Annotated in this window: 72 protein-coding genes, 1 tRNA gene and 2 riboswitches; of the genes, 29 read left to right on the forward strand and 44 right to left on the reverse strand. The window is 72.8% G+C overall.

Features of this window, described 5'->3' with window-relative positions; genetic code table 11:
* Positions 1-167 precede the first annotated feature (167 nt).
* Positions 168-872, reverse strand: a complete 705-nt coding sequence (locus ACWGKI_RS06315; protein ID WP_452185577.1) for a tyrosine-type recombinase/integrase — start codon at positions 870-872, stop codon at positions 168-170.
* Positions 873-947: 75 nt separating this feature from the next.
* Between ACWGKI_RS06315 and ACWGKI_RS06320 the strand changes: the two genes are divergently transcribed.
* Positions 948-1,628, forward strand: a complete 681-nt coding sequence (locus ACWGKI_RS06320) for an IMPACT family protein (protein ID WP_452185579.1) — start codon at positions 948-950, stop codon at positions 1,626-1,628.
* 65 nt (positions 1,629-1,693) lie between these two features.
* On the opposite strand, the gene ACWGKI_RS06325 is transcribed toward ACWGKI_RS06320, so the two are convergent.
* The 3 genes from ACWGKI_RS06325 to ACWGKI_RS06335 all read right to left on the reverse strand — a co-directional run bounded on the left by ACWGKI_RS06325 (position 1,694) and on the right by ACWGKI_RS06335 (position 4,867).
* Entirely contained in the window at positions 1,694-3,109 is a 1,416-nt protein-coding gene (locus ACWGKI_RS06325) for a UTP--glucose-1-phosphate uridylyltransferase (RefSeq protein WP_452185581.1), read from the reverse strand.
* Between the two features lie 49 nt (positions 3,110-3,158).
* Positions 3,159-3,779: an L-threonylcarbamoyladenylate synthase gene (locus tag ACWGKI_RS06330; protein WP_380242676.1), complete on the reverse strand. Its 621-nt coding sequence runs from the start codon at positions 3,777-3,779 to the stop codon at positions 3,159-3,161.
* Positions 3,780-3,844: 65 nt separating this feature from the next.
* Positions 3,845-4,867: a threonine ammonia-lyase gene (locus ACWGKI_RS06335; RefSeq protein WP_452185584.1), complete on the reverse strand. Its 1,023-nt coding sequence runs from the start codon at positions 4,865-4,867 to the stop codon at positions 3,845-3,847.
* Between the two features lie 94 nt (positions 4,868-4,961).
* On the opposite strand from ACWGKI_RS06335, the gene ACWGKI_RS06340 reads away from it, so the two are divergent.
* Together ACWGKI_RS06340 and ACWGKI_RS06345 are read left to right on the forward strand one after the other, a co-directional pair.
* Entirely contained in the window at positions 4,962-5,921 is a 960-nt protein-coding gene (locus ACWGKI_RS06340) for a LysR family transcriptional regulator (protein WP_452185586.1), read from the forward strand.
* Between the two features lie 66 nt (positions 5,922-5,987).
* On the forward strand, positions 5,988-7,460 hold the full coding sequence (locus tag ACWGKI_RS06345) for a lipase maturation factor family protein (protein ID WP_452185691.1): 1,473 nt from the start codon (positions 5,988-5,990) through the stop codon (positions 7,458-7,460).
* Positions 7,461-7,486: 26 nt separating this feature from the next.
* Here the strand turns inward: ACWGKI_RS06345 and ACWGKI_RS06350 are convergent, their stop codons facing one another.
* From ACWGKI_RS06350 to ACWGKI_RS06360, 3 genes are all read right to left on the reverse strand, one after another.
* On the reverse strand, positions 7,487-9,307 hold the full coding sequence (locus ACWGKI_RS06350; RefSeq protein WP_452185693.1) for an ABC transporter ATP-binding protein: 1,821 nt from the start codon (positions 9,305-9,307) through the stop codon (positions 7,487-7,489).
* 65 nt (positions 9,308-9,372) lie between these two features.
* Entirely contained in the window at positions 9,373-11,412 is a 2,040-nt protein-coding gene (locus ACWGKI_RS06355; protein WP_452185588.1) for an ABC transporter ATP-binding protein, read from the reverse strand.
* A 53-nt stretch (positions 11,413-11,465) separates the two neighbouring features.
* Entirely contained in the window at positions 11,466-13,163 is a 1,698-nt protein-coding gene (locus ACWGKI_RS06360; RefSeq protein ID WP_452185590.1) for a bifunctional hydroxymethylpyrimidine kinase/phosphomethylpyrimidine kinase, read from the reverse strand.
* Positions 13,154-13,270, reverse strand: a riboswitch (TPP riboswitch). It overlaps the preceding gene by 10 nt.
* Before the next feature lie 78 nt (positions 13,271-13,348).
* On the opposite strand from ACWGKI_RS06360, the gene ACWGKI_RS06365 reads away from it, so the two are divergent.
* The 5 genes from ACWGKI_RS06365 (at position 13,349) to ACWGKI_RS06385 (ending at position 17,363) form a co-directional block, all read left to right on the forward strand.
* Positions 13,349-13,984, forward strand: coding sequence for a hypothetical protein (locus ACWGKI_RS06365; RefSeq protein WP_452185592.1), 636 nt, complete (start codon positions 13,349-13,351; stop codon positions 13,982-13,984).
* 77 nt (positions 13,985-14,061) lie between these two features.
* Positions 14,062-14,811, forward strand: coding sequence for a YcnI family copper-binding membrane protein (locus ACWGKI_RS06370; protein WP_452185594.1), 750 nt, complete (start codon positions 14,062-14,064; stop codon positions 14,809-14,811).
* The gene (locus ACWGKI_RS06375; RefSeq protein WP_452185596.1) at positions 14,808-15,455 is read left to right on the forward strand and encodes a copper resistance CopC family protein; all 648 of its coding nucleotides are present in this window, start codon (positions 14,808-14,810) and stop codon (positions 15,453-15,455) included. Before ACWGKI_RS06370 ends, ACWGKI_RS06375 begins: the two co-directional genes overlap by 4 nt.
* Positions 15,456-15,570: 115 nt before the next feature.
* On the forward strand, positions 15,571-17,016 hold the full coding sequence (locus ACWGKI_RS06380; RefSeq protein ID WP_452185598.1) for a hypothetical protein: 1,446 nt from the start codon (positions 15,571-15,573) through the stop codon (positions 17,014-17,016).
* Between the two features lie 68 nt (positions 17,017-17,084).
* Positions 17,085-17,363, forward strand: coding sequence for an acylphosphatase (locus ACWGKI_RS06385; RefSeq protein ID WP_380242696.1), 279 nt, complete (start codon positions 17,085-17,087; stop codon positions 17,361-17,363).
* Here ACWGKI_RS06385 and ACWGKI_RS06390 read toward each other — a convergent pair.
* A complete protein-coding gene (locus tag ACWGKI_RS06390) occupies positions 17,353-18,033 on the reverse strand; it encodes a class I SAM-dependent methyltransferase (RefSeq protein ID WP_452185601.1) in 681 nt (226 codons plus the stop codon). The two genes, ACWGKI_RS06385 and ACWGKI_RS06390, sit on opposite strands and share 11 nt — an antisense overlap.
* 110 nt (positions 18,034-18,143) lie before the next feature.
* Here ACWGKI_RS06390 and ACWGKI_RS06395 point away from each other — a divergent pair, with 110 nt between their 5' ends.
* A complete protein-coding gene (locus ACWGKI_RS06395) occupies positions 18,144-18,884 on the forward strand; it encodes a class E sortase (protein WP_452185603.1) in 741 nt (246 codons plus the stop codon).
* A 13-nt stretch (positions 18,885-18,897) separates the two neighbouring features.
* Positions 18,898-19,059 (forward strand): hypothetical protein, encoded by a 162-nt coding sequence (locus tag ACWGKI_RS06400; protein ID WP_380242702.1) that lies wholly within the window; start codon positions 18,898-18,900, stop codon positions 19,057-19,059.
* 26 nt (positions 19,060-19,085) lie between these two features.
* On the opposite strand, the gene ACWGKI_RS06405 is transcribed toward ACWGKI_RS06400, so the two are convergent.
* Complete coding sequence (locus ACWGKI_RS06405) at positions 19,086-20,078, reverse strand: LacI family DNA-binding transcriptional regulator (protein WP_452185605.1); 993 nt, start codon at positions 20,076-20,078, stop codon at positions 19,086-19,088.
* Between the two features lie 26 nt (positions 20,079-20,104).
* On the opposite strand from ACWGKI_RS06405, the gene ACWGKI_RS06410 reads away from it, so the two are divergent.
* The gene (locus ACWGKI_RS06410) at positions 20,105-20,980 is read left to right on the forward strand and encodes an LLM class F420-dependent oxidoreductase (protein ID WP_452185607.1); all 876 of its coding nucleotides are present in this window, start codon (positions 20,105-20,107) and stop codon (positions 20,978-20,980) included.
* A 17-nt stretch (positions 20,981-20,997) separates the two neighbouring features.
* On the opposite strand, the gene ACWGKI_RS06415 is transcribed toward ACWGKI_RS06410, so the two are convergent.
* Positions 20,998-22,800 (reverse strand): ABC transporter ATP-binding protein, encoded by a 1,803-nt coding sequence (locus ACWGKI_RS06415; RefSeq protein WP_452185609.1) that lies wholly within the window; start codon positions 22,798-22,800, stop codon positions 20,998-21,000.
* Positions 22,801-22,952: 152 nt separating this feature from the next.
* On the opposite strand from ACWGKI_RS06415, the gene ACWGKI_RS06420 reads away from it, so the two are divergent.
* Positions 22,953-23,390, forward strand: coding sequence for a hypothetical protein (locus ACWGKI_RS06420; RefSeq protein ID WP_452185611.1), 438 nt, complete (start codon positions 22,953-22,955; stop codon positions 23,388-23,390).
* 54 nt (positions 23,391-23,444) lie between these two features.
* Here ACWGKI_RS06420 and ACWGKI_RS06425 read toward each other — a convergent pair whose 3' ends face one another.
* A complete protein-coding gene (locus tag ACWGKI_RS06425) occupies positions 23,445-24,635 on the reverse strand; it encodes an RNA polymerase sigma factor (protein WP_452185613.1) in 1,191 nt (396 codons plus the stop codon).
* Positions 24,632-25,045 (reverse strand): YciI family protein, encoded by a 414-nt coding sequence (locus ACWGKI_RS06430; RefSeq protein WP_380242715.1) that lies wholly within the window; start codon positions 25,043-25,045, stop codon positions 24,632-24,634. The genes ACWGKI_RS06425 and ACWGKI_RS06430 overlap by 4 nt, the downstream gene beginning before the upstream one ends.
* A 136-nt stretch (positions 25,046-25,181) precedes the next feature.
* Here ACWGKI_RS06430 and ACWGKI_RS06435 point away from each other — a divergent pair, with 136 nt between their 5' ends.
* On the forward strand, positions 25,182-26,345 hold the full coding sequence (locus tag ACWGKI_RS06435; protein WP_452185615.1) for an epoxide hydrolase family protein: 1,164 nt from the start codon (positions 25,182-25,184) through the stop codon (positions 26,343-26,345).
* Positions 26,346-26,372: 27 nt separating this feature from the next.
* Here ACWGKI_RS06435 and ACWGKI_RS06440 read toward each other — a convergent pair whose 3' ends face one another.
* The 4 genes from ACWGKI_RS06440 to ACWGKI_RS06455 all read right to left on the reverse strand — a co-directional run bounded on the left by ACWGKI_RS06440 (position 26,373) and on the right by ACWGKI_RS06455 (position 30,256).
* The gene (locus ACWGKI_RS06440) at positions 26,373-26,555 is read right to left on the reverse strand and encodes a hypothetical protein (RefSeq protein ID WP_380242720.1); all 183 of its coding nucleotides are present in this window, start codon (positions 26,553-26,555) and stop codon (positions 26,373-26,375) included.
* Between the two features lie 108 nt (positions 26,556-26,663).
* Positions 26,664-26,936 (reverse strand): metal-sensitive transcriptional regulator, encoded by a 273-nt coding sequence (locus ACWGKI_RS06445; RefSeq protein ID WP_380242722.1) that lies wholly within the window; start codon positions 26,934-26,936, stop codon positions 26,664-26,666.
* Positions 26,937-26,966: 30 nt separating this feature from the next.
* Positions 26,967-28,703, reverse strand: coding sequence for an FAD-dependent oxidoreductase (locus ACWGKI_RS06450; protein ID WP_452185618.1), 1,737 nt, complete (start codon positions 28,701-28,703; stop codon positions 26,967-26,969).
* 77 nt (positions 28,704-28,780) lie between these two features.
* Complete coding sequence (locus ACWGKI_RS06455) at positions 28,781-30,256, reverse strand: MFS transporter (RefSeq protein ID WP_452185620.1); 1,476 nt, start codon at positions 30,254-30,256, stop codon at positions 28,781-28,783.
* Positions 30,257-30,350: 94 nt separating this feature from the next.
* Between ACWGKI_RS06455 and ACWGKI_RS06460 the strand changes: the two genes are divergently transcribed.
* Entirely contained in the window at positions 30,351-31,076 is a 726-nt protein-coding gene (locus ACWGKI_RS06460; RefSeq protein ID WP_452185622.1) for a TetR/AcrR family transcriptional regulator, read from the forward strand.
* A 46-nt stretch (positions 31,077-31,122) separates the two neighbouring features.
* On the opposite strand, the gene ACWGKI_RS06465 is transcribed toward ACWGKI_RS06460, so the two are convergent.
* On the reverse strand, positions 31,123-32,220 hold the full coding sequence (locus ACWGKI_RS06465) for a Gfo/Idh/MocA family protein (protein ID WP_452185624.1): 1,098 nt from the start codon (positions 32,218-32,220) through the stop codon (positions 31,123-31,125).
* The gene (locus ACWGKI_RS06470) at positions 32,217-33,017 is read right to left on the reverse strand and encodes a sugar phosphate isomerase/epimerase family protein (protein WP_380245505.1); all 801 of its coding nucleotides are present in this window, start codon (positions 33,015-33,017) and stop codon (positions 32,217-32,219) included. Before ACWGKI_RS06470 ends, ACWGKI_RS06465 begins: the two co-directional genes overlap by 4 nt.
* 246 nt (positions 33,018-33,263) lie before the next feature.
* Between ACWGKI_RS06470 and ACWGKI_RS06475 the strand changes: the two genes are divergently transcribed.
* Both ACWGKI_RS06475 and ACWGKI_RS06480 read left to right on the forward strand, forming a co-directional pair.
* Positions 33,264-34,286: a glycoside hydrolase family 43 protein gene (locus ACWGKI_RS06475; protein ID WP_452185626.1), complete on the forward strand. Its 1,023-nt coding sequence runs from the start codon at positions 33,264-33,266 to the stop codon at positions 34,284-34,286.
* A gap of 92 nt (positions 34,287-34,378) precedes the next feature.
* Positions 34,379-35,020 (forward strand): dihydrofolate reductase family protein, encoded by a 642-nt coding sequence (locus ACWGKI_RS06480; protein ID WP_452185628.1) that lies wholly within the window; start codon positions 34,379-34,381, stop codon positions 35,018-35,020.
* Between the two features lie 58 nt (positions 35,021-35,078).
* On the opposite strand, the gene ACWGKI_RS06485 is transcribed toward ACWGKI_RS06480, so the two are convergent.
* Entirely contained in the window at positions 35,079-35,564 is a 486-nt protein-coding gene (locus ACWGKI_RS06485; RefSeq protein WP_452185630.1) for a hypothetical protein, read from the reverse strand.
* A gap of 151 nt (positions 35,565-35,715) precedes the next feature.
* The gene (locus tag ACWGKI_RS06490) at positions 35,716-36,597 is read right to left on the reverse strand and encodes a manganese catalase family protein (protein WP_452185631.1); all 882 of its coding nucleotides are present in this window, start codon (positions 36,595-36,597) and stop codon (positions 35,716-35,718) included.
* A gap of 169 nt (positions 36,598-36,766) precedes the next feature.
* Between ACWGKI_RS06490 and ACWGKI_RS06495 the strand changes: the two genes are divergently transcribed.
* The 4 genes from ACWGKI_RS06495 to ACWGKI_RS06510 all read left to right on the forward strand — a co-directional run bounded on the left by ACWGKI_RS06495 (position 36,767) and on the right by ACWGKI_RS06510 (position 40,748).
* Positions 36,767-37,507 carry a YqjF family protein gene (locus ACWGKI_RS06495; protein WP_452185634.1) on the forward strand — a complete coding sequence of 247 codons (741 nt, stop codon included), beginning with the start codon at positions 36,767-36,769 and terminating at the stop codon, positions 37,505-37,507.
* A gap of 108 nt (positions 37,508-37,615) precedes the next feature.
* Positions 37,616-38,251 carry a hypothetical protein gene (locus tag ACWGKI_RS06500; protein ID WP_452185636.1) on the forward strand — a complete coding sequence of 212 codons (636 nt, stop codon included), beginning with the start codon at positions 37,616-37,618 and terminating at the stop codon, positions 38,249-38,251.
* Positions 38,252-38,329: 78 nt separating this feature from the next.
* On the forward strand, positions 38,330-39,775 hold the full coding sequence (locus tag ACWGKI_RS06505) for a DNA polymerase IV (RefSeq protein ID WP_452185638.1): 1,446 nt from the start codon (positions 38,330-38,332) through the stop codon (positions 39,773-39,775).
* Between the two features lie 415 nt (positions 39,776-40,190).
* Entirely contained in the window at positions 40,191-40,748 is a 558-nt protein-coding gene (locus ACWGKI_RS06510) for a hypothetical protein (RefSeq protein ID WP_452185640.1), read from the forward strand.
* 816 nt (positions 40,749-41,564) lie between these two features.
* Here ACWGKI_RS06510 and ACWGKI_RS06515 read toward each other — a convergent pair.
* The 4 genes from ACWGKI_RS06515 to ACWGKI_RS06530 form a co-directional block, all read right to left on the reverse strand.
* A complete protein-coding gene (locus tag ACWGKI_RS06515) occupies positions 41,565-42,746 on the reverse strand; it encodes a hypothetical protein (RefSeq protein WP_452185641.1) in 1,182 nt (393 codons plus the stop codon).
* A 173-nt stretch (positions 42,747-42,919) separates the two neighbouring features.
* Entirely contained in the window at positions 42,920-43,408 is a 489-nt protein-coding gene (locus ACWGKI_RS06520) for a hypothetical protein (protein WP_452185643.1), read from the reverse strand.
* A 35-nt stretch (positions 43,409-43,443) separates the two neighbouring features.
* Positions 43,444-49,674 (reverse strand): RHS repeat-associated core domain-containing protein, encoded by a 6,231-nt coding sequence (locus ACWGKI_RS06525; RefSeq protein ID WP_452185645.1) that lies wholly within the window; start codon positions 49,672-49,674, stop codon positions 43,444-43,446.
* A 113-nt stretch (positions 49,675-49,787) separates the two neighbouring features.
* The gene (locus ACWGKI_RS06530) at positions 49,788-52,688 is read right to left on the reverse strand and encodes a LamG-like jellyroll fold domain-containing protein (protein WP_452185647.1); all 2,901 of its coding nucleotides are present in this window, start codon (positions 52,686-52,688) and stop codon (positions 49,788-49,790) included.
* A 357-nt stretch (positions 52,689-53,045) separates the two neighbouring features.
* Between ACWGKI_RS06530 and ACWGKI_RS06535 the strand changes: the two genes are divergently transcribed.
* From ACWGKI_RS06535 to ACWGKI_RS06545, 3 genes are all read left to right on the forward strand, one after another.
* Positions 53,046-54,158, forward strand: coding sequence for a hypothetical protein (locus ACWGKI_RS06535; RefSeq protein ID WP_452185649.1), 1,113 nt, complete (start codon positions 53,046-53,048; stop codon positions 54,156-54,158).
* A gap of 298 nt (positions 54,159-54,456) precedes the next feature.
* Positions 54,457-55,005: a hypothetical protein gene (locus ACWGKI_RS06540; RefSeq protein ID WP_452185651.1), complete on the forward strand. Its 549-nt coding sequence runs from the start codon at positions 54,457-54,459 to the stop codon at positions 55,003-55,005.
* Positions 55,006-55,470: 465 nt separating this feature from the next.
* On the forward strand, positions 55,471-55,857 hold the full coding sequence (locus ACWGKI_RS06545; protein ID WP_452185653.1) for a tyrosine-type recombinase/integrase: 387 nt from the start codon (positions 55,471-55,473) through the stop codon (positions 55,855-55,857).
* Between the two features lie 101 nt (positions 55,858-55,958).
* Here the strand turns inward: ACWGKI_RS06545 and ACWGKI_RS06550 are convergent.
* From ACWGKI_RS06550 to ACWGKI_RS06595, 10 genes are all read right to left on the reverse strand, one after another.
* Positions 55,959-56,035, reverse strand: a tRNA-Pro gene (locus ACWGKI_RS06550).
* 52 nt (positions 56,036-56,087) lie between these two features.
* Positions 56,088-56,615: a 6,7-dimethyl-8-ribityllumazine synthase gene (gene ribH / locus ACWGKI_RS06555; protein WP_452185655.1), complete on the reverse strand. Its 528-nt coding sequence runs from the start codon at positions 56,613-56,615 to the stop codon at positions 56,088-56,090.
* The gene (locus ACWGKI_RS06560) at positions 56,612-57,928 is read right to left on the reverse strand and encodes a bifunctional 3,4-dihydroxy-2-butanone-4-phosphate synthase/GTP cyclohydrolase II (RefSeq protein ID WP_452185657.1); all 1,317 of its coding nucleotides are present in this window, start codon (positions 57,926-57,928) and stop codon (positions 56,612-56,614) included. Before ACWGKI_RS06560 ends, ribH begins: the two co-directional genes overlap by 4 nt.
* The gene (locus ACWGKI_RS06565) at positions 57,925-58,554 is read right to left on the reverse strand and encodes a riboflavin synthase (protein ID WP_452185659.1); all 630 of its coding nucleotides are present in this window, start codon (positions 58,552-58,554) and stop codon (positions 57,925-57,927) included. The genes ACWGKI_RS06560 and ACWGKI_RS06565 overlap by 4 nt, the downstream gene beginning before the upstream one ends.
* A 3-nt stretch (positions 58,555-58,557) precedes the next feature.
* Positions 58,558-59,676, reverse strand: coding sequence for a bifunctional diaminohydroxyphosphoribosylaminopyrimidine deaminase/5-amino-6-(5-phosphoribosylamino)uracil reductase RibD (gene ribD, locus ACWGKI_RS06570; protein ID WP_452185661.1), 1,119 nt, complete (start codon positions 59,674-59,676; stop codon positions 58,558-58,560).
* A 142-nt stretch (positions 59,677-59,818) separates the two neighbouring features.
* Positions 59,819-59,948: riboswitch (FMN riboswitch) on the reverse strand.
* A gap of 86 nt (positions 59,949-60,034) precedes the next feature.
* Positions 60,035-61,078, reverse strand: a complete 1,044-nt coding sequence (locus ACWGKI_RS06575; protein WP_452185663.1) for a hypothetical protein — start codon at positions 61,076-61,078, stop codon at positions 60,035-60,037.
* A gap of 29 nt (positions 61,079-61,107) precedes the next feature.
* Positions 61,108-62,682: a ribosome biogenesis GTPase Der gene (gene der / locus ACWGKI_RS06580; protein WP_452185665.1), complete on the reverse strand. Its 1,575-nt coding sequence runs from the start codon at positions 62,680-62,682 to the stop codon at positions 61,108-61,110.
* 92 nt (positions 62,683-62,774) lie between these two features.
* Positions 62,775-63,479, reverse strand: coding sequence for a (d)CMP kinase (gene cmk, locus ACWGKI_RS06585; protein ID WP_452185667.1), 705 nt, complete (start codon positions 63,477-63,479; stop codon positions 62,775-62,777).
* A 62-nt stretch (positions 63,480-63,541) separates the two neighbouring features.
* Positions 63,542-64,411, reverse strand: a complete 870-nt coding sequence (locus ACWGKI_RS06590) for a pseudouridine synthase (protein WP_380243618.1) — start codon at positions 64,409-64,411, stop codon at positions 63,542-63,544.
* Between the two features lie 48 nt (positions 64,412-64,459).
* On the reverse strand, positions 64,460-65,086 hold the full coding sequence (locus tag ACWGKI_RS06595; RefSeq protein ID WP_452185669.1) for a TetR/AcrR family transcriptional regulator: 627 nt from the start codon (positions 65,084-65,086) through the stop codon (positions 64,460-64,462).
* A 137-nt stretch (positions 65,087-65,223) separates the two neighbouring features.
* Here ACWGKI_RS06595 and ACWGKI_RS06600 point away from each other — a divergent pair, with 137 nt between their 5' ends.
* Positions 65,224-65,646, forward strand: a complete 423-nt coding sequence (locus ACWGKI_RS06600; protein ID WP_452185671.1) for an organic hydroperoxide resistance protein — start codon at positions 65,224-65,226, stop codon at positions 65,644-65,646.
* A gap of 10 nt (positions 65,647-65,656) precedes the next feature.
* Here ACWGKI_RS06600 and scpB read toward each other — a convergent pair whose 3' ends face one another.
* The 5 genes from scpB to ACWGKI_RS06625 all read right to left on the reverse strand — a co-directional run bounded on the left by scpB (position 65,657) and on the right by ACWGKI_RS06625 (position 70,569).
* Positions 65,657-66,403: an SMC-Scp complex subunit ScpB gene (scpB, locus tag ACWGKI_RS06605; protein ID WP_452185673.1), complete on the reverse strand. Its 747-nt coding sequence runs from the start codon at positions 66,401-66,403 to the stop codon at positions 65,657-65,659.
* Positions 66,400-67,371: a segregation and condensation protein A gene (locus ACWGKI_RS06610; protein WP_452185675.1), complete on the reverse strand. Its 972-nt coding sequence runs from the start codon at positions 67,369-67,371 to the stop codon at positions 66,400-66,402. The genes scpB and ACWGKI_RS06610 overlap by 4 nt, the downstream gene beginning before the upstream one ends.
* Positions 67,355-68,170 carry a ParA family protein gene (locus ACWGKI_RS06615; protein WP_452185695.1) on the reverse strand — a complete coding sequence of 272 codons (816 nt, stop codon included), beginning with the start codon at positions 68,168-68,170 and terminating at the stop codon, positions 67,355-67,357. Before ACWGKI_RS06615 ends, ACWGKI_RS06610 begins: the two co-directional genes overlap by 17 nt.
* 295 nt (positions 68,171-68,465) lie before the next feature.
* Positions 68,466-69,452 (reverse strand): site-specific tyrosine recombinase XerD, encoded by a 987-nt coding sequence (xerD, locus tag ACWGKI_RS06620; RefSeq protein WP_452185677.1) that lies wholly within the window; start codon positions 69,450-69,452, stop codon positions 68,466-68,468.
* A gap of 58 nt (positions 69,453-69,510) precedes the next feature.
* Positions 69,511-70,569 carry a heme o synthase gene (locus tag ACWGKI_RS06625; protein ID WP_452185679.1) on the reverse strand — a complete coding sequence of 353 codons (1,059 nt, stop codon included), beginning with the start codon at positions 70,567-70,569 and terminating at the stop codon, positions 69,511-69,513.
* Between the two features lie 414 nt (positions 70,570-70,983).
* Between ACWGKI_RS06625 and tkt the strand changes: the two genes are divergently transcribed.
* The 5 genes from tkt to pgl all read left to right on the forward strand — a co-directional run bounded on the left by tkt (position 70,984) and on the right by pgl (position 77,779).
* Positions 70,984-73,119, forward strand: a complete 2,136-nt coding sequence (tkt, locus tag ACWGKI_RS06630; protein WP_452185681.1) for a transketolase — start codon at positions 70,984-70,986, stop codon at positions 73,117-73,119.
* Between the two features lie 98 nt (positions 73,120-73,217).
* Positions 73,218-74,336 (forward strand): transaldolase, encoded by a 1,119-nt coding sequence (tal, locus tag ACWGKI_RS06635; protein ID WP_452185683.1) that lies wholly within the window; start codon positions 73,218-73,220, stop codon positions 74,334-74,336.
* A 77-nt stretch (positions 74,337-74,413) separates the two neighbouring features.
* Positions 74,414-75,955 carry a glucose-6-phosphate dehydrogenase gene (zwf, locus tag ACWGKI_RS06640; RefSeq protein ID WP_380245557.1) on the forward strand — a complete coding sequence of 514 codons (1,542 nt, stop codon included), beginning with the start codon at positions 74,414-74,416 and terminating at the stop codon, positions 75,953-75,955.
* Positions 75,956-76,028: 73 nt separating this feature from the next.
* The gene (gene opcA / locus ACWGKI_RS06645; RefSeq protein WP_380245558.1) at positions 76,029-76,979 is read left to right on the forward strand and encodes a glucose-6-phosphate dehydrogenase assembly protein OpcA; all 951 of its coding nucleotides are present in this window, start codon (positions 76,029-76,031) and stop codon (positions 76,977-76,979) included.
* Entirely contained in the window at positions 76,976-77,779 is an 804-nt protein-coding gene (pgl, locus tag ACWGKI_RS06650; RefSeq protein ID WP_452185685.1) for a 6-phosphogluconolactonase, read from the forward strand. Before opcA ends, pgl begins: the two co-directional genes overlap by 4 nt.
* 76 nt (positions 77,780-77,855) lie before the next feature.
* On the opposite strand, the gene ACWGKI_RS06655 is transcribed toward pgl, so the two are convergent.
* From ACWGKI_RS06655 to ACWGKI_RS06675, 5 genes are all read right to left on the reverse strand, one after another.
* A complete protein-coding gene (locus ACWGKI_RS06655) occupies positions 77,856-78,752 on the reverse strand; it encodes a phenylalanine 4-monooxygenase (RefSeq protein WP_452185687.1) in 897 nt (298 codons plus the stop codon).
* Positions 78,753-78,839: 87 nt separating this feature from the next.
* Complete coding sequence (locus ACWGKI_RS06660; RefSeq protein WP_380245483.1) at positions 78,840-79,205, reverse strand: RNA polymerase-binding protein RbpA; 366 nt, start codon at positions 79,203-79,205, stop codon at positions 78,840-78,842.
* A gap of 134 nt (positions 79,206-79,339) precedes the next feature.
* Complete coding sequence (gene secG / locus ACWGKI_RS06665; RefSeq protein WP_452185689.1) at positions 79,340-79,582, reverse strand: preprotein translocase subunit SecG; 243 nt, start codon at positions 79,580-79,582, stop codon at positions 79,340-79,342.
* Positions 79,583-79,765: 183 nt separating this feature from the next.
* Positions 79,766-80,533: a triose-phosphate isomerase gene (gene tpiA / locus ACWGKI_RS06670; protein WP_452185697.1), complete on the reverse strand. Its 768-nt coding sequence runs from the start codon at positions 80,531-80,533 to the stop codon at positions 79,766-79,768.
* A 64-nt stretch (positions 80,534-80,597) separates the two neighbouring features.
* The gene (locus ACWGKI_RS06675; RefSeq protein WP_380245485.1) at positions 80,598-81,797 is read right to left on the reverse strand and encodes a phosphoglycerate kinase; all 1,200 of its coding nucleotides are present in this window, start codon (positions 81,795-81,797) and stop codon (positions 80,598-80,600) included.
* Positions 81,798-81,990: the final 193 nt, after the last annotated feature.

An 81,990-nucleotide genomic window follows, 5' to 3' on the forward strand; every position in this document is an offset into this window, starting at 1 on the left:
GTGCCGCGGGTGACGACCCGCGGCACCCCTCCGACGTGCTGGGCCCCGTGTCCGCGTCGACCGACCGACGTCGGCGAGGACACCGACCGGCGGGGCCGCCCGGTCTTCCCTGCTCGGGTCTGTTCCGGTGCAGCGCAGCACCTTGGTCTGTCAGGACGCTTGGCACACTATTTTTCAGAAGCTTCGGGAGCAGGCATCTCTCGGCCGAGGTCGGGCACCCCCGCGTCCACCCAGGCGCGGCGCACCTGCTCGAAGCGTGTCGGCAGCGGGGCCCGCACCGCCCCGTACCGGGCGTTGGTCCGATGCACGAAGCGTCGCCACGACAGCACCAGCCCCTGCCGGGTGATGGGCAGCCCGCTGGCGACCGTCGTGCCGTGGTCGTGCGTGTGGTGCACGGTCAGCAGCAGGGCCCGCGGGACAGAGCCCTCCAGCTCGGCCGCGAGCTCCGTGCGGACCACCATCCAGTGGCGCAGCACGAGCACCACCTCGGGCGGCAGGCGATGCTCGCGGACCGTGCGGTGCTTGCCGTGCCGCAGCACCACCCTCCCCTCCCCCGGCTCCCGCCCACCCCCGACCCGCCCCCGGCGGCTGGCCGCCGCAGCGTCGGGGCCGAGGTCGAGGTCTTCCGCCCGCACGCGCAGCAGGTCGCCGTACCTGGCGCCCGTCGCGCGCGTGAGGCCGGCGATCACGGCCAGGCGCACCACCTCGGGCTTGCCCCCTGGCCGCAGCGCCTCCACCGACAGCTCCCGCCACACCCACTCCGCCTCCTCCAGCGAGACGGTCGGCCGCGGGTAGCGCGCGACGGGCGACCCGTCCGCAGGTTCGGCAGGCGGGTCGGGGAAGCCGGCGGACGTCTCAGGGTGCTGCGTCATGGGTCGATCCTGGCGCTTGGCACACTTTTTATGGGGAGGTCGTCGGCGTGTCGCCCGACGCCGTAGCCTCGAGCGGTGAGCAGCCGCGACAGCCCCGCCCCCGCGCCGCTCCCCGGGACCCTCGCCGCGGCAGTCGACCACGAGCTGGTGGTGAAGAAGTCCCGCTTCCTCGCGCACGTGGCGCCCGTGGTGTCGGTCGAGGAGGCGGACGCCGTCGTCGCCCGGCTCCGCAAGGAGCTCTGGGACGCACGGCACCACTGCGTCGCCCTCGTCGTCGGCACGCACGCCGACCAACAGCGCTCCTCCGACGACGGCGAGCCCTCCGGCACCGCCGGGGTGCCGATGCTCGAGGTGCTGCGCCGACGGCACGTGACCGACGTCGTGGCCGTCGTGACGCGCTACTTCGGCGGCGTCCTGCTGGGCGCAGGCGGCCTGGTGCGGGCCTACTCCGGCGCGGTCGCCGAGGCGCTCGACCTCGCGGCGGCCGGAGGGCTGCTCCGTCGCCGGGAGGTGCGCACCGAGGTGACCGTGGACGTCCCCCACGCCGACGCCGGCCGGGTGGACCACCTGCTGCGCGACTGGGCCGCCACGCACGACGCGGTGCTCGAGCAGCCGACGTACGCCGCCGTCGCCCGGCTCGCCCTGCTGGTGCCCCCCGCAGCGCTCCCCCGGCTCCGCGACGACCTCGCCGCGGCGTCCGCCGGAGCCCTCGTCCCCGAGCCGGGCGCCGACCGCGTCGTCGACCTCCCCGCCTGACGCTGTGGGTACGAAAACGGCGACAATTCTGAGCTGGATTCACGCCATTTTCGTACCCACAACGCTCAGGGGGTGACGCCCTCGGCGGTGACGGTGGCGCCGTCGGGCACGGCGGCGCGTCGGCCCTCGTCGGGCAGCGCGGCGTCCCCCTCCGCACGCACCCCGGCACCGAACGTCCAGTCCCCGTCGACCGTGAGCGACGTCGCGGCACGCAGCGACGGCGCCCCCGCCGCGAAGCGCTCGTCGAAGCGCGAGATCGTCTTGTAGGTCTTCGACAGCGTCACCAGCGGCACGTCGACCTGGGCGACCAGCCGGTAGTCGTCCGTCACCTCGTACACGTCCGAGCGCATGAGCAGCAGGTCGCTCGTCGTCTTCACGGGCAGGAAGCGCTCGCGCCCCACCTCGATCGCCGTGGCCCCCTCGAACACGGCCACGGCCGCACCCATCGCCGACTCGATCTGCACGACGGCGGGCGAGGACGCGTCCGTCGGGTCCACGGTCTTCTCGTTGCGGATCAGGGGCAGCTCCAGCACGCCACCGGTGCGCTCGAGCTCCGCGGCCAGCGCCTCGAGGTCGAACCACAGGTTGTTCGTGTGGAAGTACGGGTGCACCGACGGGTCCAGCGACACCTCGACGTCGTCGGGGTGGGTCTGCGCCGTCTCCCGCTGCACGATGCGCCCGTCGCTCTTGCGCACCACGAGCTGCCCGCCCTTGACGTCCGCCGGGGACTTGAGGCACATCTCCGCCGCGTAGGGCGCGCCCGAGGCGGCGAACCAGGCAGCGATCACGCCGTCGGGCGCGGCGCCCAGGTTGTCCGAGTTGGAGACGCTCGCGTACCGGAAGCCGGCGTCCAGGAGGGCGCGCACGACGCCCGAGGCGTGGAGCGCCGGGTACAGGTCCCCGTGACCGGGCGGGCACCACTCGAGCGTCGGGTCCGCGGGCCACTCGACCGGTTCGAGGTCGTCCGCGCGCAGCTTGGGCTCGCGGTTCTGCAGGAAGTCCAGGGGGAGGTCGTCGGTGGCGAGGTCGGTGTACGGCGCGAGCGCGGCGAGCGTGTCGTCGCGGGTGCGGAAGGAGTTCATGAGCACCAGCGGCAGCCGGGCGCCCGTGGCCTCTCGCGCGGCCCGCACCTGGCGGACGATGACGTCGAGGAAGCTCAGCCCGTCCTCGCCGCCGCCCGGCGCGTCGTCCCGCACCGTCAGCAGCGACTTCGCCCGGTCCATGCCCATCGACGTGCCGAGCCCGCCGTTGAGCTTGATGATCGCGGTCCGGGCCAGCGCGTCCCGTGCCTCGGCGTCCGAGACGTCGAGGTCGGCGTGCCGCGGCAGGTCGACCAGGGGGTCGACGTCGGCCTCGCGCACCAGGCCCGTCTCGCCGGACTCGAGGAGGTGGTAGAAGCGGGTGAAGGTCTCGATCGCGGCGGGGGCGACGCCCTCCGCCGTCATCTTCTCTCGGGCCAGGGCCAGTCCGCGGTCGCTCATGAGCAGCACCCTAGCCGGGGCCGCGCGCCGCCGAGCGGCCGTCCGCGCCCTACTCGAAGCGGGACGGGTCGCCCGCGCCCACGCGCACGACCTCGGGGTATCCCTCCGACCAGTCGACGACGGTGGTGGGCTCGGCCACCACCTCGCCGCCGTCGACGACGGCGTCGACCACGTGGTCGAGCTCCTCCTTGACCTGCCACCCGTCGGTCAGCGGCTGCTCCTGGTCGGGCAGAATCAGCGTGGACGACAGCAGCGGCTCGCCCAGCTCGCGCAGCAGCGCCTGCACGATCGGCGAGGACGGGATACGCACACCGATCGTCCGCTTCTTGGGGTGCGCGAGCCGCCGCGGGACCTCGGCCGTGGCCGGCAGGATGAACGTGAAGGGGCCGGGGGTGGCGGACTTGATGGCGCGGAACGCCGTGTTGTCGAGCCGCACGAGCTGTCCGAGCTGCGCGAAGTCGGCGCACACGAGCGTGAAGTGGTGGCCCGCGTCGAGATGGCGGATCTGGCGGATCCGCTCGGTGCCGTCGTGCTGACCGACCCGGCAGCCCAGGGCGTAGCCGGAGTCGGTCGGATAGGCGATGAGCGCACCGTCGTTCAGCATCGCGACGACCTGCCCGACCGCCCGGGGCTGAGGGTCGACCGGGTGGACGTCGAAGTAGCGGGCCATGCCCGGAAGCGTATCCCCGGGCCGCGCTCCCCCACCCGGCGAACGCGACGCGCCCGCGGGGCCCGTCAGTCCGCCAGGGCGCGGCGCAGCTCGGTCTCGCTCGCGTTGCCGCCCGAGCAGACGACGCCCACCCGCCGGCCGGCGAACTGCCCCGGGTGGCTGAGGACGGCGGCCAGGGCCGCGGCGCCCGCACCCTCGGCGACGGTGCGCGCACCCGTGAGGTAGGCACGCTGGGCGGCGGCGATCGCGTCGTCGTCCACGAGCAGGAAGTCGGCGAGCCGGTCGCGCAGCACGGCCTGGGTGAGCGCGAAGCCGCACCCGACGGCAAGCCCCTCGGCGCGCGTGGAGTTGGGGGCGGTGCGCAGCTCGCCGGCGCGCCAGGAGTCGTGGGCGGCCGGGGAGGCGGCGGCCTGCACGGCGACCACCCGGAGCCCGGGCTCCAGCGCGGCGGCGACGAGACACGCGGCCGCGGCACCGGAGCCGCCGCCGACCGGGACGACGAGGACGTCGAGGTCGGGGGCCTGCTCGAGGAGCTCGAGGGTGGCCGTCGCGACGCCGGCGACGAGGACGGGCTCGTTGGCGGCACCCACGAGCCGCGCGCCGCTGGTGGCGGCGACCCGACCGGCCTGCTCGCGGGCGTCGTCGAAGGTCTCGCCGTACAACAGGACCTCGGCACCGAGCTCGCGCACCGCGCGCTCCTTGAGCGGGTTCGGGTGGTGGGGCATCACGATCGTGCAGGGGGTGCCGGTGTGCCGGGCGGCGTACGCGAGGGCCTGCGCGTGGTTGCCGGTCGAGTACGCGACGATGCCGCGGCGACGTTCGTGGTCCTCGAAGCCCAGGAGGAGGTTGAGCGCGCCGCGCACCTTGAACGCGCCGGTGTGCTGGAGGTTCTCGTGCTTGACGACGAGGTCGACGCCGGCCGCGCCCGCGGCGGCGGCCGCGCGGTCGAGCTCCGGGTGGCGCAGCGCCGGCGTGCGGACCACGAGCCCGTCGATCCGCCGCGCGGCGGCCAGCACGTCCCGCATCGTCGGGGGCGCCGGCACGTCGCCGGAGGGCGGGGGTCCGGGCACGGAGGTCGAGGTCGTCATCATGGCAGCATCGCGCGCGGACGACTGATAGGTCCAATGCCTGTTCTGACTACCCGTCATAGGCACTGTCGATGTGTCGTCGTAGGCTGGCTCCGTGTCCGTCGAACCCGCTCCCCCGCCACACCTCGATCTCACCCGGCTGCGCGTGCTCGCCGCCGTGGCGCGCACCGGCTCGGTGACCGCCGCCGCCCGCGAGCTCCACTACGCGCAGCCGTCCGTGAGCCACCACCTCGCGCGGCTCGAGGCGGAGGCAGGTCTCCCCCTGCTCCAGCGCGCGGGCCGCGGCGTGCGCCTCACCGAGGCCGGCCGGCTGCTCGCGGCGCGGTCCGAGGAGATCCTGGGCCGGGTCGAGGGCGCGCGCCGCGAGCTCGACGCGCTCGCCGGGCTGCGCGCGGGGCGGGCCCGGCTGGCCGCGTTCCCGTCGGCGCTGGCGACGCTCGTGCCCGCCGCGGTCGCCGGGCTGCGTGCCGCGCACCCCGGTCTCGGCGTCGGGCTGGTCGAGGCCGAGCCGCCCGAGGCGGTGGCCGCGCTCCAGGCCGGTGACGTCGACGTCGCCCTCGTCTTCCAGCACACCGACTCCCGGCACGCGCGCCCCGCGATGGACCTCTCACGGTTCGAGGTCACCGTCGTCCACACGGAACCGATCGCCCTGGTCCGGCGGGCCGCCGACGGGCCTGCCGACGGGCCTGCCGACGGACCTGGGGCCGACGCCGACCCGCCACCGTTGACGGACCTGCGGGACGCCGCGTGGATCGCCGGCTGCGAGCGCTGCCGTGCCGACCTGGTGGCTCGGTGCGCGACGGCGGGCTTCTCGCCTCGCATCGCGTTCGAGACCGACGACTACGTGGCCGTCCAGGCGCTCGTCGCCTCCGGCGTGGGGGTGAGCCTGCTGCCGTCGCTGGCCCTGCGCGCGCACCGCAACCCCGACGTCGTCGCGCAGCACCTGCCGGGTGCGACGCGGCAGGTGCTCGCGCTCACCGTGGGGGCGCCTACGCCGGCGGCGCACGCCCTGGTCCAGCGGCTGGTCGAGGCGGGCGGCGCCGGCCGCGACTAGCGTGGGGTGGTGCCTGCGCAGCTCCTGGCCGCGCCGCCCGCCGAGCCGTCCCCCGGGCTCCCCTCCGTGCTTCCGCCGGGGCTCGCGACCTGGTTCGAGGGGTGGTGGGCCACCACGGACTACGACGTCGCGCGCGAGGTGCTGCAGCGCGGCGTCGCGGTCCTGCTGTGCCTGGCGTTCGTGCAGGCCCTCGCGCAGTTCCGCCCTCTGCTCGGGGAGCGTGGGCTGCTGCCCGTGCCGGCGTTCACGGCACGGGTCCGGTTCCGCCAGGCTCCCTCGCTGTTCCACGCGCACTACTCGGACCGCTTTCTCGTGGTGGTCGCGGGCCTCGGTACGGCGGGCGCCGCGGCTGTCGTCGTCGGGCTGCCGCAGGCGGGTCCCTGGTGGGTCACGACGCTGGTGCTGCTGGGGCTGTGGGCGGCGTACCTCTCGGTCGTCTCCGTGGGGCAGCGCTTCTACGGCTTCGGCTGGGAGACCCTGCTGTGCGAGCTGGCGTTCCTCGCGGCATGGTTCGGGTCGCCGGCGGTGCCCGTGCCGTTCCTGCTGGTCCTGGCGGCGCGGTGGTTGCTGTTCCGGGTGGAGCTGGGCGCCGGCCTGATCAAGTGGCGCGGCGATCCGGCGTGGCGCGACCTCACCGCCCTCGACTACCACCACGAGACGCAGCCCATGCCCGGGCCGTTCAGCTGGCACGCCCATCACCTGCCGCGCTGGTGGCATCGCACGGAAGTGGTGGGCAACCACGTGACGCAGCTGCTCGTCCCGTGGCTGCTGTGGCTGCCGCAGCCCCTGCCGAGCGTCGCGGGCGGCGTCGTCGTGCTGACGCAGGGGTGGCTCGTCCTCACCGGCAACTTCGCGTGGCTGAACTGGGCCACGATCGTCCTGGGTGCGGCCGCGGTGTCCGACGGCGTGTGGGACGCCCTGCTCGGCGGGCTCGGCGCGGCGGCTCCCGTGCCGGTGCCGGGCACGCCGGCCGGGTACCTGGTCGTCGTGGCGGTGGTCGCCCTGCTGCTGGCCGCCCTGTCCGTGCGGCCCGCGCTCAACCTCGCGTCCCGGCACCAGAAGATGAACGCGAGCTTCGAGCCTCTGCGCCTCGTCAACGCGTACGGGGCGTTCGGCAGCGTCACCCGCCGCCGGGACGAGGTGGTGGTCGAGGGCACCCTGGCGGACCACCCCGGACCCGACGACTGGCGCGAGTACGGGTTCCGCGGCAAGCCCGGCGCGGTCGACCGTCGCCCGCCGCAGGTGGCGCCGTACCACCTGCGGCTCGACTGGGTCCTGTGGTTCGTGCCGCTGGGCGCCTCCGGCCCGTGGATCGCGCGCCTGTGCCTGCGGCTCCTGGAGGCCGACCCGGCCACCCTGCGCCTGCTGCGGCGCGACCCGTTCGACGGGGCCGCACCCCGCTGGGTGCGCATGCGGCTGTACCGCTACCGCTTCACGACGCGCGACGAGCGCCGCCGCTCGGGCGCCTGGTGGGTGCGCCACGAGCTGGCGACGCTCGTCGACCCGGTGGACCTGACGGCCCTGTCGCGGCTGCGGTGACGGGACGGTGACCGCGACGGTGGCCGTCAGACCAGCGAGTCCTGCCAGGCGGCGTTGAGGGCGGCGTAGTGCCCGTCCCCCGCGGCCAGGTCGGCGGGCGTCCCGTCCTCGATCACGCGGCCGTGCTCCATCACGAGCACGCGGTCGGCGATCGCCACCGTCGACAGGCGGTGCGCGATGATGATCGCGGTCCGGTCGGCCAGCAACGTCTGCAGGCCGTGCTGCACCAGCCGCTCGCCGGGGATGTCGAGCGACGAGGTCGCCTCGTCGAGGACCAGCACCGCGGGGTCGGCGAGGAACGCGCGCGCGAAGGAGAGCAGCTGCCGCTGCCCGGCGGACACGCGCCCGCCGCGCTTGTTCACGTCGGTGTCGTACCCCTCGGGCATGTCCATGATGAACTCGTGCGCCCCGACGGCCCGGGCCGCCGCCTCGATGTCGGCCTGCGGGGCGCCCGGCCGGCCGAGCGCGATGTTCTCCCGCACGGACCCGCTGAAGAGGTACGCCTCCTGCGTCACCATGACCACGGCGCGCCGCAGGTCCGGGGTCGACAGGTCGCGCACGTCCACGCCGTCGAGCAGCACCCGGCCCTCGCTCGCGTCGTAGAACCGGGTGACGAGCTTCGCGAGGGTGGACTTGCCGGCGCCCGTGGTCCCCACCAGCGCGACGGTCTGCCCCGCCGGGATGGCGAGGTCGAGGTCGGGCAGCACCACCGGGCCGTCGCCGTAGCGGAACGTGACGTCCTGCAGGTGCAGGGCGCCTCGCGCGTGCGGCAGCGACACCGGACGGCGGGGCTCGACCACCGTCGGCTCCTCGGCCAGCAGCCCGGACACCTTCTCCAGCGCGGCCGTGGCGGACTGGAACGAGTTGTAGAACATGCCGAGCTGCTGGATGGGCTGGAAGAACCGCTTCACGTACAGCAGGGCGGCGACGAGCACGCCGACGTCGAGAGCGCCGGAGAACACGCGCCACCCGCCCACGGCGAGGGCCAGGGCGACCGCCACGTTGCCGATGAGCACCAGGCCCGGCTGGTAGCGGCCGTTGACGCTGAAGATCCGCAGGTTGGCGTCGCGGTACTCCTCGCCGAGCTTGTCGTACTCGGCCTCGGTGGTCGACTCCCGGCGGAACGCCTGGACGGCCCGCATGCCCGTCATCGTCTCGACGAACTTCACGATGAGCCGGGCGGACGTCGTGCGCTGCTCGCGGTAGAAGACCTGGGAGTGCTTCTGGAACCAGCGGGTCAGGAGCCAGGCCGGGACGAGGGCGACGGCCAGCACGAGGCCCGAGCGCCAGTCGAGCAGGAACAGGCTCAGGCCCGTGAAGACCATGAGCATCAGCGAGGACACGACGCCCGTGAGACCGCCGTCGAGCAGCTCGCGCAGCGCCTCGAGGTCGGACGTCTGGCGACTGATGATGCGGCCCGACGTGTACGACTCGTGGAACTCCAGGCTGAGCAGCTGCGTGTGCCGGAACACCCGCCGGCGCAGGTCCAGGAGCACCCCCTGGGCGATGCGCGCCGCCTGCCGCACGTACGCGCCGGCGCACAGGCCGCCCACGACGGCCGCGACGAGGTAGGCGGAGCCGACCAGCACCAGGGTGCCGACGTCGCCGTCCATCAGGTCGGGCACGGCCTCGTCGATCGCGAGGGACACGAGCCACGGACCGGCCACCTGGCCGAGCGTGGAGGCGACGACCAGGACGCCGGCGACGCCGAGGGCGCCGCGTCGGGGCCGCAGCATCTCGCCGAGCAGACGCATCGAGCGGGACCGGACGGCGCGCGAGGTCTCCTTGTCGAGCCGGGTGGCGTCGTCCGAGGTCGCGTCGGTGGGACGACGGCGCGCGTCGGTCACGTCGGCGGCGTCGGCGGGCTGGGCGGGATCGGCGGGACCAGCGGGACCGGGCGTGGTGGGGCGGCTCACCGGTTGACCTCCTCGGTCTGGGTCTGCTCGGTCTGGGTCTGCTCGGACGGCTCCCGGTCGGCGTGCTCGGCGCACTCCTCCCAGTCCTGCTCGAGGCTGGAGATGACGTGCCGGTAGTGGGCGTCCGTCGCGAGCAGGTCGCTGTGGGTGCCCACGGCCGTGATCCGCCCGTCCTGGAGCACCGCGACGCGGTCCGCGAGCGCCACGGTGGAGGGGCGGTGGGCGATGACGAGGCTCGTGGTGCGGTCGAGCACGGCCCGCAGCCGGGTGGTGACGGCTTCCTCGGTCGCGACGTCGAGCGCGGACAGCGGGTCGTCGAGCACGAGCACGGCGGGTCGGGCGGCGATGGCGCGGGCGAGGGCGAGGCGCTGGCGCTGCCCGCCGGACAGGGACAGCCCTTCCTCCCCGATCCGCGTCTCGACCCCCTGCGGCAGGTCGGCGACGAAGCCGGCCTGGGCCACCTCGAGGGCCTCGTGCAGGCGACGCTCCCGTTCGGTCTCGGGCACGGCCTCCGGTCCTTCCTCGGGGACGCCGAGCAGCACGTTGTCCCGCACGGACGCGGAGAACAGCGTCGGGTCCTCGAAGGCGACCGCCACGGCGCGTCGCACGTCGTGGCGACGCATGCGCCGGACGTCCACGCCGTCGAGCAGGACCTCGCCGCCGGTGACGTCGAAGATGCGCGGCACCATCATCGCGAGGGTGGACTTGCCGGAGCCGGTGAGCCCCACGAGGGCGGTGGTCGTGCCGACGGCCAGGTCGAGGTCGACGTGCTCGAGCACGGGGTGGGCGGAGTCCTCGTACCGGAACGACACGTCGCGCAGCTCCAGCCGGCCGTGGGACTCGCCGACGTCGACGGGGTCGGTGGGGTCGGCGAGCGGGTTCGGGGTCTCCATGACCTCGAAGAAGCGGTCGACCGCGGTCCGGGCGTTCAGCGTCATCGAGAGCGTCATGCCGAGGTCGATCACCGGGCCGTTGATCACGGCGGCGGTGAGGAAGAACGCGACGAGGCTGCCGACCGTGATCTGGCCCTGCGCGGCCAGGACCGTGCCGAGCACGAGGCACACCGCGAGGGTGATCTCGGGGATGAGCTGCAGCGCGGTGGTGACGGTGGCCTGGTTGCCCGCCTTGCGGATCTCGGTCTGCCGCAGCTCCTCGGCCTGGTCGGTGAACGACTCGAGGGCGTCGCGGCCGCGGCCGAAGGCCTTGAGGACGCGGATGCCGTGCACCGACTCCTCGACGGTGGTGGCGAGGTCGCCCGACTGGTCCTGCGACAGCCGCGCGATGACGCGGTAGCGGCGCGAGAAGCGGAACGCGATGACCGTGACGGGGATCGCGCCCGCGAGGTACACGAGGCCGAGCCAGCCGGCGGTGGCCAAGAGGATCCCGACGCCGACGACGATCGTCACGGCGCTGACCACGAGCTGCAGGAGGCCGAAGATCAGCCAGCGGCGCAGCAGGCCGAGGTCGCCCATGATGCGGCTGAGCAGCTGGCCGCCCGGCCACCGGTCGTGGAAGGCGACCGGCAGGTCCTGCAGGTGGCGGAAGAGCGACATGCGCATCTCCGCCTCGATCCGCGTGCCGGGGTACATCACGAGGTTGCGGCGCAGCAGGACGAAGCCGGCCTCGGCGACGCCGAGCACGAGGACGAGGACGACGGGGACCACGAGGGCGCCGAGGTCGTGCGCCGCGGCGCCCTCGGCGAGCGGGCCCTCGACGAGCTCCTGGAGCACGCGCGGGATCGCGAGCGCCGCGAGGCTGGCGCCCAGCGCGGAGAACAGGCCGCCGACGAGGCGGGGCACGGCCGGCCGGACGTACGGGTAGAGCCGCCGGACGGACGCGATCGTCGAGAGCTCGGAGCCCGCGGGTGCGGCGGGGGCGGCTGCGCCGGGCGGGCCGGCGGACCCGCCCGGCGGGGTGCCGGGCGCAGCGGGTCGACGGGATGCGGAGGAGGCGGAGCTCCTCCGGGGACTGTCGGAGGGATCGGCGCTGCTGGCGCCTCGGCTGCTGCTGCGCGGTGCGCGCGTGGTGTCGGGCATCACAGTCATTCTCTCACCGGCCGCCGACACCCTTGCCCCGGTCACCCGGCATGTCACCCGATCGGGACACCGCTTACCGTCGTCCGGCGTGCCGGGAGCGCCGCGTCCTGCCCCGGAACGTCGCCCTGCTCGCGCTGCCCGGTCTGGTCGAAGAACGCCAGCTCGTGCCTGCACGACCCGTGGAAGGCTGCGGCCATCCGCTCCTGGACGACCGGGCCGGCAGCGCCGGCGACACGGCGGAGGATCGCGACGGCCTGCCGGGTCGCGGCGGCGAACGCCTCGTCGGCGTACGTGCCCAGCCAGGCCGAGTACGGATGGCCCGGGCGGTCCAGGGCCGCCAGCCGCTCGCCGACGTCCTGGTAGATCCAGTAGCAGGGCAGGACGGCCGCCACGAGGGCCGCGTAGTCGTCGCCGGCGGCACGCAGGTGCTCCAGGTAGGCGGCCGTGGTGGCGCTGGCCGGGACGTCCCGGGGCTCGCCCCCCAGCCAGCGCGTGTGCAGGTCGAGCTCGGTGACGAGCGCACCGTGGGCCCCGCCCGCCCAGAAGGCCTGCTCGGCGCGGGTGGGTGCGAGCTGGCTGGCGCGGGCGAGGCAGCGCGCGTACTCGCGCAGGTAGATCGCGTCCTGCTCCAGGTAGGTGCGGAAGTGCCCGGGGGCGAGCGACCCGTCACCGAGAGCACGCACGAAGGGCAGGTCGTCGACGGCCGCACGCACGGGTGCCGCGTGGTCCCACCAGCGCGCGACGACGTCCCGCCCCGCCGGGCCACCGTCTGGTTCTGGAGCCGGTGCTGGAGCCGGCTCGGGAGCCACGGCGCCGGACGACGTGCTGCCCGCCAGGTGGTCGACCGGACCGTGCCCGGCGCCGACCCGCAGCGCCTCCCCCGCACGGATCGCCGCGGTGAGCCACGCCTTCGTGCCACGCAGGGCCTCGGCCCAGTCGCCGGTGCGGACGTACCGGACGGCCAGGCCGCTGGACAGCGAGCAGCCCGTCCCGTGCGTGGCCGTGGTGCGGACGCGCTCGCCCGGGACCTCGACCAGCACGCCGTCCGGGCCCACGAGCGCGTCCGGCGCGCCGGCGTCGGCACCGGCACGCGCGCGGGACCCGTCGAGGTGCCCGCCCTTGGCGAGGACGAGCACGTCGTACCGGGCGGCGAGACGCCGCGCCTGCCGGAGCGCCGCGGCCCAGTCGGCGGCGGGCGGTTCCTCGGCGAGCACGGCGAGCTCCGGCAGGTTCGGGGTGACGACGTCGACCCGGGGCAGCAGGTCCCGCACCGCACGCTCGGCCGCCGCGTCGAGCAGACGGTCGCCGCTGGTGGCCACCATCACCGGGTCCAGCACCACCGGGGGGCGCGACGACGTGGCGCCGCGCGGCAGCCCGTCCAGCCAGGCCCCCACGGCGCGCGCGACGGGCGCGGACGCGAGCATGCCGATCTTCACGGCGTCGATCGCCACGTCGTCGGCCACCGCCTCGAGCTGCGCGGTGAGGAACTCCGCCGGCGGGACGTGCACGCCGCGCACGCCCCGGGTGTTCTGCGCCGTCAGCGCGGTGAGCGCCGCCATCCCGTACCCCCCGGCCGCTGCGACGGCCTTGAGGTCCGCCTGGATCCCGGCTCCCCCCGACGGGTCGGAGCCGGCGACCGCGAGCACGCGGGGCCGGCGAGGGGCGGCTGTGGTGGCGGCGAGCGGGCCGCAGCCCACGCCGGTGGAGACCTCGGTGGAGTCGGAGCTGTCGTGACGCGCGCGCACGCTCATGTCGACATCCCTTCGCTAGTACGAGCTAGATCAGGTTCGACGGGTGTGATCTCAGCGTCTCGTCGCCGGCCGGGGCCGACGGGCGAGAGGCACCCCGTGTCGTTCGGCGTCACGGTAGCCCACCGCCCGCGGGGACCGCTCGCCCGTCCGCCAGGGAGCTCCCCCGCCCGGGATAGGGTGCGGGGGTGTCCGTGGTCGTCCGTCGTGTGCGCGAGCTTCTCGTCACCGGCACGACGCTCAGCATCGCGGCCGCCGCGCACCTCGTGGCCGGTGGCACGCTGCCCGGCACCCCCCTGGCCTGGCTGGTCGTCCTGGCGCTGTCCGCGCCGCTGGCCGTGTGGACCGCGCGCCGTCGCCTGACGCTGCGCCGCCTGCTGCCCGCCATGGTCGCGCTACAGCTCGTGCAGCACACCGCGCTGTCGGTCCTCGGCGCGGGCGGCGGCGGGACCGGCTCGGCCACCGCCCTGACGGGGCACGCCGCCCACGACCTCGGCCCTGGCTCCCTGCCGCCGGCGACCGCCGCGATGCTCCATCACCACGCCGCCGTGGGCGGGACGGCCTCCTGGATGCTCGCCGCGCACGCCGCCGCCGTCGTGCTCACGGCCCTGCTGCTCGCGGCCGGTGACCGGGCCGCCGCCAACGTCGTCGCCCACCTGCGGCACGTCGCCGTCCTGGTGCAGAGCGCGCCGGCGCTGCCCGTGGCACGCCGGCGGACGGTCGTCAGCGCCGCAACCTGGAGCCCGCGACCCGGGAACGCCCGCCGCCGCCCCGCGCCTCGCGGGCCCCCGCGGCTGTCCGGCGCCCTCCTGCGCGCCGCCTGAGCCTGCCCTGGTCCGAGGTCGGACGAGGGCAGGTCCCTCGTCGTCCCACGACTCTCGACACTCTGGAGCAGACAGCCATGTCCACGACCACCCCTGCCCGGCGCACGCGCCGCCTCGCCGGCACCGCCGCCCTCGCCCTCCCCGCGCTCGTGCTGGCGGCCGGCGCCGCGTCGGCGCACGTGACGGTGACGCCCGACTCGGCCGAGGCCGGCGCGTACGCCACCTTGACCTTCAAGGTCCCCAACGAGTCCGCCGACGCCTCGACCACCCGGGTGAAGGTCACCCTGCCGTCCGACACCCCGTTCACCAGCGTGTCGGTCGAGCCGGTGCCGGGCTGGACCGCGAAGGTCACGCAGGCTCCCCTGCCCGAGCCCGTCGAGGTGCACGGCACCGAGGTCACCGAGGCGCCCGCGGCCGTGGTGTGGACCGCCGACGACGCCGACGCCGCCATCGCGCCGGGCGAGTTCCTCCGCTTCACCGTGTCGGCGGGAGCCGTCCCCGAGGGGGTCGACGCCCTCACGCTGCCGGCCACGCAGACGTACTCCGACGGGGAGGTCGTCCAGTGGGACCAGGAGGCGACCGGCGACACCGAGCCCGAGCACCCCGCTCCGGTGCTGCACGTCGAGCCTGCGACCACCGAGGGCGGGCACGGGGACGCCGCGTCGGCGGGCACGGGGGGCACGGCGGCCACGGCCGACGCCGGTGACGGGTCGGACGACACGCTGCCCCTCGCGCTGGGCGCCGCCGGGCTCGGCCTCGGGCTCGTGGGCGCCGTGACGGGTGTCGTCGCACTGGCCCGCACGCGGACCCGGACGGCGCAGCGGTGACGCCGCGCGGACGGGACGCGCGCCGCGGCGGAGCCCGGCGCACGCTGCTCGCGGGCATCGGTGCGCTCGGGCTCGCCCTGGCCGGCGCGGTCGGCGCGGCCGCGCCCGCGAGCGCCCACAACGTCGTGGTCGGCTCGACCCCCGAGGCGGGCTCCACGGTCACCCAAGTGCCTGACACCGTCGACATCACGTTCGACGACGTCGTGCTGAACCTGTCCGCGGACGGGTCCAGCACCGTGGTCTCGGTGACGGATCCCGCCGGAGCCGAGCGCGCCACCGGGTGCCCCACCACCCAGGACCGGACGGTGTCGGTGCCGGTGTCGCTCGGTCCGGCGGGCACGTACACCGTCGACTGGCGCATCGTGTCGGCCGACGGTCACCCGACCAGCGGGAAGTTCTCGTTCACGTACGACCCGCCGGCCGGGTCGTCCCCGGCCGACCCGACGTCACCGGCGTCCCCGGCAGCGGGGTCGGAGGCCTGCGGCGCGTCGGCGGCGCAGCCCGACGGCCAGGACGCCGGGGCCGGCGCGGACGAGGGCGGGGCGTCGGACCTGGTCGTGGTGCTCGGCATCGCGGGCGGGGTGGTGGTCCTCGCGGGCGCTGCCGTCCTCGTGGCGCTGCGCGTGGCGCGCCGGCGCGGCTGACGCGACCCGCCCGGACCTGTGCGAAGGACGACCGGGGGCGACGTGGTCGGGCAGACGCCCGGTCGCGTCGCCCCCGGCTCTCCACGCCGGGCGGACGCCGCCTACGATGCCGACCATGGATGCGGGGCAGATCGTCGGGATCGCGACGGGCGTCGTCGTGGTGGTGGTGCTGGTGACGGCGGTGGCCGTGTGGGCGGCGCGCCGCCGGAGCGCCGCACGCCAGCGGGTGTCGGCGCGGGAGGCGGAGCTGGGTCGGCTCGGCGCGGAGGCCGGTTCGGCGCTGGTGCGCACCGACGAGCGGGCCCGCCTCGCGGAGGACGAGCTCGCGTTCGCGGTGGCCGAGCTCGGTGAGCGCGAGACCCGCGACCTCGCCCCGTCCCTGCGGCGGGCGCGGGAGCGTCTCGGCGAGGCGTTCCACCTCAACCAGCTGCTGCACGACGAGATGCCGGACACCGACGAGCAGCGGCAGGAGTGGTCGGCGCGGGTCGTCGACCTGTGCCGCTCGGCCGGCGGCTCCCTGGACGAGCTCGACCGCGGCCTGGCCGGGCTGCGGCAGACCGTGCGGGCGACGCCGGACGTCGTCGCCCGCGTGGACGGCGAGCTGGCGCGGGTGCGCGAGGCCATCCCCGCCGCGCGCGCGGACCTCGAGCGGCTGCGGGGCCAGTACGCCGAGCGGGCGCTCCTGCCCGTCGCGGACAACCCGGACCAGGCGGAGCGGCTCCTCGAGTTCGCGGGCCGCAGCGCGGCCGCGGCGCGCAAGCGGCTGACGACCCAGCAGGTGGCCGAGGCCGGCGCCGCAGCGCGGGCGGCCGAGGAGGCCGTGCGCCGCGCGGAGGGCCTGCTGCGCGCCGTCGACGACTACGAGGCCGAGGCGCTGCGCGCCGAGGCGGCCCTGGGGGCGATCGTCGCCGAGTCGCGGACTGAGCTCGCCCAGGCGCGCGCCCTGCCGGCCGCGGAGCGGGCGGGCCGGATCGACGGGGCGGTCGACGCGCTGGAGAGCGCCCTCGCGGCGCTGCCCGCCCCCGGCGAGCCGGGCGACCCGGTCGACGCGCTGACCCGCGTGCGCGAGGCCAACACCGCGCTCGACGACGCGGTGGCCGAGCGGGCAGAGCGTGACGAGCGCGTCCGGCGGGCCGTCGCCCGCCTCGGTCCCGCGCTCGACGACGCGGAGCGGCAGCTCGTGGCCGCGCGGTCCGTCGTCGACGACTACCGCGCACCCGTGGGGCCGGACGCGCGCACGCGCCTCGCGGAGGCCGAGCGCGAGGTGGCGCAGGCGCGCACCGCCGACGACCCCGAGCGCGCGTTCTCGGCGGCGCGGCGGGGTGCCGCCCTGGCCGCGGAGGCCGCGACGCTGGCTCACCGCGACATCGCACGCGCCGGCCAGGGGCAGCGGTGGGACGGGGGCTACAACGGCGGGTACGGCGGGTACGACGGCGGCTGGCAGGGTGACCGCCGTCGCGGGGGCCGGAGCGGCTCGGACGTCTTCGGCGCCGTGCTGGGCGGGATGGTGCTCGGCGGGATCCTCGACGACGTCGGGGACCTCGGGGACATGTTCGACTGACCGGTCCGGCGGGTTGGCGCGACGGACGGTGCGTGCCACCGACGCCGTGCGGTGCGAAGGAGGACGGGATGACCACCACGGTGCGACGCCGCGTGCGGGTGCACGGCCGCGTGCAGGGCGTCGGGTTCCGCTGGGCCGCCCGCCAGGCTGCGCTCCGGGCGGGCGTCGCAGGACTGGTCCGCAACCTCCCGGACGGCACCGTCGAGGCCGAGGTCGAGGGCACGGAGGAGGCCGTCGCCGCCATGCTCGAGTTCCTGCGTGCGGGCCCGACCGCGGCCGTCGTCACCGGCATCGACGTCGAGGACCTGCCGACGCGCGGCGAGACGGCGTTCGAGGTCAGCGGCTGACGCCTGGCGACGCGGTCGGCACGCGTGCCACGACGACCTCGATGACCCCGGCGCGAGACCGCTCGTGCGCCTCGACCTGCAGCCCGCGGTCCTCCACCCACCGCGCGGGACGACGGCCGAAGTGCTCCCCCGCGAGCGGGACGCTCACCACGTCGGCCACCACCTGCAGCGCCCGCACCGGCCAGACGGTCGACGCGACGTGGTCGGCCAGCAGGAGCCGGCCCCCCGGACGCAGCACCCGCGTCATCTCGGCCAGCGCGGCGCGGTCGTCGCCGATCGCGCACAGCGAGAACGTGCAGACCACGGTGTCGAAGGAGCCGGTCGGCAGGTCGAGGTCCTGCGCGTCGCCGAGGCGCAGGTCGAGGTCGTCCAGGCCCAGCTCCGCGGCGCGGCGGCGCGCGACGTCCAGCATCCCCGGGCTCCACTCGACGCCGGTGTACGCGCCGTCCCCCGCGACGACCGCGCGGGGATAGTGCGGCAGGTTGAGCCCGGTGCCCACCGCCACCTCGAGCGTGCGTCCCTCGGCGCGGCCGCACAGCGCCCGGCGCACGTCGGGGAACATCCGCCGCTCGACCGCGGCGAACGCGCGGTCGTAGCCGTTCGCCTCGCGGTCCCACCGTCGGCGCAGGCGCGCCGCGCGCGGGGTCGTGGCTCCGTCGTCGCTGGTCACCGGTCCACCCTGGCACGCGCGGACGTCGCACGACATCCCTCGGGGCACGGGGTGCCCACCGGACCGCCCGCGGGCCGCGACCGGCCGCACGACCACGTACCATCGCGCACGTGACGAGTCCCACCCACGCCCGACCCCCCCGCCGCCGAGGCGTCGGCAGCGCCGTGGTGGGCGGCGTCGGCGAGCTGCTCATCACCCTGGGCGTGGTGCTCGGGCTCTTCGTGGTCTGGCAGCTGTGGTGGACCTCGGTGGAGGCGAACGCCCAGGCGCAGGAAGCCGTGCAGGAGTTCCGCGCCACGCTGCCACCGGCCAACCCCACGAAGGCGGAGCTGCGCACGGACGACCCGCCCGTCCCCGACAAGGCCGGCTACGGCGAGACGATCGGCACCCTCATCGTGCCCCGCTGGTACGGGCTGACGAACAACGCCATGCCGATCGCCGAGGGCACCGGCATGGACGTGCTCGACCAGGCCAAGGCGGGCCACTACGAGTCGTCGCAGCAGGTGGGCGACATCGGCAACTTCGCGCTCGCCGGCCACCGGCGCACCCACGGCAACTCGTTCCGGCACGTCGACGAGCTGCGGGAGGGCGACCAGGTCATCGTCGAGACGGCGAAGACGTGGTACGTCTACGAGGTCACCAGCCACGAGATCGTCACCCCCGACCAGGTCGACGTCGTGGCACCGGTCCCCCACCATCCCGACCAGAAGCCGACGGAGCGGCTGCTCACGCTCACCACGTGCCACTCCCTGACGCTCGGCGAGTACGGCAACGACCACCGCTGGATCACCTACGCGAAGTTCGTCGGCTGGATGGACCGCGCCGACGGCACCCCCGACCAGGTCCGCTGAGGCAGGAGTCGACATGTACGCGTGGATCTTCCGCCACCTGCCGGGCAACGTGTTCTGGCGTGTCCTGCAGTCGCTGGTGCTCGTCGCCGCCGTCGTGGCGGTCCTGTTCCTGTGGGTGTTCCCCGCGATCGCCCCCTACCTGACGTTGCTGGAGGGCGACCCCGCCGTCGGCTGAGGACCCGTCGGCCGAGAACCCCAGCGTCAGCTGCTCTGCCGCACCACCAGCTCCGGGTCGAAGAGCACCTCCTCGCGCGCCGTGCCGGGGTGGTCGATCTCGCGCAGCAGGATCTCGGCCGCGGTGGTGCCGATCGCCCCCGCGGGCTGGCGCACCGTGGTCAGCGGGACGGCGCCGGTCGTGGCGAACGGGATGTCGTCGTACCCGACGAGGGCCACGTCCTGCGGCACGCGCACCCCGCCGTCGAGCAGGGCGCGCACGAGACCCAGCGCGTGCGTGTCGTTGCCGGCGAGCACCGCGTCCGGGCGGTCGGCCGGCGCGGCCGCGGCGATCCGGCGCCCGACCGCGGCCCCCTCGTCGAGGCCCAGGTCGTCCGCGTGGTCGACACGCAGCGACGCGCCGGGCGTCGCCGCCACCACGTCGCGCACCCCCTGCAGACGGCGCCGGGTCTGCTGCACGCGGGCGGTCCCGGTCGCGACGAGCAACCGGCGACGTCCGCCGTCGACCAGGTGCTGCGCCGCCAGCCGCCCGCCCTCGCGGTGGCGCAGCGAGACCGTCGAGAGCCGCTGCGCCGGGTCCTGCTGGTCCACGACGACCACCGGCTGGCCGCGGTCCTTGCGCGCGACCAGCCCCGCCATGTGGGCGTCCGACGGGGCGACGACCATGCCGTCGAAACGCAGCTGCTCGAACAGCGCGACGAGGCGCTCCTGCTGGTCCGGGGACTCGTGGGTGCTGCCCGTGACGAGGGTGAGGCCGGCCCGCGCGACCACACGCTCGACGGCGCGCACGACATCGGCGAAGAACGGGTTGGAGGCGTTGATGACCGACACGCCGACGATGCCCGACCGCTGCCACCGCAGCTGGCGTGCCGACAGGCTGGGGACGAACCCGAGCTGCTCGACGGCGGCGCGGATGCGCGCCGTCGTCGCGGGCGCCACCTTCTCCGGCCGGTTGAGGTAGTTCGAGACGGTCGCGGCCGACACGCCCACGTGCCGGGCGACGTCATGGATGGTCACCACGGCCGCACCCCCGTCAGGATGGCCTCATGACCTCGGGATCGACGGCCGCGGCGCCGACGCCGCGCTTCGGCATCAAGCTCACGCAGGACGCGCCGGTCGGCACGTTCCGTCAGGTATGGAGCACGGCCGACGAGGCCGGCTTCGACCACGTCTGGGTCCTGGACCACCTGGCCTCGCTCGGCGCGGACGACTCGCGCCCGATCTACGACGCCTGGGCCATGCAGGCGGCGATGGCGGTGGCCACGTCGCGCGTGCGGATCGGCTGCATGGTCTCGGGCAACTCCTACCGGCACCCGGTGATGCTGGCCAAGCTCGCCACGACGGTCGACCAGCTGTCCGGCGGGCGGCTCGAGCTCGGCATCGGCGCCGGCTGGAACGAGCACGAGCACACGATGTACGGCCTCGACCTGGGCAGCGTGCGCACCCGGATGGACCGCCTCGAGGAGTCGCTGCAGATCCTCAGGTCCTTGTGGACGCGGCCGCGCACCACGTTCGACGGCGCCCACTACCGGCTCACCGACGCGGTCGCCGAGCCCAAGCCCGTCCAGCGCCCGCACCCGCCGATCTGGGTGGGCGGCTCCGGACCGCGGCGCACCCTGCGGCTGGTGGCGCAGTACGCCGACGCCTGGAACGACACCTCCAGCACGCCGGAGCAGGTCGCCGCCCTCGGCGACGTGCTCGACCGGCACTGCGCCGACGTCGGTCGCGACCCGGCGCAGATCCGCCGCACCGTGCAGCTCCGGCTGCGCGAGCACGCCCTGGCCGACCTGCCGGGACTGGTCGAGCGCTACCAGGCGGCCGGGGTCTCGGAGTTCGTGGTGGTGCTCTCCTCCGGCGAGCACGCGCTGCGCGAGCTCGACGACGTCGCCGCCGCGCTCCCGCGGCTGCGCGGCGCCGTCTGACGACGGGCGCGTGGCCATCACGCCGCCCCCGCCTGCGCGGCGTGCAGGGTGGCGTACCGGGCGCCGCGGCGCATCAGCTCGTCGTGGCTGCCCACCTCCACGACCCGCCCGTGCTCCAGGACGACGATGCGGTCCGCGGCCCGCACGGTGGACAGCCGGTGCGCCACGACCAGGGTCGTGCGGTCGCGCATGAGCCGGTCCAGGGCGTCGCGCACCGTGGCCTCCGCCTCCGGGTCCAGGGCGCTGGTGGCCTCGTCGAGGAACAGGATGCGCGGGTCCCGCACCAGGGCGCGGGCGATCGCCAGCCGTTGCCGCTGCCCGCCGGACAGGCGGGCGCCCCGCTGACCCACCACGGTGTCCCAGCCGTCCGGCAGCGCGTCGACGAACTCGAGCGCGTTGGCGTCGCGCAGCGCCGCCCGGACACGCTCGTCGGTCACCCCGTCGTCGCCGGCATCGCCGGCGTCCAGGCCGTAGGCCACGTTCTCGCGGATCGTCCCCTCGAAGAGCACCGACTCCTGCGGCACCACGGAGACCGACCGCCGCACCGTCCGCAGGTCGAGGTCGGCCATGTCGGCACCGTCGAGCAGGAGGCGGCCCGCGGTGGGCCGCACGAACCCCAGCACGAGGTTGAGCAGCGTCGACTTGCCCGAGCCGGAGGGGCCGACGAAGGCCACCGTCTCGCCCTCGCGCACCTCGAGGTCGACGTCGTGCAGCGCGTCCTCGGCGGCGTCCGGGTAGCGGTGCGAGACGTGCTCGAGCCGGAGGTGCCCGCGCACCGCCCCGACCTGGCGACGCCCCTCGTTCTGCTCGAGGTCGGGCTCCGCGAGCACCTCGGCGATCGAGCGCACCGACTCCACGCCGCGCGCCGTGACCGGCACGAGGTTGAGCACCTGTGTCAGGCCCTGGGTCAGGAGGCCGAAGTACGTCGACAGCAGCACCACCTCGCCGGGGGTCACGGCGACGATCCCGCTGAGGGACACGACCGCCGCGAGCACGAGGCAGCCCACCCCGAGCAGCTGCATCGCGACCCAGGACACGGACGCCACCCGCCCGTTGAGCAGGTCGAGGCGCAGCGCGGCGCGGCGCACCTCGTCGGCACCGTCGGCGACCCGCGACACCGCGGTGCGCTCCAGGCCGTGCGCACGGGTCACCGGGATGAGGGACGCCATCTCCCCCACCTGCGCGGAGAAGCCTTCGATCTCGCGCCGGAACTCCTCGTTGCGCGCCCGCGAGCGCCGCGCCATGGTGCGGCGCACGAGCAGCGCCGTCGGGATGGCGAGCGCGTACACCGGCAGGAACTCCGGCACCTTGATCGCCGTCATCGTGACGGCCCCGATCATCACCATCGCGGCGGACAGCAGGGGGTGGGTGGCCTGCTGCAGCATGAGCTCGACGTTCTCGACGTCGCGCACCACCTTGCTCTGCACGACGGCGGAGCTGGCTCGCGAGTAGTAGCCGATCGACAGCGCCTGCAGCCGCTCGACCAGGGCGTTGCGCAGCGCGGCGCCCGTGCCGCGCACCACGGTCATGAAGTTGCGGGTGTACACGAGGTGGTTCGGGTAGTTCTGCGCGAGGAGCACGACCGCGAGCGCGAACCACAGCAGCACGGACCGCACGGTGCCGCCCTCGGCGACGATGTCGATGACCGCTCCGGTGATCACCGGCAGGAACCACAACGGCGTCTCCTTGACCGCGAACGCGGCGAGCGCGACCGTCATGCGGCGCGGCTGGGTCCCCAGCAGGCGCAGCAGGGACCGCACCGGCCGCTGGCCGTCGAGGAGGGGTTGGTCGGACGAGCTGGCAAGGGCTTTCCGGCGCACGAATCGATTCTAGACGGCAGCGGTGACGCAGGCCCTGCGGCGCGCGCCTCGCCCCTCGGGGACGGGCACGCGCCGACGCCCGCCGGTGCGGCGCTCGCCACAGTGGCCCCCGGACGGTCGGTGGGCCCCCGCGACGCGACTAACCTGATGCCGTGGCTACCTTCTCGAGCGTGACGCGCCAGCACATCCTCCGGGCGATCGAGGAGCACGACGACCGCGGCCCCGACGCCTTCGTCGGCGTCTACGGGTTCCTCCCCACGCCGGGGCACACCTTCGTGCACGAGGACCGCACCTACGACTCCAAGGCCGTGCTCGGCGTCGCGCACAAGTACGCCACGGGCGTCCCGGCCCGTGCCGAGGACCTCGTCGACGCCAAGTGTGACGACGCCGCGATCCTGCGCAAGCACGGTTTCGTCGCCACCGCACCGGCGTCCGCGGCCCCTGCGGCCGCCCGCAAGGCCGCCGCGCCGCGGCGCAAGGCCGCGAGCGCCCCGACCCGCAAGCCCGCCGCGCCGGAGCCCGAGCTCGCGATCTGCCCGACCTGCTACACCGCGCTGCCGGCCACCGGCATCTGCGACGAGTGCGGCTGAGACTGCCGGGCGACGTGCGCAGGGTCGTCGTCGACGGCTGACGCCCGCCGGTGGTCAGGCGGTCCCGGTCGCGGCGCGCTGCCGCGCCCGCGCCGCCTGGCGGGTGAGGTGCCCGCGCTCGGCGGCGCTCGTCGCGGACTGCGCGGCGACGGCGTAGAGCCGGGCCGCCTCCCCGAGGTTCCCCGCGCGTTCGTGCAGGTAGGCGGCCGCGGCGTCGCGGCGCGGCAGGTCGCCGGGAAGGGCCTCCACGAGGCGCAGCCCGGCCAAGGGCCCGTCGACGTGCCCGACGGCGACGGCACGGTTGAGGGACACCACCGGGTTGTCGGGCTCGAGCCGGGCGAGCTCGTCGTACCACTCGAGGATCTGCGGCCAGTCCGTCTCGTCGGCGCGGGCCGCGTCGTCGTGCAGCGCCGCGATCGCCGCCTGCGCCTGGTACGGGCCGAGCCGGTCGCGCGCCAGGGCGCCCTGCAGGATCGCGACCCCCTCGGCGACGCTCGCGGTGTCCCATCGCGCGCGGTCCTGCTCGTCGAGCGGCACGAGCTCGCCGGCCTCGGTGGTGCGGGCGGCGCGGCGCGCGTGGTGCAGCAGCAGGAGCGCGAGGAGCCCGGCGGCCTCGGCGTCGTCGGGCACCGCGGCCACGAGCTGGCGGGTCAGGCGGATCGACTCGGCGGCGAGGTCGACGCCGTCGGCCGGGCTGCCCGTGAACCCCTCGTTGAAGATCAGGTACAGCACCCGCAGCACGGCGCGCACGTCCCCGGGTTCCCCGAACCGCTCCCCCGTCACCGTCCGCTTGGCGCGTGAGATGCGCTGCGCCATCGTCGCCTCCGGCACGAGGAACGCCCGTGCCACCTGCGCCGTCGTGAGACCGCCGACGGCACGCAGGGTGAGCGCGACCGACGACGCCGGCGTGAGCGCCGGGTGGCAGCAGCGGCTGAGCAGCAGCAGCGTGTCGTCGGCCTGCTCGGTGGGGCCGGACGGCGGTTCGAAGGTCACCCGCACCTCCCGCTGCACGCGGGAGGACGCCGAGCGGCGGGCGTCCACGAACTTGCGCCACGCGACCGTGACCAGCCAGCCCTTGGGGTCCTGGGGCGCGCCACCTGGCGCGTCCCAGCGCCGTACGGCCTCCAGGAGCGCCTCCTGGACGGCGTCCTCGGCGGTCGCGAAGTCGGCGCCGCGGCGGACGAGCACGCCGAGGACCTGGGGGGCCAGGTCCCGCAGCGTGTCGTCGCGCAGCAGCTCGGTCATCCCGTGACCTCGGCGTTGTCCGTGAGGAACGGGCGCACCTCGATCCACTCGTGCAGCGGACGCCCGCCCGGGCCGGGGGCCGACGACAGGTAGGCCGCCGCCTCGTGCGCCTGCTCCTGGGTCTCGACGTCGATGACCATCCAGCCCGCGACGAGGTCCTTGGTCTCGGCGAACGGGCCGTCGGTGACGGGCGGACGCCCCTCGCCGTCGTACCGCACGAACGCGCCGCGCGGGGAGAGCGCCTGAGCGTCGACGAACTCGCCGCGCTCCTTGAGGCCGTCGATCATCCGGTCCATGAACGCGATGTGCTCGCTGACCTCGTCGGGCGTCCAGCGGTCCATCGGCACGTCGGTGCCCGGCACGGGCTCGGGGTTGCCGCGGTAGTGCTTGAGGAGCAGGTACTTGGCCATGACGTCCATCCTGTCGTCGCGGGGCGGTGCGTGTCACCGCCGACACTCCCAGGACGGAGCCGGCCGACGGTTCTCGACATCGCGTTCCCGACGAGTCCTGTCCGCCGTCCGGGCGCACCGGACGTAGCGTGCGGGGGTGAGCACCCCGCAGGGGATCGAGCCCTTCACGCCGCGCACCGACCCGGCCGCGCTGACGGACCTGCGCACCCGCCTGCGTGCCACCCGCTGGCCCGACGCCCCGGACGCCGCCGGGTGGTCGCTCGGCACGGACGCCGACTACCTGCGCGAGCTGGTGGCGTACTGGGCCGAGGAGTTCGACTGGGCGGCCCAGCAGGCGGACCAGGCGCGCCTGCCGCGCTTCACCGCGCACGTCGGCGGCCTGGACGTGCGCTTCGTCCACGTGCGCGCGGCGGCCGGCTCCCGGGGAGCGGTGCCGCTGCTGCTCACGCACGGCTGGCCCGACTCCTCCTGGCGGTACCGCAAGATGGTCCCGCTGCTGACCGACCCGGGGGCGCACGGCGGCGACCCCGCCGACGCCTTCGACGTCGTCGTGCCCGACCTGCCGGGATTCGGGTACTCGCAGGCGCCCACCGACCGCATCCTCAGCTCCATCGACGTCGCGGGCCTGTGGGCCGAGCTCATGACCACCCTCGGGTACGACCGGTTCGTGGCCGCCGGCGGCGACCTGGGCAGCCACGTGAGCCGCTACCTCGCCCTCGACCACCCGGACCGCGTGATCGCGGTGCACCGCACCGACGGCGGGCTGCCGGTCTGGTCGGGAGACCTGGCGGAGCTCACGCCGCAGGAACGTGACTGGTTCGCCCAGGTCGCCGCGTGGGGCGCCACCGAGGGCGCCTACGCGGCGATCCAGCGGACGAAGCCGCAGACCGCCGCGTTCGGGCTGACCGACTCCCCGGCCGGGCTGGCCGCCTGGATCGTCGAGAAGCTGAGCTCGTGGAGCGGCGGCGACATCGCGACCGCCTACACCAAGGACGAGGTCCTCTCGCTCGTCACCGAGTACTGGGTGACCGGCACCATCGGCTCGTCGATGCGGATGTACCGCGCCAACGCGGCGATCGACCCCGCCCAGCTGGCCCGCCGGGTCGAGGTGCCCTCAGGGTTCGCACTGTTCGCGGGCGACGTCGTGACCCCGCCGCGGCAGTGGCTCGAGCGCACGACGAACCTCGTGCACCTCAGCGAGCCGCCGCGCGGGGGCCACTTCGCCGCGTTCGAGGAGCCGGAGCTGTACGCCGCGGACCTGCGGCAGTTCGTCCGCCCCTTCCGGGACACCACGGCCTGACAGGTTCGTCTCCGGCCCTCGGGCAGGTCAGCGGCCGAAGAGCCGCGCGAGGAAGCCGCCCGCGGGACGGTCGTCCGCGCCGCCCGGCGCCTGGTCGTGCCCCGGGCACCACTGTCCGGCGGGGACGGCGCGACGCACGTCGTCGACATGCTGGCCGCAGCCCTTCCAGGTCGTCTTGCCGCACTGCTTGCAGGTCACGGGGTAGCACACGAGAAGGTTCTCCAGTTCGTCGTCCGGGTCGTTCGGGTGGTTCGGGTCGTAGTTGTCGTCGTTCAGGCGAGATCAGGCGAGATCAGCCGGGAGCAAGGGTGGAGCGGCTCAGGCGAGCGTGAGGAAGAGCTTCTCCAGCTCCTCGGTGGTGAGGCCGTCCGCACCGAGGGCGTCCGGGTCGGCGAGGCACTCCTTCATCGCGGTGGACACCACCGCGAACCCTGCGCGGTCGAGCGCCGCCGAGACGGCCGCCAGCTGGGTGACGACGTCGCGGCACGAGCGTCCTTCCTCCACGGCGTCGATGACGCCGTTGAGCTGGCCGCGAGCGCGACGGAGGCGGTTGAGGATGCGGCGCTGGGCGTCGCTGTCGGTGGTGAGCATCGGGTCTCTCCGTGGGTTCGGCAGGACAGGTCAGACGAGCGCGGGGGCGGGCGTCACGAGGACGTCCTCGGCGCGGTCGCCGAGGACGGCGCGCAGCGTGAGCATCCCACCCGACAGCGACGCGGAGTCGAACCCGGACTGGGCCAGGACGCGGTGGGCGATGGCGGAACGCACGCCGGAGGCGCACAGCACGCGCACGGGTCGCCCGGCGGCGGCCTCGCGCACCTCGTCGAGGCGGGCGCGCAGCTCGGTGTGCGGCACGTGGAGCGCGCCCGGCAGCACGCCGGAGGCGATCTCGTCGCGGGTACGCACGTCGAGCACGAGCGCACCGGCGAGGACCTCCTCGACGTCCTGGGCGTACCAGAGCCGCAGGGTGTCGTCGAGCACGTTGGCGCCCACCATGCCCGCGAGGTTCACGGCGTCCTTGGCCTGGCCGTACGGCGGGGCGTACGCGAGGTCGAGGTCGACGAGGTCGGCCACCGACAGGCCCGCGCGCAGCGCCGTGGCGAGCACGTCGATGCGCTTGTCGACGCCGTCGTGCCCGACGGCCTGGGCGCCGAGCAGCAGGCCGTCGCCGACGCGCACCTGCAGCACGAGGTGCAACTGGCGCGCTCCGGGGAACCAGCCGACGTGCTGGTTCGGGTGCAGGTGCAGGGTGCGGTAGGCGATCCCGGCGGCGTCCAGCGCGGCCCGGTTCGCGCCCGTCGTGGCGGCCGTCAGCTCGCCCACGCGCACGACGGCGGTGCCGAGGGGCGCAGGCAGCGGCCGGGCCGTGCCCGGACGCACGATGTCGTCCGCGACCAGCCGCCCGGCGCGGTTCGCCGGGCCGGCCAGGGCGACCGGTCGGCGGGCGCCGGTGACGGCGTCGGTCTGCACGACGGCGTCACCGACGGCCCACACGCCCGGCGCGGACGTGCGGCCGTGGTCGTCGACGACGATCGCACCGCGCTCGCACGCGATGCCGGCGGCCTCGAAGGCCTCGGTGTCGGGGCGCACCCCGGCCGACAGGACGACGAGGTCGGCGGCCACCTGCGTGCCGTCGTCCAGGACGACGACGTCGCGCTCGTCCTCGGCGCGGATCGCCTGGGCAGCCGTGCCGACGCGGACGGTGACGCCGAGCCGGCGCAGCTCGCGGGTGACGGGGTGCGCCACCTCGACCTCCAGCGGCGGCAGGACGTGCGGACCCAGCTCCACGAGGGCGACCTCCAGGCCCGCGAGCGCGAGCGCCTCGGCCGCCTCGACGCCGATGAACCCGGCGCCGAGCACGACCGCGTGCCGGGCGCCCGTCTCGACGTGGGCGCGCAGGGCGCGGGCGTCCTCGACGGTGCGCAGGGTGCGCACCCGCGGCGAGGCGAGGCCCTCGATCGGCGGGCGCACGGCCCGCGCGCCCGGTGACAGCACGAGGGCGTCGTAGGACAGCTCGACGTCGCCGTCGGCGGTGCGGGCGACCACGACCCGGCGGGCCGTGTCGACGGCCGTGACGTCGTGCCCCGTCCGCACGTCCAGGTCCAGCGACGCCCGCAGGGTCGCCGGGGTCTGCACGAGGAGCGACTCGGCGTCGGGGATCTCGCCGCCCACGTGGTACGGCAGCCCGCAGCCCGCGAACGACACGTGCGCGCCGCGTTCGAGGACCACGATCTCCGCGGTCTCGTCCAGGCGCCGTGCGCGGGCGGCGCAGCTCATGCCGCCCGCCACTCCCCCGACGACGACGATCCGGCGGGCGTGGGTGGTGGGCGAGTCGGTGGCAGGTGCGGTGCGGTCGATCATGGCTCGACGATACCCCGGGGGGTATCGAGGTTCCCAATCGCCTGGTCAGCAGCGCGCTCGCACGGGGCGACGCCGGCTCAGTCGTCCTGGGAGCCTTCGGCATCCTGGGCGGAGAGCGGCGTCGCGATGTCCTCGAGCGACTTCTTCTCGGCCCCGACGCCGAGGAACATCGCGACGATCCCGCCCGCGACCATGAGCGCCGCGCCGATGTAGTAGCCGACGGCGATCCCCGAGATGTCCTTCGCCTGGCCCGCGGACTCGATCAGGCGGCCGAACAGGAGCGGGCCCGTGATCCCGCCGACCGCGGTGCCGACCGCGTAGAAGAACGCGATGCACAGCGCCCGGGTCTCCATCGGGAAGACCTCGCTGGCGGTGAGGTAGGCCGAGCTGGCGCCGGCCGACGCGACGAAGAAGATCCCCATCCCGAACAGGGTCAGCGTCCACGCCGTCAGGCCGCCGAGCATAAGACCGGCCACGGCCAGGAGGACGCCGGAGACGATGTAGGTCGCGGAGATCATCCGCACCCGGCCCACCTTGTCGAACAGCGGCCCGAGGACTAGCGCGCCCAGGAAGTTGCTGATGGCGAAGAGGGCGATGTAGGTGCCGGTCTGCCCCACGCCCAGGAACGTCTGCAGGGTGTCACCGAAGGTGAAGAAGAACGCGTTGTACAGGAAGGCCTGCCCGATGAACAGCGCGAGGCACAGCACGGTGCGGCGCGGGTACTCCGAGAACACCGTCCGCGCGATGCGCCCGAGCCCCACGGTGTGCCGCTGCCGGACGGTGAGGGTCCCCTCGGGCTCGGCGAGCTCGACGCCGTCCTGCTCGCGCACCCGGTCCTCGATGTCCGTGACGATCCGCTCGCTGTCCTTCTCCCGGCCGTGGATGAACAGCCAGCGGGGGCTCTCGGGGACGTTGCGCCGCACGAACAGGACGCACAGACCCAGCACGGCGCCGAGCGCGAAGCACAGCCGCCAGCCCAGCCAGGCCGGGATCAGCTCCGGGTTCAGCAGCGGGATCGTCAGCAGGGCACCGCCGGCCGCGCCGACCCAGTAGGACCCGTTGATCGCGATGTCGATCCGCCCCCGGTACTTGGCCGGGATCAGCTCGTCGATGGCGGAGTTCACGGCCGCGTACTCGCCGCCGATGCCCAGGCCGGTGACGAACCGCATCGCGAAGTAGTACAGCGGGTTCATGGAGAACGCGGTGAGCACCGTGCCCGTGAGGTAGACGAGCAGCGTGATGATGAACAGCCGCTTGCGTCCGAACCGGTCGGTGAGCTGACCGAAGACGAGCGCCCCCAGGCACGAGCCGGTGACGTACACGGCACCGGCGAGGCCGATGTCCGCGCTGGTCAGGCCGAGGCCCGTGTCGCCCTTGAGGGCGTCGGACAGGTTGCCGACGATCGTCACCTCGAGCCCGTCGAGGATCCAGACCGTCCCCAGCCCGATCACGATCATCCAGTGCCACCGCGCCCAGGGCAGCCGGTCCAGCCGGGCCGGGACGTCCGTCGTGATCGTCCTCAGCGTCGTCGCGCCGCTCTCCGTCCAAGCCATGACCCGGTGATACGCCCGACGAGCGATGCACGCACGACGACCGGGGCTGCCCGGGCGCCGCCGCTCGCGGCGGGAATCTCGGTAAGTTGAGCCGGTGAGCGCATCGGGAGACGCAGCCGGCGACGAGGCGGCGCCCCGGCGCGGCTACGCGAAGGGCGCGACGCGTCGTGCGCAGATCCTCGACCAGGTGCTGCGGATGGTCGCCGAGCAGGGGGTCGACGCGTCGTCGCTGCGCTCGGTCGCCGACGCGCTCGGGATCTCGCACGCGGCGCTGCGCCACTACTTCCCCACCCGCGACGACCTGCTGGTGGCGGTCTACCGCGCGCACGAGGTCCAGCGCAACGAGTCCGGCGGCCCGGCGACCTCCGCGGTCGGGGGCATGCGGGTCAGCGCCGTCCTCAACCGGGAGGTCCCCGGCCTCGTCCAGCTCTACACGACGCTCGCCGGGGACGCCGTGGGCGAGGGGCACCCCGTCTCGCGGGAGTTCCTGCGGGAACGGTTCGCCCGGATCAGGGCCGGGCTCACGGAGCAGGTCCGCGCGGACCAGGAGGCAGGTCGCATCGACCCCGGCATCGACGCCGGCGACCTCGCCGCCCTCGCGATCGCGGCGTCCGACGGCGTCCAGGTGCAGTGGCTCCTCGATCCGGACGCCGTCGACGGCGCACGGGTGCTGGAGCTGCTGGAGCGTCTCCTGCCGCCGCCACCCGGCGGCCCCGGCGGCCCCGGCGGCCCCGGCGGCCCCGGCGGCCCCGGTGGCCCCGGTGGCCCCGGTGGCCCCGGCAGCTCGGCGGCGGCGGGCGCGGACACGACCAGCTCCTGACGCCGCTGCCCCCGCCTCCCAGCGCTCTGGGAGGCGGGGGCGAGCGTCAGAAGGTCGACGCGGCGGGGTCGAAGTCCTCCGGCAGCGGCGGGGGCGCGTCGACGTCCGAGGCGACCTCGACGGCCGTGCCGGACTCCGCGGCGTCGCGGACGGCGAGCAGGACGTCGAGCACGTGCGACGCGACGGCGCCCGACGCCCGCTCGGGCCGGCCCTCGCGGATGGCTCGCGCCAGCTCGACGACGCCCGTGCCGCGGCCCCAGGTGGAACCCGTGGCCGGGATCGTCTCGGGCTCCTCCTGGCCGTACCGCCAGAGCGTCGAGTCACCGTCGAACACGTTCGGGTCCGGCAGCACGATCGTGCCCAGCGTGCCGTTGATCTCGACGAACCCGGCGCGCGGCAGCGCGTGCTGGAACGAGAACGTCGACTGGGCGGACTGCCCGCCGCGGAACTCGATGAGCGCCGCGTGATGCGTCGGGACCTCGACGGGGAACGTGGCCCCGGCGCGCGGACCGGACGCGATGGTGCGCTTCTCGAGCGACTTCGAGGACACGGCCTGGACGCGGGACGCCGCCCCGAGCGCGTGCACGAGCGTCGTCACGTAGTACGGCCCCATGTCGAACAGGGGCCCGGCGCCCGTGGCGTACAGGAAGTCGGGGTCCGGGTGCCAGGCCTCGGGGCCGGGCACGTGGAACATCGTGGTGGCCGTGAGCGGCACGCCGATGTCGCCGCGGGCGATGGCCCGCAGCGCGGACTGGATGCCGGCGCCGAGCACGGTGTCGGGCGCGCACGCGACGCGCACGCCCTTCGCCTCCGCCGCGGCGAGCAGGGCCGCGGCCGACTCGTGGTCGGTCGCGACCGGCTTCTCGCTCCACACGTGCTTGCCGGCCGCCACGATCTGGTGGCCGACCTCGGCGTGCGCCGCGGGGACGGTGAGGTTGAGGACGATCTCGATGTCGTCGCGCGCGAGGAGCTCGTCGACGGTCCCCGCCGCGGGCACCCCGTACGCCTGCGCCTGCGCCTGCGCGCGGTCGAGGCGGACGTCGGCGACCATGCGGACCTCGACGTCGGCGAACTGCGTGAGGTTCTCGAGGTACTGCGTCGAGATGTTCCCGGCACCGATGATGCCGACGCCCACGCGGCTCACTTGTCGTTCTCCTGCAGCCAGGCGAGCGACGCGGCGATGCCCTCGAAGACGTCACCGGCGTACGAGTCGAACTCGACCACGCGGATCGCCTGCGGCGCGGCGGCGAGGATGGCGGGCACGTCGACGTCGCCCTGCCCGGCGGGCACCTGGTTGTCGTAGGCGGCCTTGAGGGCGGCGGGCACGTCCAGCGCGCTCTCGCTGGAGGGCAGCACCGTCGCGATGTCGCCGGACACCTCGCCGTCCTTGACGTGGATCGCGACGACCTGCTCGCCGAGACGCTTCAGCACCGCGGGGGCGTCCGCGCCGCCGACCGTGGCCCAGAACGTGTCGACCTCGAGCACGGCCTCCGGGTCGAGCTGCTCGGCGAAGATCTCGAAGACGGGCCGGCCGTCGACCTTGTTCGTGAACTCCCACTGGTGGTTGTGGTAGCCGAACCGCAGGCCGTGGGCGGCCGCCCGGACGGTGAGCTCGTTGACGCGGTCCGCGAGCTTCTTCGCGTCGTCGGCGGTCTGCCAGCGCTCGGTCGGGACGAACGGGTCGATGACGATGCCGATGCCGAGGCGTGCCGCGGCGTCGAAGACGACGTCGGCGTCAGGCGCGTCGATGACGGACGCGTGACCGGACGGCGCGGCAAGCCCGGTCGCCGCGAACGCGCGCTCGAAGTCGGCGACGCGCTCGACGAACGCGTACGGCTCGACCTGCTCGTACCCGATCTCGCGGACACGGGCGACGGCGGCGTCGAGGTCGGCGGCGACGGCATCCCGCAGCGAGTACAGCTGCACGGATGTGGAGGACATCTGGAGCTCCTTTGACGTGGTCGGTGGGCCGACTTCCGTCGACACTCGTACAGAAGTGCGCAGTGGAGCGCCGGAAGCCACGGAGAGCCTAACCCTCAAAACCTCACAGTGGAAGGTTTTCTTCGTCGCGCCCGATCTCGACCGACGGGCGCGTGTCCGCGGCACGCGCCTGAGTCAACGATGTACCGTCCTTGCGCCAGCGACGGGCAGCGACGCCCGTCTCAGCATCGACCCGGAGGCGCAACGTTGCACCACTTTCCGAGCACCACGTCCCTCACCCGCCGTGCCGTCCTGACGGCCGCCGGCGGTCTGACCGCTGCCGCGGCGCTCAGCCTGACGCCGACAGCCGCGACGGCGTCCCCGCGCGGCTACCAGAACCCTGTCGTGCCGACCAACAACCCCGACCCGGCCGTCCTGGCCGCGGACGGCGCGTTCTTCCTCTACGCCACCAACGGCGCGGCCGGCGCGATGCCGGTGCTGACCTCCCCCGACCTGGTCGAGTGGACGCCGGTCGGCAACGGCATGCCTCAGCTCGCCTCCTGGTGCCGCCCCGGCCGGCACTGGGCCCCCGAGGTGATCGCGGTGGGCGACCGCTACCTGTCCTACTACACCGCCTGGCGCGCCGACATCGACCAGCAGGCGGTGTCGGTCGCCGTCTCGTCGTCACCGGCGGGGCCGTTCGTCGACGAGCGGACGGTGCCCCTGATCGACCAGTCCGCCGAGGGCGGGAGCATCGACGCGTCGCCGTTCCGCGACGCCGACGGCTCGCTGTGGCTGCTGTGGAAGAACGACGGCAACCACGACGGTCTCCCGTCGTACATCTACCTGCAGCAGCTCTCCGACGACGGGCTCGAGCTGGTCGGTGAGCCCCGCCGCCTGTTCGGCATGGACCAGCCCTACGAGAAGTACACGATCGAGGGCGCCTCGGTGGTGGTCCACCAGGGCAGGTACTACTGCTTCTACTCGACCGGCGAGTTCTGGAACGACTCCTACGGCGTGTGCTGGGCGAGCGCGCCGTCGATCACCGGTCCGTGGACCAAGGAGGGCGACGGGCCGATCCTGGCGAGCAACGACGTGGCTGCCGGGTCGGGGCACGGCATGCCGATCAAGGTCGGCCCGCACTGGTGGTACGTGTACCACGCGTGGCAGCCGGACCACGTGAACCAGGACCCGGGCCGTCTGGTGTGGCTGTCCCGGATCACCTTCACCGGCCACGGCCCCGTGATCGACGGGCCCGCGGTGGACAACCCGTTCGCCCCGCGGGTCTGACCGGTCCGATGAGTCCGGCCGGGACGGCAGGTCTGCCCTCCCGACCGGACTCGAACAGATCCGGACGCCCCGCCGCTCGCCAGGAGGAAACCATGGGTCTGATCCATCTCGAGCTCTTCGCCACCCTCGACCTCGTCGCCCAGGCCCCCGGCGGGCCCGACGAGGACCCGGAAGGCTTCCCCTTCGGCGGCTGGCAGGCGCCGCTGATCGACGAGGTGGCCGGGGCGCAGATCGACGCCGCGTACGCGGAGGGCACGGACGCGCTCCTGCTCGGGCGCCGGACGTACGACATCTTCGCCTCCTACTGGCCGCACCAGGAGGGCGGCCAGGACGGTGGCATCGCCGAGCTCTTCAACCGCATCCCCAAGTACGTCGCGTCCCGAGGCAACCCCGACCTGTCCTGGGCGGGCTCCTCCCAGCTCGGCCCCGACCTGCCCGCTGCGGTGCGCGAGATCCGCGACCGGCACGAGCACGTGCGCGTGGTCGGCAGCCTCGACCTGGTGCAGACGCTGCTGCACGAGAAGCTGTTCGACCGCATCGACCTGTGGCTGCACCCCGTCGTGCTCGGCGTCGGGAAGAAGGTCTTCGACGGCGGCGAGGTGCCCACCAACCTGACGCTGCTCGAGCCGCCTGCCGCCGGGCCGAAGGGTGCCGTGTACCTGCACTACGCGCTGGCCGACGGCGTCCCGCGCACCGGCGACATGTCCGCGCCCGACCTTGGCCTGACCGAGTAGGCCTGCGAGCGCCGCCGGCCCGCGGCTACCGAGGGTCGGCGGCGCGGACGGGTCCGGGTCACCGCGCCGCTCGGGCCGCCCACCGCCACGCGAGCACCCCGAGGCCGGCGATCGCGGCCACGAACCCGAGGCCGACCGCCACCATGGCCACGGACGCCGTCGTCGTGAGGTCGACGCCGCCGAGGTCCGCCGCCGCGACGAGCACGGCCTGGGACGCCAGGAAGAGGACGCCGAGCAGCAACAGCACGGCACTCGTGCGGCGAGCGCCCAGCGCCCGCGCCACGGCGCCCGGGGCCGCGACCACCGCGAAGAAGACGACGACGAGGGCCGTCCCGCCGAGGCTCGCCTCCGGCTGCCCGCCCGCGGCGAGCACCGCGAGCCGCATGAGCCCGCGGGCCAGCAGTCCCGCGACGAGGCCGGCGAGACCGGCCGCGAGCAGGCCGGCGAGCACCCGGCCCGCGACGCGCGGCACCGTCCGGGGCGGGAGGTCCCGGGCGGGACGGGGCGCGTGCGGCAGCGGGGCGGCGGGGTCCGACGTCGACATCGTCCGGGTCTCCTCGGGTGTGCGGGGAACGACGCCTGGAGAGAGGCGGCCCCGCACCGCTCGGGGCGTGCGGGGCCGGGTGAACCGGGACCGCACGCCCCGAGCAGCCGCGCTCAGGTGCCGCGCGTCGTCGGTGGGGCCGCCGCGGCCCTCACTTCTTGTGCATGGCGTCCTTGACGGTGCCGGCAGCCTTCTTCAGGCCTTTGGGCCCCGGGGCGGTGCCGTGAAGACGCTCGTCCGGCTTCGTGGGCGGCGGCATCGGCACACCTGCGGGCGGCTCCGCGACGTACTCGAACTCGCCCTTGCCGTCGGGCGTCGGCCCGCTGGCCCAACGGCCCTCGGACGCCTTCTCCCCGTCGGAGAAGTTGATGTACTGGTACGCCACGTCCCGGTCCTCCTTGCCGAGCGGGAACGTGCTCGGCACCGGCAGGTCCTCGACACCCTCGTCCCGCAGCTCCTGTGCCGCGGCGATCCACTGGTTCTGGTGCATGGTGTCCCGGGCGAGCAGGAACGACAGCAGGTCACGCACACCGGGGTCGTCGGTCATGTGGTACAGCCGCGCCACCTGCAGCCTGCCCTGCATCTCCGCGTTGGCGTTGGCCGTGAAGTCGGCGAGCAGGTTGCCGCTGGCGGTCACGTAGCCCGCGGACCACGGGTTGCCGTTGGAGTCCACGGGCCGGGCGCCCGCCCCTGCGACGATCGCGTGCTGCGGGTCGGTGCCTCCGACGATCGCCGCGACGGTCGGGTCGTCCTGCACCGCTCCCTCGACGACGCCCAGAGGCGCCTTCTCGAGCAGCTGCGCGATCATCGTCGCGAGCATCTCGACGTGCCCGAACTCCTCGGCGCCGATCCCGTAGAGAAGGTCACGGTACTTGCCGGGCAGGTGTGCGTTCCAGGACTGGAACCCGTACTGCATGGCCACGGTGATCTCGCCGTACTGGCCGCCGAGCACCTCCTGCAGCTTGCGGGCGTAGACAGCATCCGGCTTGTCAGGCTTGGCCTGGTGCTGCAGTTCTTGACGGTGGAAGAACATCGTTGCTCCCGTCCGAGGGCGCGACCGCGCACCCTCGTGCGATGGGGTGCACGCCGCTGCTCGACGCGAGCGCCTCCAGCGTCTCCCCGCCGTCGCACGCTCGCACCGCGGGGGCCAGGCCGGCCGGGCGAACGACCACGAGGCCTGGCACGCTGCCCCTGGAGGCACGATGCCGTCTCACGCAGCACCGCACGCCGTCCGGCTGGTGGCCAGCCGGCAACGCTGGCACGCGGTCACCTTCCTGCACTGGGCATACCCGCCCGCGGTCGTCCAGGCCCTGCTGCCGAGCGGTCTCGAGGTCGACGTCGTGGACGGCGACGCGTGGGTGGCGGTCACCCCGCTGCTCGTGCGTGACGTGCGAGCGTCCGTCCTGCCCGCCGTCCCGGGCTGGTCGGAGTTCGCCGAGGTGAACGTGCGCACCTACGTCCGTCACCCTGCCAGCGGCACCGACGGGATCTGGTTCCTGCGGCTGCTGTGCCCCCGCACCGCGATGGTCGGCGCGATGCGGGCGCTCGGACTGGCCTACCGCGTCTACCCCGTCACGGCGCGGCGGACCGGCTCCTCGGTCGTCTACTGCGGCGACCAGGCGCCGTACGGGCGGATCGACCTGACCGTACGGCCCGGCGATCGCATCGCGGCACCCAGCCCGTGGCTGACCGCCGTCACCGGGAGGTGGAACGCGTACACGGTGCGGTGCGGCCGCCTCTGGCGCGTGCCCGTGGCGCACCCGCCGTGGCCGCTGCACCGCGCCCAGGTCACCGGCGCCGACCGGCTCGGCGCACTCCTCACCGCTGCCGGCCTCCCCGCGCCGACCACCCGGCCTGTCGCGACCTGGTCGCCGGGGGTCGACACGCGGGTCGGGGTGCCCCGCCCCCTGCCCGGTCGACGAGGCGCTGCGCGCCCGGGCTGACCACTGTCGCGCCCCGTGACCGTCCCGTCCTCCTCCGCCATCGAGGTCAAGGACCTCGTCCGCCTGGCCGGGGATCCGCGCACGACCCGCCGCTGGTAAGACTGTCGGATGGACCATGCGCGGTTGCGCTTCGACGGGTGGATCGCCGGCCTGGGGACGGCGAGCGGGACGCGGCTGGTGCTCGGGCACTGGCCCACGTCCCCGTACGGGTCGGTCAGCGACGTCATGGTCGAGCGTGCGGACGGCCGCCGGACGCTGCTCGCCCCGTCCGACGAGCTCGGGCGCTTCATCGCCGACACGTACTCGTTCCACGAGGTGCAGGTCGTGCCCGTCACGGTCAGGCGGTCGGGGCCGACGTGGGACGTCGCGGCCGGCCCGCTCGCGCTGCGGTTCGTCGTCGGCGGTCGACGCCCGCTGGGGCGGCTCCTTCATGCGGTGCCGCCCTCGCTGTCGCGCCGGCTGCCGTGGGTCCGGCTCGTCGACGCTCCCGCCCGGCTCCTCAGGGGCGTGCGCACGTACGGCAGCGCGGGCAACGGGCGCCGCGAGTGGTACGCCGCGCAGGACATGCACGAGATCACCGCTGCGACCGCGTCGCTGGGCGGGGACGACCTCGGAGGCCTGACCCTCGTCGACCCGCCGGTGCGGTTCGGCTTCGGCTCCACACCCCGCTCCCCCGCGCTGGTGCGGGTGACGACCACCGTGCAGCTGCCGAGCGACCGGTCCGCGCCGAGGCGCCGGGCCTAGCCCGCGGCCCGGGGACGTGGTGGGACTCACGACCTCCCGCAGGCACCCCGTGTCAGTCGCCTCCGGCACAGTAGGGAGGTGATCCCCGACCGCGCGCTGCACGCTCCGGTGCTGCGCGCCCGCCCGACGATCGCGCACCTGGACGCGGACGCCTTCTTCGCCGCCGTCGAGCAGCACCAGCGGCCCTCGTTGCGGGGGCGTCCCGTGCTGGTCGGTGGCGTCGGCCCGCGCAGCGTCGTGGCGACGGCGTCCTACGAGGCCCGGCAGTACGGTGCGCGCTCCGCGATGCCGATGGAGCAGGCACGTCGGCTGTGCCCGTCCTCGACGATCGTCGTCGTGCCACGGTTCGCCGCGTACTCGGCCTACTCGGACCGGATCATGACCGCGCTGCGCGAGGTCACCGACCTCGTCGAGCCCGTGAGCATCGACGAGGCCTTCGCCGACCTCGGCGCCGCCACCCGGCCACAGACCGACCTCCACGAGCTCGCGCGCACGACCCGCGAGCGCGCCCGCGAGCTCAGCGGGCTGCCCGTCTCGATCGGCCTCGGCCGCTCCAAGCTCGTCGCCAAGCTGGCCTCGGAGGCCGCGAAGCCCGGCGGGGTCCGGGTCGTCGACGCCGACGAGGAGGACGCGTTCCTGCTCGACCTGCCCGTGCGGGCGCTGTGGGGCGTGGGCCCGGTCTCTGCCGCACGCCTGGACGGTCTCGGCGTGCGGACGGTCGCCGACCTGCGTCGCCAGCCGCTCGACACCCTGCTCATGATCGCCGGCGAAGCGGGCGGGACCAATCTCTACCGGATCGCGCGCGGCTGGGACGACCGACCGGTCACGACGGTGCGTGAGCGCAAGTCGGCCGGCGCCGAGCACACCTTCGACACCGACCTGCACGGCCGCGCCGCGATCGCCGCGGCCCTCGACCCCGTGGTCGACGCAGCGCTCGCGCGCCTCGAACGACACGCCGCCGCAGCGCGCACCGTCGTCGTCAAGGTGCGCCTCGCGTCCTTCACGACGCTGACGCGCTCGGTCACCCTGTCCCGCCCCACGACCGACGAGTCCGCTCTGCGCGACGCGGCGCACCGGGCGCTGCGGCTCGCCGAGGTCACCGAGCCCGTCCGCCTCCTCGGCGTCGCGTTCCACGGCCTGTCCGAGCACGCACAGCTCATGCTCCAGCTCGGACCGGAGGCGCCCGAACCGCCGGAGATCGCGAAGATCCACGACGAGGGCGGCGACCCGGCCGACGCGGATGCCGTGCCCGCGCCGCCGGCGGCGGCAGGCCCGGTGCGAGCGACGGCCGCCACCGTGGCACCCGGCCTCGATGTCGAGACCGCCGCCGACGGACGGGGCTGGGTGGTGCGTGTCGGCGACGACGGCCGCATCGCAGTGCGCTTCGAGACTGCCCGGACCGGACCGGGCTATCAACGCTGGATCGACCCGAACTCCGAAGACCTCACGCTCGTCGAGCCGCTCGGTCCTGACGGTGAGCCGATACGCGGCATGAACAACGAGGAGTCAGAGGGGCCCGAGTGACGGCACTTGGTACCGCACATATGCTCCGACGTGGATCGCATGCAACCCGCCGACTACAGACGTGGATCGCATGCAACCCGCCGACTACAAGAGCCGGGATCAGATACTGCCGCAGATCTCCGTCGATAACGAAGAAGTCGATCTCATCGGGGCTGTACGCCCGTCGCCCACGACGCGATGTCGAGAGATAGGCCTTCTAGGTGGCGCCAGCTCGAGTGGTTGTCGTCTTCACCTGGACCCGACGCGTACCGGCCCCCGTGGTGACCAGCAGGTCGTACCGCGCAGGCTCGAGCGGCCATGAGACGTCTGCACCGCTGAGCGTGAACCACGCCGCGGCTAGGAGCGAACCCGCACGATCGAGGCGGGCGAGAGCTGGCCGGGGAGCCTCTGTCGCACCTCCGCCAGTCCGAACCAGGTGGCTGGTGTCGGCCGCGCCAACCTGACCTGCCAGACCGGGGACGGCCAGCTCAAGGGCGTGAGTGTCGCGACCCGCCTGGAAGGATGGCCTGCCGAGGACCAGATGCGCCTGGCCGCGAACATCGCTCAACGGTTCGTCAACGACGCCTGGACCTTCGACGCGTTCGGGACGCCCGACAACCCGGTCACTGCCTTGCAGGACGTCGCCGCAGAGTGGGGCACCCCCCACCTGGTGAAGTCGCTCAAGGACGTGCGCACCGGGGCCGTCTGGCAGCAGCTGGCCGCGATGGGCGGGGCGTTCGAAGGGCCAGGGATGGGCTACATGAGGTCCGAGCCGGTCATCGAGGCCGAGCACTCAGAGTCGGCGTTCCAGGTGCTGGTGGCCTACAAGATCACCGCCAGCGCCGGGCAGCGCAAGACCCACGACTGGTACGGCGACGACTCGCTGATGTACCTGAACATGGTCGCCGACGGCGACACCTGGAAGGTCGACGGCGCGAAGCTGCGGGAGCTGCCCCCCTCGATGATCGAGGACCACGGCGCGAGCTTCTCCTAAGTCTGCTGGCCTTCAGGGCCGAGTGAACGCGCGGACCCCATGCATGGTGACCGGCTCTAGACAACTCATCACCGAGAAGGCTGCGCCTTGTCCTCCAGCCTAGGCACAGCTCGTCCAATAATTTACCACATCGACAAAATAGTCTGGCTGGACGCCTAACCCCGCAACAATGCGATGACACTCACCTACTACGAGGCGCGCACCGTCAAAGTTGTAGTTCTTATTCGCAACCTTTGAAAACCCCATTACTACCGGTCTCTGATATGAAACATTCTTCTTGCCATTCACAAACAGTTCCCAATGGAGATTTGGCGAACGCTCGATCAAGATCTCACTAAGGAACATACCCACATCGAACGCCACCGAATACCAGAGGGGCTTCAAACTCCCCTCCTCGGTAGGTGACGGCTCGACGTTGTCACAAACCCATTCGTTGAGCTTCTGAATCGCATGGTCATCCGACCCCAAGACCACCCCGTTTGCCTGGACCAGTCCGCGAAGATACTCAAGCCTTCGTGGCCGTTGCTCCATCACGTGATTGAAGCATTCTCGGGCTTGACGCCGAGTCATGGCATCGAGCGGCCCTGCAATCGGGGGCACGTACGGCTCGTAGCCGATCCAATCAACCGACGACATTGTATGTAATCCCATGATGGTCCAAAAGCTTCGCAAGCGGCCCTGACGGGCCAGACTTGCCCGTGACTGAACTCTTCACGAAGTACCACTCGACCGATGACACCAGCTTAGCGTCCCGCAGTTCGACGTCGCGCGCAAACCTGTTGCCTAATGGCTTTAGTGAGGTACACCCTCCCTACCTTAACCTCGATGGCGGACCTTGGTTCGCGTGTAGATGTCCAATCGCCGAGGCCCACTTGCCGCGTCCAACGTCTTTTCTCCGAAGGAGTCCGGATATTGCGAGCGTAGATGTGCCGCCGCGGCGTCGCCGTCCCCGACGCACCGGCCCCGGTCCGCACCGCGACCGTCTGCCCGCCGAACTGGTAATAACGCTGCGCAGTGACCGTCGAACCCGACGCAGTCAGCTCCATCCCCCGGCACGTACAAGGTCGTCTTGCCACCCTGCGTCCGGGTCAGGCGTTCACCGTCGGCCGTGTACACGAACTGCCCCGTCGTGGTGGCCCCCTCCGAGACCTTCGACAGCTCACCCTCCGCATCCCACGCCAGGGTCTGCGCCGGCTTGCCAGCCACAGTCCGGCCCGTGGTGTTCCCCGAGAGGTCGTACGTGAACGACGACGTCCCTGTCGAACCGCCCGACGCCGTGACCGAGCTGACCGCGTGCGGCTTGGCCGCACCCGCACCCGGATACGTGTACGACAGCGTCGTGTCCGTGCCGCCCGTCGCGGTCGAGTGGTTCACCACACCCGTACGGTTGCCCACTGCGTCGAACTCATAGCTCGTCCAGTACTTCGCAGCCCCGCCCAGCACGCTGGTGGACGGTGTCGTCGCGCACGCGCTGCTGTCCTGAGCCCACGCCTGCGTCAGGCGGCGCAGCCCGTCGTAGTCGAAGCACTGCACGTCAGCCGCCAGGCCCGCGCCCGGCGTGTCCGCGACCCGCAGAACGTTGCCCGCATCGTCGTACCCGTAGCTCGCGTCGTACTCGAACGCGCTCGCGCCCTCACGCTGCACCCACGACCGCATCAGTCGCCGTGAGCCCTGCTCGTACGCCCAGTTCGCCTGCACGACGTAGCTGCCGCCCATATCGGCCTTCAACAGCTCCCCGTACGGCGAGTACGCCGTACCAGCCACGTACGTCCCGTTCGGGAACGACGCTCCCATCCACTCGGCCTGGTTCGTTGCGTCGTAGAACACTTCGGTGGTCTCGGCGTTCAGCCCCCCACCGGCCGGGAGCTTGGTGGTCTTGATCCGGCCGTCGAGTGTGTAGGTGTAGTTCGTCGTGTACTCACCGGCGAGCGCGCCCTGCGACGTCGGGACGGCGACGGTCTGACCAAGAGGGCGGTAGTGGTCGTCGTATCCGGTCACGGCGAGCGTGTAGGCGCCCGAGGCGTCGTTGCGTACCGACTTCGCGGGTGTCTCGCTCCTTCAGGATCCGCGCCAGGAGGCCAGCAAAGAGCTCGACCATCGTGGACCGCCTCGGCAGCACGGCGGTCCAAGTAAGGTAGGGCCAATGCTGGGAAGGCGTCACTGGGAAAGGCTCAGCCCCCCCGGATCGACCAAGAATCGCCAAACATGTCTGCACTGGTAGGGCGGACTCCCGGTCGAAGTTCCTCAAAGACCTCATTCCAGGGCTCCAAGCCATGAATTGCCCGAAGAGCCTTTTGAAGTCTTATGGGGGCAACAATTTTGCGATTGGGCAAGATTTCAATCTCGGCCGGCGTCGCCGATCTCCGCCGCATACCCGTGTAGTCGACGACTTCATAGTTCCCTGGAACGCCGACCATCTCCTTGTAGACAGGGAAAGGGATCGAATCGCCCACTGCCGCGTTACTGACCACTGACCAGTGACCAACATGAATCTTTGCGTCGGTGGAGAGCGCCAAGAATACGGGCCCGTCAGACAAGACTCCCAAAGCGCCGCTCACAGCGTCTCCAACTGCGAGCAAGCGCTCGAATATCGCAAGATAGAGCGCGTCGTCGCCGTACCTGCCTACGACCTGGCCGACACCGGATCTCTCGTCGTCCACAGGAACAAGAAAAATATCACCTACTTGCAATTTGCTCAAAACGGATCTCCTCCAGCGCGCATGTACCTAGGGTCTAGCATCTGAACTCTCAGATTAGAGAGCCCCCCTTCCGGGTTTCCCTTGTTAGTGGGACCGCCTCCCTGGCGAATGAAATATTCCTCGAGTCGATCAAGTTCGACACCAGGCTTCGCCCGGCCAATGATCTCAAACTCGAAATCAGAATCTGGATGCGCACGGTTGTGTTCTGCCTGCCGCTTCGCATAGCGCGCGAGACTCTTGGCTTGTCCGATGTATGGCTTTTCATCAAAGGCGTCAGTCCTTCTATATACCACGCCTTCAGGGAGTGCCGCATTCTCTGCCGCCCGAGGGCTAACTCGCGTCTGGGGCCTGGCTGACGCCGCGTCCAGGCGTGCGATGTTCTCTTGCGGTGAGGGCGCCTGGAACTTGGCCCGCATGGAGCTCGAGCCGCTCGGGAAGCCACCACCGCGGCCGCCACCACCACCAGCGTAGGGGTTCTCGGCTGCGGGGACGGTGAAGTGCGGTGTGCGGTAGTAGCTGCGAGAGCTCGTCCGTACCCGCGTGGGCACCGCGTGCCGCACGATCGCATGGGTCTTCGTGTCGTACTTACGTGTGTCGTTCGCCTGGTGCGGGTTGTACCCCACGTGCCCCGCACCGATCGGGATCTCACCGCTCGGGTCCGACCACGTGAGCGGGTTGTTGTTCGCGTACGAGTAGGCGTTCCACTGCTGCGGATCCGACAGATTCATCACCGGATCCACGCTGATGAACCGGCCGATCAACCCGTCATAGTACCGGGCCCCGACAGCCACCAGGCCGGTCGCGTCCGCGGTCTTGTCCAGGAAGCCGCGATCCCCCGTCCACGCCGCACTGCCGCCTCGAGCCTGACCGTACGGATCGGTGTACCGGCGCGAGATCGTGTTCGTCGCCTGTACCACCTGCACCACACCCGTGCCGTGATGGTCCGCCACGATCGTCGTCGTCCCCGACGCACCCGCACCCGTGCGAACCGCGACCGTCTGCCCGCCGAACTGGTAATAACGCTGCGCAGTGACCGTCGAACCCGACGCGGTCAGCTCCATCCCGCCCGGCAGGTACAGGGTCGTCTTGCCACCCTGGGTCCGGGTCAGGCGTTCACCGTCGGCCGTGTACACGAACTGCCCCGTCGTGGTGGCCCCCTCCGAGACCTTCGACAGCTCACCCTCCGCATCCCACGCCAGGGTCTGCGCCGGCTTGCCAGCCACAGTCCGGCCCGTGGTGTTCCCCGAGAGGTCGTACGTGAACGACGACGTCCCTGTCGAACCGCCCGACGCCGTGACCGAGCTGACCGCGTGCGGCTTGGCCGCACCCGCACCCGGATACGTGTACGACAGCGTCGTGTCCGTGCCGCCCGTCGCGGTCGAGTGGTTCACCACACCCGTACGGTTGCCCACTGCGTCGAACTCATAGCTCGTCCAGTACTTCGCAGCCCCGCCCAGCACGCTGGTGGACGGTGTCGTCGCGCACGCGCTGCTGTCCTGAGCCCACGCCTGCGTCAGGCGGCGCAGCCCGTCGTAGTCGAAGCACTGCACGTCAGCCGCCAGGCCCGCGCCCGGCGTGTCCGCGACCCGCAGAACGTTGCCCGCATCGTCGTACCCGTAGCTCGCGTCGTACTCGAACGCGCTCGCGCCCTCACGCTGCACCCACGACCGCATCAGTCGCCGTGAGCCCTGCTCGTACGCCCAGTTCGCCTGCACGACGTAGCTGCCGCCCATATCGGCCTTCAACAGCTCCCCGTACGGCGAGTACGCCGTACCAGCCACGTACGTCCCGTTCGGGAACGACGCTCCCATCCACTCGGCCTGGTTCGTTGCGTCGTAGAACACTTCGGTGGTCTCGGCGTTCAGCCCCCCACCGGCCGGGAGCTTGGTGGTCTTGATCCGGCCGTCGAGTGTGTAGGTGTAGTTCGTCGTGTACTCACCGGCGAGCGCGCCCTGCGACGTCGGGACGGCGACGGTCTGACCGAGGGGACGGTAGTGGTCGTCGTATCCCGTCACGGCGAGCGTGTAAGCACCCGAGGCGTCGTTGCGTACCGACTTCGTCAGCTGTCCCTTGACGAGGGTGTCGTAGGTCCAGGTCGCCCTGGCGGGACCCGAGGTGGCGTCGTCGCGCATCGAGGTCTTACGGCCCAGAGGGTCGTAGGTGTACGCCAGCACCTCGCCGCGGGCGTCCTTGGTCGAGACGACTTGACCCGCCTTGTCGTAGGTCGTGGTCGTCGTGCCCTTGTCCGGGTCCTTGGCGGTGACCTGGCGTCCGCGCAGGTCGTAGGTGTACGACCAGTTGTTGCCGTCAGGGTCACGCACCCCGATGAGCCGATCGGCGTCGTCGTAGGTGTACTTCGTGTCCTGGAACGAGCCCGAGGGCGCGTCTCCCAGGAACTGGCGCAGCACCGAGGTACGCCCCCGAGCGTCAGTGATCGTCGAGGTCGCGGTCCCACCATCCGGCGGATCCACGGTCACCCGGTCCCCGCCGTAGCTGGTCGACGTGCTCCATACCGTCGCACCTCCGATCCGGAAGGTCTCCTTGGTAACCCGGCCCGCCGCGTCATACCCGATCACGGTCGATCCGGGCTTCGCGTCGTTCGTCGTCACGAGAGTCGTCGCCACCGCGCCCGTGGTGTACCAGGGCTCGTTGCGCAGGTCCGCCAGGCCGCGCGAGTCGTAGAGGGTGTCGGTCACCAGCCGGCCCGGGTGGGCTCGGTCGGCGGATGGCGCCTGGGTCTGGCGCTGCCGGAGCAGCCCGTCGTAGATCACCGAGCTCGCCACGTATGCCGACCCGTCGTAGTTCAGGGTCTGCGTCGTGACGGCATTCATGCCGGTCGCGCGCACCGTGTACCCGAACTTCGTCGTCGGCGTGTCGGTGCCCTGCACGCGACCTGGTTCCCACACCTGCGTGAGGCGACCGAGCGCGTCGTACGTCCCCGAGGTGACCTTCCCGCTCGGGTCGGTCGTCTTGGTCGGCGCACCCCACGCGGGGTCCAGGACCGATACGGTCTTCAGCGCGGTGACAGCGCCGCTGCCGTCCGGGTCCGGGGAGGTGACCGTGGTCCCCGTGGTCAGGCCCGCCGTGTTCGTGTATGCAGTCGTGGTCTTGCGCGTCAACGCGTCCGCCACCGACGTGGGACGACCAAAGGTGTCATACGTCGTGGTCTCGACGTCCGTGTAAACGAGCGCGCCGTCCGAGTCTGTGTCGGCTTCTTGACGCAGGGTGACCCGCCCGATCGTCGGTTCGGTCCCGACCGAGGCCCCGTCGTAGGCGAACTTCTGGCCAGAGACCAGCTGCGCCGGACGCGCAGGGTCCGTCGCGCACGCTACCGAGGCTGTCTCGACACTCTTCACCGTGTCGAGGATGTTCTTGTCCGTGTTCCGGATGTAGGTGGTCCTGACACACCGGTCGTCCGCGGACGTCGATGTGTCCCCCAGGTCGTCGACCTCGTACGGTGCCCCGTACTCGTCAGAGAGCTTCGTGATCTGACGGGCGGTGCGCGTATCACCTCCGGCCAACGTCGTGACCGTGTCGGTCTGCCCCACTCCGGTGTGGAAGGCCTTGTCACCGTCCGCGTTGGTGGCCGTAGCGGTTGAACGCCACGGCACGCTCTTGACCGACTCGATGACGTCGGCCCCGTTGTAGCTGATCTGCTCGCGCTCCATGCCGGCGAACTGGTCGTCGTCCGTGATCCCGTCCACGTCTTCGCTGCGGGTGCCGCCCGACGGTGCCAAGCGGTCGCCCTGCATGCCCCGGAAGTACCGGTACTTCGTACGCACCTGCGGATCGCCGCTCGTTTCGGTCGGCGCACCGACAAACACGTCGACCGCGCCGTACCCGCGCCACTGCGACCACGTCCGGTACTTCGGTCGCACGAGGCCATCGTCGTCGTAATGCCAGGCGGGGTTACCTGCGTAGGAGTAATGGGTCTCGACCGGCTTGGAGTAGGTGTCCTGGGAGTTCTCGACCACCGAGGCCACCAGGTACTTGTGGAAGTACTCCAGCTCCTGTTCGGTCGCGCCTTCAGGCGTCCAGTACACCGGCATGCACCGCCGAGTGTTCTCCTCCGGCTTCGACGGCAACGACGTCGGCGTGCAGTCGAGGTCGGTGTAGTTCACGCTGGTGACCGCACCGGACTCGGACGTGATGCTCGAGATCCGGTACCTGTTCATCGGGAACCGGCCGTCCATGCGTGCGTCGACACGATTAGGCATCTGCTCACCAACGAACGACGTCGCCGGCAGCGTCACGCTCGTCGACGCGCCCAGGCCTACATGCGTGACCTCCTCCAGCCACAGAGCCGGACCGGTCCCGTCGCCCGAGTTCGGGAACCTCTGCGTCAGGTCCCAGCGGTCCACCGAACGATAGGTGCCCGCGGCAGTCAGGATCTGCGTCGTGACCGTCGTCGTGCGCAGCCGCGAGAAGAAGGTCGGCACCGTGCGCGACGCACAAGAGGTCGTCGACGTGCAGATGCGGTCAAAGGGCACATCCGGCCAGTGACCTGCGTTCGTTGCGGTCAGCTTGCTCGCCGCGCAGTCGAAGTCAGATGTTGCGATGCACCGCTCAGCCACGCCGAAGACGACCTTGGCCGCCGCGTTTCCGGTCTCCGCGCCGGCACGCGTGCCGTACTCGATCGACCGCAAGGCGCCACCGCGCACGTACTGGGCCGCCCCGGCATTGCCGTTCTGCCCGTAGTAGTTGGTCTCACGGTCATAGGTGTATGTCATCGAGTTGCCCGACGTATCCACCACATAGTCCAGGTTCCACCGCCAGGCCTGCGCCCCATTACAGTCCGACGCCGCGAACGTCGACGCATAGCACGGCTCACCAGGGTGGTTGCCGTACACCGGCACCGTCCAGGCCGAGTTCAGCTCCTTGGTGTCGGTCGCCGACCGCTTGCCCCGGCCGAACCAGTACTGGGTCCCGTCACTAGTGGTGACCTTCCAGTACTCCTTGTTGTTGTCCGAGTTCCATCCACCGGTCAGGTGCTCGACCTTGGAGTTGTCGTCGTCCTTCAACCGCCACTCGTCGGAGGTACCGACCTGGATCAGCTCAGACGACTTCCCGCCGAGCGTCAGGGTGGCGTTGTCGTCGTGCCAGCACAGGTCACCCGTCTCGTGCGAGGCGTTGTTCGCCGCCTTGCCGTCCACGGCCTTCATGTCGTCGGCGCACGGGACGTACCGTCGCTCGACGAAGCCCGCCGCATTGAGCGACCAACCGTCACCGATCTGTCCGGCCTGGTTGTTCGTCGATGCCACCCGACCGTCGAGCGAGCCCGAGTCGTAGCTGAGCGACACGTCGGGCTCGAGCCCGCCCGGAGTCGTGGGCGTGCGCATCGGGTAGGACCAGGCAAAGCTGCCGGACTGCTGGGAGACCTGCCACGAGGCCGAAGGAGACAACGGCGTCGCCGACCAGTCACCACTAGAACCGGACGCCGTCGCCTCCAGCGCCATCACCATCACGTCACCGCTCGTCGCCGAAAGGCGCTGCCCGTCGGCGCTCTCTGCCATCTGGGCGGGGACCTCGACGGTCCCGGAGACCGTCCCGGACTTCAGGTCGACTCCGCCGTCCGAGACCGGCGTGCGTTCCTGACACTTGGCCTTCTGCGGGGCTGTCAAGGCGCACGGCGCGAGCTGGACCAGTCGCGCGCGAGACAGCCAGTCTGCAGAGCCGGCGCCCACCGCGGACGCGTCGACTCCTAGCTCAACCGTCACGGGCGTGTCCACGACCGACTTGTCCTGACCGGCGGCAGCATCCACCTGCTCGACGGTGAAGACCGCTCCGTCCACGCCCATCGCCGAGGCGTCCTCAGAGTCGAGCGTCCGCACCCGCAACCTCGCGTCGCTGCTGGGCCCGCGCGGTGCGTCGGCGCCCGCGGCCTGAGCCTGAATACCGAGCCCGCCAACCTGCGTCGGCTCGTGGTCCTGTGCCGCCACCGTGATGGTGGCCTCGTCGGCCACCTCGGGGGCCGGCTGTGACGCAACTACCTCGCTGTCATGGGCCAACGCCCACGCCGTGGTCCCTTCCACGGTGGCAGGGTCGTCAAGCACCTCGGGCGCCACGGCGGTCGCCGCGAGCGGCTTCTCCGTGTCCGGGTCCTGCCACAGATCCTCGCCGTAAGCGCGCCGCTGCTCAGCCGTCCACGACTCTCGCTCGGCCAACGACGGCCCGTCATCGGCAACCGCCTGTACCCCGACCCCGGCAACAGCAACGACAGTCGTCACAACCGTTGCCGTCCACCTGGTCACCCTCGACCTCAACGCGCTCACGCCAGCCCCCCTCGAACCCACCACGCCGTCAGTCCGTCTCCCCGCCGAATCGCTACCGGCCGCGCGCCTCACGTCGGGTCGCCCTGGCAGATGGTGCGGATGGTCTCGATCGGGATGGGAACGGCATAGACCCGTGCATCGTCAATGTGTCCGCTCCAGTTCTCCCCATAGGTCCCATTGACGAGGCCCCGTCCGACCTGTGCCTTGCCGAACGACTTCCACGTTGTGCCGCCGTACGTCACCGGGTCACTCGGTACTGCTACCGCCACGGAGCGAGACAGGTCGCACGCTGTCAGGCTCATCTGCTTGGTCCCGGCGTCATAAACCCCTGCCAGGAACGTCCAGCCGCCAGGCGTGACGGGAACCTCGGAGGTGACGATGGTGTTGTCAATCTTGGCCGAATCGGCATTGCTCTTCCAGAAGCCGAAGCAGGTCGTCGCCCCGTTCGAGCAGTTGCCTGTGCCCAGCCGCCCCAGCTTGAAGCCACTGCTCAGGTCTCCGTCTTGAGAGACCGCCACCTGGACCTGGCTAGACGCGGACGATGGGTTGACGAATGCCGTCACCGAGAAGCTCTTCGATGTGTCGACCACGGGACCCGAGGTCGACGCGTAGTCGTCTGCGCTGTCGAGGGCCAGAGCCTTGTCGTTGTCATAGAGCCCCACACCCGGATCGAACGTGGGGTTCGGCGACATTGTCAGTGGGTGCTTACCTCCAGCGGCCGAGTCCGTCCCGTTGCCGTCCAGGTGCCAGTACGCGCTGACGCTCGGGAAGTTCACACCGAAGGCGTAGACGGCAACAGGTGACCCATAGCCAGCCTTGTCGAGGGACTGCACATACAGGACCTGTGACCCGAGAGATTTCGGGGTAAATGAGACCGTCGCGCTGTTTCCGGAGACGCAGCTGTCAGGGTCGACGACGCGACAGCTGAGTGCATCGGAGTTGAACGAGAAGGCGTATTTGACCACGTCATCTGAGCCGTTCGGCCCGAACTTGAACGTCCCCGTCGTCCCAATGCCGCCGCTGACGAGGTCCTCCGGGTAGGTCGATGACGTCACTGTCGGCTTCTTGGGGGGCGTCGTGTCGGGTCGGATGTAGCACCACGAGGACCACGGCGACGTTCTGCTGTTGTCCGCATCGTCCGTGACGTCCTGGGCCTGCGCCCGCCAGCGGTATACGCGTTCGCTGGTCAGCTCGCCGGAAGGGACGGTGACCGAGTGCTGCTGCCCGCTCTCCTGTGCGGTCGTCAGCGCCGATTCCCAGACCTCGCTCCCCGACGCATCGTCGAACACCTGGAACCGGGCCCGAACCTTCTGCCCCCAATAGGGTCCGTCCGGGTCTGTCACAACCGCGTTCAGAGAGGGGACCCGGGACCGCATGTTGTCTGTCCCGCTCTCCGACGAGCAGGTGTACTTCCCATCCTCGGTCACGGCGGAAAGGCTGTAGGGGGTGTTGGGTGCACGGTTGAAAGCGATCGACAGTTTCGCGTCATGCGCGTACCGCTTCCACCTCGTCATCGAGTTCTCGTAATAGTCCTTCAGCCCGATGGTCAAGTATCCGCCATTGGTCGCGGTGTACTTCGCCGCGTCAGTAACGTCCCACGTGATCCTTCGTGGTCCGTCCGGGCACCCAGACCTGTGATGCACGTCGCGGCTGTCCTGCAGCCTGCTATCCGTCCACCCTGAGTTCGAGTCCCACGTCGTACCGGAGGCGATGTTTTCCACACGGTAGGCCTGGACCGCATAGCTCGTGCAGTTGTACGAGCTGGTACCCAACGCGCTGAAATGACCGTAGACGATGTCGCTCGCGGCGAGATTCTCGATCGGGTCTAGGTTGTGGAACTCCCACACCAGCCGGCTCTTGAAGTCCCGTCCGCAATCGGCCTCCACCGATACGTCGCACAACCCGAGCCCCTGATCGCCGGAGAACTTGTAGTCCGACGACATCCCGGAGCGCAGAGCAGTCCATTCCACGGGCTCACGGCCGATTGACGGGTCGATATAGATTGGCCATGACGTGCCCGGGTCTGCGATCATTCCGGCGTCCGGAGTGATGGTCACGGACCTGTCTGCCACATCGACCGGCATCGGCGCCACCGTGCTGGACAGCGCCGGGGACTCCACGGGTTCGCCCACCGGCTCCCCCGTGGCCGGGTCCACCAACGTGTCACCGAACTGCGCACCGACCTCCGCCGCATCCAAGCTCGCCGAAAGCGCCATTACTCCGAGGTCGCCGGCAGCGAGCTGTGCCTGGGCGCCTTCAGCCGCCTCGATCTGCTGTGCCGTAGAGCCCGAGTCCCACATCAACGGCGTCGGGCTGGTGAACACTTCCTGCCCGTCGGCGTCGGAGGCGACAAATCCGCCCTCAGACTCTGCGACGTTCAACCCGTCAGAGACCGTGACCGGGAACTCCAGCTCGGCCAGCGCCGGGTTCGCAGCGGCCTGCGGCGAGTCCACGCGCAACACCTCGGAGAACCCCGAACCGTCTTCATCGATCGTTGCGATCAGGTCCACCCCCGGCAGCACCTCGGGGTAGATCACGCGGCCGTCCTCGATCGAAGGCGTCGTCAGGCCGAACGGCGCATGGAACTCGAGCACGTGTTCGTCGCTGGCGATCGTGGCCAGCGGCATCCCGGCGGTGCCGTCCGAGAACGTGATCGGCAGCGCCGGCGCAGCGACCGTGATCCCTGCCCCCGGCTCGGTCGCCGCGACGAGCGAGGTGTCGATCGGCTCCCACCCGCCGTTGACGTCCGTGCGGACCGCGGTCGCCGAGAGTTCTACGCGACCGCCCCCACCTGGGGTTGCCCACAACGTGTCCCACGGCGTCCGTGCCGACCGCACCTCGACCTCACTCCCGCACACTGCGGCCATCTCCGCCGCAGACGCCGCGTCAGCGACCGACGAGACGCACTCGATTGGCGTCTCCTCGGCTCCGGCCGAGACCGGAACGATGCCGCCCAACACCAACGCCACAAGGCCGCTCGAAGCGACAACCCGCCCAGACCGCACGAACGCACCATCCCTGGTATTCGACTGTGAATGCCACAATCTCGACTGTGAGCTGCCCGGAAACTACCGCCACGACCGTTGCCCCGGGAAGACGCCGAGCGGGTGAAAAACCGCGCGGCCCGCCGCGACCTCAGCACGGGCGATGGCCACGGTCATCGAGTGCCGTGCGGAGGGCCACCTGAGTGCGAACAACCTCAGACATGGGCCTGCCCCTCTGGCCGCCCCGGCACCCACTGACCAAGCCGCGCCGAGGGCCGGAGCAGCGCCACCGGGCTGCCCACATGAGGTTCCGTCGAGCACCCCCGAACAGGAGCCTGCCTCATGCGCCCCAGCGAGTACGACGCCGAGAAGACCGCCAAGGCGACCCGTGTGGGCAGGCCCGTCGCGCGCCTGGAGCGTCCCGGAGCGATCTCCGGCCCGCCGGTCCCTCTCTACGTGGTCACGAGCGCCCCGGGGAAGCGGTTCATGGTGACCAGCTTCAACCCCGGCGGGCGACGACAGGGCCAGGCGCTGCTGACTCGAGGGATGCAGCGCACCTTGGAGCAGGCCGTCTTTGCCTCCCGGGTCACCCAGGGGCGGCTGTTGTTCCCCGACGAGGCGACCCTGCGCGCGGTGGTCACGGCGGTGCGCAACGAGACCCCTCGGCTCGCCCAAGCTCTCCAGGCGTCCCTCATGCTGCCTGTGAACTATCACGTGAACGTCGTGACCACGGCACTGGACCGCAAGTACTACCCACAGCGCGGCACCGACACCACGAGCCTCAACGGCTGGGCCGCCGCCTTCGGTGTCGCGGCCGGCGACGTCCCGGCTGCCACCGTGCACCTGTTCGAGCAGGCAATGCGGATCCGTGAGCCGGCCGATGTCTTCGCTGACTGGGACGCCACCGGGTTCGACTACGAGTATGCAGCGCTCGACTTCCTGACCGGCGGCCGCTCCCTGGTCGGGGACATCTACGGCGAACGCGCCGCGACCAACCTGGCAACCTGGTGGGGGGTCGCGACCCGGCTCGACTACCTCGGGCGCAACCGTGCCGCCATCGAGGGGACGGTCACGCGAGTGTGGTCGGTCGGTCGCGGTCGGTTCGAGGCCCTCGGACCGGTGACCACCCGCGCGGGCAAGCGCCTGATCCCGCTGCCGCCGATGCAGCCCGATGGCGCGATGATGTCGAACCTCGGGCGCGGATACCGACTTGCGGTCATGTCCGTTCGGGCCTGGGCGGGAGACGCCACAACGATCGTGGGGCGTGTCGAAGGCCGTGCAGACCTGGCCGATGACGCGGAGCACATGCTGACCGAGGAGCCGTACTTCGGACCCCCAGATAGCGGATCGACGTTGCAGTGCGACGCAGACCGTTGCAAATGCTGCCCTCTGCGTCGCACTGCACGCTCCGTACACACTGCGACCACCATCACGACCGCCCAATGGTGGTCGTGACGGGGGTCAACCTGACACCCCCCGCGCCTTGACGATTCGGTATACGCCTACGCGGAGCAGACGCTCCCCGCCTCTGTAGGTGGCTGCCGCCTCGCACAAGATCGGACCGGACTTACCGGACACTCGCCAGGGGATCGCGGTCACGAGTGCGTGCTCGTCTGGGCAGGGCCGTGACGGTCGGGCTGCCGCCCCCGGTGCTCGCTTCGCTGCGCGCCGAGGTTGCCCCTTCACCTGGGCCACACTCGTGGCACCCGGGCGCTGCCGGGTCGCGCGCTCGGGACTTCGCTACCGTCGGTCCGTGGCATTCACCATCGAGGTAGTCGTACGCGACTCGGCCGGGCTGTGGGACATCATGACTGCCGTCGGGACTGTCGGGACGGTGATCGTGGCTGTTGTTCTCGGGTTACGGGAGCAGCGCGCAGCATCGCGGGAAATAGCCCGACTCGAACAGGACCGGGACCGTGCGGTTGCTGCTGAGGTCCGCCGCGACCGAGAGCATCAGGCTCGGCACGTTGCCGTGTGGCGCGACACCGACCCTCCAGAAATCTGGGAATGGTGCGGGGAGGATCTACCTCCGGAACCAACGCATCGGCTCTGGATAGCGAACCAGAGCGAAATGCCCGTGTTTGACGTGACGCCGTGTGTCGACGACGGGCAGGGAGCCACTTCGTTCGAGGTGTCTCGCCCCGCAATCCGTCCCGGCGAGTCGATCTGCGTCGACCTGCCCGGGAACCCGCACCGGGCGTTGTGGTTCTTTCGCGACGTTCCAAGCAACGAATGGAGCCGTGATTCAGGGGGGATCCTCGACCTCGTGCGGCCTTCAGATGCAGCGGCCGAGGACAGCTGAGGCCGTCACCATCGCGGGATCACGAAGCCCCAGGTTTCCAGGAACCTCGCGGTCCACACTCGGAGAATGGGCGAGGTCAACCCCGTGTCAACGGCGGCGCTGAACCGGCAGGTGAGCGCTGAGGTGCGGGCGCAACGGGCCTGGACGGCCCGGGTCGCGGGCGCGACGTGGGCTCAGGTCGCACAGACAGTCGGGTACGCGGACAAGTCGGCGGCCTACCGGGCGGTGCGGAACTACTTCGGGCAGGTGCCGCACCCGGACGCGGACCTCGCGCGGGAGATGTGGCGTGAGCGCATGGAGCAGCCGTCTCCACCGAGATTCGTCGGGGTGAGGCGCTCGCGCTGCACTGGTCGCAGGTTGACCTGACGAACGGCACTGCCCGCGTTACCGGCACTCTCTCGCGCACCGGCGGCTCGCTGGTCGTCTCGCCCACGAAGACGGACCGGTCCCGGCGGACCGTGCATCTTGCTGAGGGCACGGTCTCGGTGCTGCGCTCGGTCAAGGCAACGCAGGCACGCGCCCGGCTCAAGGCGGGCGACCAGCGGGGCCGACAAGGGGCACGTTTTCACCACCGACCTGGGCCGTCCCCTTGACCCGCGCAACGCGCTACGCGCCCTCACGACGGCAGCGAAGCGGTCCGGGCTGGAGGACGTCGGCCTCCACACCCTGAGGCACACGGCGGCATCCCTCATGCTCTCGTCGGGCGTCGGGCTCAAGGTCGTCTCGGACGTCCTCGGGCACGCGTCCATCACGGTCACGGCGGACACGTACGGGCACCTTCAGCCGGACGTGACAAAGGCCGCCATGGCGACGCTCGACGCCGCTCTCAACGGCCGCCCGAGGGCCGTCTGAGCCACCGATGGTGGTCGGAAATGGTGGTCACGCCTGGTCGAGAGACAACGAGAGGCCGTCCCCACCGTAGTGGAAACGGCCTCTGACCTGGGCTTTCACCCTGGTCGGGCTGACAGGATTTGAACCTGCGACCCCTTGACCCCCAGTCAAGTGCGCTACCAAGCTGCGCCACAGCCCGTCGGCCCGTCAACGTGGCACCGTGGTGCCACCCCGGAGGGCCGACCGAAATACTACCCCAGGTCGGACACTGCTCCTGCATCGACGCGGGCACCGGTCAGCGGAGAGTCACGGACCTCGCCCAGCACGCGCGCGGTGGCGAGGGCAGCGGCCGCGGCCTCGTACCCCTTGTCCTCGTGGGATCCGGCCAGCCCGGCGCGGTCGAGGGCCTGCTGCTCGTCGTCGCAGGTCAGGAGCCCGAAGCCGACGGGCACGGTGTGGTCGAGGGCCACGCGGTTGAGCCCGTCGGTCGCGGCGGCGCACACGTAGTCGAAGTGCGGCGTGCCGCCGCGGATCACGACGCCCAGCGCGACGACGGCGTCGTACCCGGCCGCCGCGAGCGCCTGCGCGGCCACGGGCAGCTCGAACGAGCCCGGCACGCGCACGACCCGGGGCTCGGCGACCTGGTGGTCGGCGCACGCCCGCAGGGCGCCGTCGAGGAGGCCGTCCATGACGACCTGGTGCCAGCTCGCGGCGACGACGGCCACGCGCAGGTCGGAGCAGTCCACGGGGGCGACGGCGGGGGCGCCGGCGCCGCTCATCGGGTCGCCCCGGCGGCGATCGGGGCGGGCGTGGTCGGGGTGCGGTGCATCGGAGCTCCTCCGGTCGGTGCGTCGTGCAGGGTGTCGGTGAGGTGCGGCAGGTCGTGGCCCATGCGGTCACGCTTGGTGCGCAGGTAGCCGAGGGTGCGCGGGTGGGCGGGCAGGGCGAGCGGCACGCGCTCGACGATGTCCGCTCCCCCGGCGACGAGGCCGTCGACCTTGGCGGGGTTGTTCGTGAGCAGGCGGACGCGCGGCACGCCGAGGTCGCGCAGCACGTGCGCGGCGGCGGTGTAGTCGCGGGCGTCGGCGGGCAGCCCCTGGTCGAGGTTGGCGTCGACGGTGTCCCGGCCGGCGTCCTGCAGCGCGTAGGCGGCGAGCTTGGCGGCCAGGCCGATGCCTCGCCCCTCGTGCCCGCGCAGGTAGACGACGACGCCGCGCCCGGCCGCGACGACCCGCCGCAGCGACTCGTCGAGCTGGGGACCGCAGTCGCAGCGCAGGCTGCCGAACGCGTCACCGGTCAGGCACTCGGAGTGCACGCGCGTCAGGACCGGCGCCCCGGCCGGGTCCGCGAGGGCGTCCAGGGGGCCGGCCACGAGGGCCACGTGCTCGTCGCCGGTGCGGGTGTCCCGGTACGCGACGGCGGTGAGGTCGCCGTGGCGGGTGGGCAGGGTGGTGACGGCGACCCGCTCGACCAGCATCTCCGTGGCCTTCCGGTAGGCGACGAGGTCGGCCACGCTGATCAGGGTGAGGTCGTGGGCGGCGGCGAACTCGCGCAGCGCCGGGAGCCGCATCATCGTGCCGTCGTCGTGCACGAGCTCGGCGAGCACGCCCGCCTCGCCGCGCCCGGCGAGGCGCGCGAGGTCGACGGCGGCCTCGGTGTGCCCACGCCGCTCCAGCACCCCGCCGGGCCGGGCGCGCAGCGGGAGCACGTGCCCCGGCCGGGTCAGGTCGGCGGGCGCCGACGCCGGGTCGGCGAGCAGCCGGGCGGTGCGCGCTCGGTCGGCGCCGGAGATGCCGGTCGTGCCGCCGGCGGCGGCGTCCACGGTCACCGTGTAGGCGGTCCGGAAAGCGTCCTGGTTCGCCTCGACCATGAGCGGCAGCCCGAGCCGGTCGAGGATCTCGCCCGCCACGCCCACGCACACGAGGCCGCTGCTGTGCCGCACCAGGAAGCCCATGAGCTCCGGGGTGGCGGCGTCGGCGGCGAAGATGAGGTCGCCCTCGTTCTCGCGGCTGGCGTCGTCGGCGACGACGACGGGCCGGCCGGCGGCGACGTCGGCGACGGCGCGCGCGACCCGGTCGACGGCGGCGCTCACAGCGCCGCCCCTGCCGTGGCGGCCAGGCCGTGGGCGAGGTGGCGCTCCACGTACTTGCTGAGCACGTCGACCTCCAGGTTGACCTTCTCCCCCACGGCTCGGTGGCCGAGGGTGGTGCGCGCCCGCGTCTCCGGGATGAGGCTCACGGTGAACGAGGCATCCCCGACGCTCACCACGGTCAGGCTCACGCCGTCGACCGCGATGGAGCCCTGCGCCACGACGTACCGGGCCAGGTCTGCGGGCAGCGCGATCTCCACGACCTCCCACTGTGTGCCGGGCGTCCGGGCGAGCACCGTCCCGACGCCGTCCACGTGGCCCTGCACGACGTGCCCGCCGAACCGCCCGTCCGCCGCGAGCGCCCGCTCGAGGTTGACCTCGTCGCCGGGTCGCCGCTCGCCCAGGCTGGTGCGCCGGAGGGTCTCGGCCATGAGGTCGGCGGTCCAGGTGCGGCGACCGCCGTGCTCGCCGGTCTCCGCGACGGTCAGGCAGCAGCCGTCGACGGCGATCGAGTCGCCGTCCCGGGTGCCCGCCAGGACGGTGTCCGCGGCGAGGGTGATGCGCGCGCCGTCCGCGTGCTCACGCACGGAGACGACGGTGCCGAGCTCCTCCACGATGCCGGTGAACATGGTTCAGCGCTCCTTCCGCGGCCGCAGGGTGAGCCGCACGGTGGGGGTGTCGGTGGGGTCGGCGGGGTCCTGGGGCAGGACGGTCACGTCGATCAGGTCGAGGCGGGCGGCGTCGGCGATGGTGCCGATCCCGAGGTCGGCGACGGCGGAGGCGCCGACGCCCAGGAGCGCGGGGGCGACGTAGGCGACGACCTCGTCGACCAGGCCGGCGCGCCAGAACGCGGCGGCCAGCGCGGGGCCGCCCTCCAACAGCACGCGCCGGTGCTCCTGGTACCAGAGCTGCTCCAGCACCTCGTGCGGGTCGTGGGTGCGCAGGTGGGCCACGGTCTCGCCGGCGGCAGCGGCACGTGCGAGCCGTGACGACGCCGGCAGCTCGCGGAGGCCGACGACGACCCGCGCGGGCTGCGGGCCCGTCAGGGGTGCGTGGCGCACGCCGAGGTCCGGGTCATCGGCCAGGGCCGTGCCGGTGCCGACCATGACGGCGTCCGAGGCGACGCGCAGGCGGTGCACGTCGTGCCGCGCTGCCCGGCCGGTGATCCAGCGCGAGGTGCCGTCGGCGGCCGCGGCACGCCCGTCCAGGGTGCTCGCGACCTTCCAGGTCACCACGGGCCGGCCGAGCTCGAGCGCGCGGGTCCAGCTGTCGTTGAGCGCGCGTGCCTCGTCGGTGAGGACCCCGCCGACGACGTCGACGCCGGCGGCGCGCAGCCGCGCGGCGCCTCCCGAGGCGGCAGGGTTGGGGTCGTGCTGCGCGTGCACGACGCGCCGGACTCCGGCGTCCAGGAGGGCGTCGACGCACGGGCCGGTGCGCCCGTGGTGGTTGCAGGGCTCGAGGGTGACGACGGCGGTCGCGCCGCGCGCGGCGGCCGGCCCGAGCCGGCCGACGGCGGCGCGCAGCGCTTCGACCTCGGCGTGCGGCGTGCCGGCACCGAGGTGGAAGCCCTCGGCGAGGGTCGCGCCCTCCGCGTCCAGCAGCAAGCAGCCCACGCGGGGGTTGGGGCCCCGAGGGGGGATCCGCGCGGCGAGCTCGAGCGCCCGCCGCATCGCGGCCCGCTCCGCCCCGGTGGCATCGGCCCCGGTCGCGCCGGCGCGCGTCGTCGGGGACTCCGCCTGCGGCTGTTCCATGTGTCCTGCCCCTGTCGTCCGGTCGCGGACCCCGGGGTGCAGGAAGGCAGGGTCAGACGTGCTCGCGACCGGCCGGTCCGCGCGACGCCACGCGGGGTGGCGTCGGCCCACGAGGGCCGGGGACGGACCGGACGGGGAGCCGTCGCGTGCGCTTCCCATCCGGACTTTGACCGTCGGTCCAGGAGTTCCACCTGGTCAACCGGTCACAGGCTGTGACCGGGTCGCGGACTTTCACCGCCGGCTCGGAATTTCACCGACCCCAGAGCACGCGAGCAAGTTCGCTCGTCACCGTCGACCGTGCCACGCGGCGCCGCCTCCTGGCAAGCGCGGGTGGCGCACGTCACCCGGCGGCCACCGGTCAGCGTGTCGTCCCGCGAGCGGTGCGCAGGTCGTCGTCCCGGCCGAGCGCGACCCCGAGCGCCGCCAGCACCAGCAGGTCCACGACCAGCCCGGACACCGCCGCCCACTGCACCGCCCGGAAGGCCAGGAGCTGTGTGACGAGCAGGCTCACGAGCACGCCGCGTCGCACCCACACCGCCCCGCCACGGTGGTCGCCGGACCCGACGAGGACTCCCCGCACGACGCACGCCACCGTCGCCGCCACGGCCGCGAGGATGCCGACGCCGACCCAGCCCGGGACGTCGACTCCCCCGGTCAGGACGCGGAGCCCGACGACCAGCGACGACGTCACGGTGCCCAGCACGGCGACGACGACGACCGCCGCGGCCCACCGGTGCTCCAGCGCCTCGGCGAACCATCCGGACGCGCGCCGTACGAGGACGCGCACCAGGTCCGGTACCGCCACGTCGTCGCGCGGCACGGCCTCGACCAGGGCGGACACCTCGTCCGCGCCGGGCTCCCCGCGGCCGCGGGCGACGAGACCTCGCGCCTCCTCGCGCTCGGCGTCGGTGAACCCGCCCGCGACCCCAGCGACGGCACGGTCGGTCGCGACGGCCAGGTACTCGGCGGGGTGATGGGCCCGCCGCCCGTGCAGCGCCTCGACAAGGAGGACCAGGACCACGACGACCGCGTAGATGAGCGCCGCCGTCGGCGCGTAGAAGTAGTCGTTGTCGGAGGTGACGAACTTGCCGATCTCGTCGACGAACAGGCCGAAGCCGACCCCGCCGAGCATCGCCCCCAGCGAACGCAGCGCCGGCCCCACCCACGAGAGCAGCACCACCACCGCGAGCGCCATGCCGAGGCCGCCCCACAGGACGTGCGCCACGTGCAGTTCGCCGCCGCCCACCTGCGGGTAGCCCGAGACGGCGAGCAGGAACCGCGTGACCAGCACCGTGGCCACGCTCACCACGAGGAACGTGACCAGGTGCCGCACGGCGGAGGTGTCGCGCGCCGCGCCGAGGCGCAGCAGGCGACCCCTCCGGGCGAGCGGGGCAGCGCTCATCGGCGACTCACGGGCGGCTCACCGGGGCGTCACCGCCGCCGCTTCTCCCGCACGCGCACGCTGATCTCGATCGGCGAGCCCTCGAAGCCGAACGTCTCGCGCAGGCGACGCTCGATGAACCGGCGGTACCCGGCCTCCAGGAAGCCCGTCGCGAAGATGACGAAGCGCGGCGGGCGCGTGGACGCCTGAGTGCCGAACAGGATGCGCGGCTGCTTGCCGCCGCGCAGGGGGTGCGGGTGCGCGGCCACGAGCTCGCCGAGGAACGCGTTGAGACGTCCGGTCGGGATCCGGGTGTCCCAGGACTCGAGCGACGTCTCGAGCGCGCGGGTGAGCCGGTCGGTGTGCCAGCCGGTACGGGCCGACACGTTGACGCGCGGCGCCCACTGCACCTGGACCAGGTCCTTCTCGATCTCACGCTCGAGGTACGGGCGGCGGTCCTCGTCCATGAGGTCCCACTTGTTGTACGCGATGACGAGGGCGCGCCCGGCGTCGACGGCCTGCGAGATGACGCGCGTGTCCTGCTCGGTCATCGGCTCGGAGGCGTCGACGAGCACCACCGCGACCTCGGCCTTCTCGATCGCCGCCTGGGTGCGCAAGGAGGCGTAGAAGTCCGCGCCGCGCGTCTGGTGCACGCGCCGGCGGATACCCGCCGTGTCGACGAACCAGTACGGCACACCCTTGATCTCGACGAGCTCGTCGACAGGGTCGCGGGTGGTGCCGGCGATCTCGTCGACGACGACACGCTCGGCGCCCGCGATCTTGTTCAGCAACGACGACTTGCCGACGTTCGGGCGACCGACGAGCGCCACGCGGCGCGGGCCGGCAGGCCGCAGCTCGCCGTGCTCGGACACCTCGGGCAGCACCTTCATCGCGGCGTCGAGCAGGTCGCCGGTGCCACGCCCGTGCAGGGCGGACACGGGGTGCGGCTCCCCCAGCCCGAGGGCCCACAGGTAGGCGGCGTCCGCCTCGCCGGACGGGCCGTCGACCTTGTTGGCGCACAGCACGACGGGCTTGCCCGACCGGCGCAGCAGCTCGACGACGCGCTCGTCGGTCGACGTCGCACCGACCGTCGAGTCCACGACGAAGATCACGGCGTCGGCCAGGCCGACCGCGACCTCGGCCTGGTCGGCGACCTTCGACTCGATGCCGGCGACGTCGACCTCCCAGCCGCCGGTGTCCACCAGGACGAACTCGCGACCCGCCCACTCGCCGGGGTAGCTGACGCGGTCGCGCGTGACGCCCGGGGTGTCCTCGACGACGGCCTCGCGGCGGCCGAGGATGCGGTTGACCAGGGTCGACTTGCCGACGTTCGGGCGGCCGACGACGGCGAGCACCGGCAGCGGCGCCTCGCCCGGCCCGAGGTCGTCCTCGTCCCACTCGGCGTCCAGCAGGGCGCGGTCGGACTCGTCGAGGTCGAAGTCCTCCAGCCCGGCACGCAGGGCGCGCTCGCGCGCCTCGTCGTCCGCGTCGGACTCGAGGACCTCGGCCACGGCGTCGAGCTCAGGCTCCTCCGCGGCCTCCGCAGCGGCCGCGGGGGCGGGCGCGGTGGTGGGGTCGTCGGTGGGCTCGGCAGCGGGCACGGAGCCGTCGGCGGGAGAGGTCATGGGCACCATTCTCCCAGGCCGAGCGGCGTGTCACGAACGAGACGCCCGTCACCGTGCCCTCGGGCCACCGGGACGACCGGCGGGCGAGGCCGTCAGGCGGTGACCTGGGCCACCACGGCGAGGACCGCGTCGACCGTCTGGTCGAAGTCGAGGTCCGACGAGTCGACGGTCACGACGCCGTCCGCCGCGACCTGGAACTGGCTCACGGTCGAGTCGTCGCGGTCGCGCCGCAGCACCTGGTCGCGGGTGGCCTCGACGGAGCCGGCGTCGGCCGCGCCGTGCACCTCGAGCGACCGCCGGCGCAGGCGCGCCTCCTCGCTCGCGGTGAGCAGCACGCGGGCGTCGGCGTCGGGCGCGACGACGGTCGTGATGTCGCGGCCCTCGGCCACGATGCCCTGGCCACCCGAGAAGCCGTCGGGTGCGTTCTCCGCCTCGATCGCGTCGCGCTGGCGCCGCCGCAGCTCCGCGCGGACCTCCAGGTTCGTGGCGACCTGGGACACGGCCGTGGAGACCTCGGTGGTGCGGATCGCCTCGGCGACGTCGCGACCGTCCAGGTGCACGGTGGGCGCCGCGGGGTCCAGACCTATCTCCAGCGGCATGGCGCGCACGGCGTCCGCGACCGCGGCCTGGTCGGCCAGGTCGGTGCCGCCCTCGACGCACCACAGCGTCGCGGCGCGATACATCGCCCCCGTGTCGAGGTAGGCCAGCCCGAGCCGGGCGGCCACCGCCTTCGAGACGCTGGACTTTCCGGACCCGGAGGGACCGTCGACGGCGATGACGACCACGTGTGAGCTCACCTTCTGTTGTCGCGCGGGATGTCGCGCGGTGTCTGCTGGACGGGAGGACGGGTGCGGCGACGTCACATGTCGACGTCGCGCATCAGGGTGCCGAGCTCGGTGCGACCGAGCACCCGCGTGCGCCCGACCCGCAGGTCACCCAGCGCGATCGGGCCGATCCGGGTCCGCACCAGGCGCGTGACCGGGAAGCCGACGGCGTCGAGCATGCGGCGCACGATCCGGTTGCGGCCCTCGTGGAGCACGACCTCGAGCATCGTCTCGCCCGGCACGGAGTCGACGACGCGCACCTTGTCCGCGCGGGCGATCCCGTCCTCGAGCTCGACCCCGTCGGTCAGCTGCTTGCCGTGGCGCGGGTAGAACTCGCCGCCGGTCACGGTCACGAGGTAGGTCTTGCGGATCTCGTAGCGCGGGTGCGCGAGCCGGTTCGCGAGCTCGCCGTCGTTGGTGAGCAGCAGCAGGCCCTCGCTGTCGGCGTCGAGGCGACCGACGTGGAACAGGCGCTCGGGGCGGTCTCGCACAAGGTCCGCGAGCGTCGGGCGGCCGTCCGGGTCGCTCATCGTCGACACCACGCCGAGCGGCTTGTTGAGGGCGATCGTCACCTTCGAGGCGTCCAGCTGGACGCGCATCCCGTCCACGTGCACGACGGCGGTGGCAGGGTCGACGCGGACGCCGAGCTCGGTGACGAGCACCCCGTCCACCTCGACGTGCCCCTCGGCGATCAGGTCCTCGCACTTGCGGCGCGACCCGAGCCCCGCCTGCGCGAGCACCTTCTGCAGGCGGACGCCGTCCGCCACGTGGACGTCACGGTCCGGCTCGTCCGATCGGGGGGCGGGCCGCCGGGGGGCGGCCTTGCGGGGGCGCTGCGGGCGCTGTGCGGCGGGTCCCTGCGGGCGGCTGGTGCGGCGGCTCCCGCCGCGGCGTTCGGTGCTCATGGTGCCCGATTCTCTCAGGTCGGGCGGGTCCTGCCCGACGGCGCCGCGTCAGCCCCCCGTCGTGGCGGGCCGGTGCAGCGCCAGCACGGCGGCGAACGCAGCCGCGAGCCGGGGTGCGACGACGTCCTCGTCGTCCACGTCGCCGCACACCATGGCACCGTCCCGCAGCATCATGAGCTCCGCGGCCACGGCCCGGGGGTCGTCCGCGCCGGCGTCGCGCGCCACGTCGGCGAAGAACTCCGCGTACCGCGCGCGGTGCCGCGCCACGGCCTGGCGCACCTGGTGCGCGGGGTCGGCGTACTCGGCCCCGGCGTTGACGAACGCGCAGCCGCGGAACTGCGGGCCGGTCGCCACGGCCCCGAGCGCCTGCGCCAGCGCGGCGAGCGTCCCGGCCGGGTCGCTCTCGTGCTCCGCCCGCAGCCGGGCGAGCAGGGCGCGCTCCTCCTCGCCGATCGCGTCCAGGTAGGCGACGACGAGATCGTCCTTGCCGGGGAAGTGCCGGTAGAACGTGACCTTGGACACGCCGGCCGCGGCGATGACCTTGTCGGCGCTCACGGCCCTGATCCCGTCCGCGTAGAACAGCCGGCTCCCCGCCTCGAGGATCCGCTCGCGCACCCGCCCGCGCCGCTCGGGGCGGGCTCCCGGGGCGCCGGTCCCGGCCTGCGTCGTTCTCATCGCTCCAACCTCTCATGCCGTCCGGCCGGGACGCGTCGTCGCCGGGTGCTTGCGGCAACGGGCACCGCGTGATCTAGTAGACGAACTAGTAACTCTACCAACGGGGCCGACGCCGTCGGCCCGATCAGGAGGTCCCCATGAGCGCGCTGTACACCGCGGTCGCCACCGCCACCGGAGACGGACGGGACGGGCGTTCCCGGTCCGACGACGGGCTGCTCGACGTCGACCTCGCGATCCCCAAGGAGATGGGTGGCACCGGCGGTGCCACCAACCCGGAACAGCTCTTCGCCGCCGGGTACGCCGCGTGCTTCCACTCCGCGCTGAAGCTCGTCGCCCGACGCGAGAAGGCGCCCATGGCGGACTCTGCCGTGGTCGCGGAGGTCTCGCTCCTGCCCACGCCGGAGGGCGGGTTCCGCCTCGCCGTCGCGCTGCATGCCGAGATGAGCGGCGTCGACCAGGCGACCGCGGACGCGCTCGTGGCCGGTGCCCACCAGGTGTGCCCCTACTCGAACGCCACGCGCGGCAACGTCGACGTGACGGTCGACGCCACCGTCGCCTGATCCGCGGGGCTCACGCCCCCAGCCCGTCCTCGGCCCGGCCCCGGAGGCCGGCCGAGGACGGGTCCAGGCCGATCGCCTCCCCGACGTCGGGCAGGTGCGGGGCGAGGGGCGGCAGGGCGTCGAGCGACGTCCAGCCCATCCGGTCCAGGAACTCCCCCGTGGTGCCGAACAGCACCGCGCCGGTCATCGGGTCCTGGCCCGTCTCGGCGATCAGGCCACGCGCCAGCAGGGTGCGCACGACACCGTCCACGCTGACGCCGCGCACCGCGGACACCTGACCGCGCGTGACCGGCTGGCGGTAGGCGATGACGGCGAGCGTCTCCAGCGCCGCCTGGCTGAGCCGGGACGACTGCCCCTCGAGCACGAAGGCTCCCACGACGTCGGCCTGCGCCCGCGCCGAGTAGATGCGCCAGCCGTCGGCGCCCTCGCGCAGCTCGAACCCGCGGGGACGCCCGCCCGACTCGCCGCGGTACTCCGCCGCCAGCTCCGCGAGCACGGCGGACACCTCCGGGACCGGGCGCGCCACGCCCGCAGCCAGCCGCTCCACCGGCACCGAGGCCTCCGCGACCATGAGCACCGCCTCGAGCGCCGCCGCCAGCCCGCCTGGCAGGTCGTCGACGTCCACCTCGACCGCGAGCGCCCCGGCGGCCACCGCCTCCTCCGGTCCAGCGGCGTCGCTCCCTGGACCGGCGCCCGAACCGGTGCGGTCCGACTCGGCCGGCGCAGCGTCCGTGCCGGCCTCCGTATCCTGCGTCATGCCACGACCTCCGTCATGTCCCGCCCGCCCGCGGCAGGCCCGTCCGTCCCGCCGTCCTGGGCGAGGGACCCGTCGAACTCCTCGAAGCCGGCGGCGAGCTCGCCGTCGTCCTCCCCGTCACCGTCCGGCCCTCCGTCGTCGGCCGTCCAGCGCACGGTGAGCTCCCCAAGGGCCGACGCCTGCTCGAAGGCGACCCGGCCGTTGCGGAACAGCTCCAGGAGGGCGAGGAAGCGTGCCACGACCACGAGCCGTTCCTCGCCCGCCACGAGCGCGCGGAACGTGGCGACGTGCTCGCGCCGCAGCCGCCGTGCCACGACGCCGGCCTGCTCCCGGACGCTCACCGCGGGGGCGTGCAGGTGGTCCAGGCCCACCACGGGAGGCGCCTTCGGCTCGAGGGCCTTGGCCGCCAGCTCCGCCAGGCGGGCGCCGTCCAGCGTCCACACGAGCTCGGGCAGGAGCGCCGTCAGCTCTGGCTCCAGCGGCACCGACCGCGGCACCCGTCGCCCCTCGGTCTCCAAGCGCTCCGCGAGGATGCCGGAGACCTCCTTGTAGGCGCGGTACTGCAGCAGCCGCGCGAACAGCAGGTCCCGGGCCTCGAGGAGCTCCAGGTCCTCGGCGTCCTCCTCGACGAGTCCCGGCAGCAGCCGGGCCGCCTTGAGGTCCAGGAGGGTGGCCGCGACCACCAGGAACTCGCTCGCGGTCCCGAGGTCCCACGACGGGTGCTCCTCGCCGCGGGCCGTCGCGGCGCGCGCCTCCTCGTCGGCCGCCCGGATGTGCGCCACGAACTCGTCGGTCACGGCCGCGAGCGCCACCTCGGTGACGTCGAGCTCGTGCTTCGCGATCAGCGAGAGCAGGAGGTCGAACGGCCCGGTGAAGTTCGTGAGGTGCACCTGGAAGCCCGCGGCCGGGGCCTCGGGCTCCGCGACGTCGGCGGCAGGCCCCGCGGCGACGTCAGGCGGCGTCACCACGGGCGACGAGCTCGCGCGCGAGCTGCCGGTAGGCGGCGGCCCCGGCGTGCGTCGGGGCGTAGTTGGTGATCGGCTCCGCGGCGACGGAGGCGTCCGGGAACTTCACGGTGCGCCCGATGACGGTGTGCAGCAGGGTGTCGCCGAAGGCCTCGTGCACGCGGGCCACGACCTCGCGGGAGTGCAGCGTGCGCGAGTCGTACATGGTCGGCAGGATGCCGTCGATCTCGAGCGCGGGGTTGAGCCGGTCGCGCACCTTCTCGATGGTCTCCACGAGGAGCGCGACGCCGCGCAGCGCGAAGAACTCGCACTCCAGCGGGATGAGCACGCCGTGGGCGGCCGTCAGCGCGTTCACCGTCAGCAGCCCGAGCGACGGCTGGCAGTCGACCAGGATCACGTCGTAGTCGTCCAGGGCAGGACGCAGCGCGCGGGCCAGCACCGACTCGCGGGCCACCTCGCCGACGAGCTGCACCTCCGCCGCGGAGAGGTCGATGTTGGCGGGCAGGACGTCGAGACCCTCGATGTGGGTGGGCTGCCGGACGTCGGTGAAGCTGACGTCCCGCTCCATGAGCAGGTTGTAGACGCTCAGGTCGAGGTCGTGGGGGCTGACGCCCACCCCGACCGACGCGGCGCCCTGGGGGTCGAAGTCGACGAGCAGCACCCGGCGCCCGTACTCGGCCAGCGCCGCACCCAGGTTGATCGTGGTGGTGGTCTTGCCGACGCCACCCTTCTGGTTGCACATCGCGACGATGCGCGCGGGCCCGTGCGAGGCCAGCGGCGAAGGGTCGCGGAAGTCGGGCATCGGCCGCCCGACGACGTCGGTGCGCGGCTCCTCGAACCCGCCGGCCGGACTCCCCGGGGCCGGGCTGGTCGCGGTGTCCGCGGCCGGTGAGGCGTCGCTCGTGGTCGTCTGCGTCATGGTGTCGCTCCCGAGTCCCTCGCTCACCTGCGTCACGCTACCCCAGCCCCTGGCGGGGCCCGGGCGGCACGCCGGGCGCGCCGCCCTTCGCCGCCGGCATCGCATCGTGGGTGCTGACCTGATCCTCAAGACCGCGTGATGAGGATCAAGTCAGCACGCACGTTGGGACACCGGGGCGTCAGCCGAGGGCACGCGGGTGCGCGGCGGCGTACACCTCGCGCAGCGCGTCGGGGGTCACCATCGTGTAGATCTGCGTGGTGGTCACGGACGCGTGGCCGAGCAGCTCCTGCACCACGCGGACGTCGGCGCCGCCGGCCAGCAGGTGGGTCGCGAAGGAGTGCCGCAGCGTGTGCGGGGACACGTGCTGCGTCAGGCCGGCGCGCTCCGCCGCGCCCTGGAGCACCGACCAGGCGCTCTGCCGCGACAGCCGGGCGCCGCGGGTGTTGAGGAACAGCGCCGGGGTGCCCCGGCCCGCGGACGCGAGCGGCACCCTGGCCCGCACGAGATAGGCCTCGAGGGCGGTGCGGGCGTACGACCCGACCGGGACCACCCGTTCCTTGTCCCCCTTGCCCCGCAGCCGCACGGAGCCCGCGCCCGCCAGATCGTCGTCCCGGGCGCCGTCCGCAAGCCCGTCCACGTCGTCGACGTCGAGCCCCACGACCTCGCTGATGCGTCCGCCGGTGGAGTACAGCAGCTCCAGCAGCGCCCGGTCGCGCAGCGGGACCGCACCGTCGCCGGCGCCCGCCGCGTCGAGCAGCCGGGCCACCTCGTCGACCGACAGCGCATGGGGCAGACGGCGCAGGGTGCTCGGCGCGTGCACCTGCGAGGCGGGGTCGGCACGCGTCACGCCCTCGGCGTGCGCGAAGCGGTGCCAGCCACGCACGGCGGCGAGGGCGCGCGCGGTGGACGACGGCGAGAGCGGGGCGCCGCCGTCCGACCCCTGCCGCAGCACCACCACGTAGCCCTCGACGTCCTGCTCGCCCACGGCGTCCAGCCCGGGCCGCCCGGTGGCGGCGAGGTGGCGGGCGTAACGGTCGAGGTCGCGCCGGTAGGCCGTCACGGTGTTCGCCGACAGCCCACGCTCCACCCCGAGGTGCGCGAGGTACTCCTGCAGGGCGGTCGTCAGCGCGGGCGGCAGGGGCGGGACGGGCGACGAGTCGGGCACCGGCCCATCATGCCCCGTGCCAGCGACGACGCGGCCGAGCGGGTCGGCGCGTGCCCGGTCAGAACGGCAGGAAGACGTCCACCGCCACGGCGATGAACAGCACGGTGAGGTACGTGATCGAGCCGTGGAAGACCTTCATCGCACCGAGCTTGCCGCGCTCGGGGTGACCGGCGCGGCGCAGCATCGCGATCACGAGGTACAGGAACCAGGCGCCGGAGGCGATCGCGACGACGGTGTAGAACCACGACATCCCGGCGAGCGGGACGAGCGCGAGGGAGCAGGCGATCATCGCGGCCGTGTGCGCGACCATCTCGACGGCCACGCGCCGGTCGGTGGCGACCACGGGGAGCATCGGGACGCCGGCGTTGGCGTAGTCCCTCTTGAACTTCACCGACAGCGGCCAGTAGTGCGGGGGCGTCCAGAAGAAGATGACGCCGAACAGCGCCACGGCCGCCCAGCTGAGGGACCCGGTGACCGCGGCCCAGCCGATGAAGACGGGCATGCAGCCCGCGATGCCGCCCCACACGATGTTCTGCGGCGTGCGCCGCTTGAGGATCATCGTGTAGCCGACGACGTAGATGGCGATCGCGGCGAAGGTCAGCCAGGCCGACGGGACGTTGACCAGCAGGGCGAACCACAGCAGGGACACGACGCCGAGCGCCGTCGCGAAGATCAGCGCGGCCCGCGGGGTGATCTCTCCCGTGGCCAGCGGGCGTCGCTTGGTCCGGTTCATCACCTGGTCGATGTCGCGGTCCAGGTAGCAGTTGAAGACGTTCGCCGACGCGGCCGCCAGCGTGCCGCCGACGAGCGTCAGGAGCACGAGCCCCAGCGACGGCAGCCCGCCCTCGGCCAGGATCATCGTGGGGAGGGTGGTGACGAGCAGGAGCTCGATGATGCGCGGCTTCGTCAGGGCGACGTACGCGCTGACACGGTCGCGCCACCCCTTGCCCGATCCGTGGCCCGATCCGTGGCCCGGCTCGTGGTCCTGTCCCTCGCTCGTGTCCGCGGCCGCGCCGCGGCGGTCCGCCCGGACGGCATCGGCACGCTCCCGCTCCGCCCGCACCGCAGCACGGGTGGGCGTCGAGGGGTGGGGCGTCGTGGTGCTCGTGGTGCTCACGCGCGTGCTGGTCCGTTCTCGGCTGGGGGTCCGGGGAGCTCGGGCGACGTCGTTCGGTCGCCGCCTCATCGTACGCCGAGGTCATCGGCGGGGCGGCCCGGGTCACGACCCACCCGCTGTGAGAAATGTCCGACCCGGTGTCACCTCCCCCGCCGGACGGCCCGCCCGCCGCCCCGTACCGCCTCCGCCCACCAGGTGGGACGGAGCCCGCCGCGACAGGCGACGCGGGAATGCTCGGCGCTAGGGTGGTGCTGCACAACGGTGAACAGCGGGCCGCCCGTCCGGTCCGGCCCCTGCCGCCGTGCCCCGCCGCGACGCGTCGGATCCTGCCGGGTCCGAGCCTGCGGCGCCCCGTACCGGCAGAGCAGCAGCAATCACCCGGGGGCTCGCTCCGGGCAGGAAAGAGGCACATCTGTGAACGCGTTCGACCCCGTCGTCGCCCCGCTCGAGTGGAACTCGCTCGACGACCGCGCGGTGAAGACCATCAAGGCGCTGGCGGCCGACGCCGTCGAGAAGGTCGGCAACGGCCACCCCGGCACCGCCATCTCCCTGGCTCCCGCCGCGTACCTGCTCTTCCAGAAGACGATGCGGCACGACCCGTCCGACCCGCACTGGGTCGGTCGTGACCGGTTCGTCCTCTCCGCGGGCCACTCGTCGCTCACGCTGTACCTGCAGCTGTTCCTCGCCGGCTACGGCATGGAGATGGCCGACCTCGAGGCCCTGCGGACCTGGGGCTCGCAGACCCCCGGCCACCCGGAGTTCCGCCACACCCCCGGCGTCGAGATCACGACCGGCCCGCTCGGCCAGGGTCTGGCCTCGTCGGTCGGCATGGCGATGGCAGCGCGCCGCGAGCGCGGGCTGCTCGACCCCGACGCCGCGCCGGGCGAGTCGCCCTTCGACCACCACGTCTTCGTGATCGCCTCCGACGGCGACCTCCAGGAGGGCGTCACGTCCGAGGCGTCGTCGCTCGCCGGCACCCAGAAGCTGGGCAACCTGGTCGTCATCTGGGACCAGAACAAGATCTCGATCGAGGACGACACCGACATCTCCTTCACGGAGGACACCGTCGCCCGCTACGCGGCCTACGGCTGGCACACCCAGGAGGTCGACTGGACCTCGGGCGGCACCGGCTACGCCGAGGACGTCGAGGCGCTGGCGGCCGCGATCGCCGCCGCGAAGGCGGAGACCGACCGGCCGTCGTTCATCGCGCTGCGCACCATCATCGGTTGGCCGTCGCCCACCAAGCAGAACACCGGTGGCATCCACGGCTCGGCGATGGGCAGCGACGAGGTCGCGGGCCTCAAGACGGCCCTGGGTCTCGACCCGGAGGCCACGTTCGCCATCGACGACGAGGTGCTCGCGTACACGCGCTCCGTCGCCGAGCGTCAGTCGGAGCAGCGCGCCGCCTGGGACCGCTCGTACGACGCGTGGCGCACCGCCACGCCGGAGCGCGCCGCGCTGCTCGACCGACTCGTGGCCCACGAGCTGCCCGCGGGCTGGACCGACGAGCTGCCCGTCTTCGAGGCGTCCGAGAAGGGTGTCGCCACCCGCGCGGCGTCCGGCAAGGTCCTCACCGCCCTCAAGGACGTGCTGCCCGAGCTGTGGGGCGGCTCCGCCGACCTCGCGGGCTCGAACAACACGACGATGGACGGCGAGCCGTCCTTCATCCCCGTCGAGCACGCGACGAAGAAGTTCCCGGGCCACCCGTACGGCCGCACGCTGCACTTCGGCATCCGCGAGCACGGCATGGGGTCGATCCTCAACGGCATCGTGCTGCACGGCCTGACCCGCCCGTACGGCGGCACGTTCCTGCAGTTCGCCGACTACATGCGTGCGTCGGTGCGCCTCGCCGCCCTCATGGAGATCCCCACCACGTTCGTGTGGACCCACGACTCGATCGGGCTCGGCGAGGACGGCCCCACGCACCAGCCCGTCGAGCACCTCGCCGCGCTGCGCGCCATCCCCGGCCTCGACGTCGTGCGCCCCGCCGACGCGAACGAGACCGCCTGGGCCTGGCGCGGGATCCTCGAGAACACCGCGAACCCGGCGGGCATCGTCCTCACCCGGCAGAACGTGCCCACGTTCCCGCGCGGCACCGACGGCTTCGCCGGTGCCGAGGGCACCCTCAAGGGCGCCTACACCCTCCTGGACGCCACGAACGACGAGACCGGCGCGCCCGACGTGATCCTGGTCGGCACCGGCTCCGAGGTGCAGCTCGCCGTCGAGGCGCGCGAGGCGCTGGCCGCCGAGGGCGTCGCCGCCCGCGTCGTGTCGATGCCGAGCCGCGAGTGGTTCGACAAGCAGGACGAGGCGTACCGCGAGTCCGTGCTGCCGTCGGTCGTGAAGGCGCGCGTCTCCGTCGAGGCGGGCATCGCCCAGGGCTGGCGCGACGTGGTCGGCGACGCCGGCCGCAGCGTCTCCCTGGAGCACTACGGCGCGTCCGCGGACTACCAGACGCTGTACCGCGAGTTCGGGATCACCGCGGAGGCCGTCGCGGCCGCGGCCCGGGAGTCCCTCGCCGCCGTGCGCGGCGCTGGCGACGCTGCCTGAGCACTCGTAGATTCCCAGGTGGGGCGCCGCTCGCCGGCGCCCCACCCGGCCCCCGTCGAGACACCACCGGCGGGGCCACCGACCCGGAAGGACGTCCGATGACGCAGAGCACCGTCCCCGCACCGATCACCGACCTGACCGCTGCCGGGGTGTCCATCTGGCTCGACGACCTGTCGCGCGAGCGGCTGCGCAGCGGGAACCTCGCCGCGCTGGTCGCCGAGCGCGGCGTCGTCGGCGTGACGACCAACCCGACGATCTTCGCGAAGGCTCTGGCCAGCGGCGACGCCTACGACGCGCAGCTGACCGAGCTCGCGGGCACAGCGGTGGACGCCGCCGTCGAGACCATCACGACCGACGACGTGCGCACCGCGGCGGACCTCCTGCGCCCCGTCTACGACGCCACCGACGGCGTGGACGGTCGCGTGTCCATCGAGGTCGACCCCCGTCTCGCGTACGACGCCGACAAGACCGTCGTGGTCGCGGAGCGGCTGTGGCGCACGGTCGACCGCCCCAACGTGTTCATCAAGATCCCCGCCACCGTGCCGGGACTCGACGCGATCTCGCGGACCCTCGCCCAGGGCATCAGCGTCAACGTGACCCTGATCTTCTCGATCGAGCGCTACCGCGCCGTCATGGAGGCGTTCGCGATCGGCCTCGAGCAGGCGCGCGCGGACGGCATCGACCTCGCCCCGATCGGGTCCGTCGCCTCCTTCTTCGTGTCCCGCGTGGACTCCTCGGTGGACGCCGCGCTGGAGAAGATCGGTACGCCGGAGGCGCTCGACCTGCGCGGGCAGGCCGCCGTCGCCAACGCCCGCCTCGCGTTCGAGGCGTACGAGCAGTTCCTCGCCACGGACCAGTGGCGCTCCCTCGCCGCGTCCGGCGCCCACCCGCAGCGCCCGCTGTGGGCGTCCACCGGCGTGAAGAACCCCGAGTACCCCGACACGCTGTACGTCTCCGAGCTCGTGACCGACGGCGTGGTCAACACCATGCCCGAGCCCACGCTCCAGGCGTTCGCCGACCACGGCACCGTCACGGGCGACACCGTGCGCGGCACCGCGGACGCGGCCCGCCGCACCGTCGAGACCATCGAGTCGCTCGGGGTCTCCCTGCGCGAGGTCACCGACCACCTCGAGACCGACGGCGTCCGCAAGTTCGAGGACTCGTGGACCGAGCTCCTGGACACCGCCTCCGCGGGCCTGAAGGCCCAGGGCGCCTGACGCCCCCGCCCGGGGCGCCAGCGGGCGCCCCGGGCCGCACACCTCCCGCCCGCACGACGAAGAACGGTGCCCACCTCGTGAGACCGGCCAAGATCACCGCCGAGCACAACCCGCTGCGCGACCCCCTCGACCTGCGCCTCCCCCGCATCGCCGGCCCCTGCGGGCTCGTGATCTTCGGCGTCACGGGCGACCTGTCGCGCAAGAAGCTCATGCCCGCCGTGTACGACCTGGCGAACCGCGGGCTGCTGCCGCCCGGCTTCGCGCTGACGGGCTTCGCCCGCCGCGACTGGGAGGACCAGGACTTCGCGCAGGTCGTGCACGACGCGGTCAAGGAGCACGCCCGCACCCCGTTCCGCGAGGCCACGTGGCGCCAGCTCGCCGAGGGCATCCGGTTCGTCCAGGGGTCGTTCGACGACGACGACGCCTTCGAGCGGCTGCGCCAGACCGTCGAGCAGCTCGACGCCGAGCGCGGCACGGGTGGCAACCACGCGTTCTACCTGTCGGTGCCGCCCAGCGCGTTCCCCGTCGTGTGCCGGCAGCTGTCCGAGTCCGGCCTGTCGAAGTCGTCCGAGGACGCCTGGCGCCGCGTCGTCATCGAGAAGCCGTTCGGCCACGACCTCGAGAGCGCCCGCGAGCTCGATGCGGTGGTCTCCCAGGTCTTCGACCCCGAGTCGGTCTTCCGTATCGACCACTACCTCGGCAAGGAGACGGTCCAGAACCTCCTCGCCCTGCGGTTCGCGAACCAGATGTTCGAGCCGCTGTGGAACAACAACTACGTGGACCACGTGCAGATCACGATGGCCGAGGACATCGGCATCGGCGGGCGCGCCAGCTACTACGACGGCATCGGCGCCGCACGGGACGTCATCCAGAACCACCTCCTGCAGCTCCTGGCCCTCGTCGCCATGGAGGAGCCGGTGAACTTCGACGCCGACGCCCTGCGCGCCGAGAAGATCAAGGCGCTGTCGTCGGTACGCCTCCCCCGCGACCTCGGCCGGCACACGGCCCGCGGGCAGTACGCCGCCGCGTGGCAGGGCGGCGAGAAGGTCGTCGGGTTCCTCGAGGAGGAGGGCTTCAACCCCGACTCCACGACCGAGACGTTCGCCGCCGTCAAGCTCGAGATCGACAACCGCCGCTGGGCGGGGGTGCCCTTCTACCTCCGCACGGGCAAGCGCCTGGGCCGGCGCGTCACCGAGGTGGCCGTGGTGTTCAAGAAGGCTCCGCACCTGCCGTTCGAGTCGTCCCTCACGTCCGACCTGGGCAGCAACGCCCTGGTCATCCGCGTGCAGCCGGACGAGGGCGTCACGCTCCGGTTCGGCGCGAAGGTGCCGGGCACCGCCATGGAGGTGCGCGACGTGACGATGGACTTCGGCTACGGCCACTCCTTCACGGAGTCGTCGCCGGAGGCCTACGAGCGGCTCATCCTCGACGTGCTGCTCGGCGACCCGCCGCTCTTCCCGACGCGCGAGGAGGTCGAGCTCTCCTGGAAGATCCTCGACCCGATCACGTCGTACTGGGCGAGCAAGGGCAAGCCGGAGCCGTACCCGTCGGGTACCTGGGGCCCGCCCTCGGCGGACGCGATGATGGCCCGCGACGGCCGGTCGTGGCGGCGGCCGTGACCGCCCGCCCGGCCCGTCCCCCGCACGACGCCGCCCGCGCCGCGGCGAGCCGCACCCACCCAGGAGCTCTCCGATGATCATCGACATGCCGGACACGACCACCAACGCGGTCGGCAAGCGGCTCGCCCACCTGCGGGACGAGGGCGGCGCCGTCGCGCTCGGCCGTGTCCTGACCCTCGTCGTCGTCGCCGAGGAGGCGGACATCGAGGACTCGGTGCACGCCGCGAACCAGGCGAGCCACGAGCACCCCTGCCGCGTCATCGTCGTCGCCCCGCTCGCGCAGCGCGACGCCTCCGCCCCGCGCCTCGACGCCGAGATCCGTGTGGGCGGCGACGCCGGCGCGTCCGAGGTCGTCGTCCTGCGGGCCGGGCGGCCGATGCTCGACCACCCGGACACGCTCGTCATGCCGCTGCTGCTGCCCGACGCGCCGATCGTCGTGTGGTGGCCGACGGGCGGTCCCGACGACCCGACCGGTGACCCGATGGGCGCGATGGCGCAGCGCCGGATCACCGACACCACGACGGCCGCCGACCCGGTCGCCATGCTGCACCGCCTGGCCGGCACGTTCCAGCCCGGCGACACGGACCTGGCGTGGGCGCGCGTCACCCTCTGGCGCGGCCTCATCGCCGCGGCAGTCGAGCAGCCGCCGTTCGAGCCGGTGACCGCGGTGCGCGTCGAGGGCCAGGAGGAGCACACGTCGCTCGACCTGCTCGCGGCCTGGCTCGGCCAGCGCCTGCGCTGCCCGGCCACCGTCGTGCGCACGGACAGCGACGACGCCATCACACGGGTGACCTTGGAGCGCAAGAGCGGCCCCATCGTGCTCGACCGGCCGGACGGCCGCGTCGTGGCGATCACCCAGCCCGAGAAGCCCGAGCGGCGGATGGCCCTGCCGATCCGCGCGCTGAGCGAGGCGCTCATCGAGGAGCTGCGGCGCCTCGACCCCGACGAGCTGTACGGCGAGGTCCTCACGAAGGGGCTCTCCCGGGTCGAGACCGTCAAGGCGAAGAAGAAGGCCAGCGCGTGAGCGCGACGGACGGCGGCACCGCGCCGCTGGTCGTCGTCCACCCGGACGCCGACGTCCTCGCCGAGGCGGCCGCCGCGCGCCTGCTCACGCGGCTGCTCGACGTGCAGTCGGTGCGCACCCCGGTGCACGCCGTCCTGACCGGCGGGACGGTGGGCATCAAGACGCTCGCCGCGGTGGCCGCGAGCCCGCTGTCGGCGGCCGTGGACTGGTCGGGCGTGCACCTGTGGTGGGGCGACGAGCGCTTCCTGCCCGACGGCGACGCCGACCGGAACGAGACCCAGGCCCGGGCGGCACTCGTGGACGCCCTGATCGACGGGTCGGGCCTGCCGGCCGACCACGTGCACGCGATGCCCGCCCTCGGCGCCGTCGTCGACGGCGTGCGCGTCCAGACCCCGGAGCAGGCCGCCGAGGCGTACGCCGCGGAGCTGGCGCGCTTCTCCCCCGCGGCTGCCGACGGGGACGGCCCGGCGGTGCCGGAGTTCGACGTCCTGCTGCTCGGCATGGGGCCGGACGGGCACGTCGCCTCGCTGTTCCCCGGCCACGCGGGCCTCGCGGCCCGGGGCGCCACGGTCGGGGTGCACGGCTCCCCGAAGCCGCCGCCCGAGCGCGTCTCGCTGACGTTCGACGCCCTGCGCCGCGCGCGCGAGGTGTGGGTGGTGGCGGCCGGGGCGGAGAAGGCGGCCCAGGCCGCCGCCGCCCTGGCGCGCGGCCCGGTCGCCGAGGTGCCCGCCGCGGGCGCGCACGGCACCGAGCGCACCCTGTGGCTCCTCGACGCCGCCGCGGCGGCCCCGTCCTCCTGAGTCGGCACCTCCGCGCGCACGCCCACGGCGCGACGGCCCCCTCGTCCCAGGACGAGGGGGCCGTCGCGCGTCGGGGTCAGCTCGCCGAGCGGTGCCGCTCCGCGAGCAGCCGGCCCGGGGTGTCGTCGTCGAAGTCCGCGAAGAACTGCCCGACCCGCTCGGTCAGCTCGCTCATCCCGTCACAGGCGAACAGTGTCGGCTGGTAGTGCGAGATGTCGTACTCGACCGTGCCCATGGAGTAGAAGTCGAGCGGCAGGATGGTCGCGCCGCGGAACTCCTCGATCTCGCCGTAGGAGGACAGCAGACCGGCGCCGTAGGCGCGCAGGTCGCCGTCCTCGTACATGACGCCGAACTCGATGGTGAACCAGAAGACGTCCGCGACGAACTGCAGGCCTTCTGGGGTCTCGCAGCGTCGCGCCGCCTCGCCGGCGCGACGCTTCACCTCGGCGATCGCCGGGTTGGCGAGCAGGTTCCCGTGCCCCACCACCTCGTGGATGATGTCGGGCTCGGGGGTGTACAGCGGCTGCGAGCCGTGCCGCAGGTACTGCGTGGAGTGGAAGACGCCGTCCGCGAGCGACCCGTAGAACTGGTCCAGGGGTACGAGGCCCGCGGCCGGATGGAGGCGGAAGCCGCTCAGCGGCTCGAGCCCGGCGCTCACCTCGTCGAGCTGGGGGACGTGGTCCGTGGGCAGACCGAGGGCCTCCTTGCCCTCGAGGTAGCCGCGGATCGCGAGGCGCTCGTGCTTGGGTGCGAGCTCGGTGCACACGGTGCGCCAGATCTCGTTCTCCGCGTCGGTGTACTCCACCCTGGGCACCGGGTCGCCGGGCGACCAGCGCAGCGCGGGGCCGGCGATGGCCTCGCGACGGCGGCGGTACTCCGGGTCGTTCGCGCCGGGGTGGTCGTCGGTGAGGTGCACCGTGACGCCGTTCTCGTCCTCGGTGACGGGGGCGTAGAGCTGACCTTCCTCAAACATGCCGAAAGACTACGCCCGGCGCCCCTGTCTCGACAGGTGGACGGCGCGGTGCCCCGGGGCGTCGGCCCCGCGGCACCGCGCGAGCGATCAGCTGGCCTGGCGCAGCGTGGTGCGGCGCGCCCGCAGCGTCGCCAGCGCCTCCTCCAGCAGGGCTGCGCCGTCCTCCGCGGACCGCCGCTCCTTCACGTACGCCAGATGGGTCTTGTACGGCTCGTTGCGCACCGGCGACGGCGGGTTCGCCGCGTCCAGGCCCGCAGGGAAGCCGCACCGGGGGCAGTCCCAGAACTCCGGCGCCTCCACGTCCTCGTTCGCCGAGAAGCTCGGCGTCGTCTCGTGCCCGTTCGCGCACCAGTACGACACCCGCACCCGGGGTGCCGCATCGCCGCGCTCGGACTCTCCCAGGGGTCCCGCGCCCACGCGCGAGCCCCGGATCGCATGACCGGCTGTAGCCACGTCCTGTCGTCCTCACCTTCGACTCAGTGGGCGTTCGCCCACGGACGATCTTCGTGAACCGCTGGTCCGGGGCGTCGTCGCCCGGCCCGCGTGCCCCCGCGCCGGCCGGAGCCGGCGACGGTCGCGTCGTGCTGTCAGCTGACCTTCGTGATGAGGCCGAGCAGCACGATCACGACGATCCAGACGAGCGCAAAGCTCACCGTGATCCGGTTGAGGTTGCGCTCCGCGACGCCGGAGCTCCCGGCCGCGCTCGAGACACCCCCGCCGAACATGTCGGACAGCCCGCCGCCCTTGCCCTTGTGCATCAGGATGAGCAGGGTCAGGAAGGCGCTGGTGATCACCAGAAGAACCTGAAGGATGATCTGCAAAACGTCCACGGTGTCCTCGGCTGTCCTCGTTCGTCGTCCGTCCCGCGGGACGGGTTCGGTGCCGGGACGTCGTCCCGGCCGGGTCAAGAGTAAGTGACGGACGCCTCTCGAAGCGAACACCGATGTCTCCATCTGGTGACGATCCGAAGAGGCGTCCGTCGGACGGGCGTGGCCCGCCGTCACACGGTCGTGTCAGGCGACGTGCGACTGGTAGCGCGCGATCTTCGCGAACTCGACCGGGTCGAGGCTCGCGCCGCCCACGAGGGCGCCGTCGACGTCGGGCTGCGCCATGATCTGCGCGACGTTGCCCGACTTCACGGAGCCGCCGTACAGCACGCGGACGCCCGCGGCGAGCTCGGCGTCGTACAGCTCGGCGAGGCGACCACGGATCGCGCCGCAGACCTCCTGCGCGTCCTCGGGGGTCGCGACCTCGCCCGTGCCGATGGCCCACACGGGCTCGTAGGCGATGACGACCTGAGCCGCCTGCTCCGGGGTGACCTCGGCGAGCGCCGCGTCGACCTGCGCCAGGGTGTACGAGACCTGCTCGCCCGCCTTGCGGACGTCCAGGCCCTCGCCCACGCACAGGATCGGCACGAGACCGTGCTCGAAGGCGGCGCGCACCTTGGCGTTGACCACGGCGTCGTCCTCGGCGTGGTACTCGCGGCGCTCCGAGTGGCCCACGGCCACGTAGGTGCAGCCGAGGCGCGCGAGCATCGGGCCGGAGATCTCGCCCGTGTAGGCGCCGGAGGCGTGCGTCGACAGGTCCTGCGCGCCGTAGCGCACGTCGAGCTTGTCGGCGTCGACGAGGGTCTGGACCGAGCGCAGGTCCGTGAACGGCGCCAGGACGGCCACCTCGACGGCCTCGTAGTCGTGCTTCGCGTCCTTGAGCGTCCACGCGAGCTTCTGCACCGCGGCGATCGCCTCGGTGTGGTCCAGGTTCATCTTCCAGTTGCCCGCCATCAGGGGCGTGCGGGTGGTGGCCACGATGGGCTCCTTGTTCTCTCGTGCTGAGGGGTCGTGGGTGTCAGGCGCCGAGGACGGCGAGCCCCGGGAGCTCCTTGCCCTCCAGGAGCTCCAGGCTCGCGCCGCCGCCCGTGGAGATGTGGCTGAAGCCGTCCTCGTCGAAGCCGAGCACGCGCACGGCCGCGGCCGAGTCGCCGCCGCCGACGATCGAGAAGGCGCCCGCGGCGGTGGCGTCGACGATGCCCTGGGCCACCGCGCGCGTCCCCGCGGCGAAGGCGTCGAACTCGAAGACGCCCATCGGGCCGTTCCAGACGATGGTCTTCGCGTCGGCCAGCCGCGACGCGAACAGCGCGCCGGAGTCCGGGCCGATGTCGAGGCCCATCGTGCCGTCGGGGATCTGGTCGGCCGGCACGGTGCGGTGGGGAGCGTCGGCGGCGAACGAGTCGGCGGCCACGATGTCCGTGGGCAGCACGATCTCGACACCGGCCTCGGCGGCCTGCGCCAGGTAGCCCTTCACCGTGTCCACCTGGTCGGCCTCGAGGAGCGACGAGCCGACGGAGTGGCCCTGCGCCGCGAGGAAGGTGAAGACCATGCCGCCGCCGATGAGGAGGCGGTCGGCCTTGGTGAGCAGGTTCTCGATGACCCCGAGCTTGTCGGAGACCTTCGAGCCGCCCAGCACCACCGCGTAGGGGCGCTGCGGGTCGGTCGTGGCGCGCGACAGCGACTCGACCTCCTTGAGGACCAGGTCGCCGGCGGCGGCGGGCAGCACCTTGGCCACGTCGTAGACCGAGGCCTGCTTGCGGTGCACGACGCCGAAGCCGTCGGAGACGAACGCGTCCGCCAGCGCGGCGAGCTCACCGGCCAGCTCCTCGCGCTCGGCGTCGACCTTCGAGGTCTCCCGGGCGTCGAACCGGACGTTCTCCAGCAGGGCCACCTGGCCGTCCGCCAGCGCGGCGACGGTCTCCTGGGCCGACGGGCCGGTCACGTCCGACGCCAGGGTGACGTCCTGGCCGAGCAGCTCGCCGAGGCGGGCCGCCACGGGCGCCAGGGAGTAGTCGGGGTTCGGCTCCCCCTTGGGGCGGCCGAGGTGGGCCGTGACGACCACGCGCGCGCCGGCGTCGACGAGGCGCCGCAGGGTCGGCAGCGCGGCCTTGATGCGGCCGTCGTCGGTGATGGTGGTGCCGTCGAGCGGCACGTTGAAGTCCGAGCGGACGAGGACGCGCTTGCCGCGCAGCTCGCCCAGGGTGTCGATGGTCTTCATGAGGCACACCTGTCCGTCAGGGCCCGGTGCGCGCTGCGTCGCCGCACGTGCCGGGCGAGGGTGATCTGTTCCGTACATGACGACGTCCGCGTGCGCGGCCGGAGTTCGGCGCGCCCGCGGGCGGCGGGGCTCACGCGCGAGCGGGCTCTTTTACACAAAAGACGCGGGCCACGACTATGTTCGTGGAGATATC

The sequence above is a fragment of the Isoptericola sp. NPDC055881 genome (assembly GCF_053615895.1).

Bases quoted from the DNA above. Each gene is read 5' to 3' on its own strand.
- ACWGKI_RS06315 (WP_452185577.1), bottom strand. From the start codon at position 872: ATGACGCAGCACCCTGAGACGTCCGCCGGCTTCCCCGACCCGCCTGCC.
- ACWGKI_RS06325 (WP_452185581.1), bottom strand. From the start codon at position 3,109: ATGAGCGACCGCGGACTGGCCCTGGCCCGAGAGAAGATGACGGCGGAG.
- ACWGKI_RS06330 (WP_380242676.1), bottom strand. From the start codon at position 3,779: ATGGCCCGCTACTTCGACGTCCACCCGGTCGACCCTCAGCCCCGGGCG.
- ACWGKI_RS06335 (WP_452185584.1), bottom strand. From the start codon at position 4,867: ATGACGACCTCGACCTCCGTGCCCGGACCCCCGCCCTCCGGCGACGTG.
- ACWGKI_RS06355 (WP_452185588.1), bottom strand. From the start codon at position 11,412: ATGCCCGACACCACGCGCGCACCGCGCAGCAGCAGCCGAGGCGCCAGC.
- ACWGKI_RS06360 (WP_452185590.1), bottom strand. From the start codon at position 13,163: ATGAGCGTGCGCGCGCGTCACGACAGCTCCGACTCCACCGAGGTCTCC.
- ACWGKI_RS06370 (WP_452185594.1), top strand. From the start codon at position 14,062: ATGTCCACGACCACCCCTGCCCGGCGCACGCGCCGCCTCGCCGGCACC.
- ACWGKI_RS06380 (WP_452185598.1), top strand. From the start codon at position 15,571: ATGGATGCGGGGCAGATCGTCGGGATCGCGACGGGCGTCGTCGTGGTG.
- ACWGKI_RS06385 (WP_380242696.1), top strand. From the start codon at position 17,085: ATGACCACCACGGTGCGACGCCGCGTGCGGGTGCACGGCCGCGTGCAG.
- ACWGKI_RS06400 (WP_380242702.1), top strand. From the start codon at position 18,898: ATGTACGCGTGGATCTTCCGCCACCTGCCGGGCAACGTGTTCTGGCGT.
- ACWGKI_RS06410 (WP_452185607.1), top strand. From the start codon at position 20,105: ATGACCTCGGGATCGACGGCCGCGGCGCCGACGCCGCGCTTCGGCATC.
- ACWGKI_RS06425 (WP_452185613.1), bottom strand. From the start codon at position 24,635: ATGACCGAGCTGCTGCGCGACGACACGCTGCGGGACCTGGCCCCCCAG.
- ACWGKI_RS06430 (WP_380242715.1), bottom strand. From the start codon at position 25,045: ATGGCCAAGTACCTGCTCCTCAAGCACTACCGCGGCAACCCCGAGCCC.
- ACWGKI_RS06445 (WP_380242722.1), bottom strand. From the start codon at position 26,936: ATGCTCACCACCGACAGCGACGCCCAGCGCCGCATCCTCAACCGCCTC.
- ACWGKI_RS06450 (WP_452185618.1), bottom strand. From the start codon at position 28,703: ATGATCGACCGCACCGCACCTGCCACCGACTCGCCCACCACCCACGCC.
- ACWGKI_RS06455 (WP_452185620.1), bottom strand. From the start codon at position 30,256: ATGGCTTGGACGGAGAGCGGCGCGACGACGCTGAGGACGATCACGACG.
- ACWGKI_RS06470 (WP_380245505.1), bottom strand. From the start codon at position 33,017: ATGTCCTCCACATCCGTGCAGCTGTACTCGCTGCGGGATGCCGTCGCC.
- ACWGKI_RS06480 (WP_452185628.1), top strand. From the start codon at position 34,379: ATGGGTCTGATCCATCTCGAGCTCTTCGCCACCCTCGACCTCGTCGCC.
- ACWGKI_RS06485 (WP_452185630.1), bottom strand. From the start codon at position 35,564: ATGTCGACGTCGGACCCCGCCGCCCCGCTGCCGCACGCGCCCCGTCCC.
- ACWGKI_RS06490 (WP_452185631.1), bottom strand. From the start codon at position 36,597: ATGTTCTTCCACCGTCAAGAACTGCAGCACCAGGCCAAGCCTGACAAG.
- ACWGKI_RS06495 (WP_452185634.1), top strand. From the start codon at position 36,767: ATGCCGTCTCACGCAGCACCGCACGCCGTCCGGCTGGTGGCCAGCCGG.
- ACWGKI_RS06500 (WP_452185636.1), top strand. From the start codon at position 37,616: ATGGACCATGCGCGGTTGCGCTTCGACGGGTGGATCGCCGGCCTGGGG.
- ACWGKI_RS06535 (WP_452185649.1), top strand. From the start codon at position 53,046: ATGCGCCCCAGCGAGTACGACGCCGAGAAGACCGCCAAGGCGACCCGT.
- ribH (WP_452185655.1), bottom strand. From the start codon at position 56,615: ATGAGCGGCGCCGGCGCCCCCGCCGTCGCCCCCGTGGACTGCTCCGAC.
- ACWGKI_RS06565 (WP_452185659.1), bottom strand. From the start codon at position 58,554: ATGTTCACCGGCATCGTGGAGGAGCTCGGCACCGTCGTCTCCGTGCGT.
- ribD (WP_452185661.1), bottom strand. From the start codon at position 59,676: ATGGAACAGCCGCAGGCGGAGTCCCCGACGACGCGCGCCGGCGCGACC.
- ACWGKI_RS06575 (WP_452185663.1), bottom strand. From the start codon at position 61,078: ATGAGCGCTGCCCCGCTCGCCCGGAGGGGTCGCCTGCTGCGCCTCGGC.
- der (WP_452185665.1), bottom strand. From the start codon at position 62,682: ATGACCTCTCCCGCCGACGGCTCCGTGCCCGCTGCCGAGCCCACCGAC.
- ACWGKI_RS06590 (WP_380243618.1), bottom strand. From the start codon at position 64,411: ATGAGCACCGAACGCCGCGGCGGGAGCCGCCGCACCAGCCGCCCGCAG.
- ACWGKI_RS06595 (WP_452185669.1), bottom strand. From the start codon at position 65,086: ATGAGAACGACGCAGGCCGGGACCGGCGCCCCGGGAGCCCGCCCCGAG.
- ACWGKI_RS06600 (WP_452185671.1), top strand. From the start codon at position 65,224: ATGAGCGCGCTGTACACCGCGGTCGCCACCGCCACCGGAGACGGACGG.
- scpB (WP_452185673.1), bottom strand. From the start codon at position 66,403: ATGACGCAGGATACGGAGGCCGGCACGGACGCTGCGCCGGCCGAGTCG.
- ACWGKI_RS06615 (WP_452185695.1), bottom strand. From the start codon at position 68,170: ATGCCCGACTTCCGCGACCCTTCGCCGCTGGCCTCGCACGGGCCCGCG.
- tal (WP_452185683.1), top strand. From the start codon at position 73,218: ATGACGCAGAGCACCGTCCCCGCACCGATCACCGACCTGACCGCTGCC.
- opcA (WP_380245558.1), top strand. From the start codon at position 76,029: ATGATCATCGACATGCCGGACACGACCACCAACGCGGTCGGCAAGCGG.
- ACWGKI_RS06655 (WP_452185687.1), bottom strand. From the start codon at position 78,752: ATGTTTGAGGAAGGTCAGCTCTACGCCCCCGTCACCGAGGACGAGAAC.
- tpiA (WP_452185697.1), bottom strand. From the start codon at position 80,533: ATGGCGGGCAACTGGAAGATGAACCTGGACCACACCGAGGCGATCGCC.
- ACWGKI_RS06675 (WP_380245485.1), bottom strand. From the start codon at position 81,797: ATGAAGACCATCGACACCCTGGGCGAGCTGCGCGGCAAGCGCGTCCTC.